This is a genomic window from Bombilactobacillus sp. ESL1097 (genome assembly GCF_058107205.1).
Genome location: NZ_JBYLUB010000002.1, coordinates 115344 through 230686 on the forward strand (window position 1 = coordinate 115344; position 115343 = coordinate 230686).

The 115343-nt window shown below is 37.9% G+C and carries 97 protein-coding genes and 1 other annotated feature (2 of these 98 cut by a window edge); of the genes, 61 read left to right on the plus strand and 36 right to left on the minus strand.

Annotated elements, in window-relative coordinates:
* Nucleotides 1-236: the 5' portion of a GNAT family N-acetyltransferase gene (locus AC3B6D_RS04780; RefSeq protein ID WP_489756803.1), read on the minus strand. Its footprint begins 292 nt before the window's first position; only the first 236 of its 528 coding nucleotides appear in the window; the start codon lies at nucleotides 234-236; its stop codon lies off the left edge, out of view.
* Between the two features lie 219 nt (nucleotides 237-455).
* Between AC3B6D_RS04780 and AC3B6D_RS04785 the strand changes: the two genes are divergently transcribed.
* A complete protein-coding gene (locus tag AC3B6D_RS04785) occupies nucleotides 456-2096 on the plus strand; it encodes a peptide ABC transporter substrate-binding protein (RefSeq protein ID WP_489775044.1) in 1641 nt (546 codons plus the stop codon).
* A gap of 314 nt (nucleotides 2097-2410) precedes the next feature.
* The gene (locus AC3B6D_RS04790) at nucleotides 2411-3103 is read left to right on the plus strand and encodes a hypothetical protein (protein ID WP_489756795.1); all 693 of its coding nucleotides are present in this window, start codon (nucleotides 2411-2413) and stop codon (nucleotides 3101-3103) included.
* 66 nt (nucleotides 3104-3169) lie between these two features.
* Here AC3B6D_RS04790 and AC3B6D_RS04795 read toward each other — a convergent pair whose 3' ends face one another.
* Nucleotides 3170-3712 carry a TetR/AcrR family transcriptional regulator gene (locus AC3B6D_RS04795; protein ID WP_489756796.1) on the minus strand — a complete coding sequence of 181 codons (543 nt, stop codon included), beginning with the start codon at nucleotides 3710-3712 and terminating at the stop codon, nucleotides 3170-3172.
* A gap of 773 nt (nucleotides 3713-4485) precedes the next feature.
* Nucleotides 4486-5118 (minus strand): hypothetical protein, encoded by a 633-nt coding sequence (locus AC3B6D_RS04800; protein ID WP_489756797.1) that lies wholly within the window; start codon nucleotides 5116-5118, stop codon nucleotides 4486-4488.
* Between the two features lie 627 nt (nucleotides 5119-5745).
* On the opposite strand from AC3B6D_RS04800, the gene trpX reads away from it, so the two are divergent.
* The 3 genes from trpX to AC3B6D_RS04815 are packed head-to-tail and all read left to right on the plus strand — an operon-like array spanning nucleotide 5746 to nucleotide 8445.
* A complete protein-coding gene (trpX, locus tag AC3B6D_RS04805; protein ID WP_489775045.1) occupies nucleotides 5746-6750 on the plus strand; it encodes a tryptophan ABC transporter substrate-binding protein in 1005 nt (334 codons plus the stop codon).
* Complete coding sequence (locus AC3B6D_RS04810; protein WP_489756799.1) at nucleotides 6747-7649, plus strand: ABC transporter permease; 903 nt, start codon at nucleotides 6747-6749, stop codon at nucleotides 7647-7649. Before trpX ends, AC3B6D_RS04810 begins: the two co-directional genes overlap by 4 nt.
* Nucleotides 7639-8445 carry an ABC transporter ATP-binding protein gene (locus AC3B6D_RS04815; RefSeq protein ID WP_489775046.1) on the plus strand — a complete coding sequence of 269 codons (807 nt, stop codon included), beginning with the start codon at nucleotides 7639-7641 and terminating at the stop codon, nucleotides 8443-8445. Before AC3B6D_RS04810 ends, AC3B6D_RS04815 begins: the two co-directional genes overlap by 11 nt.
* A gap of 26 nt (nucleotides 8446-8471) precedes the next feature.
* Here the strand turns inward: AC3B6D_RS04815 and AC3B6D_RS04820 are convergent, their stop codons facing one another.
* On the minus strand, nucleotides 8472-9947 hold the full coding sequence (locus AC3B6D_RS04820) for a glycoside hydrolase family 1 protein (protein WP_489775047.1): 1476 nt from the start codon (nucleotides 9945-9947) through the stop codon (nucleotides 8472-8474).
* A 146-nt stretch (nucleotides 9948-10093) separates the two neighbouring features.
* The gene (locus tag AC3B6D_RS04825; protein ID WP_489756795.1) at nucleotides 10094-10786 is read right to left on the minus strand and encodes a hypothetical protein; all 693 of its coding nucleotides are present in this window, start codon (nucleotides 10784-10786) and stop codon (nucleotides 10094-10096) included.
* A 384-nt stretch (nucleotides 10787-11170) separates the two neighbouring features.
* Between AC3B6D_RS04825 and AC3B6D_RS04830 the strand changes: the two genes are divergently transcribed.
* The 3 genes from AC3B6D_RS04830 to AC3B6D_RS04840 all read left to right on the plus strand — a co-directional run bounded on the left by AC3B6D_RS04830 (nucleotide 11171) and on the right by AC3B6D_RS04840 (nucleotide 14995).
* Nucleotides 11171-12445 (plus strand): MFS transporter, encoded by a 1275-nt coding sequence (locus tag AC3B6D_RS04830; protein WP_489756794.1) that lies wholly within the window; start codon nucleotides 11171-11173, stop codon nucleotides 12443-12445.
* 21 nt (nucleotides 12446-12466) lie between these two features.
* Entirely contained in the window at nucleotides 12467-13891 is a 1425-nt protein-coding gene (locus AC3B6D_RS04835; protein WP_489775048.1) for a glycoside hydrolase family 32 protein, read from the plus strand.
* A 120-nt stretch (nucleotides 13892-14011) separates the two neighbouring features.
* Complete coding sequence (locus tag AC3B6D_RS04840; RefSeq protein WP_489756792.1) at nucleotides 14012-14995, plus strand: LacI family DNA-binding transcriptional regulator; 984 nt, start codon at nucleotides 14012-14014, stop codon at nucleotides 14993-14995.
* A gap of 85 nt (nucleotides 14996-15080) precedes the next feature.
* On the opposite strand, the gene AC3B6D_RS04845 is transcribed toward AC3B6D_RS04840, so the two are convergent.
* Entirely contained in the window at nucleotides 15081-15851 is a 771-nt protein-coding gene (locus AC3B6D_RS04845) for a tyrosine-protein phosphatase (protein ID WP_489775049.1), read from the minus strand.
* Between the two features lie 59 nt (nucleotides 15852-15910).
* Here AC3B6D_RS04845 and AC3B6D_RS04850 point away from each other — a divergent pair, with 59 nt between their 5' ends.
* Nucleotides 15911-16654: a glycosyltransferase family 2 protein gene (locus AC3B6D_RS04850; protein WP_489769417.1), complete on the plus strand. Its 744-nt coding sequence runs from the start codon at nucleotides 15911-15913 to the stop codon at nucleotides 16652-16654.
* Between the two features lie 17 nt (nucleotides 16655-16671).
* The gene (locus tag AC3B6D_RS04855) at nucleotides 16672-17052 is read left to right on the plus strand and encodes a YueI family protein (RefSeq protein ID WP_489769418.1); all 381 of its coding nucleotides are present in this window, start codon (nucleotides 16672-16674) and stop codon (nucleotides 17050-17052) included.
* A 103-nt stretch (nucleotides 17053-17155) separates the two neighbouring features.
* Here AC3B6D_RS04855 and AC3B6D_RS04860 read toward each other — a convergent pair whose 3' ends face one another.
* Nucleotides 17156-19480: an HAD-IC family P-type ATPase gene (locus AC3B6D_RS04860; RefSeq protein WP_489775050.1), complete on the minus strand. Its 2325-nt coding sequence runs from the start codon at nucleotides 19478-19480 to the stop codon at nucleotides 17156-17158.
* Between the two features lie 73 nt (nucleotides 19481-19553).
* On the opposite strand from AC3B6D_RS04860, the gene AC3B6D_RS04865 reads away from it, so the two are divergent.
* Together AC3B6D_RS04865 and AC3B6D_RS04870 are read left to right on the plus strand one after the other, a co-directional pair.
* On the plus strand, nucleotides 19554-20201 hold the full coding sequence (locus AC3B6D_RS04865) for an HAD hydrolase-like protein (RefSeq protein ID WP_489775003.1): 648 nt from the start codon (nucleotides 19554-19556) through the stop codon (nucleotides 20199-20201).
* Nucleotides 20198-21121 carry an alpha/beta hydrolase gene (locus AC3B6D_RS04870; protein ID WP_489775051.1) on the plus strand — a complete coding sequence of 308 codons (924 nt, stop codon included), beginning with the start codon at nucleotides 20198-20200 and terminating at the stop codon, nucleotides 21119-21121. The genes AC3B6D_RS04865 and AC3B6D_RS04870 overlap by 4 nt, the downstream gene beginning before the upstream one ends.
* Nucleotides 21122-21297: 176 nt before the next feature.
* Here AC3B6D_RS04870 and AC3B6D_RS04875 read toward each other — a convergent pair whose 3' ends face one another.
* The 4 genes from AC3B6D_RS04875 to AC3B6D_RS04890 form a co-directional block, all read right to left on the minus strand.
* A complete protein-coding gene (locus AC3B6D_RS04875; RefSeq protein WP_489775052.1) occupies nucleotides 21298-22710 on the minus strand; it encodes a C69 family dipeptidase in 1413 nt (470 codons plus the stop codon).
* 154 nt (nucleotides 22711-22864) lie between these two features.
* A complete protein-coding gene (gene fba, locus AC3B6D_RS04880; RefSeq protein ID WP_489756784.1) occupies nucleotides 22865-23779 on the minus strand; it encodes a class II fructose-1,6-bisphosphate aldolase in 915 nt (304 codons plus the stop codon).
* A gap of 151 nt (nucleotides 23780-23930) precedes the next feature.
* A complete protein-coding gene (locus tag AC3B6D_RS04885; protein WP_489775053.1) occupies nucleotides 23931-24278 on the minus strand; it encodes a helix-turn-helix transcriptional regulator in 348 nt (115 codons plus the stop codon).
* A 178-nt stretch (nucleotides 24279-24456) separates the two neighbouring features.
* Nucleotides 24457-25266 (minus strand): helix-turn-helix transcriptional regulator, encoded by an 810-nt coding sequence (locus tag AC3B6D_RS04890; RefSeq protein WP_489769421.1) that lies wholly within the window; start codon nucleotides 25264-25266, stop codon nucleotides 24457-24459.
* Nucleotides 25267-25433: 167 nt separating this feature from the next.
* Here AC3B6D_RS04890 and AC3B6D_RS04895 point away from each other — a divergent pair, with 167 nt between their 5' ends.
* Nucleotides 25434-27098: a glycoside hydrolase family 43 protein gene (locus AC3B6D_RS04895; RefSeq protein ID WP_489775054.1), complete on the plus strand. Its 1665-nt coding sequence runs from the start codon at nucleotides 25434-25436 to the stop codon at nucleotides 27096-27098.
* A gap of 8 nt (nucleotides 27099-27106) precedes the next feature.
* Nucleotides 27107-28351, plus strand: a complete 1245-nt coding sequence (locus tag AC3B6D_RS04900) for an MFS transporter (RefSeq protein WP_489756781.1) — start codon at nucleotides 27107-27109, stop codon at nucleotides 28349-28351.
* A gap of 153 nt (nucleotides 28352-28504) precedes the next feature.
* Here AC3B6D_RS04900 and AC3B6D_RS04905 read toward each other — a convergent pair whose 3' ends face one another.
* The 4 genes from AC3B6D_RS04905 to AC3B6D_RS04920 form a co-directional block, all read right to left on the minus strand.
* Nucleotides 28505-29677: an ROK family protein gene (locus AC3B6D_RS04905; protein ID WP_489756780.1), complete on the minus strand. Its 1173-nt coding sequence runs from the start codon at nucleotides 29675-29677 to the stop codon at nucleotides 28505-28507.
* Between the two features lie 173 nt (nucleotides 29678-29850).
* Complete coding sequence (gene xylB / locus AC3B6D_RS04910; RefSeq protein ID WP_489769423.1) at nucleotides 29851-31347, minus strand: xylulokinase; 1497 nt, start codon at nucleotides 31345-31347, stop codon at nucleotides 29851-29853.
* A gap of 112 nt (nucleotides 31348-31459) precedes the next feature.
* Complete coding sequence (xylA, locus tag AC3B6D_RS04915; protein ID WP_489775055.1) at nucleotides 31460-32803, minus strand: xylose isomerase; 1344 nt, start codon at nucleotides 32801-32803, stop codon at nucleotides 31460-31462.
* Between the two features lie 112 nt (nucleotides 32804-32915).
* The gene (locus AC3B6D_RS04920) at nucleotides 32916-34271 is read right to left on the minus strand and encodes a sugar porter family MFS transporter (protein WP_489775056.1); all 1356 of its coding nucleotides are present in this window, start codon (nucleotides 34269-34271) and stop codon (nucleotides 32916-32918) included.
* Nucleotides 34272-34458: 187 nt separating this feature from the next.
* Nucleotides 34459-34694 (plus strand) — a binding site (T-box leader).
* Nucleotides 34695-34756: 62 nt separating this feature from the next.
* On the opposite strand from AC3B6D_RS04920, the gene asnA reads away from it, so the two are divergent.
* A complete protein-coding gene (gene asnA / locus AC3B6D_RS04925; RefSeq protein WP_489775057.1) occupies nucleotides 34757-35764 on the plus strand; it encodes an aspartate--ammonia ligase in 1008 nt (335 codons plus the stop codon).
* A 288-nt stretch (nucleotides 35765-36052) separates the two neighbouring features.
* Here asnA and AC3B6D_RS04930 read toward each other — a convergent pair whose 3' ends face one another.
* Nucleotides 36053-36631 carry a TetR/AcrR family transcriptional regulator gene (locus AC3B6D_RS04930; protein ID WP_489775058.1) on the minus strand — a complete coding sequence of 193 codons (579 nt, stop codon included), beginning with the start codon at nucleotides 36629-36631 and terminating at the stop codon, nucleotides 36053-36055.
* Nucleotides 36632-36633: 2 nt separating this feature from the next.
* Complete coding sequence (locus tag AC3B6D_RS04935; RefSeq protein WP_489775059.1) at nucleotides 36634-37962, minus strand: YhgE/Pip domain-containing protein; 1329 nt, start codon at nucleotides 37960-37962, stop codon at nucleotides 36634-36636.
* 318 nt (nucleotides 37963-38280) lie between these two features.
* On the opposite strand from AC3B6D_RS04935, the gene AC3B6D_RS04940 reads away from it, so the two are divergent.
* Nucleotides 38281-39480, plus strand: a complete 1200-nt coding sequence (locus AC3B6D_RS04940) for a CPBP family intramembrane glutamic endopeptidase (RefSeq protein WP_489775060.1) — start codon at nucleotides 38281-38283, stop codon at nucleotides 39478-39480.
* 97 nt (nucleotides 39481-39577) lie between these two features.
* Here the strand turns inward: AC3B6D_RS04940 and AC3B6D_RS04945 are convergent, their stop codons facing one another.
* From AC3B6D_RS04945 to AC3B6D_RS04960, 4 genes are all read right to left on the minus strand, one after another.
* Entirely contained in the window at nucleotides 39578-40933 is a 1356-nt protein-coding gene (locus AC3B6D_RS04945; protein ID WP_489769428.1) for a hemolysin family protein, read from the minus strand.
* A gap of 134 nt (nucleotides 40934-41067) precedes the next feature.
* Nucleotides 41068-42219: a cation:proton antiporter gene (locus AC3B6D_RS04950; protein ID WP_489775061.1), complete on the minus strand. Its 1152-nt coding sequence runs from the start codon at nucleotides 42217-42219 to the stop codon at nucleotides 41068-41070.
* Between the two features lie 166 nt (nucleotides 42220-42385).
* The gene (locus tag AC3B6D_RS04955; RefSeq protein ID WP_489775310.1) at nucleotides 42386-43915 is read right to left on the minus strand and encodes a ClC family H(+)/Cl(-) exchange transporter; all 1530 of its coding nucleotides are present in this window, start codon (nucleotides 43913-43915) and stop codon (nucleotides 42386-42388) included.
* Nucleotides 43916-43971: 56 nt separating this feature from the next.
* A complete protein-coding gene (locus tag AC3B6D_RS04960) occupies nucleotides 43972-44592 on the minus strand; it encodes an endonuclease III domain-containing protein (protein WP_489769430.1) in 621 nt (206 codons plus the stop codon).
* A gap of 150 nt (nucleotides 44593-44742) precedes the next feature.
* On the opposite strand from AC3B6D_RS04960, the gene AC3B6D_RS04965 reads away from it, so the two are divergent.
* Both AC3B6D_RS04965 and iolE read left to right on the plus strand, forming a co-directional pair.
* Nucleotides 44743-45876, plus strand: a complete 1134-nt coding sequence (locus AC3B6D_RS04965) for an NADH-dependent flavin oxidoreductase (RefSeq protein WP_489769431.1) — start codon at nucleotides 44743-44745, stop codon at nucleotides 45874-45876.
* A 38-nt stretch (nucleotides 45877-45914) separates the two neighbouring features.
* Nucleotides 45915-46817, plus strand: a complete 903-nt coding sequence (gene iolE, locus AC3B6D_RS04970) for a myo-inosose-2 dehydratase (RefSeq protein WP_489775062.1) — start codon at nucleotides 45915-45917, stop codon at nucleotides 46815-46817.
* Here the strand turns inward: iolE and AC3B6D_RS04975 are convergent.
* The gene (locus AC3B6D_RS04975) at nucleotides 46814-47152 is read right to left on the minus strand and encodes a winged helix-turn-helix transcriptional regulator (protein WP_489756767.1); all 339 of its coding nucleotides are present in this window, start codon (nucleotides 47150-47152) and stop codon (nucleotides 46814-46816) included. The genes iolE and AC3B6D_RS04975 overlap by 4 nt on opposite strands.
* Nucleotides 47153-47214: 62 nt before the next feature.
* On the opposite strand from AC3B6D_RS04975, the gene budC reads away from it, so the two are divergent.
* Nucleotides 47215-47988 (plus strand): meso-2,3-butanediol dehydrogenase, encoded by a 774-nt coding sequence (budC, locus tag AC3B6D_RS04980; protein WP_489756766.1) that lies wholly within the window; start codon nucleotides 47215-47217, stop codon nucleotides 47986-47988.
* A gap of 204 nt (nucleotides 47989-48192) precedes the next feature.
* Here the strand turns inward: budC and AC3B6D_RS04985 are convergent, their stop codons facing one another.
* Complete coding sequence (locus tag AC3B6D_RS04985) at nucleotides 48193-50784, minus strand: BspA family leucine-rich repeat surface protein (protein WP_489775063.1); 2592 nt, start codon at nucleotides 50782-50784, stop codon at nucleotides 48193-48195.
* A 229-nt stretch (nucleotides 50785-51013) separates the two neighbouring features.
* On the opposite strand from AC3B6D_RS04985, the gene AC3B6D_RS04990 reads away from it, so the two are divergent.
* Together AC3B6D_RS04990 and AC3B6D_RS04995 are read left to right on the plus strand one after the other, a co-directional pair.
* Nucleotides 51014-51739 (plus strand): GntR family transcriptional regulator, encoded by a 726-nt coding sequence (locus tag AC3B6D_RS04990; protein ID WP_489775065.1) that lies wholly within the window; start codon nucleotides 51014-51016, stop codon nucleotides 51737-51739.
* A 142-nt stretch (nucleotides 51740-51881) separates the two neighbouring features.
* Entirely contained in the window at nucleotides 51882-54248 is a 2367-nt protein-coding gene (locus tag AC3B6D_RS04995; RefSeq protein ID WP_489775066.1) for a phosphoketolase family protein, read from the plus strand.
* Between the two features lie 80 nt (nucleotides 54249-54328).
* On the opposite strand, the gene AC3B6D_RS05000 is transcribed toward AC3B6D_RS04995, so the two are convergent.
* Complete coding sequence (locus AC3B6D_RS05000) at nucleotides 54329-55393, minus strand: alcohol dehydrogenase catalytic domain-containing protein (RefSeq protein ID WP_489756762.1); 1065 nt, start codon at nucleotides 55391-55393, stop codon at nucleotides 54329-54331.
* Nucleotides 55394-55610: 217 nt separating this feature from the next.
* Nucleotides 55611-56423 (minus strand): tyrosine-protein phosphatase, encoded by an 813-nt coding sequence (locus AC3B6D_RS05005; protein WP_489756761.1) that lies wholly within the window; start codon nucleotides 56421-56423, stop codon nucleotides 55611-55613.
* Between the two features lie 216 nt (nucleotides 56424-56639).
* Between AC3B6D_RS05005 and AC3B6D_RS05010 the strand changes: the two genes are divergently transcribed.
* Nucleotides 56640-57122 (plus strand): universal stress protein, encoded by a 483-nt coding sequence (locus AC3B6D_RS05010; protein WP_489756760.1) that lies wholly within the window; start codon nucleotides 56640-56642, stop codon nucleotides 57120-57122.
* 60 nt (nucleotides 57123-57182) lie between these two features.
* Here AC3B6D_RS05010 and AC3B6D_RS05015 read toward each other — a convergent pair whose 3' ends face one another.
* Nucleotides 57183-59072 carry a beta-glucoside-specific PTS transporter subunit IIABC gene (locus AC3B6D_RS05015; RefSeq protein WP_489775067.1) on the minus strand — a complete coding sequence of 630 codons (1890 nt, stop codon included), beginning with the start codon at nucleotides 59070-59072 and terminating at the stop codon, nucleotides 57183-57185.
* Between the two features lie 496 nt (nucleotides 59073-59568).
* Here AC3B6D_RS05015 and AC3B6D_RS05020 point away from each other — a divergent pair, with 496 nt between their 5' ends.
* From AC3B6D_RS05020 to AC3B6D_RS05040, 5 genes are all read left to right on the plus strand, one after another.
* On the plus strand, nucleotides 59569-60060 hold the full coding sequence (locus AC3B6D_RS05020; RefSeq protein ID WP_489774635.1) for a hypothetical protein: 492 nt from the start codon (nucleotides 59569-59571) through the stop codon (nucleotides 60058-60060).
* An 81-nt stretch (nucleotides 60061-60141) separates the two neighbouring features.
* Complete coding sequence (locus tag AC3B6D_RS05025; protein ID WP_489756757.1) at nucleotides 60142-60660, plus strand: GNAT family N-acetyltransferase; 519 nt, start codon at nucleotides 60142-60144, stop codon at nucleotides 60658-60660.
* Nucleotides 60661-60846: 186 nt separating this feature from the next.
* Nucleotides 60847-61719, plus strand: a complete 873-nt coding sequence (locus AC3B6D_RS05030) for a hypothetical protein (RefSeq protein WP_489775068.1) — start codon at nucleotides 60847-60849, stop codon at nucleotides 61717-61719.
* 369 nt (nucleotides 61720-62088) lie between these two features.
* Nucleotides 62089-63339 carry a carboxylate--amine ligase gene (locus AC3B6D_RS05035; protein WP_489756755.1) on the plus strand — a complete coding sequence of 417 codons (1251 nt, stop codon included), beginning with the start codon at nucleotides 62089-62091 and terminating at the stop codon, nucleotides 63337-63339.
* Between the two features lie 20 nt (nucleotides 63340-63359).
* The gene (locus tag AC3B6D_RS05040; RefSeq protein WP_489756754.1) at nucleotides 63360-63830 is read left to right on the plus strand and encodes a universal stress protein; all 471 of its coding nucleotides are present in this window, start codon (nucleotides 63360-63362) and stop codon (nucleotides 63828-63830) included.
* A 214-nt stretch (nucleotides 63831-64044) separates the two neighbouring features.
* Here AC3B6D_RS05040 and AC3B6D_RS05045 read toward each other — a convergent pair whose 3' ends face one another.
* Nucleotides 64045-65058, minus strand: coding sequence for an NAD(P)H-dependent glycerol-3-phosphate dehydrogenase (locus tag AC3B6D_RS05045; RefSeq protein WP_489775069.1), 1014 nt, complete (start codon nucleotides 65056-65058; stop codon nucleotides 64045-64047).
* Between the two features lie 96 nt (nucleotides 65059-65154).
* Nucleotides 65155-66042: an AraC family transcriptional regulator gene (locus AC3B6D_RS05050; RefSeq protein WP_489756751.1), complete on the minus strand. Its 888-nt coding sequence runs from the start codon at nucleotides 66040-66042 to the stop codon at nucleotides 65155-65157.
* Between the two features lie 158 nt (nucleotides 66043-66200).
* Here AC3B6D_RS05050 and AC3B6D_RS05055 point away from each other — a divergent pair, with 158 nt between their 5' ends.
* The 16 genes from AC3B6D_RS05055 (at nucleotide 66201) to celB (ending at nucleotide 90320) form a co-directional block, all read left to right on the plus strand.
* Nucleotides 66201-68129 carry a sugar MFS transporter gene (locus tag AC3B6D_RS05055; protein WP_489775070.1) on the plus strand — a complete coding sequence of 643 codons (1929 nt, stop codon included), beginning with the start codon at nucleotides 66201-66203 and terminating at the stop codon, nucleotides 68127-68129.
* Between the two features lie 11 nt (nucleotides 68130-68140).
* Nucleotides 68141-70345 (plus strand): alpha-galactosidase, encoded by a 2205-nt coding sequence (locus AC3B6D_RS05060; protein ID WP_489775071.1) that lies wholly within the window; start codon nucleotides 68141-68143, stop codon nucleotides 70343-70345.
* A 54-nt stretch (nucleotides 70346-70399) separates the two neighbouring features.
* Nucleotides 70400-71575, plus strand: coding sequence for a galactokinase (locus AC3B6D_RS05065; protein WP_489775072.1), 1176 nt, complete (start codon nucleotides 70400-70402; stop codon nucleotides 71573-71575).
* A 5-nt stretch (nucleotides 71576-71580) separates the two neighbouring features.
* On the plus strand, nucleotides 71581-73050 hold the full coding sequence (locus AC3B6D_RS05070; protein ID WP_489775073.1) for a UDP-glucose--hexose-1-phosphate uridylyltransferase: 1470 nt from the start codon (nucleotides 71581-71583) through the stop codon (nucleotides 73048-73050).
* 230 nt (nucleotides 73051-73280) lie between these two features.
* Nucleotides 73281-74465: a phosphoenolpyruvate hydrolase family protein gene (locus AC3B6D_RS05075; RefSeq protein WP_489756746.1), complete on the plus strand. Its 1185-nt coding sequence runs from the start codon at nucleotides 73281-73283 to the stop codon at nucleotides 74463-74465.
* A gap of 85 nt (nucleotides 74466-74550) precedes the next feature.
* The gene (locus AC3B6D_RS05080) at nucleotides 74551-75765 is read left to right on the plus strand and encodes a Tm-1-like ATP-binding domain-containing protein (RefSeq protein ID WP_489756745.1); all 1215 of its coding nucleotides are present in this window, start codon (nucleotides 74551-74553) and stop codon (nucleotides 75763-75765) included.
* 1 nt (nucleotide 75766) lies between these two features.
* Complete coding sequence (locus AC3B6D_RS05085) at nucleotides 75767-76597, plus strand: phosphoenolpyruvate hydrolase family protein (RefSeq protein WP_489756744.1); 831 nt, start codon at nucleotides 75767-75769, stop codon at nucleotides 76595-76597.
* Nucleotides 76598-76759: 162 nt separating this feature from the next.
* The gene (locus tag AC3B6D_RS05090; RefSeq protein WP_489775074.1) at nucleotides 76760-78706 is read left to right on the plus strand and encodes a M13 family metallopeptidase; all 1947 of its coding nucleotides are present in this window, start codon (nucleotides 76760-76762) and stop codon (nucleotides 78704-78706) included.
* A gap of 258 nt (nucleotides 78707-78964) precedes the next feature.
* Nucleotides 78965-79909, plus strand: coding sequence for an aldo/keto reductase (locus tag AC3B6D_RS05095; protein WP_489769445.1), 945 nt, complete (start codon nucleotides 78965-78967; stop codon nucleotides 79907-79909).
* Between the two features lie 414 nt (nucleotides 79910-80323).
* Nucleotides 80324-82549: a putative mucin/carbohydrate-binding domain-containing protein gene (locus AC3B6D_RS05100; protein WP_489775075.1), complete on the plus strand. Its 2226-nt coding sequence runs from the start codon at nucleotides 80324-80326 to the stop codon at nucleotides 82547-82549.
* 250 nt (nucleotides 82550-82799) lie between these two features.
* Nucleotides 82800-83507, plus strand: a complete 708-nt coding sequence (locus AC3B6D_RS05105; RefSeq protein WP_489775076.1) for a B3/B4 domain-containing protein — start codon at nucleotides 82800-82802, stop codon at nucleotides 83505-83507.
* Between the two features lie 267 nt (nucleotides 83508-83774).
* Complete coding sequence (locus AC3B6D_RS05110) at nucleotides 83775-84323, plus strand: cysteine hydrolase family protein (RefSeq protein WP_489775077.1); 549 nt, start codon at nucleotides 83775-83777, stop codon at nucleotides 84321-84323.
* Nucleotides 84324-84640: 317 nt separating this feature from the next.
* Nucleotides 84641-85426, plus strand: a complete 786-nt coding sequence (locus AC3B6D_RS05115) for a 2-keto-4-pentenoate hydratase (protein WP_489775078.1) — start codon at nucleotides 84641-84643, stop codon at nucleotides 85424-85426.
* A gap of 280 nt (nucleotides 85427-85706) precedes the next feature.
* Nucleotides 85707-87347 carry a mannitol dehydrogenase family protein gene (locus AC3B6D_RS05120; RefSeq protein WP_489775079.1) on the plus strand — a complete coding sequence of 547 codons (1641 nt, stop codon included), beginning with the start codon at nucleotides 85707-85709 and terminating at the stop codon, nucleotides 87345-87347.
* A gap of 226 nt (nucleotides 87348-87573) precedes the next feature.
* Nucleotides 87574-88950, plus strand: coding sequence for a glycoside hydrolase family 1 protein (locus tag AC3B6D_RS05125; protein ID WP_489775080.1), 1377 nt, complete (start codon nucleotides 87574-87576; stop codon nucleotides 88948-88950).
* Entirely contained in the window at nucleotides 88950-90320 is a 1371-nt protein-coding gene (gene celB / locus AC3B6D_RS05130) for a PTS cellobiose transporter subunit IIC (protein ID WP_489756735.1), read from the plus strand. The genes AC3B6D_RS05125 and celB overlap by 1 nt, the downstream gene beginning before the upstream one ends.
* 172 nt (nucleotides 90321-90492) lie before the next feature.
* On the opposite strand, the gene AC3B6D_RS05135 is transcribed toward celB, so the two are convergent.
* On the minus strand, nucleotides 90493-91503 hold the full coding sequence (locus AC3B6D_RS05135) for a LacI family DNA-binding transcriptional regulator (RefSeq protein WP_489775081.1): 1011 nt from the start codon (nucleotides 91501-91503) through the stop codon (nucleotides 90493-90495).
* A gap of 146 nt (nucleotides 91504-91649) precedes the next feature.
* Between AC3B6D_RS05135 and AC3B6D_RS05140 the strand changes: the two genes are divergently transcribed.
* From AC3B6D_RS05140 to AC3B6D_RS05175, 8 genes are all read left to right on the plus strand, one after another.
* A complete protein-coding gene (locus tag AC3B6D_RS05140) occupies nucleotides 91650-92381 on the plus strand; it encodes a hypothetical protein (RefSeq protein WP_489775082.1) in 732 nt (243 codons plus the stop codon).
* 13 nt (nucleotides 92382-92394) lie between these two features.
* Complete coding sequence (locus AC3B6D_RS05145) at nucleotides 92395-93846, plus strand: PTS transporter subunit IIC (protein WP_489756732.1); 1452 nt, start codon at nucleotides 92395-92397, stop codon at nucleotides 93844-93846.
* 21 nt (nucleotides 93847-93867) lie between these two features.
* Nucleotides 93868-94836, plus strand: coding sequence for an amidohydrolase family protein (locus AC3B6D_RS05150; protein WP_489775083.1), 969 nt, complete (start codon nucleotides 93868-93870; stop codon nucleotides 94834-94836).
* Nucleotides 94837-94944: 108 nt separating this feature from the next.
* Nucleotides 94945-95901, plus strand: coding sequence for an NAD(P)-dependent oxidoreductase (locus tag AC3B6D_RS05155; RefSeq protein WP_489756730.1), 957 nt, complete (start codon nucleotides 94945-94947; stop codon nucleotides 95899-95901).
* Between the two features lie 116 nt (nucleotides 95902-96017).
* Nucleotides 96018-97022, plus strand: a complete 1005-nt coding sequence (locus tag AC3B6D_RS05160; RefSeq protein WP_489756729.1) for a hypothetical protein — start codon at nucleotides 96018-96020, stop codon at nucleotides 97020-97022.
* A gap of 12 nt (nucleotides 97023-97034) precedes the next feature.
* Entirely contained in the window at nucleotides 97035-98567 is a 1533-nt protein-coding gene (locus AC3B6D_RS05165; RefSeq protein WP_489756728.1) for an FGGY-family carbohydrate kinase, read from the plus strand.
* Nucleotides 98564-99436, plus strand: a complete 873-nt coding sequence (locus AC3B6D_RS05170; protein ID WP_489775084.1) for an L-ribulose-5-phosphate 3-epimerase — start codon at nucleotides 98564-98566, stop codon at nucleotides 99434-99436. Before AC3B6D_RS05165 ends, AC3B6D_RS05170 begins: the two co-directional genes overlap by 4 nt.
* A gap of 70 nt (nucleotides 99437-99506) precedes the next feature.
* Entirely contained in the window at nucleotides 99507-100202 is a 696-nt protein-coding gene (locus AC3B6D_RS05175; RefSeq protein ID WP_489756726.1) for an L-ribulose-5-phosphate 4-epimerase, read from the plus strand.
* A 114-nt stretch (nucleotides 100203-100316) separates the two neighbouring features.
* Here the strand turns inward: AC3B6D_RS05175 and AC3B6D_RS05180 are convergent, their stop codons facing one another.
* Both AC3B6D_RS05180 and AC3B6D_RS05185 read right to left on the minus strand, forming a co-directional pair.
* On the minus strand, nucleotides 100317-100754 hold the full coding sequence (locus AC3B6D_RS05180; protein WP_489775085.1) for a GNAT family N-acetyltransferase: 438 nt from the start codon (nucleotides 100752-100754) through the stop codon (nucleotides 100317-100319).
* 10 nt (nucleotides 100755-100764) lie between these two features.
* The gene (locus tag AC3B6D_RS05185) at nucleotides 100765-101193 is read right to left on the minus strand and encodes a MarR family winged helix-turn-helix transcriptional regulator (RefSeq protein WP_489775086.1); all 429 of its coding nucleotides are present in this window, start codon (nucleotides 101191-101193) and stop codon (nucleotides 100765-100767) included.
* Nucleotides 101194-101534: 341 nt separating this feature from the next.
* Here AC3B6D_RS05185 and AC3B6D_RS05190 point away from each other — a divergent pair, with 341 nt between their 5' ends.
* On the plus strand, nucleotides 101535-102905 hold the full coding sequence (locus AC3B6D_RS05190) for an NAD-dependent succinate-semialdehyde dehydrogenase (protein ID WP_489775087.1): 1371 nt from the start codon (nucleotides 101535-101537) through the stop codon (nucleotides 102903-102905).
* A 58-nt stretch (nucleotides 102906-102963) separates the two neighbouring features.
* On the opposite strand, the gene AC3B6D_RS05195 is transcribed toward AC3B6D_RS05190, so the two are convergent.
* The 3 genes from AC3B6D_RS05195 to menB form a co-directional block, all read right to left on the minus strand.
* Entirely contained in the window at nucleotides 102964-103497 is a 534-nt protein-coding gene (locus AC3B6D_RS05195; RefSeq protein ID WP_489775088.1) for a DUF308 domain-containing protein, read from the minus strand.
* A 53-nt stretch (nucleotides 103498-103550) separates the two neighbouring features.
* Entirely contained in the window at nucleotides 103551-104969 is a 1419-nt protein-coding gene (locus tag AC3B6D_RS05200) for an o-succinylbenzoate--CoA ligase (RefSeq protein ID WP_489775089.1), read from the minus strand.
* Nucleotides 104970-105205: 236 nt separating this feature from the next.
* Nucleotides 105206-106021 (minus strand): 1,4-dihydroxy-2-naphthoyl-CoA synthase, encoded by an 816-nt coding sequence (gene menB, locus AC3B6D_RS05205; protein WP_489756720.1) that lies wholly within the window; start codon nucleotides 106019-106021, stop codon nucleotides 105206-105208.
* Between the two features lie 37 nt (nucleotides 106022-106058).
* On the opposite strand from menB, the gene AC3B6D_RS05210 reads away from it, so the two are divergent.
* The gene (locus tag AC3B6D_RS05210; protein ID WP_489775311.1) at nucleotides 106059-106427 is read left to right on the plus strand and encodes a PaaI family thioesterase; all 369 of its coding nucleotides are present in this window, start codon (nucleotides 106059-106061) and stop codon (nucleotides 106425-106427) included.
* A 244-nt stretch (nucleotides 106428-106671) separates the two neighbouring features.
* Nucleotides 106672-108396: a pyruvate oxidase gene (locus AC3B6D_RS05215; protein ID WP_489756719.1), complete on the plus strand. Its 1725-nt coding sequence runs from the start codon at nucleotides 106672-106674 to the stop codon at nucleotides 108394-108396.
* A 178-nt stretch (nucleotides 108397-108574) separates the two neighbouring features.
* On the opposite strand, the gene AC3B6D_RS05220 is transcribed toward AC3B6D_RS05215, so the two are convergent.
* Nucleotides 108575-108973 carry a GNAT family N-acetyltransferase gene (locus tag AC3B6D_RS05220; protein WP_489756718.1) on the minus strand — a complete coding sequence of 133 codons (399 nt, stop codon included), beginning with the start codon at nucleotides 108971-108973 and terminating at the stop codon, nucleotides 108575-108577.
* A gap of 56 nt (nucleotides 108974-109029) precedes the next feature.
* Nucleotides 109030-109656, minus strand: a complete 627-nt coding sequence (locus tag AC3B6D_RS05225) for a nitroreductase family protein (protein WP_489756717.1) — start codon at nucleotides 109654-109656, stop codon at nucleotides 109030-109032.
* A gap of 314 nt (nucleotides 109657-109970) precedes the next feature.
* On the opposite strand from AC3B6D_RS05225, the gene AC3B6D_RS05230 reads away from it, so the two are divergent.
* The 7 genes from AC3B6D_RS05230 to AC3B6D_RS05260 all read left to right on the plus strand — a co-directional run.
* Nucleotides 109971-110195: a hypothetical protein gene (locus tag AC3B6D_RS05230; RefSeq protein ID WP_489756716.1), complete on the plus strand. Its 225-nt coding sequence runs from the start codon at nucleotides 109971-109973 to the stop codon at nucleotides 110193-110195.
* Between the two features lie 93 nt (nucleotides 110196-110288).
* Complete coding sequence (locus AC3B6D_RS05235) at nucleotides 110289-111161, plus strand: McbB family protein (RefSeq protein WP_489756715.1); 873 nt, start codon at nucleotides 110289-110291, stop codon at nucleotides 111159-111161.
* A complete protein-coding gene (locus AC3B6D_RS05240) occupies nucleotides 111151-111987 on the plus strand; it encodes a nitroreductase family protein (protein WP_489775090.1) in 837 nt (278 codons plus the stop codon). Before AC3B6D_RS05235 ends, AC3B6D_RS05240 begins: the two co-directional genes overlap by 11 nt.
* Before the next feature lie 5 nt (nucleotides 111988-111992).
* Nucleotides 111993-113018, plus strand: coding sequence for a YcaO-like family protein (locus tag AC3B6D_RS05245; RefSeq protein WP_489775091.1), 1026 nt, complete (start codon nucleotides 111993-111995; stop codon nucleotides 113016-113018).
* Nucleotides 113019-113030: 12 nt separating this feature from the next.
* Nucleotides 113031-114107, plus strand: a complete 1077-nt coding sequence (locus AC3B6D_RS05250) for a YcaO-like family protein (RefSeq protein WP_489756712.1) — start codon at nucleotides 113031-113033, stop codon at nucleotides 114105-114107.
* Nucleotides 114108-114118: 11 nt separating this feature from the next.
* Nucleotides 114119-114883 carry a hypothetical protein gene (locus AC3B6D_RS05255; protein ID WP_489756711.1) on the plus strand — a complete coding sequence of 255 codons (765 nt, stop codon included), beginning with the start codon at nucleotides 114119-114121 and terminating at the stop codon, nucleotides 114881-114883.
* Between the two features lie 12 nt (nucleotides 114884-114895).
* On the plus strand, nucleotides 114896-115343 hold the 5' portion of the coding sequence (locus tag AC3B6D_RS05260; protein WP_489775092.1) for an ATP-binding cassette domain-containing protein. 248 nt of this gene lie beyond the right edge of the window; only the first 448 of its 696 coding nucleotides appear in the window; its start codon is at nucleotides 114896-114898; its stop codon lies beyond the right edge, outside the window.

Consider the following 115343-nt stretch of genomic DNA (forward strand, 5'->3'; position numbering starts at 1 on the left):
GCAGCCCGACCATAAAAATCGGATAAGCTAGCCCAGCCCACAATTTGTTGCTTTTGTAAAATAACCCATAACGGACGTAGGGGATTTTGTTGATGTTCTAAAAACCAGCTTTGGCGTTGGGCGACAGTAACGGGTTCTAAATCGGCGGTAATCGTTTGGATAGGAATACTTTGGTTATAAATGGTAACGATGGTACTTAAATCTGGCAGCGTCGCTAAACGAAAAGTTGCTGGCATTAAAAAAATCTCCTCATAATTAATCTTAATAAAAGTGATTATAGTAGTTTTAAACGCGTAACTCAAGTGTTTGGTTCGTGTTGGTCGGGTTGCTGATTATTTTTACATTAATAATAATTATAAAAATAGCCACAACATCTCATTTACTTTTAATTAAAAAGAGAGTAAACTCAACACAACTAAACGGCTACAAAATTTAAGGGAGAAGAGATGGGAGCAATGAAGTTACCAAAGATGTTGCTGGGTGGTGGCATGACCTTGACGGCGGCTGTATTAATGGTAGGCTGTGGTTCCAAACAGGCTCAAGCGCCCACTAATGAAGTGCGGATTATGTCCAAAGACCTGTTAGCAACCATGGATACTTCCATGATGACTGATATTTTGAGCGCGCAAGCGGCACAGAATACCATGGCAGGTTTATATCGTTATAATGGTAAGACTATCGAACCAGAATTATCCACTAAAGTGGTTAAGCCAACCAATAACGGTTTAACTTATACCTTTCCATTACGCAAGAACGCTAAATGGAGCAATGGCGATCCAGTAGTGGCTAACGATTTTGTTAATTCTTGGCGGCGGACGGTTAATCCCCAAACTAAATCTCAATACGCTTATATCTATGAGGGGATTGCTAACGCCAAGGCGATTACTGCCGGGAAAAAACCAGTGGATTCTTTGGGGGTTAAAGCCTTAGATGCACATACTTTACAGGTTACTCTAGAGAAGCCAATTCCATATTTTAATGAATTATTAACGGGCTCGCAATTTTATCCGCAGAATCCGCGGGCCACTAAAAAGTGGGGGAAGAAGTATGGAACCAATTCGAAGACTTTAGTTTTCGATGGACCCTACAAATTGCAGAATTGGAGTAATTCCGATAATACGTGGACTGAAGTTAAGAATAATACTTATTGGAATGCCAAGCACGTTAAGGTCAAAACTTTGAAATACCAAGTCGTCAAAGATGCTTCGACTGCGTTGAATTTGTATCAATCGGATAAGTTGGACCGTGCGGAATTGAGTGGCGATACTTCTAAACAAATGAAGAATTCCAAGGGTTATAGCGTCCAAAAGCAAAATTCGACTGATTATATTGAACTCAACCAGAAGAAGTTGCCGATGTTCAAGAATCAAAAAATTCGGCAAGCTTTATCCTTTGCAATTGACCGCAAACAATTGACGAAAAAAGTTTTGGGTAATGGAACTTCAGTAGCTACTTCTGTAACGGCTGCTGATATGGCTTATGATCCTAAGTATCAATCGAAAGATTTTGTCAGTGAAACGAGTGGCACTGGTAAAGCCTATACCAAATATGATTTGGCTAAAGCTAAGCAGTTATGGAAACAAGGATTACAAGAAAGTGGTCAAACCAAGAAAAAATTTAATTTGGTTTTGTTAAGTGACGATACGGATATTGCCAAACAACAAAGTGAATTTTTACAAAGTCAATTACAAAAATTACCAGGTTTGAAAGTTACATTGAATAATGTACCGTATAAGAGTCGACTCAGTCGCTCAGTGAGTGGAGACTTTGATATGGTCATTACGCAATGGAATGCAGATTTTCCAGATCCGATTAATTTCTTAACCTTATTTATGACTAATAATTCTTATAATAGTGGTAAGTGGAGTAATCCACAGTATGACGCTTTATTGAATAAGAGCATGAATGAAGATGCCAATAATGTCACCGCACGTTGGAACGATATGAAAGCAGCGCAAGATATCATTAATGAACAACAAGGTGTCATTCCGCTATATCAAAATGGTCAAGCCTTTATGACGAAATCTAGAATTAAGAACCTGGATTTGAATCCGGACAATATGTATAACATGACTAACGTCCGTCTGAAAAAGTAGTTGAAGAATGTTTGATAGAATCTTCAAGTGTGTCGAAAGACAACTTTAATGAAGATTCTATTTTTTTGCTTTCCGCATCAAATGAAACGAAATATCAAAGTTTAATCCTTTTTTTGGAAATTCTGTCCCACTTTTGAAACAATTATCCGACAATTACTTTTGTTGTGTCGTTTCTGCAACACTTCAACCATTCTTGTAGTGGTTCTTTGCCTAAATTTTGGTTAATATACAATTGTCAACTGAGAGAAGTTCTCTCATCTGATCATAATTGTAGAACATTGTAACTTAAGACCTCTTATTAGGAGGTTGTTACAATGAAAACATTTTTAAGTCTTTTAAGCGTTTTAGCATTAAACGCTTCTGTGGTTTTTACTAATCCTGCTGGTTACTCCCCTAGTGCCGCAGCTGATGATGTAAAAACTGAAACAATGAGTGCTGTAAACCCCATATCAAATAATAAAAAACAGCAACCCATTCAAGTTAAGTCGGAATTAGCCAGTACTCCCCATACTGGTAGTTCTCTTAACTACTTCCCCAAAGACACTACTAGTCAAATGAATCAAAGTTCTCCCCAGAACAATGAATCAAAACAAACGGTACCTTCCCCCCAAGCAGATACCGCAAAGACCCCAACGTTGAGTGGTCAGCAAAGTAGTGATACTACTAATGCCATCGCGTTTAACAATGTTAAGTTTCCAATCGGAGATTTCCACGGCAATGGAAATGTTCCCGGAGATGGACATATTTATCGTTGGGATGACGCACCAGTTGATAATTGGTTTTTACTAGAGCGTTCAACACCGCAAGCAAACATGGTCTGGAAGTTACAAGTAGGTTCTACAATTTCGGCAAATAATCAGACATATCATGTATATTCCATTTTAAATGGAGTGAGTCATAGTGACCCACGGCCTATGGAAGCTTTAAAGAGCAATGGTGGGATTTTAATTCAAACATGTGAACAACCAGTTTACAATTCCCCGCTAACCTTTGTGCTCGCTAAATAAATAATTGTAGATAAAAATAAAAAGATTAGACACGTTGGTCTAATCTTTTTTAGTAGCTTGATTTGATTAATCATTATCTAAAAACAAATTCTTATACGATATCTCTGCTAGATGTTGACTTAATTCCTCGGCTGGTTCTTTTGACCCATCAAAATACCATTGCCGCACAGCACCTAAACCGCCTTCCACATTATACCAAACTAAATCAAAAGATTTATGTGGTAATACTCCTTTAACAATATAGTTAGTTAACGTTTTGACAAATAAAAAGAAACATTCATCGCTACACAACACCCGAAACTTTTGATTATCATCTTTAATTTTTAAAAGTGCCTGCGTCAAAATTTTAGTATATGCTGCCAAGAAATCTGGTTGTTTACGGCACTCCCTTACCGCATTAATCCAAAGATCACAATTTTGCTCGATGATTTCTATCATGATTTCATAAGTATTACGATAATGTGCATAAAAAGTCGATCGATTCACATTAGCTACATTGCACAACTCTTTGATAGTAATGTCATCTAACATCTTCTTCTGCATCAATTGAACTAAAGAAGTTTGTAACATTAGTTTAGTATAGTTAAAACGTGCTGATTTTGTTAACATGAGAATCCCCCCAATACCCATACATGTTTATCATAAACCCTAAGTCAAATAAATGTAACAAAAAAGACACTACATATCGAATTACCAAAGTCCTCCCCAGAACAATGAATCCAGATAAAGTGTCTTAATGTTATTTTATCTATTACTATCAATAAGCTAATAACTATTCTACGGCAATAGAACAATATGCTATTAAAACTTATTGGTTTTTTTAACGCACTAATGATAATTACCTTTTATTAAAACGTACAGTACCGCAAGCAAACGGATCATAGTCTAATTAAGTAAGTTCTATCATTGCACAATTAATATTATAGCACGTAGAACTATAAAATAACACCCTAAATCCAGTTAAATTATTTTTATTTGCTGGATCTTGAGGCAAATCCCCATCAGTAGGGGTTTTGAATTAAAGTAATTGTTCACCCTTTCCTCAACAAAAGCCTTTCAGAAAACAAATTGCCCACTAGCTAGTAGCTAAGCTTGTGCAATGATTAATTTATTTCAACCCATTATCTTTTATTTTTCTGAAAAATCAAGTGCAATTTCACTCAGATTAGTCAATATTAAATTACAAAATAAATAATTTTTTCGCAACTTTTGCAATAATTAATAAGTGAACCTGACCTTATGTAAAAATAATCGTTGCTTTTGCCAGTAACACTAACTGACCAGTTAGTACTCAACTTCTCAGAGCTTTTGTGCCCACCGCAATATTTTAACCTACAAAAAAAGCATTGATATAATTTCAGATCAATGCTTTGTCTTAATTATTATTTAGCTAGTACATAAAAGTTAGAAACTTTTTGATTGTTAGTGGTTTGAATGTAAAGAACAATGCCACCATTTTCTGCTTGAATAGCAGCAGGACGAGAAGTACTTTGATCAGTTTTAGCTAGTAAATCATAAACTTGATAGCTTTTTTGATTAACTACAACCTTTGTACCTACTCGTAAATTTTGAACCATGTTTGCTTGCGTTCCTGTACGTTCTAGTAAAAACCAATTATCGCGTGGTGCATCGGTCCAGTGATAAACCTTACCTGAGTCGGGAATAATACCATTGCCGTGGTAATCTGCGACTTGATAAGTTGAATTATCAATTGTCATCACATCTCGGGGATAACTTTCAGGATGACTAGGATCAATAATGGTGACACTCGCCTGTGAAACTGCAGTGCTAGAACCGCTTGTTGTGTTTACCACTGCGGGGGAAGATTTCACTGGTTGATTATTATTAGTTGTTTTAATGGTTTTAGTTGCTTGTTCTTGATGATTAACAGTAATTTCTTGTGTCGGCTGAACAGTATTTCTATCCGCCAAAGTTTGACGATTCATCTGTCCAATCGGTAGTGCTAAGTTAATTGCTAAAGCACTGAAAATTGTTAATAAAGTTTTACCTTTCATGTTGGTTGCCTCCTTAATTAGCCAGAGGTCCAAAATCACGAGTATTACAAGTTTGTTTAAATGTCCCTTTTAAGGAACAACTATATAATAACCACATCAATTCTTAATAACAACGACAGCTGTTGTTAAAATGTTGCAAAAACGACACAATCAAAAACGTTGTCGGATAATCGTCCCATAAATGAAACACTATTTCATAAAAAATGAGAATAAATAAAATTCATATCCATTTTACCCATTTTTCTTAGTCTAGCACCAATAATCTCTCATTGTCTTCATACTTTGTTACTCATTAAAAGCTTCGATAGCTTCCAAACTCTTATTCAGATTAAGTTGACATTGCTCAAAGTCTCAGTTATACTAATGCCAATTTAGACATGAAAGGATGATCAACATGAGTCAGTTAACAATTAGTAACGTTCAACTATCTTGGCAAAGCCAGCACTGCTGATCGTAGTCGTTCTAAGCGGATACGATCTGGCAAACAGTTTGTATCCGTGCTGACTTATTTTTTCATTCCCAAAGCCTGCATGGTTCTAACACAGCAGACTTTGGCTTCTCAAGGGCAAACCAGAGTAATGCTGGTTTGCCTTTTTTATTTGCCCGGATAATTTAACGAGGTGAATCATGAAACGAATGCTAACATTTATTAGTCTAATATTGATTTTTCTGGGCTTTGCTTTCTTTCAAAATCCCAAAGCAAACACCCAAACTGCTACCAATTCCACGCAAGTGACGCGTGTGGGAATTTTACAAATGGTCACTCATCCCGCCCTGGATCAAATTCATAAAGGCGTAGTTCTAGGATTAAAGAAAAAAGGATTTATTGTCGGTAAAAATTTGCGGATTGATTTTTTAAATGCGCAGGGTGATCAAAGCAATCTCAAAACTATGTCCCAACAATTAGCTAACAAAGATCATTTGTTAGTCGGGATCGCTACTCCAGCTGCACAGGCTTTAGCCAACAGTGCTCAAAGTAATACTCCCATTATGTTAGCCGGCATTTCTGCTCCTGCTTCTAGTGGCTTAGTCAAGTCCGAACGCCATCCAGGTGCTAATATTACAGGTTCTTCTGGTTTGAATCCTGTTAAACAACAGTTCAAACTCATTAGAACTATCATGCCACAGGCTCAAAGAATTGGTATTATCTATACTTCCTCTGATCATGGTGGGCAAACTAACGCCCATGCTTTTGCCAAAGTGGTCCGCCAAGCAGGTTTAACACCCAAATTGTTCACTATCACGAACACCAATGATTTACAACAAGTTGCTGCCCAAATGGTGACACAAGTCGATGCCGTTTACGCTCCCCAAGATAATGGCATTGCTTCCGCGATGAAGACTTTAGTCAAAGTAACTAATAATGCTAACATTCCGGTTTTCCCTTGTGCGGAAACCATGGTGCCTGATGGTGGCAGTGCTGCTTATGCAATTAAGCAAAAAGATTTAGGAATCGTAGCTGGCGAAATGGCGGGCAATGTTTTACATGGACACCAAACCGCTAATTATCCGGTGCAACACGTGATCAAAGGACATTATCTTATCAATGAAAAAGAAGTTCAGCGCCTGCATTTACATGTTCCCGCTAAAATTATGCAAGCTGCGCAAAGAGATGGAGGCATTATCAAATGAGTTTAATTACATCAAGTATCGGGCAAGGATTACTCTGGGCTATTTTAGGTATTGCGTTGTTTTTAACTTTTCGTATTCTCAATTTTGCTGATATGACCGTTGAAGGAACCTTTCCTCTAGGGGCAGCGGTTACTGTAACTGCCATTACCCATGGTCTTTCACCTTTAATAGCCACCATTTTGGGTTGTTTAGCAGGAGCTGTGGGAGGCTTAATTACTGGATTGTTATATACAAAGGGGAAGATTCCCATCTTATTAGCGGGCATTTTAGTTATGACTGGCTGTCTATCCGTTAACCTACGAATTATGGGGGGCGCTAATGTCTCACTACTAGGCCAAAAAACTTTTTTCACTGCCGCTTTCTTCAAAACTTTACCCCGTTATTTTGACAGTATTACCATTGGTGGGTTGGCTATCATTATTATTACTGGATTAATTTGCTGCTTTTTAATGACTGACTTAGGCCAAGCTTTCATTGTAACTGGTGATAATCCGACCATGGCGCAGTCGTTAGGCATTAACACCGATAATATGACGATTCTAGGTTTAGCCATTTCCAATGGTTTGGTTGGACTCAGTGGCGCCTTAATCGCTCAAAATAATGGTTACGCTGACGCTAATATGGGTATTGGCATTATTGTAATTGCTTTAGCGTCCATCATTATTGGCGAAGTTGTTTTTGGCGAATTAACCCTCAATCAGCGCTTAATTGCGGTCACTTTAGGTAGTATTATTTATCGCTTTATTCTCCTAATTGTTCTGCAACTAGGTTTTTCGACTAATGATTTAAATTTGATTTCGGCCATTATCTTAGCCATTTGTTTGATGTTACCGCAATTGCGACATTGGTTAAAATTAGACACTATTTTTGCAAAAGGAGGCCCTAATAATGACAAATAGCCAACCAATCCTACAATTAAAAAACATTACCACTTTAGTTAACCAAAAGACGAATAATGAGGCTACTATCCTTAATCAACTAAATTTCCAAATTTATCCTGGAGATTTCATTACCATTGTTGGTGCTAATGGTGCCGGTAAATCGACTTTGTTTAACGTGTTAGCGGGAGATATTAAACCAAATTATGGGCAAATTTTACACCATAAAAAAGATATTACGACAACTTCAATTGCCCAACGTACTAAATTTTTAAGCCGGGTTTTCCAAGACCCTAAAAGTGGTACCGCACCTAGAATGACGGTGGCCGAAAATATTTTATTAGCAACTAAAAGAGGGCAAAAGCGGGGGTTACATTTTCGTCATTTGCAAGCTAATCGGCCCCAAATCAAAGCACTAACTACCCGCATCGGCAATAGCTTGAACCAACGTCTCGACACTCCAACCGAAAATTTATCTGGCGGTCAAAGACAAACTTTAAGTTTTTTGATGGCCACCTTAAACCAACCCGAGCTTTTATTATTAGATGAGCATACCGCTGCATTAGATCCGCATAGTAGTCAACAATTACTGGACCAGACTAACCAGATTGTTACCCAACAACACTTAACTTGCTTAATGATTACCCACCATCTTGAAGATGCACTCCAATATGGTAATCGGCTAATTGTTTTAAATCAGGGGCAAATTCAAGCTGATTTTACAGCCGCTGAAAAAAAGCAGCTAACCGCTACTGCGTTAGCTGCACTCTTAACCCAATCCGCGCACGAATCTCCAGAAAATATTTCTCAGTCCTAACATGCAATCCCTTTTATTAAGGACGGCTATTCAGTCAAGGCTGCGCCATTAGTTGCAATAATCTTTTTCAGCCAATAATAGGACTTTTTAGGCGTTCTGTTTAAAGTTCCTCGGCCCTGATCATCCATATCCACATAAATTAGACCGTAACGTTTTTTCATTTCACCTGTGGACAGCGAAACTAAATCAATTGGGCCCCACATCGTATATCCCAGACATGGCACATGATCAATATTAATTGCCGCGGCCATCGCAGTTAGGTGTTGTTTCAGATAATCAATTCGGTAATCATCGGCCACATAACCATGTTCATCAACTTGATCCTCCGCTCCTAATCCATTTTCTACAATAAAGATGGGCTTTTGCAGGCGATCATAGATTTCATTCATACAATACCTTAACCCCAACGGATCAACGGGCCAACCCCAAGGCGTAGCTGGTAAATATGGATTGGAATGTCCGCCAACATTAAACCATTGATCCTGAGCTTGCGTCGTATTTGAACGATAATAACTAAAAGCAATGTAGTCTAATTGTCCCGCTTGTAAAATTTTGCGATCTGCCGCAGTAATGTCCAAGTGTTGAAAACCGTGATGCTGCCAAACTTCGGGAGCATAGTTAGGATAATAGCCCCGACTCATCACATCTATAAAATACCAATTTTCACGCCGTTCTTGCAGCTGCCAGAAGACATCTTCCGGTTTACAAGTAGCTGGATAAAGGCCGCTCATGGCATACATGGCCCCAAATTGACTTTTGGGCATGAGTTGATGTCCTAATTGAACTACTTTCGCAGAAGCGACAAACATATTATGAGCTGCTTGATAACGTTGTTGACCACTGGCTTGTCGCACACCCGTTGGACCAAAGCCACGGACGGCATTAATTTCATTAAAGGTTAACCAGTAACGACAGCGATCACCAAAAGCCTCAAATAATGTGCGCGCATATTTAACATAGTAATCAATCACTTTGGTAGACGCCCAGCCATTATATTTTTGTGCCAAATTCATTGGTAATTCATCGTGACAAATCGTAATTAACGGTTCCATCTGATATTTGGCTAATTCATTAATGACGTCATCATAAAATTTTAAACCCGCTGGATTCGGTTGATCTTCTTCACCCGTTGGAAAAATTCGACTCCAACAAATCGAAAAGCGAAAAACATTAAAGCCCATGCCAGCCATCAGCTTAATATCCTCTTGATAATGATGATAAAAGTCGACCGCTTGATGACTAGGATAATATTGCTGCTCTAAAAATACTGGTTGGGCATCTGCAGGCACCGAATCAGCGTCAAAAAAGGAACTTTTGGGTTGAAGCAAATTGCCCTGAGCATCTTGCAGCGTGTGATGTCGCGGGTGGGCTTTGGAACCGGCAGTTTCATAATCACGTGATAAGATGCCACGACCACCTTCATTAAAACCACCTTCATATTGAAAATCTGCTGTCGCCCCACCCCACAAGAAACCTTGTGGCAATTTTGTATCTTGCACCATTAATTATCTAACCTCTTTACTCCAAAATTAGTTGACCGTTTTCATTTTACCATGATTATACGACTTTATTCTTAGATTAATTGCAGACAAAAAGCCTTATCGTTCATCATAGAAACGATAAGGCTTTTATTTTTATCTACAATTATTTATTTAGCGAGCACAAAGGTTAACGGGGAATTGTAAACTGGTTGTTCACATGTTTGAATTAAAATCCCACCATTGCTCTTTAAAGCTTCCATAGGCCGTGGGTCACTATGACTCACTCCATTTAAAATGGAATATACATGATATGTCTGATTATTTGCCGAAATTGTAGAACCTACTTGTAACTTCCAGACCATGTTTGCTTGCGGTGTTGAACGCTCTAGTAAAAACCAATTATCAACTGGTGCGTCATCCCAACGATAAATATGTCCATCTCCGGGAACATTTCCATTGCCGTGGAAATCTCCGATTGGAAACTTAACATTGTTAAACGCGATGGCATTAGTAGTATCACTACTTTGCTGACCACTCAACGTTGGGGTCTTTGCGGTATCTGCTTGGGGGGAAGGTACCGTTTGTTTTGATTCATTGTTCTGGGGAGAACTTTGATTCATTTGACTAGTAGTGTCTTTGGGGAAGTAGTTAAGAGAACTACCAGTATGGGGAGTACTGGCTAATTCCGACTTAACTTGAATGGGTTGCTGTTTTTTATTATTTGATATGGGGTTTACAGCACTCATTGTTTCAGTTTTTACATCATCAGCTGCGGCACTAGGGGAGTAACCAGCAGGATTAGTAAAAACCACAGAAGCGTTTAATGCTAAAACGCTTAAAAGACTTAAAAATGTTTTCATTGTAACAACCTCCTAATAAGAGGTCTTAAGTTACAATGTTCTACAATTATGATCAGATGAGAGAACTTCTCTCAGTTGACAATTGTATATTAACCAAAATTTAGGCAAAGAACCACTACAAGAATGGTTGAAGTGTTGCAGAAACGACACAACAAAAGTAATTGTCGGATAATTGTTTCAAAAGTGGGACAGAATTTCCAAAAAAAGGATTAAACTTTGATATTTCGTTTCATTTGATGATTAATGGATTAAAAAAAGATTATCTAAAAATATGATAACCGGTTGACATATGAAAACGAAATCATATAATAATATCTGTAAACGTTTTAAGATTATGATAACCGGTTGACAGTCAGAGTCACCGCAGAAAGGATTGAAATTTGTATGTTAAATCTTAAAAAAACGCTGAAGAATCCTTCTTATTTACAAAATTCAGTGACGTTACTTTTGTTTTTTGCATCTTGGGGTGTTTGGTGGTCATTCTTTCAAGTTTGGCTGACTTCTAAACAAAATGGTTTAGGTTTATCTGGTGGTGCTGTGGGAACTATTTATTCAGCCAATTCGTTAGTTACTCTATGTTTAATGTTTATCTATGGTACTTTACAGGATAAATTAGTGATTAAACGTTACTTATTAATTTTTTGTGCAATTTTAGATGCTTTAATCGGACCGTTTTTTGTCTGGATTTACGCACCATTATTAAGTCATCATTTTATTTTAGGAATTATTGTCGGGGCCGTCTTTTTATCAGCCGGTTTCTTATCGGCTTCGGGAATTTTTGAAGCCGTGGCAGAAAAGATGAGTCGCCGCTTTGATTTTGAATATGGTCAAGCGCGGGCTTGGGGTTCTTTTGGTTATGCAATGGTGGCACTATTAGCAGGATATCTCTTTGTCATTAATCCCAAACTGAATTTTGTCGTAGCCTCGGGATTTGGGGTGTTGCTATTATTGGAATTAATCTTTTGGAAGCCTAAACAAGAAAAAACGGTGGATCAAAACCTAACTTTTGAAGGCGAAGGCAGTGATACACCATCTCTGAAAGATATGTTGAGTTTGTTAAAAATGAAAGAGTTATGGCTCATTATTATCTTTATTATGTTTACGAATACTTTCTATACGGTTTTTGATCAACAAATGTTCCCAGATTTTTATACGAAATTATTTGCTAATCCCGCTTTGGGTCAACATATGTATGGTACGTTAAATTCGATTCAAGTTTTTTGCGAAGCTTTAATGATGAGTTTAGTGCCGATCTTGATGCGGAAAATTGGTGTCCGAAATGCCTTATTACTTGGTGTGACAGTTATGTTTGTGCGTATTGGAGCTTGCGGCTTGTTCCATAATCCGGTTGCGATTTCCTGCATTAAAATGTTACATTCAATTGAAGTACCACTGTTTTCGTTGCCGATCTTCCGTTATTTCACATTACATTTTGATACCAAATTATCTGCGACATTATATATGATTGGCTTTCAAGTCGCGTCACAGATTGGTCAAGTGTTACTGTCCAACCCCTTAGGAACCTTGCGCGATCATATTGGTTATAGTAGTACCTTTCATGTGATTGCCATTACAGTTTTGTTAGCGGGAATTTATGCATTCTTCGTTTTGAAAAAAGATGATCAAGATGTTAACGGTGATCCCTTTATTCGTTCATAAATTAAAAGTTGAGGTAAAAAAATGACAGCTTTACAAGTAACTAATCAGCGTTATCGCTTGGGATATCATTTGATGGCTCCAGCGGGTTGGATTAATGATCCCAATGGTTTTTGTTATTTTCAAGGTTATTATCATATGTTTTATCAGTACTATCCGGATGCCCCTAAATGGGGACCGATGCACTGGGGTCATGCGCGCAGTAAGGATTTATTACACTGGGAAACTTTGCCTGTGGCATTAACACCAGGCGATGCGGAAGATCAAAACGGTTGTTTTTCTGGTAGTGCGATTGTTAAAGATGATACTTTGTATTTAATTTATACCGGTAATAACTATTATGATGAAAAAGATCCCGATCGTTACTGGCAGAATCAAAACTTAGCTTATAGCACTGATGGCATTCATTTTACCAAATATGAACATAATCCCGTTATTGCTACACCGCCAGCCGATAATACACAAGAATTTCGCGATCCCAAAGTTTGGGAGCATGACGGTCATTACTATGTTATTTTAGGTGGGCAAACTAAGGCTGGCTTGGGCCGCGTATTGTTGTATCGCTCCGATAATTTAGTGGACTGGGACTATTTAGGACCACTGACGCAAGCTAAAAATAGTCAACTAGAAGGTTATATGTGGGAGTGTCCGGATTTGTTTCATTTAAACGGTCAAGACTTATTGTTGACTTCGCCGCAAGGGATTCAAGCACAAAACCAGCAATATTTGAACTTACACCAAACGGTTTACTTTGCGGGTCAGCTAGATTATCAAACACCGCAGTTTGCCCAGATGGGTTTTCACGAATTAGATTTAGGGCATGACTTTTATGCGACGCAAACGATGCTTGCTCCTGATGGCCGGCGCATTGTGGTTGGCTGGCTAGCAATGTGGGAAAGTGACATGCCAGAACAAGCTGATGGTTGGTCGGGAGCGTTAACTTTGCCCCGCGAGTTAGTTTGGCAAAATGAGCATTTATATATGCGACCGATTCAAGAAGTGCAGTCCTTAAGACAAAAGGTATTGCAACAACAAAGCTGTGCCTTAAGTGAAAAGCCAATAATCATTAGTCAAGATCAAGCCACGGTGGAATGGCAATTAAACGTAGATCTAGTACAATTTCAGGGTACTAAAATCGAAGTTATGTTTCAAGATCCCACCACTACTGCCCAAACAAAGCTCACTTATTTAGTTAAGCAACAGCAATTAATTGTGAGTCGCACCGACCGCGAAACGGCTCGTTATGGTCAATTACAAAATTGTGATCAGTTGCAATTACAAATTTTTGTTGATCGTAGTTCCTTAGAAATTTTTGTCAATCAAGGCGAAGTGGTCTTTAGTGAACGTTATTACTTTAACCAAGCACCTGTAATTCAACTGCAAGCTGACGGTCAAGGAGTAGCTGATAGTTTGGTTTACCAGTTGGAAGCAGCCACGAATCAATATTAAAAAGATTGTTTGTTGAAATTGACGAACCATTCTTTTTATCCTAACCATTTTTTCATAGCAACTTTTTTGGTCAAAATAGTTGAGCTATAATGAAACTAAAAAAGTGGGGAGCAATGTTAGGTGCCAAAATTAGAGGATGTTGCGCAACTGGCAGGAGTTTCAAAAACGACGGTTTCACGTGTCTTGAATCGCCGCGGCTATTTAAGTCAAACGACGATTGATAAAGTTTATGCAGCCATGGATCAATTGGATTATCATCCCAATGTTGTGGCGCGCCAATTGTATCATCATAAAACGGACTTGATTGGTATTTTATTACCATCTGTGGCGGATCCTTTTTTTGGTGAGTTGACTACGAGTTTGGAAAATCAATTATACCAACAAGGTTTTAAAGTTTTAATTGGTAATTCGATGAATAATTCGCGTAAGGAAGCGGACTATTTGGATCAACTATTAATTAAACAGGTGGATGGTTTAATTGTCGGTACGCATAATCAAGGCTTAAGCCAGTATCAGAAAAAAAATTTGCCGATTGTGGCGATTGATCGCATTGTCAGTGATGACATACCCATTATTGCTTCAGACAACTTTCACGGCGGTCAGTTAGCGACCCAACATTTGTTGGATCAAGGCGTCACGAAAATTATTCATACGAATGGTCCCCATGATCTCGCTACGCCCGCCCAACAGCGAAGGCGAGCTTATGAACAAGTGATGCAAGACCATCAGTTAACGCCAGTGACGTATGAACTAGATTTTAATATTAGTGCCGCGGCTAAGCGGCGCGTTTTTCAAAAGATTTTTCAAGAACATCCAGATGTTGAAGCTATTTTTGCCGCTAATGATACAGACGCGATCTTAATTTGCCAAGTGGCTTTAGAATTTGGGCGCCGAGTACCTGACGATTTGTTAGTAGTGGGCTATGATGGCACTACTTTATTACAAAATCTCTTTCCACAATTAACGACTGTTGTACAGCCAATTGCTCAATTAGCGCAACTGGCAGTTGAAGTTTTACAGCAAAGATTACACGGACAGGCCACAGATTCGGAATATATTTTGCCCGTCCAATGGCATGCCGGCCAAACTGGTTTCCAAAAATAAAAAGAGTCCCTTGTACAAGTTTCAATTTGATCACAGTTGCAGTATTTATTGGTAACTGGATCACGAACTTGATGAAGGGACTCTTTTATATTGAATCTTTGGTAGTGTATAACTGAAGTAAAAGTGCTTTCTTAGTAGGGCTTAAACCCAGAATTTGTTGTTCAAATTTTGGCCAGGAACCATACACGGCCGTTACGGCCGTCTGAATAGCCACAACAGCAGCTTGATCCGCGGGTGTGAAATTCATTTGTTGAATAGTTTGATCGTTAGGATTATCTAAATAAGCTAGATCAGTGGCGTGGGTGTACATGAGATTAGTCAGAAGATAATCTTGCGTAATATAGTCGATGGGTACTTGTAAAACTAGGAGTAGTAAAATGGCTAAAATGCCTGTGCGATCTTTACCCGCTGAACAATGGAAGACAACGGATTGATTGGGGTGCTGATTTTCTAATAAAACCGCGAAAAAATGATAAAAAACTTGTTGGGAATAATGATCTAAGACAACTTGTTGGTACATGCCGGGTAACCCCGAAAATTGTTGGTCCGGGGGCAATGTTTGATAAAGCTTATCACCGGTAGTAGTACTAGAAGGTTCTGCATAGAGTGGTGCGGCAATTAATGTTAAAAATGAAGTCTCGGGATCCGGCCAATTTTTTCGTTCATATTCAGATCGCAAATCAAAACTGTAGCGTAAGCCGTAATGCTTTAAGTAGCGCAATTCACGCGGTGTTAAGGCACTTAAGTAACCGGCGCGCAAAATTTTGTGCCAGCGAATGTGACGGTGGTCGGTTGTGGGATAACCGCCCAATTCTCGAAAATTATTAGTGTTAGAAAATTGAAAAATTCTTTGCATTGAGAATCCTCACTGAAATTAATACAATATAGGTATTGAAAATTAGGAGACAGTTTATAGTGAAATTAACGTTAGTGATGCCTTTGTATAACGAAGAACAATTGCTCCGACGTAGTTTAACGTCCATTGTTCAACAAATTAATCAGAATTTTGAATTGTTGATGGTTAATGATGCTTCCACTGATCAAACGGTGGCGATTGCCCAAGAGTTTGTCCAACACCACGCTAACTTTCGGTTAATCAGTCAGACAACTAATCAAGGCATTTCGGCGGCTCGCAATCGGGGAATCTTAGAAGCACAGGGGGACTTAATTACTTTTATTGATGGTGATGACTGGCTGGAACCACAATTTACCGATTATTTTTTAACGTGCTTTCAGGATCAACAATTAGACTTAGCCGTGTGTGGTTTTGTTAAAGAATCTGCGAAGAAAGTCCTCAATAAAATCCAACCATTGCCCCCAGCTTATTATTCGCAAGCACAATTAGTTAAACAAATAACTAAAATGACAAATGGCTCGGTTATGGGTTACACCTGGAATAAAGTTTATCGCCTGACAACGATTCGCAAGCATCATTTAACTTTTGCACCCGACTTGTCTTTGATGGAAGATCAGGTGTTTAATATCAAATACGTGGCGTTGACAAGTCGCTTTTATGTGGACTCTACGCCATTGTATCATTACTGGCAACATGGTCAAAGTGCAACCCATACGTATAACTTGCAGCATGTTAAAAGTATTGGTCAGGCTAATTATCGAATTTTAAAAACTTTGTATCAAGTTAAAAAGTATCATCTTTGATGAATCTAGGTGTAGAAATGACAAGTGTAGAAGACTATTTAAAGCAAAATGTTTTTGGCAAGCCGCAACTAAAACCCGATGAAAAACGTAAATTTTTGGGTAATTTTCAAGAGCGAGTCGCGTTAGCTTTAACGGTAGCACAAGTGCGCCAAGTGCAAAATTTGGCAGTAGTTAAACAAGTCATGCAAAGATATCCGCAGTATCATTTGTATATTAATGGTCGTTTGAGTCATAGTTATCGTCAGCCATTAGTGAAACTAGCGGTGCAATTAAATTATGCTTTTACGATTATCAATCAACAAAATCTGAGAACCGCCACTAAAGCATTAGGTGATCAAGAAATGGGATTGGTGATTGCAGATGCCAAACAAGCTGTTAAAGGCCCAATTCTGATTTAATTTAAATGATGGTTAACAACAAATTAATCATTCAGTTTGTAAAGTAAAACTTCAATTTTTTACTTAAACGTTCCTCAGCTTTTAGGCGACTTTTGTTGCAGTATTATTTGAAACAGTAACGGACCAGAAATTCACGTAAAATTTTAAATACCGGATAAAAGGTGATCAGGATGATTAAGCTCCAATAAAGTTGTTGATGGTGAAATAAATTCAACAGCTCAAAAGGTTTGCCCCAACCAATGAACATGAGTAGATTAGTGATAAAAAGGAGGGTGAAAATAATTAGTGTACCGCGATTAATGGGGCGCGAGATAGTCCATAATGCAGCAAAACTGATCATGCTAACGGCAAAAACTGCCAAGGTGGAAGTTAACGGGTAATGAAGTTGATACTTAGTACCAAATAAAACAAGTAAGACTACAAATAATGTAATATCTAAAGCAGCTGGCAACGCCACTTGCATAACATTTTTGTAAAAGCGGCCTTCAGGAGGACGAAAATCGGGCTGCAAGGCTAAAAATAAGGTGGGAATTCCTACGGTTAAAGCGTTAATCGGCGTTAATTGTGCCGGATGAAAAGGATAGTTGGTGCGCATAACAATAAAACAAATGGTTAACAGCACTGAATACATAGTTTTAATCAGATATAAGGCTGCTACTCGTTCAATGTTATTAATAACGCGCCGCCCTTCATTCAGAACGTAAATCATGGAATCAAAATCTTGGTTTAATAAAACAAAGTCGGCAGCACTTTCAGCGGCATCACTGTTGCCCGCAATAGCAATGCCACAATCCGATTGGCGCATTGCTAAAACATCGTTGACTCCATCACCGGTCATGGCGATTTGGTGCTGGTTTTGTTGTAAACCTTTGATTAATTTTTGCTTTTGCTCCGGTAAAGTACGCCCGAAAACAGTATATTTTTGGGCAATTTGGCCGTAATCTTCGAGGGAACGGTCTACAGCCACACTGGACATATCAATAGCTTTGATGTCGGTACTTAAATTAACTTGTTGTGCAATGGTTTGAACGGTAGCCGGATCGTCGCCAGAAATGATTTTTAAAGCGACACCTTGCGTTTGAAGATATTGAAAAGTATTAGCCGCCGTCGGTCGCACTTCATCTTGAATTAAAAGATAGCCTAAGAGTTGTGGCTGTTCAATGGTTTCAGTAATGAGTTTTGGTGAATGGACGACAGCCAAGACACGATAACCTTGTTGCGCATAAGTTTGCGCGCGCTTAATTTGGTCAGTGTCATGTAAGATAAAATTCGGGGCACCTAAGGCAAACGAGCCTTGGTGTTTTAAATTAACGGCGGACCATTTACGTTGTGAAGAAAAAGCGACGATACTCTCAATGGCTGGTAAATCAGCTGCTGGTTCTTGCGCTGTTAAAATGGCCTGGGCCGTTTCATTGGTTTCATTGGTAGCACGAACGATAGTTTGACTAATGGCTAACAACTGTTGCGTAGTTAAACTTTCCGCAATTACTTGAGTTAATTGCAGGTTGCCCGTGGTAATGGTGCCGGTTTTGTCTAAGCATAGTGTATCAACGCGTGCTAAGGATTCGAGCGCCGTCATAGATTTGACCAGGACTTGTTTATGGCTCAAGTGAACCGCGCCAACGGCCAGGGCCACAGAAGTTAGTAAGACGAGCCCCTGAGGAATCATGCCGATAATGGATGCGGAGGTTCCTAAAATGGCCGCTGACCAATTATGGGAATGCTGAAAACTGCTCCAAAAGAGCAATAATCCTAAGGGGACAATGATATAGGTGAGAACTTTGATAATTTGGTTGATGATGTTTAATAATTGTGAAACATTGTGTTGTTGTTGCTTGGCAGAATTGGCTAAGCGATTCGCAAAGCTTTGCTCCCCCACAGCTGTTAATTCAACCAGGGCCTGGCCACTAACAACGGAACTGCCGGATAGAACTTGATCATTTTCGGTTTTAATGACCGGGGTTGATTCGCCAGTAAGGTTAGATTCATCAACTTCTAAATGGGAGGTTTGCCGAACGCGACCATCGGCGGGAATTTGGTTACCACGCTGTAAGATTACGAGATCATGCAAGACTAACTCATCTTGAAAGACCGTAGTTTGCTGTCCAGCACGGAGAACTTGGGTTTTTTGGCGATTTAAAAAAGTTAAATGATCCAACTGCCTTTTAGCGTGGATTTCTTGATATGTACCGATGATAAAATTGGCGACGACGGGTCCTAAAAAGAACAGATTAGCGAAACGACCAGTGCTAAAAATCAAAATGGCAATGACTAAATTGACCAGATTAAATAAAGTAATCAGATTTTTTGATATAATTTTAGAGATTGGTGTGGAATTTTGATTTTTGACCTGATTAGTATTGCCATGCTGGCACTGTTCTTGCACCTGTTGTTGACTCAGACCAGTTTGGACGTTAGTACCTTTCATGAGTTCACCTCAATTATGATATACGAATGATTGTAGTCTTATTTTGTAAAAAAATTGTGAAGAAGGAATTAATTTGTTAAGAAATATTTTTTTTGATTTAGATGGAACCCTAGTTGATAGTGGCTTAGGAATTATGAATTCCTTGAAGTTTGCGTATCAAACGGAAGGCTTAGCAGTCCCATCTGATAGCCAATTACGGAAGTTCATTGGGCCACCTTTGATGGAAAGCTTGGCGCAATACAGTCAAATTCCGGCACACAGTGAATTGTCGACTAAACTGATTGCAGATTTTCAAGATTACTATGGTCGAAAAGGTTGGTTAGAATTAAATCTTTATCCGCAGATTACTGAAATGTTAGCACAATTACGCCAATTAGGAAAACAACTTTTTGTGGCAACAGCCAAACCGGAGAATTTTGCGCGTCAAATTTTAGCAGAATTAAACTTAACAGACCAATTTAATGGTATTTACGGCGCTGATTTGAGTGAAACCATGTCTAAAAAAGAGATCATCGCTCAAGCTTTAACTGATAATCAATTAACAGCCGCCGAAACGCTGATGATTGGTGACCGTAATACGGACGTTCTCGGCGCACAAGCTAATCAAATAGCAACGATTGGGGTATTGTACGGTTTTGGTACGGCTCAAGAATTACAGCAGGCGGGCGTCATTGATTTAATTGAGCAACCGTTAGATTTAGTGAAGAAGGTTCAGGCATGATCAAAAAGCACTGGAAAGCATTGGTGATCACTTTAGTCGTGTTGTTGCTCGCGGCAGATTTGGGTGGCGCCTATTATTTGTTTAATTTTGCAATTAAAAAGGGGGGCTACAGTGCCCGTAACGCTGGTCAAGCATTAACGACCAGTGAGCTATGGGCCAAAAAAGCGCCGCAGCAAGTTTGGCAGCAAACAACAAGTGACAAAGCACGAGTTCATTTAAAAGCGCGCTATTATCCAGCTGCTCAGACTACGAAGAAAACGATGTTATTGGCTCATGGCTATGGCGATAATAGTTTAACAATGGGTGCATATATTAAATTATTCCATCAAGCAGGCTATAATGTTTTAGCACCGGATGATCGTGCTTCAGGACGCAGTGGTGGCCAATACTTGGGCTACGGTTGGTTAGATCGCAAGGATTATCAAGGCTGGGTGCAGCAAATTTTACGTAAAAATGGCACGCAGAGTCAGATTGGTTTATTTGGCGTTAGTATGGGTGCGGCCACGGTCATGTATTATTTGGGGTTAAACGTGCCGCAGCAAGTCAAATTTGCGGTTGCTGATTGTGGCTACGCTTCGATTAAGGGTGAATTGGAACACGAATTACAGGCCCTCTTTCACTTGCCAAGTTTTCCGTTGATTCCAACCGCTAATATGTTTACTAAAATGATTGCCAAGTATAGTTTTTATGATGCGGATACTGCGCAAACTTTAAAGCATAATCACGTACCACTGTTTATTATTCACGGTACTAAAGACACTTTCGTGCCGACTAAAAATGCGCGGATTAACTATGATAATGACCATGGTCCTAAAAAATTGTGGTTAGTGAAAGGCGCTAGTCATGCGCAGTCTTATCAAAAACAACCACAACAATATCAAACCAAAGTCTTAGACTGGGCACAACATTATTTTAAATAGTTGGGTTTTAATATCAGTTGTATATGTAAAAAAGAACTTTCCGGATGGAAAGTTCTTTTTTTGCTTTGAAGCGGAATTGAGCACAATTTTTATGTGACATTGCTCTCAGAAGCATAAGTTTGTATCTAGCTACAGTAATAGTGTAGCTTTGACCCGCTCTTTGTCACAACTTTAATTTAATCGTGCAAAGTAAATTGTAAATTCATCCGTGGAGCCACTAAGCCCACCATCTCACCTAATAATTCGGTCGAATTGGTCAAAGAAATTTGGGCCATTTGGTCATTAACTTGGGTTAAATAACTGGGGACATCACTTTCTTTAATCGCTTGTTGATCGGCTTGAATTTGTAAATGACGACAAGCGGCGACCGTTTTTTGTTCGAAAGCATTCTCGGAATCTTCAACCAAATTAAAATGTCCATCACCAAAAGCGGCTAAAGTATTAGCTAACCAGTACATTTTTTGAGGATCAAATTGGTCAGTGGTATCGCGATAAGTTGCTGGAGTATCATTAATATTAGCATAAAAAGGAATTACTGCGTTAAAAGTATTGGGGCCAAAGGCTAACCAATGAACACCGGCAATTTCTTGAGGAACATTATTGCGAATCTGTAAAATGTGTAACTCTTGATTGCGGTTGATGCCAATAGGCCGGAATAATTTCTTTTGTTCCGCACTATTGGTTGTACCATAAACATCATACGGCGTGTTTTGGTAATGGGAACTTAAGACAAACTTGACATCTTCAATGCTGATTTTTTTCGTTGTCTGACAAATAAAAGGCAAGTCTTGATCAATTGGTGTCGTTTGAAATTCGGGATTGAAATATTTTTGTCCGAACCACGCACGAGGATTATTGTAACGAGTATCTTTGATAGTGGCACTACCAAAAATATGACGTAAATTATAGCCTTCGGGATCGGGATTTAAGTTGTTTTGTTCAATTAAGTCCTCTAAATCGCTACAGCAGAGGGTATCGGGCGATTGAAAATCAAAATCAGTAATGTTAAAGCGATTAGGAGCAATTACATAAGAATCATCAGGAATCCGGATTGCGGCCCAGTGGTGACCGGCAATACTTTCGAAATACCAAACTTCATCATTATCGGCAAAGCAAATGCCGTTAGTCTCATAGGTGCCGTAGTCTTCTAACAATTGTCCTAAACGTTCTACTCCTTGGCGCGCACTGTGGATATAGGGCAAGACAATGGTGGGGATATCTTCTTCTCCTAAGCCATCGTCGACTAAGGGGTCCAGCCCCAAAATGCGGCTATTGGTGGTAATCGTTTCTGTAGCACTCATAGCGACATTTTCACTATTGATCCCTGCCGCTGCCCAGAGCCCGTGACCACTAACAGCTTCCGGAGTGGAAGTATAGCCTAACGGATTGGCTGGTAAATCCAAATTGAATTTACTTAAAACAGCTTGATAATGATGCGGTTGATCTTCAGGTTTCACGTAAACAAATTTTTGTGGATGCAGCGGTGCATTACCGTCTTCATTGCGCGCAATGATGGTCGAACCATCAATGGATGCATTCTTTCCGACTAGAATTGTTGTACAAGAACCTTTTTTTCGGTGTGGTTTCATGATAAGCCTCTCTTAATTATTTATTTCACCTATATTTTAAGCCAATTCCTGAAGAAATACAGTAGGTTTCACGGTTTTTATCGAATTTCCAAATCAAAAAACGCAACTGGCTGAAAAATTGCCAGTTGCGTTTAGTCAATAAATTTAATTGTTATTATTCTTCGTTTAAGGAGCTACGATCAAAGGCAGCAGATTTTAATTCTTCATCAATTGATGGAGTACCTAACCAACCGATCATTTCCTTCATGGAATCAGTAATAGCTTCAGCACCAGGAAGAAGTAACTTACGAGGATCATAACCCTTGTTAGCTTTATCTTCATCTTTGTGTTCTTCAAAGTATTTACGAGTAGCTTCTTGGAAAGCTAATTGGAATTCTGTGTTGATGTTCACTTTAGAAATACCAAGAGAGATCGCCTTCTTGATTTGTTCTTCAGGAATACCAGAACCACCATGCAAAACTAAAGGTACATCAACGGCATCAGCGATTTCTTTCAAACGGTCAAAGTTTAAGCCCGTCCAGCCTTCTGGATAAACACCGTGGATATTACCAATTCCACAAGCTAATTTGTCAACGCCAGCAGCAACAAAGGCTTTAGCATCTTCAACAGAAGCTAATTCGCCACCTTCAGCGCCTTGGTTTTCACCGATTTTACCAATTTCAGCTTCAACAGAAATACCACGTTCATGAGCCAACTTAACGATTTCTTTGGTCTTAGCCAAGTTCTCTTCTGTTGGTAAAGCATGACCATCAAACATAACTGATGAATAGCCTAATTTGATACATTCAATGGCTGAGTCATAGTCACCGTGATCCAAGTTCAAAACAACTGGAACGGAGATGTTCATGGAATCCATTTGATCTTCGACCATGTCTTTGACGAATTTGTAACCACCCATATATTTAGCAGCGCCAGTAGAAACTTGAATTAATAATGGAGTTCTTGTTTCTTCAGCAGCCCGCAAAATAGCGCGTGTCCATTCAACGTTGTTAGTGTTATAAGCACCAACAGCATAATGATTTTTCCGTGCGTCTTTAAAGATTTGATTACCGTTATCTAAATAAGCCATTTAAATACCCTCCTAGATGTACAACCTACAGACACATTGTACCGTAATTCTGAAAATGGAACAATCATTTCCATGATGTAATCGATTTTAAATCGGAATTGTTAGTAATTGTGTGATCTGAGCAACAGAACGAGGTAATTTTTTTCTTAATTTAGATAAAAAATGATAAAGCAAATGCCAAGACACAAACACCAATAATAATGTTCCAAAAATATCGAGCTAAAAATTCCCAACCATTATTAATAGGCTGAGAGCGCTTTTTGTTTTTAGATACAGTGATAGTTTTATTTTTAAAATCTGAACCAAAGAGCAGTTCTTCAACAGGTACCTTGAAACAATCGGCAATCGCCTGGATTTTATTTAGATCGGGAGTAGCTTCTTGAAGTTCCCACTTGGAGATGGTTTGCCGGGTAACATTTAAACTTTGAGCTAATTGTTCTTGTGAGATTCCTTTTTCTTTTCTTAATTGTAAGAGTTGAGCTGCAAATTGGATTTTCATAGGTTAAGGCTCCTTGCTTTTTTAATCTAAATATAGCTAAAAATAGCGAGTGCTACCAGCAAATTTTCCCGGGAAATTGCGCAAATTAAAATGGCATATGGGCAATTCTAATTTGCTTGTTTTTAAATACTTATTCTGAAACTTTTTCTATCTCTCAAAAAAATTAAATCATGTAAAACTAAAGAGATGTTTGTTCTTGGCGAACTTGAATAGGTAATTTACCATACATTTTTTTAAAAAGATTTCGAGTAGTTCTAGGATTTTTGAGACCATATTTATTCATAAGATCTTTAATAGATAAATCAGTATCAATTAAATCCTGATAAAAGGCGGTTAATCTTAATTTATAAATATATTGTGTAATTGTGATATCGGTTTGCTGTTTAAATAAGCGGGATAAATAACTGGCGTTGTAATCAAACATTTTGGCTAAATCCTGGACCTTGATTTGCTGTGTAAAGTGATTATTAATGTAAACGATAATGTCTTTTAAATAACTAGTGCTTTCCGATGTTTGTTCTTGACTTTGAGCAAAATTGTCGATTAATTGTTGCATTATTTGCAAGATAATCGTTCCAATCTTTAAATTAGTGCTGGGAGTCTTGGTTTGAACGATGGTATTCAATTGCTTAAGTAGAGCCATAATTATTTGTGCAGGCTGGGAATTGTTATCAATGATTTGAAAATTTAACTTTTCCGGATGTGTCAGATAAGGCTCGATGAATTGTAATGGTATTTGTAAAACTAGTGATTGATTGGGCGTATTAGTGACATCGTGAATAACACCGGAAGAAACTACAATAAATTGATTAGGATATACCGGATGAGTTTGCCCGTCAAAGTTAAATAATAGTTTGCCTTTCATCACAAAAACTAATTCAATACTACTATGCCAGTGAAAGGGTACATAACCATTGATAGTGACGTCTGATTCATAAAAGCGCACACCAATTTTTAAATTGGGAATAACATTTTCATGATGATCCAAAATTTTCATTACCTTTCTAAAAGCGACAATTCTTACATCTTAATGTTAATTTATTTACTAAACAAACTAAATCAATTGACACAAAATCGCTTTCATTATAGCATGATTTCAGTTAATTAATAACCAGATTATGCTATTAATCAATATTTTTAATGGGGAGAGTTTTTATGTCAGAGATTAATAATCCAATTATTCCGGGAATGGCACCAGATCCTTCGATCATTAGAGTGGGAGACGATTATTACATTGCTACTTCCACTTTTCATTGGAATCCAGCTATTCAAATTTTTCACTCCAAAGATTTAGTAAATTGGCAGCTAATTTCTTATGCACTAACAGCTGGAGAAATTAATTTGCGAGGAACTAATACACCAGCTGGTATTTGGGCACCACATCTATCGTTTGATGAACACCAACAGAAATTTTGGTTAATTTTTTCGCATATGCAAAATATGGCTGGTCGTGAATTTAACGCGGATTCCTACATTATGTCGGCTGATAGAATCACTGGTCCGTGGACTAAACCAGCTTATGTGACATCCATTGGATTTGATCCAGCCTTATTTCATGATACTGATGGCAAACATTATCTTTCTATTTTAGAGTGGGAAAGTCGTACTGGTTTTCAAGCTCCAGGACATATTGTCATTGCGCAGATTGATTTGCCAACTTGCAAAGTTGGTCCATGGCATCGAGTTGCGACGCACTTTACGACTAGAGGATGTGCCGAAGCACCACAAATTTACCGGCATAATTCCTATTATTATCTATTAATTGCTGCGGGGGGAACTGGTTATGCTCATGGAGTTGAAATTGGTCGCTCATCACAGATTTTTGGTCCATATCAACCTAACCCGACAGGCGAACCGATTATTACGTCTTCGCCACATCATCTTTTCTCTCTAGGCGATCCTGACGCGGGACATTTTGAAATGTATAATCCCAATTCACCAATGCAAAAAGCAGGCCATGGTTCACTGGTTGAAACTCCTAATCATGAATGGTATTTAGCACATTTGATGTCACGGCCTTTACCAACAACTAAGTTAAATCCATTAGGACGTGAAACTTCCTTACAAAAAATGGTTTGGAATCAAGAAGATTGGTTAGAAATGGCAGATGGCTCTAACTTAGCCAAAATTAAAGTTGCTGCTCCGAAAGGAACCACTGCTGTTCAACATGATCATGATAGTTTTCAAGATGAATTTGAACAAAAGACTTATGATTTACGTTTTATGACACCTTATCATGAACAGAGTTCTGATTGGGTTAATACGACTGATAATCCAGGTCATTTGCGCATTTATGGTCGTAATTCATTCTTTTCACAGGACGATCCATCTATTATGGCGACTCGTGCAACCTCCTTTAATTATGAGGTACAGACTAGTCTGCGATTTCAACCACAGCATTATTCGCAAACGGCTGGTTTAGGACTTTATTATGACTCTAATAACTGGTTGTACGCACGCTTATGTCAAACTGACGATGAACAAGGTGTAGTTTTAAGAATTTTACAAGCCAAATTAGGTGAACGCATTGATCATCTATTTAATGAAGTAGCGATAACTGCGGGGCATATTGAGCTCAAATTGAAGTATCAAGCAGGAATGGTGACTGTTAGTTACCGTTTTTCAACGAATGAATCATGGAAAATTTTGGAAAATCAGATTGATGTTACTTATCTATCAGATGAAGGCGTTAATGGAGAACCTGGTGAAATTGGTGGTTTTACAGGATTATTTAATTTTATCGGAGCAGTAGATGCTTACCAACATCAGTCGTTTGCGGATTTTGATTATTATCGCGTTGAAAATTTTAAAGAGGAGTAAGATGACCTATGAAAAAATTAACGATTCCTTTAAAGCGGTTAGTTCCAGGATTGATTATTGGCCCAGCTAGTTGGTTAGGACCATATGTAACTTTAAATAGTTTATTTTTACCGGCAATTATTCAGCATTTAGATGCAGCTAATAAGGTGAATATTGTGGCGTTATTTTCAACTTGTGGTATGATTGCAGCCGCCTTATCTAATATGGTGGCTGGGGCCTTATCTGATCGCACCCGTTCACGTTTTGGCAAGCGGGCACCTTGGATTTTTGGAGGATCTTTAGCGTTCATGATCTTAATGATTATGGCATCTTTTGCCAAAAGTATTCCTTATTTATTAGTGATTTGGATTTTAGGACAAATTGCTTTGAATACTATTGTGGCACCAATGGTGGCTTGGTTAGATTTAGCTCCTGAAGAAGGAAAGGGAACTGCTTCTTCGGCTTATGGTGGCTTAGGGATGGCTTTGGGGAATAATGCCTTTAATATTGTTGGAGCAATGTTTTTAAGCCATTATCAATTAGGATTTTTGATTTTTGGTATCTTTACTTTTGTAGGAACTACAGTTGCGACGATTATTGTTCATGAACCATCTAATTTGGATGAGCAAATTGAAGTTTCTAAAAAAGATAAAACACATAATCATTGGTCTTGGAAAGAAATTAAGGCAATTTTTCCTGGTTGGTCTGTTGGTCGCGATTATTATTTAGGATTAATTGGTAAATTTTTTCAAGGTATCGGCAATTTTGCGATTACAGGTTATATTTTGTATATTATGACTGATTTTTTACATCGTGGTAGTCAAACGCAATCTTCCATTCAGTTAGTTAATACTATTATGGTGATTTTGGGTGTCTTGATGGGCTTTACTGCTGGCCCCATTTCTGATAAATTGAAAATTTTAAAAATTCCAGTAGGTTTCTCAACGATTTTCTTAGCTATTGGTGCTTTGACCTTATTCTTAGTGCGTAATACGGCTGGAATTGTAATTTACTCATTGTTTGCCGGATTAGGAATGGGTATTTGGAACTCTTTAGATAATTTGTTAAATCTGGAAGTTATCCCGGATCAGAATCGAGTGGCCTTTTTCTTAGGAATTTATAATTTAGGTAATACTATTACTCAAGCTTTAGCACCAGTGATTGCGGCAGCGGTTATCTCTTGGTTCCATTTTTCAGCCATTTTTATTGTTTCATTTGCTTTTTCCTTAATTGGTGGAATTTCCATTTTGTGTATTAAATCAGTTAAAAAATAGTTGGATTGAGTTGTTAGAAATTCAATCTTAAAATAAAAGACTAGAGTTACAAAGTGGTTTAGAAGTTGAATGGTTTAATCTGATAATATCTAACTTCTACAATGTGCTCTAGTCTTTTATTTTTAATTCAAAAACAAATCTTGAACAGGATCATCAATCAATATTAGTGTTATTCAGAATCAAGTCATATTGATCTAAATCTAAAACGTGATGTGTAATTAACGAGCATGCTCCCAATAAAATAGCATGGTGTGAATGCTTAGTTAATTGTAAACTAGGAATCATTTTTAACTCACTGGTGGTCGCTTGAATTGCTTTAAAAATACTTGGCAGTTCTTCCATTAGCGGAGAATTAATAAATATTTTTTCTGGTGCAAAAGAAACCGCTGCATTAAAAATAATGCGAGCAATGGAGGTGATAAAAGAATCCAAAACTGCTTGAACTTCTGGATCGTTTTGTTGAAGTAATTGTTCGAGGTCTTGGCGATTAAAAGAAGATACTTGTTTTTGTTCTTTAACAGTGTCTAAGATGGCGTCTTCTGAGCAATATTGTTCAACTTTTTCATATTGATATTGATTGTGATGGGTAAACATTAAGGAATTACCGATTTCACCGGCAGCACCATTGGAACCATAGTAAAGGTGCCGATTTAAAATAATTCCGGCACCGATTCCTTTGTGGATGCTAATACATAAAATATTGTCTTCATTTTTAGCTTCGTTAAAATCACGTTCATAAACGGCTGATAAATTAGCTTCATTCTCTAAAATAACTGGAACGTGATATTTGGTTTGGTATTTTTGAACTAGATCAATATTGTCCATTTTTAAAAATGGTGATTTGAGAATTTTATTTTGAAAAACTACACCATGAATGGAAAAGCAAATCCCCAATAACCCATTGGTAGTCTCAGTTTCTTGTTTTATAAACGTATCAATGGTTTGATCGATTAATTTGAGAATGTCTTGAATATTATGCTTAGTTAATTCCTTAGTTTGGTAATAAGCAATACTGCCATTCAAGTAGTTAGCCATAAAGTGGAGGTGTCGATAACCAATATCAATACTGATGGTATACCCAAACTTTTCATTTAAACTAACTAAAACGGGTTTTCGACCGCCATTTTTGGAGGCTGAGCCATTACCAACTTCTTTCAAATAACCTACTTGTTCAATTTCATTGTATAGAGCGGTAATTGATGATTTATTAAGTTCTAAATTGCGGGCAATTTCAATTCGAGAAATAGGACCATTATTAATGACTTGCTGTAAAACACGATTGATATTATTTTGATGAAAAGCCTTACGACTAGCAATTTTGCTCATGCTTTTCCTACACTTTCTTTAGAATTTAGTTGGTTTAATTATACAACTTTAAAAAAAAAGATATATAGAAAGTGTTTTTTGGCCCCTATGACAAAATGCTGTTCTAAATATTCTTTATTAACTAAAAAATCTCCAAGCAATCATTCTTACGCTTGAAGATTTTATAAATAACTTTAGTGCTTAAATTTGAGTAATTCCTTACTGATCTTTTTAGTTTGGGGATAAACTTCTTGATAGATTTGATGTAAAGCTTGATATTGTTGAACGTTATCTGGCTGAGGGGTATAACTTTTATTAAGATGGATAAAAGTGTTAGCACAGTTATTAAAGCTGTCAAACCACTTTAAGCCTACTGCGGCAATCATTGCTGCTCCTAATCCAGGACCTTGTTCTGTCGTTAAGCAAACAACTTTTTTATTAAAAATATCTGCTTGCATTTGTAACCATAACTGACTTTTAGCACCACCGCCAATTGAGACTACGGTGTCAAACTGACAGTTATTTTGAGTATAAATATCTAATAAATCTTGTAGACTAAATGTGATACCTTCCATAACCGCTCGCACAAAGTCTTGTTTTTTGTGATTGCGATCTATGCCAATAAAACTACCACGAATCTGTGAATCGGCATAAGGAGTACGTTCGCCTACCAAATAAGGAGTAAATAACAATCCGTTAGCTCCCAGAGTTGACTGCTGGGCATCAGCAGTCATATCTTCAAAGCTATTATTGGGATAAAAAGTTTGCTTAAACCAATTAAAGGAATCACCTGCTGCTAAAGTAACACCCATAGAGTAGTAAGAATTAGATATGCCATGGCTTTCAAATTGAAGTTTGCCTTGATAATTGGTTTTGTCAGTTTCGTATTTGAGAATTACGCCAGATGTACCAATACTTGATAAAACCATATTAGGCTTTAAAATACCTGCACCAATAGCACCGGCAGCGTTATCAGCAGCACCGGCAAATGTTTTAGTAGTAGTCTGTAAGCCGGTTTTTTGAGCAAAAGCTGGTGTTATGAACCCAGTAAAGGCTGTGGATGGTATTAAATGAGGACACATACTCAGTGGAATATTAAATGTTTGACAAATTTCTGAACTCCAATTTTGTTTTTGAGCGTCGAGCATGACGGTACCGGTGGCATCAGAATAATCAGTTGCTAGATTACCAGTAATTTGATAGCGTAAGTAGTCTTTAGGTAATAAAAAAAGTTGGGCCTGTTGCCAGATTTCTGGTTCGTGCTCTTGTACCCAAAGTAATTTAGGCAAAGTAAAACCTTCTAGCGGTTTGTTATAAGTTATATCGATAAAACGTGGCCCCATTTTTTGCATAATTTCTTGACATTGCGAAGTAGTACGAGTGTCGTCCCATAAAATGGCTGGTCTTAAGATTTGGTTTTGTTTATTCAATAAAACTAAGCCATGCATTTGTCCAGAAAAACTTAAGCCTTCAACTTGTTTTGCTTGAATGGGAGAAGATTGTAGCAATGTTTGAATCGCGTTGCTGGTGCCCGTGACCCATAAGTTGGGGTCTTGCTCACTAAAACCTGGCCGGGGATGACTAACTGCAAATGAAGAACTGGTTTGTGCAATGATGATTCCATCTTGAGATACGGCCGATACTTTAACTGCGCTAGTTCCTAGATCAATTCCTAATACATACTTTTCCATGAAACTCATCTCCTTGAAAATAATAAAGACTGAGACTTCAAGGTAAAAAGGTTGTTACATAAACTTTTAGGCACTTTTTATCTTTACAGTCTCAGTCTTTAACTTGATTAATTTATTCACTCAAAGTAGAAATGATATATTGATTGATGATATCTTTGATTTGTTCCAGATGGTCAGATGATGTAGCAGCCCTTAATTCGGATTGTGGCTTATCAATGATATATTGTTCCAAACTATTGAAGTCTGCAGTTCCATTTTCTATTTCTGCGCCAATACCAGTTTGATAAGAACTATAGCGTTCAGACACAATGTTTTCTAGAACTTTGTCTTCCTTGAGCTTAACAGCAACTCTTAAGCCAGCAGCAAAGGTATCCATACCAACAATATGACTGTAGAATAAATCGTTAGCTTCAAAAGAAGAGCGCCGCGGCTTAGCATCAAAGTTTAAGCCACCATGTGGTCCAATGCTACCATTTTCAACAACTTCGTACATTGCGGCAACAGTTTCATATAAGTTAGATGGAAACTCATCAATGTCCCATCCTAATAACTTGTCTCCTTGATTAGCATCAAGTGATCCTAACAGTCCGGCATCTCTAGCCACTCGAATTTCGTGTTGATAAGTGTGTCCAGCTAAGTTGGCATGGTTGCCTTCAAGATTTAATTTAAAGTCTTTATCTAAGTCATATTCTTTCATAAAGCCAATGGTAGTGGCAGCATCAAAGTCATATTGATGGGTCATTGGTTCTTTTGGTTTAGGCTCTAATAACATTTGAGCATCAAATCCAATTTTTTTAGCATAATCTTTGGCCATATGGAAGAAGTGGGCGATATGCTCTTGTTCTTTTTTCATATCAGTATTCCAAAGTGATTCGTAGCCTTCACGCCCACCCCAAAACACATAGTTTTCAGAACCAACACGCTTGCCAATTTCCAAACTATGCTTTAATTGAGCAGCGGCATAGGCATAAATGTCGGCGTATGGTGAAGTGGCGGCTCCAGCAACGAAGCGCGGGTTGGTAAACATATTAGAAGTATTCCATAAAACTTTCATGCCAGTAGTTTTTTGGTATTCAACAATCTTATCTACGATTTTATCAAGGTTTTTATTAGTTTCCCTTAGGGTATCGCCTTCAGGAGCTAAATCACGATCATGAAATGCTAAAAAATCGACGCCTAATTTGTCATATAATTCAAAGGCAGCGTCAACCTTGGCTAGGGCATTATCCATTGGATCAGTGTATTTATCATAGGGGCGAATAGCAGTACCATCACCAAAAGGATCAACTAGTCGTTGATCAAAGGTATGCCAATAAGCAACCGAAAAACGTAACCAATCCCGCATTTTTTTGCCAGCAATCACTTCGTCAGGGTTATAGTAACGAAATCCGAGAGTAGATTTGGTATTGTTTTGATGACCAACATATTTTATTTTATCAATATTCCAATAACTCATGAGAAATTCCTCCCAATTAATTAGTTTGTATAAAAAACCAACTTAATTCAATTACTAAAATACATCTTTTATTTTTATAAGTCAAGCAATAATAAAGGGCTTACATTTTTAACTAATGAATAGATTGTTGGCTTTTGCTTCTTAGAGTTGCTTCGATTTCTTCCAGACTGCGATTTCTGGTTTCGAAAACGTATTTGTGCACGAACCAAAGAGCTGCGAAGCAAAGAATTCCATAACCAATAAATAAACTACCAGTACCAAAATAGTTTAATAAAGAAGGAAAAGTTAACGAAACAATCATATTGGTAGTCCAATTGATGACGCTAGAAAATGAATTGCCTAAACCGCGAATATTTAATGGAAAGACTTCACCAACCATGATCCACATAATTGGTCCCCAGGTTCCTGAGAAGAAAGCAATGTAAATAGTTAATGCTAATACGCAGATGATTGCCGCAATTTGTGATTTTCCAGAAAATTTCATGGCAAAACTCATAATAAATAATGAAGTCCCCATGCCAACGGAACCAATATTCAATAATTTTTTACGATCAATTTTATCCATTATAATGACGGCTACGGCAGTTACAATAACATTAAAGATGCCAATACCTATATGTGCTAATAATGCTGCAGAAACGCCAAAGCCTATATCGGTGAAAATTGTTGGTGCGTAGTATAAAACAGTATTGCACCCCATAATTTGTTGAAAAATAGCCAGTCCAATACCGATTATTAAAGCCGGACGCACTGTTTTACTAAATAATTCGCTCCAACCACCACTCTTAATTTGAGCAGCAGCATGAATGTTATTGAGTTCCGTTTCTACAGCAGCCTGGTTACCATGGTTCATGTTTAAGAGAATTTGCTTAGCTTGATCTTCATGTTGAATTTTGATTAAAAAGCGGGGACTTTCAGGTAATAATAATCCACCAAAGAATAGAATTGTAGCAGGAATAGCAGCAAAACCTAACATCCAACGCCAGCCTGTATACATTCCGGAAAAGGAATAGTTGGTGACATATGCGATAAAAATACCAATCATTACCATTAATTGAAATAAGCTAGAGACGGTACCACGTTTTTCTGCGGGTGCTAGTTCTGATAAATAAGTGGGGATTAAAGCTGAGGCCGCACCAACGGCCATCCCTAAAATAATTCTAAAAATAATCAGATTCCAAAATCCTTGCGAAAATGCTGAACCAATAGCTCCGATAAAAAAGATAATAGATGATAATAACAATAGTTTTCTTCTGCCAAACTTGTCAGAAAGTGGTCCAATGATTGCCGAACCAATGATTGCTCCAGCTAAGACGGCACTAACGACCCAACCTTGTTGCCAACTGTTTAAATGGAATTGCTTTTGAATAAATAAAATGGCTCCAGAAATAACGCCTGTATCGTAACCGAAAAGTAATCCACCTAATGCACCAAAAAAATAAATGAAACCAGTTGAAATTTTTTTCATGGTTTTTCCTCTTTTTTATTTTGTAATTAAGTTGGTTTATGATACAAACTATTATAGCAAAATAAAAAACGTTTTCAAACGTGTCTGAAGATAATAATATAGCTATTAAATAACATTTTTTGCTAATCTATTTTTAATATATATCTTGCAATTTTAATTTTTGGTGTTATAGTGATAACCATAAAAACTAAAAACATTCAGAAAGAGGAGTAAAATAGTTGAACTGGACAGTGAGTTGGGAGCGGTGAGAACCCAATACTAGAATTAACTATTCGAAAAACACTTTCGTCAGTTGTAGACCTGAAAATACTAGTTAAGTAAGGTTTGCCGGTAATGGCCGTTATCATCCATAGCGTATGTTTGTACGTGTTTGAGTTGGCTGCAAAGCAACTAGGGTGGTACCGCGAGTCCTTCGTCCCTTGATTGGGATGAAGGACTTTTTTTTAGTTTTATTTAATTGATAATTAATTAAGGAGGATATTTCCATGACATTAATAATTCCGAAAGACTATGATCCAAAATTATCAGTTCGAGAAACCGAAAAAGCAATTCGGTATATTCGGGAAACTTTTCAAACCGAATTTGGTGCAGCCATGCACTTAGAGCGATTAAGTGCGCCGATGTTCTTACAACATGGCACCGGTTTGAATGATAACTTAAATGGCGTGGAAACTCCGGTAGCGTTTAAGATGAAAGATTATCCTGATGACTCAATTGAGATTGTCCATTCGTTAGCTAAGTGGAAGCGCGCAGCACTACAAAAATATGGTTTTCAAGTTCATGAAGGTTTATATACAAACATGAATGCGATTCGCAAAGATGAAGATTTGGATAATTTTCACTCGATTTACGTTGATCAGTGGGATTGGGAACGAGTAATTACGCGCGAAGAACGCACATTAGATACATTAAAGCAAACTGTTAAGTTAATTTTTAAAGTAGTGAAGCATTTAGAAGATGAAGTCTGGTATCGTTATCCACAAGCAGTTTATCATTTGCCTGATGAAATACATTTCATTACCACACAAGAGTTATTAGATCGTTATCCAGATTTATCGCCCCGGGAACGTGAAAATGCGATTTGTAAAGAATTGGGCGCCGTTTTCTTAATGCAAATTGGCGGCGAATTAAGCAATGGTCAAAAACATGACGGCCGGGCGCCAGACTATGATGATTGGCAATTAAATGGTGATATCTTGTTCTGGTATGAACCGTTGCAAGCTGCTTTAGAGTTGTCCAGTATGGGGATTCGGGTTGACGAAAAATCGCTGCAAAGTCAGTTGGAACATGAAAAAGCAACTGACCGGTTAAAATATCCGTATCACCAAGGTATTTTGCATAACGAGTTACCATTAACGATTGGTGGTGGTATCGGGCAGTCCCGCTTATGCATGTTATTGTTAGGTAAAGCACATATTGGTGAAGTGCAAGCTAGTGTCTGGCCTGAAGAAATGCAAGAGCAATGTGCAGCGGCCAAAATCCAATTGCTGTAAAAAATGGTTTTGCAGTAGTTAATCAAAATTATTCTTATGCTCAATCTGCTCCAGAAAAACGAACAATAATGGTTTTAATTCATAACTCATCTAACTTGAGGAACGTAAATTTACGAGTTGTAATAGTATCATATCAATTTGTAAAATGAATTTAGAACATGTGGTTCTTAATAACTAAAAAAGACGCTCAAAAACTTTTCTGATAAGTTTAAGAACGCCTTTTTATATTGGTTTAAATCATTGTTATTTAGTTTAAAATTCATATTTGGGTAGTTTTATGGTTCAATTCTAGTCTTTGTCCGCAATCAAATGATCTAAGAAAATCTCTGTATTGTCTGCTGGAGCATGACCACCAATAGTCATATTTGATAAGTCATATTTCAACACGGAACTGCCAAAATTCATCAAAATTAAATTCAAAACTTCGGCTTCAACATTAATGTCTTTTTTAATAAGACCACGATGTTGTAATTCTTGAAAAAAATCGACAAACAGACGATAGCGCGTATCAAAAAATCTTTGGCTAGCATCAACTAGTTCTGGAAATTCATGTCCCTCTCGTACCGTGATTAAAAATGATAATTGGTGTTGGTCAATAAAATTCCGGTAATCTTGCATTGCACGTTGAAAATCAGCCCGCACATCACCGTTGATTTGAAAAGACTTAGCATTTGTTTGAATTTGCTTAATGTAATTATCAACTAAGTACTTTAATAAAGCCTTTTTGTTGGGAAAATGGCGAAATAAAGTACTCTCGTTAATGCCAGCTTCTTGGGCAATTTTGCGGGTGGTAGTTCCACGGTAGCCATATTTACTAGCTAATGTAGCAAACGCTAGCATAATTTTTTGGTCGGTATCGTCTGTCATAGTTAACTCAGCTTTCTTAAATCAACAAATGGTTGTTTTTTACGAATAATTATAATAATTAAATTCAAAACAATCAAACTAATTAATAAGAATAACTGGCCTTGAATATTGGCACTTAGACCATGACCGCCATAAAAATTAATCATGTCTGCCTGAATATTGTAATACATCGGTGAGATGTAGTGCATGGTGCGATAAAAGCCATTCATAGCACTCACTGGCAGCATGCCCGCACCAGAAACTACTTGAATCATTGTGAGCAAAATATTTAATGTGACGCCAATTTGACCAATGGCAAAGTAGATAACACTGGTAAAATTAAATGCAGTCAGCATGAAGATACTGTGAACCAACCAGAGTACCCCAAAATTTAGCTGGTGGAGATTTAACATGACACTCATGAACCAGGAAATTAGGCCGCCATTAACGAAAGAAATTAACAAGTAGACAATCTCAATATGGAAAAAAGCTTGAAAACGGCCGATCTGTTGGGTAAATTTGGCATAAGTTCCGTAAAGTAATAGTGCGGCAATCATCGTACCTAAAAATAAAGCAATGGTGGCGAAAAAAGGCGCCATGGAATAATTCATGCCCTGTTTAACGGGATTGGTGGTGTGTAGTTGAACTTTAATAACAGGTTGGCTCTGTTTTTGTGCTTGCTGTTTGGCGACTCGCAGAATTGTTTGCGCTTTGGCCTGGGCTGCTTTTTGCGCCTGCTGTTGTTGCTGGTGAACTTGGCGTTGTAATTGGGCAGTTAATTTGGCCTGCTGTTCTTTGGGGGCGATAGCAATTTGTTGTTTGGCTTGGGTAACTTTTACTTGGGCCGCTTGCTGTTGTTGGACTAGTGTTTGCTTTAATGCAGTTAATTGTGGTTGAGCTAGTTTTAAAGTAGTCTGTTTCAAAGTTAGCTGTCGTGTAAGCTGGGAGCTAACTTTTTGAGTTACCGTGTTCAAACTAGTATTAACACTAGTGGGATTGGCTTGATTAACATAAAAGGTTAATTGTGGTCGCTTATTGTGCAATGCTTGTTGTGCAAAATGGGCAGGAATATCAATAATTAAATAAGTTTTGCGCGCTGCTAAATTAGCTTGCGCCTGTTGGAGATCTCGAGTTTCATGAATGTGCTTAAAAGGAAGCTGCTTTTTTAATTGCTGACTAATTTGGTGATTAGATTTGGATTGATTGACAATAGTCACTGGTAATTGGTCCAAGTTGTTGGGCATGGCTTGATAACCAGTAAAATAAATCAAAAAAACGAAAATTCCAAACAATAAAGTTACTAGAAAACCTAAGATAGTGCCGCGATTACTTAAAAATTTTTTCAAATGCATGATTTCAACTCCTTATTTTGATATAGGAGAGCATACGCGCATTCGTTTTTAAAAGCAAGCACGTACTTGCTAAAAATTGTTAAATAAATTATCTTAAGGAAAGACAAAGTGGTTTGGAATAAAACAATACTCGTCTAAATTGATGACAAAATTTTTTGATTCCAGATTCATTATGTAGGCGCAACAAAGTTTGAATAGTGGCAGCAATGTGTCATCAATCCCCATTTTTGTAGCACTTAGTGGAAAATTCTTTTAATTCTGGAAAATTTTGGCATAATTTGTGGGATAGTCAGATTAATGTGAAGGAAGGCAACAAAGATGAATTACCAAAGTTGGAAAACGTTTATGAACTTCAGTTATTTAGCAACCTTTTTAATATTGCTGTTTTTGGGTGTAGGAACCAATATGCTCTCACAACAATTGGAATTTAATTATTTAATAATTGGGATTGTGTTTATCGCGTTCGGGTTGAGATTTGATTTATTTGATAATCGGTGGTTACCGAAATTAACACGTCGTTTTCATTCCCATATTTTAAATCAAATTAATTTTTGGGGACAATGGTTTGTGCTGGTACTTTTGACGCAAGATGTATTTATTAATAATTATGTTTTGAAAACTTGGTTGGCACACAGCTCATTTTTTATCAGCACGTTCTGGCTCATCTTGTTGATGACATTATTATCCATTAGTAGTGTTTTTACTATCACATTAGTACGGCCACATCATCGCTGGTCGTTAATAGTAGTATTGCCATTATTGATTATTTTAGTTTATGAATTCATGATTAATATTTTTGCAGGCTATACTTATTCTGCGGTACCAATCCCGCACGGTCTGCTCTTTTGGAGAAATTCACTCTTGGCCTGCATGGTTTTTATGATCATTCCGTTTATCTATATTTCTATTCAGGAATTACAATTAAAACCTATCATTTTATGGAACTGGACAGGCTTGAAAAAGAAGGGGATTCTCTTTGGTTCCATGATTATTTTCTTTATCATTATCTTTTATTTGGATTCAGCAGTTTGGCTTCATCCTCTCAAAACTTGGCAGTGGCCCAATCTGGAGCAAATAGTCTTTTCAGTTCGTTCGGGAGTGTTGGAAGAACTGCTTTATCGCGGTTTATTTTTAAGCCTGGGATTGTCTTATGTTAAAAAGCATTCCGGTTATGGCTTTGCTATTTGGAGTTCTTCAATCGCTTTTGGTTTAATGCACGTAATGAATCTTTTCAGTGCACCACAGCACTGGCAAGCGGTACTCTTATCGACAATTGATGCGGCGGGCATTGGGGTTTTCTTTGCTGTTTTATATTTAATTACCGATAATCTATTACTAGTGATACTAATCCATACATTGTGGGACTTGTGCCAAAATGCAGTGACTGGAAGTGGCAATATGAGTGTTAATGGGGGATTAGGATTACTGATTGTTTTGAGTGTTTTTGTCTTGAGTTTCTTGTATTCTAGTTGGCTGGCGAAACGCTATCTCACTACTCGGCAAAGTCAATTAGGTTAAAAATATTATCTTAATTCAATTGTACCAATTAAAAAAGCATTACAATCAAAATTAATTTCTGATTGTAATGCTTTTAATTTTTAAAGTTATGGTGCAATTATTCATTTGATGATGGAACCGACTTTTGATTGGCTGGTTTATTAATAGTTACTAAAAATTTATTAACATAAGAATGCTCGAAATCCACCACTTTAAAGGTGAATTTATCTAACTGGACAATACTGTTTAAATGCAAGTTCGGATTTTGATCAAGCATATAGCCAGATAAAGTAACGGAGTCCACGTCTTCAAATTCAGCTAGATCGACTTTGAAGTAACGTTCAAAATCATAAAGTGTGGTTTGTCCACTAACTGAATAAGAACCATCATGATTATTGATGATGTACTCTTCAGAAACATTATCAACTTCATCTTTAACCGTACCAAACAATTCTTCATAAATATCTTTGTCAGTGACAATACCACTGGTACCACCGTACTCGTCGACGACGACGACGATGGGCGTTTGTTTGGCAATCATTTGCGTTAAGATATTATGAATCGGCATATTTTCGGGCACGGTCACAATGGAACGCAGCATACGACTAATGGGAATCTGGCCATTAACCTGTTTTTGCCGCACTAAATCATAAATATAAACGTAACCTAAAATTTTGTCTTTGTTATTATTCGCCACAACTGGAAAACGTGAAAAACCTTGCTGTAAATAATCTTTAATGACTTCATTGACAGTGTCAGTTACATCAACAACATAAAGCCGGGTGCGATCAATCATGATATCTTTAGCTACTTTGTCATTGAGATCAAAGGCTCGTTGCATATAAAGTAAGTCATTTTTGTCTAATTCGCCGTTGCTGACCGAATCACGTGATAAACGCAAAATTTCTGATTGACTAAAAACTTCACTTTCTGAGTCAGCGGGCTTCATTCCGATCATTTTGACAATGCCCGTTGCCGAAATATTCAGTAGCCAGACGAAAGGATAGGCTAAGGTGTGAAAGGCTTGCAGTGGCGTGACAGTTAATAGAAGCATTTTCATTGGTAAATCAATACTGATATTTTTCGGGACAATTTCAGTGATTACCACTTGCAGGTAAGTTAATAAAAGCAAAGCAACCACAGAACTAATAGCATGAAGCGTTGTTGAAGATTTCAATGAAATACCCAAAACTTGATCAAAGAAAGATTGCAAGGTGTCTTCACCAATCCAACCTAAAATTAAACTGGTCACCGTTGTGCCCACTTGAGTAGTGGATAAGTACTCATTTAAGTTGTTGACCATGTGTAGTGCACGGCGTAATTTTTTTTGATTTCCTTGCTTATTTTCAATTGCATCTTCAATTTGGCTCACGCGAGTGGTTACTAAGGCAAACTCAGCCAAAATAAAGAAGAAAGCAATCGCAAAGATGACAACAATCCAGATAAGGTTGATAAATATCTGAGCGTCTGACAAAACAATTATTCCCCATTTCAAAGTGAATTTTGAGACTAATTATACCAGTGATAGCCAGATTATTCTATGAGAGAGGTACGGTAATTAGTTTCGATTAGCTATCTAATGATTATTATATAATGGTTGCTGACCTTTTAGGGATGAGAAAAGACAGCTTTTAAAAGTAACGGTGCGACTAATGTTGTGGCGATAATAGCACCAATAATTGCTGAGTAACGATTACTGGAGAATAAATGACTCTGTAGTCCTAACTGGGCAATAATTAAAGCCATTTCCCCGCGCGAGATCATCCCAGCACCGATGATAGCAGAACTATGTCTAGAAAATTTAGTTAAGCGCGCACCTAAACCAGCACCTAACATTTTTGCGATGATACCACCAATAGCTAATACTAAAAATAATCCCATGTTTTGCAGAATTCCGGATAGAGAAATATTCAAGCCAATGCTGACAAAAAAGACTGGAATAAAGATGGCATAGCCGATGGGCTGCAATTCGTGATTGATACTCGTTTGATGGTTAGTTTGACCGATAGCTAGGCCAGCAAAAAAGGCCCCGATAACATCACTTAAACCGACTGCATTGGCTAGAACAGCTAAGCTAAGGCAAATCATTAAGGCCATAATAGTTTCGGAATTGGGAAGTAGCAATTGAGAACTAAGTTGCATCAGATAGGGAATTACCCACCGACCAAGAACTAATAAAACTATCAAATAGCCAACTTGAAGTGCTAGTGTCAACGGTAAATGTTGCTGCTGGGTGCTAGTTGTAACATGACTTCCGACAAAACTAAGCAAGATGCTAAAAACGATAACTGCCAAAATATCATCGACTACCGCTGCACCGAGAATCGTGGCTCCTTCGGCACTGGTCAATTGGTTCATTTCTTGTAAAACAACAATAGAAATGGAAACGGAAGTTGCAGCAAATGTCACACCTAAAAATAAGCTGTCTAATTGTGAAAAATGAAAAAAGCGGCCAGTAAAATAAGCGGTGAAAATTGGTAAAATCATCCCCAATACTGCGACCGAAATGCTGGGACGCCAAAAGCGGCGGAGGGTCGATAAGTCGCTTTCCAGTCCGGCCATGAACATTAGCAAGACGACGCCAATCTCTGCAAAAGTTTGGAGTAAATTGTTTGGCTGGACCCAATGCAAAAATGCCGGGCCTAAAATGATGCCACTCAACAATTCACCGATAACAGTCGGGAGGTGCAATCGACTACTAAGATGACCTAAAATAGTGGTGGTGATTAAGATTAAACATAATGAACTCATAAACTTCATTAGCGAACAAACTCCTTCAAATCATAAAAAAAGACTTTCAAAAAAGTCTTTGGCAACCCAAACCAAAGCAAATTCTTGAAAGTCGAAACTCCAACCAATACTTATTAAAAAATTGATAATCATTGATATCTTAACAGAAATAGTAAAATGTGCAAGAATACGCAGATTATTCCAATTGATGCAAGAGGTTTTTAACTGTGTCAGCTTGACTAGCATCGGTCAGAATAATTAAGGTTTCACCCGCCATGATGAGTGTGTCACCGTGAGCGATCAGGGTTTTGGTGCCTTGGCGAATACCGATTAACAAACAATCCTGTGGCCACTGAATGTCACGTACTTGTTGGCCGTTGAATGAACTATCAGTCGAGATTGGTAACTCAAATTGTATGGGGTGACCACTAATCTGGTGGAGCGTTTTCGGGATAGTCATTTTGGCTAATAAGGATGCGTAGATGGGCGCACCACCGAATAAATCATCAACAATGTAAGCCACTAACGACAAAAGGGCTAGTGGAACGAGATGTTGCAAAGAGCCAACCATTTCGGTAATTAATAAAATAGCAGTAAACGGAGCTTTACTGATTCCGGCAAAATAAGCAGCCATGGCAAATACTAAGAGATTGACGATGTATTTGGTTGACAGTAAACCTAACTTGACAGCGATAGTGCCATATAATGTGCCCGTAATGGCTCCTAAAGTTAAAATTGGTAAAAAAATTCCACCAGCTAGTCCTGAGCCATAGGAAATCATCGAAAAAATAAAGCGCAATAATAATAAAAACAGTAAAGCTTGAAGTCCCAACTTCAATTTACTTAAGTTCAAGATAATACTGTTACCACCACCAAGAGTTTGTGGTAAAAAGTAGCCTAAAGGAATTACTAATAACAAAGGAATTAAACCATGAAAAATACGGGGTAACCAGCCGAAACATTTGGCGTATAACCAAGACATCAGTAATAAAATTCTTTGATAGAAAAAACTGAAAATGCCCAGAATTAGACCAAGAAATAACAAATGGTAGTAGGAATGGAGGGGAAACACGGGTAAATGAGCCATGTACAAAACGGGTTTTAAACCAAAAATATTCATTGAGATTAAATCTGCACTAATGGCAGCGGATAAGGAGGTCATCCAAATTAATGGGGAAAAATTATGATAAACTTCTTCTAAAATAAATAAAGTCCCTGCTATCGGAGCGTTAAAGGCCGCTGATAATCCAGCAGCAGCGCCACTAGCTAATAAAATTCGTTGATTTTTAGCTGATGGTTCCCAGTATTCACCTATTCCTTGACCGACCGCTGCTCCTAGCTGAATGGATGGTCCTTCACGCCCTAAATATAACCCTGATCCGATTGCTAAAACGCCAGCAATGAATTTGCGCCAAAGAATGGGCCACCACTTTAAGCTAATCCGTTGAGTTAATTGGCCTTCAACTTCCGGAATACCGGAACCCATAATGTGGGGTTGTCGTTTAGTTAATAAACCAATGATGATGGCAATTGCAACATTAATAAGTAAAATAACTAATAAGAATGAATGCTGGATATGGGCTAATTGGTAAAGTTTGAGCCAAGTAGCTAAAGATTTAACAATTAATAAGCGAAAATTACCAACGACCAGTCCTGTTAAAATGCCAATCAGGATGCCTTTGATAATAAATTTAAAATTAGTTGTATCAAATCGTTTGATATTGATTGCATGTCATCTGCCTTACTCATATTTTGAAGGAACTTAGTCTTTTTTCAACCAGTCTAATTCATTTTTTGATGTAGATAATCGAATAAATGATCATCAATTAAAGCGTGGAACTCTTGAAAATCTTTGACGGACATATGCGCCAGTAACGGTGGCTCTAAGTAATTTTTGATTTGCCGATAGGTCTTTTTTTGTACGTCTTTGTTTTCTAAGTAGAAAATCATCTTTTTAGAGTAAGCATCAGCAATAAAAACTGGATAGTTGAAAATATACAATAAAATGGCGTCAGCTGTTTCATTGCCAATGCCTTTAATCTTTAAAAGCTGCTGACGCAATTTAGCTTGCGGAAATTCATCGGCTACGGTTTGAAAATTGAACTGATAAGGTTGTAAGAAACGAAACGCCGCTTGAATGGTGTGGGCTTTAGCGTTGTAAAAGCCACTGGGTTTAATTAAAATTTTCAGCTGTTCTAAGGATAAATTACATAATAATTGGGGCTCAAAGTTAGTCTGGCTACGTAAATTACATAGCGATTTTTCAACGTTTTTCCAATTAGTATTTTGCACCAAAATAGCACCGATTAGAGTTTCGTAATCGGATTTTGATGGCCACCAAAATTGGGGTCCAAATAATTGATACATATCTAAGTATACTTGGTAATAGTCGATGGGTATCACCTCTAACTCTTGGCTTCATCATAAGATAAGGGTCAGCTTCTGACAAGTTGAAGTGAATAGTATCAAAAAAGTCAGTACTGTTATTGACTAATTTTATGAATTATACTACTGGCACAGATCAAAACGAAGCTAGGGAGGCCAATTATAAATATGACTGAATACAAGTTTTTACAACCATATCATTTTAAAAATAAAGCTGTGCAATTAAAAAATCGCATTGTGATTCCGCCTATGACAGAACAAATGTCCTTTGAAGATGGAACGGTCACGAGTGATGAAATTGCTTATTATGCTCAGCATACAGGTGGCGCGGGTTTATTTATTACAGCCACAGCAAACGTCAATGCTTTAGGCAAAGGCTTTGAAGGTGAATTGAGTATTGCTGATGACAAGTTTATTCCTGGTTTAAGTCGTTTAGCAGCTGCGATGAAGCAAAATGGTACTAAAGCTGTCATTCAAATTTTTAGTGCAGGACGCATGTCCAATAACAAAATTTTGCGGGGAGAACAACCAGTCAGTGCCAGTGCTGTAGCGGCAGAACGTCCAGATGCTCAAGTGCCCCGTGAATTAACGCCTGCTGAGATTGAACAAACCATTAAGGACTTTGGCTTAGCTACAAAAAGAGCGATTCAAGCTGGCTTTGATGGCGTGGAAGTCCACGGCGCTAACACCTTTTTATTACAACAATTTTTCTCTCCGCATTCTAATCGGCGCACAGATGCTTGGGGCGGATCATTAGAAAAGCGAATGAAATTCCCATTAGCCGTTGTGCAAGAGGTTGCTCAGGTAATTGAACAATATGCGCCGAAGTCCTTTTTGCTCGGTTATCGGTTGTCACCGGAAGAGTTAGAAAATCCGGGGATCACTTTAGATGATACGTTGCAATTAATTGATGAATTAAAGCAATATCCAATTGACTATCTACATGTTTCGCAAGGCGATGTTTGGAAAACACCAAGTCGTGATCCAAAATCGACGGTCATTGTTAATGAAGCTATACAGAAACGAGTTGCTGGGGCGATGCCCTTAATTGTGGTTGGTGGCATCAAAACACCGCAACAAGCTCAAACAGCCAGTGCAGAATTTGACCTGGTAGCAATGGGGCACGAGTCCATTTGGGAACCTAAATGGGTGCAAAAAGTGCAAAGCAATGAGGAACAGGCGATTAGATACCGGCTAGTGCAAGCTGACATGGAAGATTTGGGCATCAAACCGAGCTTTTTAGAGCAAATTGCCGAAACCATGGGCGGTTACGACCAAGTTTTTGCAAAAGATAATAATTAAATTTTGTTGGATTAGTTGGTTGAAAAGAAGTGAAGCTGATGAATTCTGAAAGTAAGTATCAAGTGCAATTGGGGATTTCACCAATTAGCTGGCGGAATGAAGATGACCCTAAAATTGGGCAAAAGACAGATTACCGGCAAATCCTAGATGAAGTTGCTTTAGCAGGTTATCAAGGAACCGAAGGAGCGGGTTATTTTCCCAGTGCACAACAAGTGAAAGCACAAGCAGATCTTAGAACCATCAAAATTGCGGGTCAGTGGTTTAGCAGTTTTATCTTGCGAGACGGCATTTCACAAGCCTGTCTTGATTTTGAACGGCATTGTCAAAAATTAGCTACTATGCAAGCTCATTTTACAGTCTTATCAGAACAAACTAATTCCATTCAACGCCGAACAGACCAGAATATTTTTACTGATAAACCGATCTTTACTGATGATCAATGGCGACAATTGTGTGCAGGATTAAATGAGTTTGGCAAAATAGCGCAAAAATACGATGTCCAAATTGCCTATCATCATCACTTAGGAACTGGTGTCCAAACCATAGCGGAAGTATCCCGCTTGATGGATCATACTGATCCTCATTTAGTCGGACTATTGTTAGATACAGGGCATGCTTTTGTTTCAGATGGTTCCTATCAGCCACTTTTAGAGCAATACGCTGCCCGGATCGTGTACCTGCATTTAAAGGATGTCCATGTAAAGCAGCTGAAGAAGTTTCAACAAACCGGTTCGGCCTTCGGCAAGACGATTTTAAATGATACTTTTACGGTTCCCGGACAAGGGGATTTGGACTTTCAACCAGTGTTTGATTTTATTCAGCAGGGTTATCACGGCTGGGTCATGGTAGACGCGGAACTAAATCCAGCCCACGTCGATTCACTAGCTTTAGCAATTAAAGCGCACGATTTCTTGAAAGCAAGGTTAACCGAACTAGATTAATTCAGACTTAAAGCAGGATATTCTTCACCAAACTTAGTAATTTCACTCAAAAGTGGTTTGAGTTCTTGTCCCGTTTTGGAAAGAGAATATTGAGTTTTGGGCGGATTAGTTTGAAAATCGGTGCGCACAATGAGCTGGTCTGCTACTAATTCCTTTAAAGTTTGGGTCAATGTATGCGCGGTGATGCCGTATAAAGAACGCTGCAATTCGTTAAAACCGTAGCTTTTTTCGGCTAAGTGATTCAGGATTAAAACTTTCCACTTACCACCAATTAAAGATAAAGTTTGCGCTGTGGCACAATTGCATTTTAGTAACTGTTCGTAGGTTTTTTTCATGAGTGAAACGACCTTTCTTGGAGTACGAAATAATAATTCATTATAACAATTGGAGATTGAAAATGACTAATAAATACGCTTTAAATGATCAAGTAGTTTTAGTAACTGGTGGTGGCAGTGGTATTGGCCGCGCCATTGCGCAAGGATTTTTAGATAATGGTGCTAAAGTGGCTGTTTTAGGTCGGCGCCAAAAGGTACTGGAAGAAACTGTTCAAGGTTATGATGCTGCTAAAACTTTAGTAATTGTTGGCGATATTTCTCAGCCGGATACAGCACAAATGGCGGTAACCAAAACGATTTCCCAGTTTGGTCAGTTAGATGTTGTGGTCAGTGATGCGGCCGCCTTTGCTGCCGATGAAATTGCTAATTTAACACAAGCTGACTGGGAAAAAGTTCGAGCAACTAATATTGATGGCTTTTTCTATTTGGCGAAAGCTTCCTATTCAGCTTTAAAAGCAACCAAAGGAACATTAATTGCGGTATCATCAGTGTCTGGCAGCAATGGTGATTGGCAACAATCCATTTACAATGCCAGCAAACATGCCGTGAATGGCTTTGTCAAATCATTAGCGTTAGATTGGGGTAAAGATGGTATTCGAGTGAATGCGGTGGCGCCGGCCTTTACACTGACAGATATGACGAAAGGGATGGCACAATCTGATGAACAATTAAAACCATTTATTAATCGGATTGCTTTGCAACGTCCAGGCCGGCCAGCGGATATTGCCCCCGCAGTATTGTTCTTAGCATCCAGTGATGCTGCTTACATTACGGGCACAATTTTAACTGTTGACGGCGGCACAACCGCCTCCACAGGGCAACCTCATCTTGAGTAAGATTTTAGTGGCGAATCCAAGCTGCTGAAGCTAGAGTAAATATAATTTTTCGTTAAATTCGATGAACAGTTTTTTAGAACCAAGCGCTGAATAAATAAAAGTTGGAGAACAAGAACCTGAGACCAATGCTTGTATTAACAAGCATTGCTGCGGTCACAGACTGGTTGTTACTCCAACTTTTTTATTTTGAAAACTATTATTCAATTAATGTAGTGAATCTGTTAGAGAGTAGGTAATAATAAACTGATTGTTTAAACTCGGTCTTTGTACACCATTTTGCCAACTAACACCAAAGCCGGTACTAGCAGGATAATTCCATTGATATTGCTCGCTCGTATTTGCAGTTAAATTTTTACCAGATTGAATCACAGTGTTTTGATTCATAATACTTTGCTGGTTAAATAAGATTGCAACATTTGAACCTTTAGTTTGGCGTGCACTGGCATTTAATTGCCAGTCATTGTTAGGAGTAGGACGATTGTCTTGAATTTCAAATTCTTGTGGCCCTACTAAGGGCGCAGACCCCGCGCGATAATCATAAATGTGATTGAGTGATAAAGAACGAGGATATTTAGATAAGACGACTTTCCAGCTCGGCTGCCAAATATAGGTTTGAACTTGCCCTAATGCCCGTTGTTCAATTTGAGCATTAGTCAAAAGAGCACCACTAGGTTGATAAATGTTAGTGTCACTTGATTTAACTTCTTGCCAATTGTTAGTCAAACTTTGATAGTTATTATTTTCTGGAAAAGCGGTATTATTGCCAGGAGCTGTTGGCAAGTTAGCAGCAAGCGTTAATTTAGTTTGCTTGCCTAAAGTGATTTTCCATAAATTAGTTAAACCAGCCAAGCAATTAATATTATTAGTCGTTTTAGTAGTGTCCAAATTAGTTAGATCCAATTGTTTCAGACTAGTATCCTGATAAAAAAGATGGTCAATTGAGGCGTTATCAATCGATAAATCATTGAGATTAGAAACGGTTTGTAAATTTTTACAATTGGCCAGTAAGCCACTGGCATTACTGAAATTCACTTTCCCCGTGTTTACAGTCGCGTTAACGCTCGCGCTTTTGATTTGGTCAACGTAAGGCTGCCACGGCCAAGTCCCTAATGGTGAGTTTTGAGTATCAGTGGTCGTTGCTTGTGGTTGATGGACGCTATTATTGTCATCATCAAATAAAACTAAGTTGCCCGTGGTTAATGATAATCCCCACCAGCCTGATTGCCAGACGTAAGTTTTCACGGTTGTGGGATTATTTGTACCTGGGTAAAGTTTGATTAAATCATTATTACTATATAAAGGACCATTGGCCTGATAGTCGTCGGCGCCAGTTCCTAATTCTTGCCAACTATCGGACGTCGAAAGATGTTGGGGATTGACTTCACTGGGATCAGTACTAAAGGCCTTACCATTTCCAGGGGCAGCTCGTAAACCGCAACTGGTTCCTAATTTCAAATACGGACTGAGTGTTAATTTACACAGATTAGTCGTTCCTGTAAACATATTGGCTTGCGCCGTACTGGATTTCATATTTAATTTGCCGATATCAAGTTGGACTAATTGAGAATCATTATAAAAAAGATTATCAAAAAATTTATTTTGACTGCCGATTAAATTGGCGCAAGCAATGGTTTGTAAGCTTGAACAGTTGGAAAACATACTGCCAAGGTTCGTAGCTTGATCTAGGTTCCAAGTACTGATGTTGATGTCTTTCAGTGCAGTACAATGATCAAATAGACCATTGGCAGCTCCAACTTTATCAGTCTGCCATTGTTCAAGTCCTGAGATACTAGTTAGATGAGTACAACCTTGAAACATTTTAGCTAAATTAATAGTTTTAATATTGCTAGTGCCGATTTGAGCGCCGATTTGCCAACGACTCAAGTCGAGGGTTGTTAGTGCTTGACAACTGTTAAACAGGTTAGATAAATCTGCAGCATTGGTAACATTTAGTTGTTCAATATTTTGAATAGTTGTTAAAGCGCTGTCCCCGCTAAACATTCCCGAAATATCGTTAAAATTATTGCTGACAAAGTTAGTTCCTAGATTAATTGTCGTTAAGTTAGTGCAATTTTGAAACATATTACTAGTTTTGAGACCATTGGCGCTTTTTGACCAGGGGCTTAAATCTAATTGCGTGAGATCTGTACAGCCTTTAAACATATTCGTCGTGGTATTAGCGGCAGATAAATCTAAGGCAGCAATTTGTTTATTCATTTGCGTTGAATCTAAACTTTGGCAACCATTAAATAAACTACTAAAGACCACAACATAATGAGTGTTGAGTTGGTCTAAACCATTAATCTTGGTCAAATTACTCATTCCCCAAAATAAGCAACCCAGATCATCATTGGGCGGGGTAAATTTTTGACTACTAGTATTTTGGAAAGTCACCGTTTTGATTTGGGACAAGTCGCCGTTTAAAGCATAATACCACGGATAATATTTGTAATTTTCAGAATCTGTGTAAGTCGGCTGAAATTTGGTACTGTCTTGCTTTAAGGCATCTAGGTTAATGGTTAAAGTTCCGGTGGTTGCAGTAAAATTCCACCAAGAGGTATCGATGGCGTTACCATTAGGTGGAGTCAAATTAGCTAGTGGTTCACTATCTTTGATCAGTGGATTTTGAGTTTGTGTCGGAAGTAAATTAATACTTTTTGATTGCAGAACGTTAGTTGGCGGCAAATTAACAGCCGCTTGGGTTAGATGGCTAGTAAATAGGCAGATAAAACCAATTAAGAAAGCAATCGTGCAGTAAGAATTTTTTATAATCAGCCAATTTCGTTTGGCAATCATTCTAGCATCTCCCTGAACCAACTCTGTGAATTACCTAGTTAATAATTGTAATTTTACTCTATTTTTGTGAGATTGTAATAGTTATTCTAATAGTTTTACTGAAAATATTTTATTTGACTTTTGATAAATTTGAGGTGATTGTTCATGGACGCGGATTCATTTTGAAAAAGCTTCCCCTGACATGGCATAATAGATTTGATAACTTTCAAAAGTAAGGATGGAAAAATGCATGAGTAAACCAATTTATGTTCAAATTGCCCAAACGATCAAGCACAACATTACTCACCATCACTATGCTAATCTCAAATTGCCGGATGAACGCAGCCTAAGTGAAAGCTTTGCTGTGAGCCGCAGTTCAATTAAGCGGGCGATCCAACTATTAGCTGATCAAGGTATCATCTTTAAAAAACAAGGTTCAGGCAATTTTATTAATCCGCTATTTTTAAAAAATAAAACTGCACTAGATTATACGGGTGACAATGTTGGTTTAACAACAGCCATGGTTAAGAATGGACAAACTCAGCAAATTCAAGTTTTAGGTTTAGATGTGCAAAAGCCGCCTTTGGAAATCCAACAGAATTTATTTTTAAATGACGATGATTTTGTTTATGTATTTCAGCGGCTCCGCAAGTTGGATGAAATTCCAATTTTAATTGAGACGAGTTATTTACCAGTCCGCTTGTTGCCTAATCTCTCACAAAAAGTTTTGGAAAATTCTTTGTTTAATTACTTAGAAGAACAAAAAGGAGAGGTGATTAATCGGGCGTATTTAGATATGGCTGCCGAACCGTCTTCACCGACGGATCAAAAATTATTGCAGTTAAAACCGACTGAACCAGTGGGCATTATGGCGGGGATTTTCTTTCGTGATGACGGTATTCCGTTTGAATATTCGAGCATGCGTTTGCACTATAAGTACTGGAATTTTGCCACCTTCGTTAATTTAAATAAATAATTGGGTCGTACCATTTTTTAAAATGGTTGACAAAAGTTTGTGCAAGGTTTATAAATATCATGTAAGGGCTCTTAGTGAAGTAGATTTTGCAGTGCTGATTGTCACAATATTTGTAACCGAATTATTTTTAGGAGGAAGAGCAATGACAGATTACAGTAGTCCAGAATATTTTGATTTGATGACCAAGTATTTTGATGCGGCTAATTATATTTCAATTGGTCAATTATATTTAAAGGATAATCCGTTATTAAAGCGGGAACTCAAAGCTGATGATGTAAAGGTTCATCCAATTGGACATTGGGGGACAATTGCAGGGCAGAACTTTATTTATACTCATTTGAATCGTGCGATCAATAAATATAATTTAAACATGTTTTACATTGAAGGACCTGGTCACGGTGGACAGGTCATGGTCTCTAATTCTTATTTAGATGGCAGTTATAGTGAGATTTATCCAGAAATCACTGCCGACGAAGCCGGTATGCAAAAATTATTTAAACAATTTTCGTTCCCCGGTGGTGTGGCTTCACATGCTGCTCCGGAAACTCCTGGTTCCATGCATGAAGGCGGCGAATTAGGCTATTCAATCTCTCATGGTGTTGGTGCTATTTTAGACAATCCCGACGTCATTGCTGCGGCGGTAATCGGTGATGGTGAAGCAGAAACTGGTCCACTAGCCACTTCTTGGTTCTCTAATGTCTTTATTAATCCTGTGACGGATGGTGCTGTTTTACCGATCTTAAACTTAAATGGTTTTAAGATTTCGAATCCGACTATTCTGTCTCGAAAAACTGATGAAGAACTAAAGCAATACTTTACCGGTATGGGCTGGGATCCAATTTTTGTGGAAGGCGACGATGTAGCAAAAATGAATCCCGAAATGGCTGCTGCGATGGATCAAGCCATTGAAAAAATTCACTCCATTCAACAAGAAGCTCGTCAAAATGCAGCTGCAGATGCCAAAATGGCTCATTGGCCAGTAATTATTTTCCGGGCACCCAAGGGCTGGACTGGTCCGAAATCTTGGGATAATGAACCAATTGAAGGCTCATTTAGAGCACATCAAATTCCAATTCCAGTTGATGCTAACCACATGGAACACGCTGATGCCTTAGTATCTTGGTTGAAATCTTATCATCCTGAAGAATTATTCGATAAAAATGGTACTTTAAAGCCAGAAATCAAAGCTTTGACACCTAAAGGTAACCAACGGATGTCAATGAATCCTATTACTAATGGTGGTTTAGATCCAAAACCATTAAAGTTGCCTAATCCTGATGATTATGAATTCAAATTTGACCAACCAGGCACTGTCATTGGTCAAGATATGGTGGAATTAGGTAATTATTTACGTGATATCATTAAACTTAACCCAACCACTTTTAGAATTTTTGGACCGGATGAAACCATGTCCAATCGCTTGATGCACATTTTTGAAACTAGTGAGCGGCAATGGTTGGAACCCATTAAAAAGCCGAATGATCAATTTGAAGCTCCAGCTGGGCGAATTTTGGATGCACAATTGTCTGAACACCAAGCTGAAGGCTGGTTGGAAGGTTATACTTTAACTGGTCGTCACGGAATTTTCTCGAGTTACGAAGCCTTCTTACGGGTAGTTGACTCAATGTTGACGCAACACTTCAAGTGGATTCGTAAGGCCAACGAATTACCTTGGCGGAAGAAGTACCCAGCTTTGAACGTTATTTCAACTTCGACTTCTTTCCAACAAGACCATAATGGTTATACACACCAAGATCCGGGTATTCTAACTCATTTGGCTGAAAAGAAACCGGAATATATTCGGGAGTATTTACCAGCCGATGCGAATACTTTAATTGCAGTTGCTGCACATTCTTTGAATGAACAAGAAGTAATTAATTTAATCATTGCTTCTAAGCAACCACGGCCACAATTCTATTCCATGGCAGAAGCTAAGGAGATTGTGGAACAAGGTGTGAAAGTCATTGATTGGGCCACTAATGATCACGGTCAACAACCAGATATTGTCTTTGCAGCGGCGGGCACAGAACCTAACATGGAATCTTTAGCAGCGATTGATTTATTGCATGCTGCTTTCCCAGAGATGAAGATTCGCTTTGTCAGTGTAGTTGACTTATTGAAGTTGCAAGTACCAAGCAAGAATCCGCGCGGCTTGAGTCAAGAACAATTTGACGCCATCTTTACCAAGAAGGCACCGATCATCTTTGCTTTCCATGGTTTTGAAGATTTATTACGGGATATCTTCTATGAACGGAATAATCATAATATGTATGCGCATGGTTATCGGGAAAATGGTGATATTACGACACCATTTGATATGCGGGTTGTTAATGAACTGGATCGTTTCCACTTAGCACAACACGCAGCTAACTTGGTTTATGGTGATCAAGCCCAAGACTTCAGTCACCAAATGGATGCTAAGTTACAAAAGCATCATGATTACATTCGGGAAAATGGTGCAGATTTGCCTGAAGTTGATAATTGGCAATTCAAAGGCTTTGCAGATTAATTAAATATGTAAATAGCATTATAAAAATCCTTAGGCTCAGTGGGCTTAAGGATTTTTTGGTTTGATGATTAATAAATTATTTACAGTTCGGGAGAAATCAAAACTTTGACCTGTGATTTATCCGTAGTTAATGATTTAATTCCGTCAACAGTTTGTTCTAACGGAATTTTCTTTGTAATTAATTTCTGGAAAAGCTCTTGATGGTTATTAATGATGTTAATTACTGTGGGAAAACAGTTTTCATAGCCTAGGGTGGTATGGATATTGTGACCGTTCATGATGGCATCATTGATATCCAAAGTAATGGATTGACCAAATAAAGCGTCCACTTGAATTAAGCCAGTAGAAGCAGTTACTTGATTAGCAGTATCGAATGTCGCTTGCACTCCAGCACATTCAAAGGCAATATCGACGCCAGCTGGTAAATCAGCATGGATTTTTGCGACCACATCATCGCTAGTAGGATTTAAAGTGTTCGTAATTCCCAGTTCTTGAGCTTTAGCTAGACGTTGTGTGGAGACATCAGAAATATAAACTTTGGTGGCTCCAGCAATTTTGGCAAGTAGTGCCGTGCATAATCCAATGGGACCAGCGCCCATGACCGCAACTGTTTGGCCGGCAATTAAACCACTACGTTTGATGCCTTCATAGGCGACAGAAGTCGGTTCCGCTAAAGCTCCTAAGTCAAATCCCATTTCATCCGGGATAGGATGAACAAATTGGGCTTTAACGTTGGCATATTCTGCCATGCCGCCATCATCTGAAACGCCAATGAAATTACCGCTACCATCAGGGCCAACGGCATTGAGGCAATAATTGTATTGCCCCTTCAGACAATTGGGACAATGACCACAGGCTAAAATAGGCTCAATTGCCACACGGTCATTGAGCGCAATATTTTGCACATTTTTGCCAAGCTTAACTACTTGTCCCGAAAATTCATGTCCTTGAATAATCGGAACAGTTTTGCCAGATAAAGGATTCGGTTCATAAGGTAAAGCAAAACCATCGGCATACATGTGCACATCGCTGCCACAAATTCCAATGAACTTGACTTTGACTTGTACCTGATCATCTTGGGGTTCGGGGAGTTCTACATCTTCAATCCGGATATCCTGTTTCCCATAAATGCGCGCTGCTTTCATAATAACTACTCCTTTCTTTAATAACGACAACTATATTTTAAATGACTAGTGAAAGCGGCGTCAACAACTAATTAACTTTTTCACAATAAATCAGTTATTTAACATTCCACTGATTTTATGAATGCTATGGTAATAATGAATCTATACGACAAAAAAGCTCCTAAACTTAGCATTTGTTAGCCAATTTTAGGAGCTTGAATCATTGCTTAATTGCTTGTTAATCTAAATAAATTTTACGTAAATCTTGTAAATCGCCATCACTGACATTTAGTTCAGTTTGAATAAAGTTTAACCAACTGCCAGCGGTTTTTTTGATTTCAGCATCCGCAATGCGCAGATAATCAGGACTAACAGTTAGTAAGGCTTTGGCGGAAATTAATTGTTTGGGATTTAAGCCTTGGGCCTGCAAATCGGCCAATTGTTGGTCAATATAAGCTTTAGACGCCACATTAGTAAACAGATAGTCTTTGATGATAATGTCAGCATCAACATTTAAAGCGGATAAAAGTAGGGCTGCACCAATCCCGGTTCGATCTTTGCCAGCAGTACAATGGAACAATAAAGTTTCATCGGCTTGATCATTAGCTAATAATTGTTCAAAGAAAATGCGATAGGCTTTTTTGGCACTGTCCAGATTGATGATATCCTGATAAGTATCTAACATGTTAGCGTGGCCGTTTTCAGGAATATCCGATAAAGCCTCTTTTTCCAAGGCGCTTTTATCTTCTTCATCAGCATTAAATTTAGAGGCTTGGGTTAAATCTACTTTGAAAACCGGGTCAAATAAATATTTAGCCTGTGCGGGAACATGATCGGGGACTTTAGCTTGTTCATCGGCAGATCGAAAGTCAATATCAAACCGGACGCCATAATCGTCGAGATAGTCTAAATCTCGCTGATTCAAACTGCCTAAGCTACCAGACCGAATTAATTTATGTGACTTTAAATGGTGACCATCTTTCGTGGGATAGCCGCCTAATTCACGAAAATTATTTCCAGATGAAATATCTAATAATTGTTTTTGATCCATAATGTACCTCCGTAGACTTTTACTTAATTTTATCAAAGATATGGTTCAATAGGCGAGTCATTTTAATTTTTCATTCACGAAATTCCAAGTAAATTGTCTGAAAAATGATAGTATTATGTTATAATTAAATTAATAAAATTATTTATAATTTTAGGACTAGAAACTTCGCCAAGATAGAACTGCAATTGTCTTTGACGAGAAGGGGTGGCAAACCTTATGCAAGAATATCAAAGAATTTTAGTCCCTGTGGATGGTTCTAAGGAATCAGAAACGGCACTTAAAAAAGCAACACAAGTCGCAATTAGAAATCATGCCACGGTTGATGTTTTGAACGTCTTGGATACGCGGCAGTTTGTTGGGGCGTATGGCGGCATGTTAACTAGTGATATCATCTATCAAATTACGGAAGATTCACAGAATTATTTAGCGCAATTAAAAGAGCAAATGGTTGCTGATGGCTTGGATGCTGATAAAATTCAAATTCATATTCGCTTTGGCGATCCGAAAGTAATTATTGCCGCAGATTTCTTTAAGGATTACGATGATGATCTCATTATCTTGGGTTCCACGGGACTGAATGCGGTAGAGCGACTATTGGTCGGTTCAGTTTCTTCATATGTGATTCGCAATGCTGCAACAGATGTGATTGTAGTGCGGACAGAATTGGATAATAAAACCGTACCTGCCAAAAATAAATAATTAATTAAATGATTGTACAAAAAAATCCTTCAAAATTTTTGAAGGATTTTTTGATTGTTACTAATTTTTCGGAGTAACGGTAATCAATGGGTTACCATCAGCTTCCGTATCATCGGTAAATTGGAAATCATAATTGTCCGTGTTCGTCACAATCATCATTACCGTATTGTCATAACCGGCTGCCTTGATTGCTTCGTAATCGAATTCAATTAAAGGTGTTCCCGCTTCAACGTGTTGATCTTTTTCAACCAATAATTTGAAGTGTTCACCGTTTAAGTTAACTGTGTCAATTCCTAAGTGCAATAGCACTTCAACACCATCATCACCGGTGATGCCGACAGCGTGACCAGTTGGATAAGCAACACTAATGGTTCCGGAGATTGGTGACGTTACAACTTTAGCAGTAGGTACAATGGCGATTCCTTTACCCATTGCCTCAGAGGCGAAAACTTGATCACTAACACTAGTAATTGGAATAACAGTACCGGCAACTGGGGCGATTAATTCTGTTTCAGTGCCGTTATTAGTTGTAGCAGTGGAAATATTTTCAGTAGAAGCAGTAGTTGCTTCAGTAGTAGCTGCTGCTGGAGCAACATCTTTGTTGACACCACCCCAGAGATAAGTGAAGACGGCAGCTAAGACGAAGGCCAAAGCATCACCCACACAAGATAAAGCGAAACCTTTACTGATGAAGGTTGGCAAACTCAAGATGCTGGCTAAACCAACAGTATTGGCATGCACACCGGAAAAGGCGACAATGGCCCCACCAATTCCACCAGCAACGACAGCACAGTAAAATGGTTTCTTCATTTTTAAGGTAATACCATAAACGGTTGGTTCAGTAATACCGAAGATTGCGGTAATGGTGTTCGAACCAGCTAAACCTTTCATCTTGTCATCTTTAGTCTTTAAAAAGACTCCTAAAGCAGCACCAGCTTGCGATAAAACAGCTGGTAATAAGATTGGCATTAATGGATCATAGCCCCATTTTGATAAGTCGTTCATCATAACAGGAACAAACGCCCAATGCACACCAAAAATAACAAAGACTTCCCAGAAAGCACCGAGGACTAATCCAGAGAGAATCCGGACATGTTGGTACAAAGCTAAAACAATACCAGCTAAGAAACCACTGATGGCGTTACTGATTGGTCCTACAATTAAGAAGGTTAATGGAACCAAAATCATTAACATACATAATGGCGTTAAAATGTTACGCACTGACTCATGCCAAAACTTGTTAAATAAAGGTTCTAACCATTTTTGAACGACTACCACTAACAAGATAGGAATAACCGTACTTGTATAAGTAGCTTTAGAAACTGGAATGGAGAAGAAGTCTAAGCCTTTCATGTTAACCATGGTTGGATAAACCAAAGCCATCCCAATGGCAACGGTCACATATTGGTTAACTTTCATTTGCTTAGCAGCAGTAAACGCTAAAATAACTGGTAAGAAATAGAAGATTCCATCAGCCGCGGCATACCAAATTTGATAAGCACCAGTCTTGGGTGTCATCCAGTGTAAGACGACAAATAAAGATAATAAGCCCTTTAAAATACCGGCACCAGCCATGGCACCTAAAAACGGTGTGAAAGCACCAGAAATAAAGGAAACAAAAGCATCAAACATGCCCTTAGCAGTTAACTTTTTCTTACCTTCACTGGCCGCTGGTGTAGCAGGTGCATCATCACCTTCACCCAAGCGGGGGTCGATACCAACTAAAGCATCGTATACGCTACCAACATTGTTACCAATAACAACTTGATATTGTCCTCCGGCTTGCACGACAGTAATCACACCATCAAGGCTTTCAATTTTATCTTTCTGAGCTTTACTTTCATCCTTTAAAGTAAGGCGTAAACGCGTGGCACAATGCCAAGCAGCGTTGACGTTTTCATCACCGCCAACGAGCTGAAGGATTTGTCCCGCTAAATCCTTTTCGTTCAATGTAATCCCTCCATTATTAGAGTAATGCTATCAATATTTGATTGATAACGTTTTTAACCTAAAAGTTAATTCTATACTAAAGAAAAAAAATTAACAATATCAATTAAAGTAAAATTAAGATAAATTTTCTGTAATTAGGAAATATTGGTTAAAAATAAAAGCATTATTGCTCATAAAAGCGATTATTACAATTAAATTTCGCAAAAAATAGTAATAAATTAAGTGCTGTTAAAACACTAATTTGTAAATATGTACATTTAAAATCATACTTTTTACATTTTTTTCATAGCTTAAATTGGTTTTTGGCACAGATTAATCTAGCATTTTTTCCAAGAAGTAAAAGCGTGAGTCTAACTATGTCCAAAAACTAAAGGTAAAAGCAACTTTTGCTGTGCTCAGCTTTTAAGCACTGGGGTTGCAGTATAGTTGCTGGTATCTCATAGGCGAAACAGTTATAATTTAATAATAAAAGCCTGTGGCTTGTGGGAGGAAAACTATGGAAACACAAACGATTAGTCAATTAGCCGATTGGTTAGAAGAACACAGTGCGCAAATTGTTGCACAGACTGAAATTTTAGATGTGCAAAAGATCTATGAACTGTTAGATGGTTTGGCCATTTTACGCCAGCCTGTGCAAAATTATTTAACTATGACCGAAGAACAATATTACCAAAATGAATCCGATCATCGCTTAACTTTGCAACATGAACAACAAACCTTAGCCCAACTGCAAGATCGGATTTTAGTTAATCATGTTGATGGCAGTTTTGTGAACAATGAAATTAATTTTGACTATAATCACGAAAATCCTTACCAAACAGGCAGTTATAATGCTCAAAGTGATCTACATCTGATTGAATATGCGTTAGAAGTTATCGGGGCAGTCGCCAGCAATACACTAATGAGTGATTTGCGGAATAATTTATCGCCAGATGCTGTACTATCAATTGCTTTGGCGGCTAATCAAATTGAGCAGTGGCAAAAGTAAAAAAATTTTATTTAAAAGGTTGCAATTTGTGATTGACCTATGTACCATGTTCTGGTGTTTCAATTTTGGGAGGGATAGATAATGCCAGTCACATATTTACGGAAAGTTCACGCTGATGAAATTGAATTAGTGGTCGAAATTATTGAAGAAGCGAAAGGTGTCCTTCGCGGTCGGGGTGTCGACTTGTGGCAAGATGGTTACCCTGATCAAGCTATTTTACAAGATGATATTGACCGAGGTATCGCTTACTTTTTAATTAAAGATGATCAAATTGCCGGTGTTGCCGCCTTGGAGGATCAGGGTGAAAGTAATTATGATCAAATTTATGATGGTCAATGGAGTCCAGATTCGCACAAAAATTATGCCATTATTCATCGCGTAGCGATTTGTCAGGGACATCAAGGCGAAGGTCTATCATCAATTTTTATTCAGCACCTGTTAACAATTGCCGCTTCGTTGAATTTTAGTGATGTCCGTATTGATACGCACTTTGATAACTTGGCCATGCGTCATGTGATTGAAAAAAATGGTTTTACCCAATGTGGGACAATTGATAATGTAATGCATAAACCATGTGTTGCCTATCAGCGATTTATTTAATTGAATTTAGTCTGACTATGAGATTTCTAAACTCTGACTTTGCTATGAAAAAGTTAGAATTCAGAAATCTTATTTTTTTCTTTTAAATAAATTGCAGTTGAGTAATAACAAATTTTGGCGTTCATGGTGTGCCCGACTATAATAAGCCTTAGAGAGACTTATTTTTAATTGAGGGGGAGTTTGGCAATGTCAAAATCAAAAATTATCAGTAGTTTCTTATTAATTAGTAGTGTTTGGGGCGTATTCATGGCACAGAAGGGCGAGACAGTCCACGCAAAAGATTATAATTATAAAGTGGTTACTACGACCAGCGGGCCATATACTAATTTATACGATAATCAAGGGCAATTGATTAAACAGCGCTTTGTGCCGGTTAATACTGATTGGCGTGTCGGCAAAATTAAAGCGATGAGTAATCTGTTCTATTATCAAATTGCGGGTAATGAATGGGTCAAGAGTAGTGATGTTTGGGCTAATTTTGAACCAACATCGGGTCGCTTGAAACAGCGTTTGGTTGGAACGATTAAAAATCCGATTAGTGCGACTTATTATGCTGATGGTCAACAAGGCATCAATGATGGGGTCGATCTGGCTTATCAATCAACGTGGAAAATTGGCAAAGTACTTCAGAATGCTCAAGGCCATTTGTTTTATCAAGTTGCGCCCAACTTGTATGTGCGTGATGATGATTTAGCGGTGAATGGCACGCCAGATCATATTGTGCAACAGCCCGATTTTGGAATTAATGGACATCCGGCGCAAAATATGGGATTGATTGGAACCATCAAAAATTCCACAACGAAAATTTATAATGCTCAAGGTTATTTGTACATGGGCGATGGCGTTGATTTTGCTAAGCAGTCGACGTGGAAAATTGGTAAAGTGATTAAAAATAATCAAGGACAACTATTTTATCAAGTAGCCCCTAATATGTATGTGGGTGATGATGATATGATGTTAAATCAACCACCTAAAAAAATTATTCAGCAAGCGGATTTTGGTTTAAAGCAGCAACCTGCGATTAATGTTAAAGATAGTACCACTAAGACTGATGCTTAAATTGTCAGGCCGCAGGTTCTTGAGCAAATGAGTAAGCGTTCTTTGCCGCAGTATGTTGATTTAGCGCTCCAAGTGCCAAAAGCAGCAGTTTGCGTCTAGCTACGAATAGTCCTCAAGTTTAAAGTGCAAAACTTCAGTACTGATTCTTGACTATACTCAACTGCTAAGCGCTTTTGTCACAGTAAAGTTTAAAATTTGGTTGTAATTTGAAATTTAGTGCTATATTTGACGGCTGATTTGGTACAATGTGGTTGTACTTGATCATTGATTATTCCATTGAATAGCTGAGATCAGTTTCAGAAACTCAAAATTAATTAATTCAAACTTAGTAATAAAGGAATGTGAGAGATTATCGATAATCAGAGTGAAGTGAATTTTACACCAGTTATTTTAGGCAGTGATATTAATGCTTATGGTTTTGCGCGGTCATTTTATGAACTAACGCATCAACCAGTGCAAGCCTATGCCCAAGAAGCTTTGGCACCCACCAAGTATTCAAAAATTATTAATGTCAATTTATATGACGGTTTTACTGAGGATCCAGCATTTATTGAAAACATGCGCCAAATTGCCAAAAAGTATGCTGACCATACAGAACCTGTTATATTATTGGCAATGGGTGACGGTTATGCGGAATTGATTTCTAAGCATAAAGAAGAATTATCACAAACTTTTGTTTGTCCTTATGTCGACTATGACTTGTTACGCAAATTAAATAATAAAGAATCATTTTATCAGATTTGTGAACAATACCATTTGCCACATCCACAAACAAAAATAATTACCAAACAAATGTATCAACAACAGGACTTGACGGTACCGTTTGATTATCCAGTAGCGTTAAAACCAGCTAATAGTGTTGAGTGGTTGGATATTCATTTTGAAGGGCGCAAAAAAGCATTTACCATTCAAGATGAAGCGGAATTTCTGGATATTGTTGCCAAGATTTATGATAATGGTTATGAATCCGACTTGATTTTGCAGGAATTTATTCCGGGAGATGATTCACATATGCGGGTCTTAAACGCCTATGTTGACCAACATCATCATGTCAAGTTAATGTGCTTAGGCCATCCGTTATTGGAAGATCCGACACCGGCGGCAATTGGTAATTATGTGGCAATTTTACCGGAATACAATCAAAAGTTGTACGATGTTTTGCAACGCTTCTTGGAAGAAATTGAATTTACCGGTTTCGCTAATTTTGATATGAAATTCGATGATCGTGATCAGGAATTTAAGCTGTTTGAAATTAATTTACGCCAAGGACGTAGTAGCTTTTATGTTACTTTAAATGGTTATAATTTGGCTCAATTTGTGGTTGATGATTATGTCAAACAAACCTTGGATGAACAGCCAACCGTTTACGGTAATAAGAATAAAGCACAGCATCAACTATGGCTGGGAGTTCCGACGGCTGTCTTTAAAAAGTATGCTTTGGAAAATCAATATAAAGAAATTGCTCTCGAATTATTGCGACAAGATCGGTATGGCACAACTGTTTTCTATAAAGGTGACTTCGGAATTAAACGTTTAGTGTTGTTAAGTTACATGTTTTATCGCTATCGAGGACGATTCAAACGTTACTTTGAAGAAAATAAGGGCCAAAACTTTAAATAATTTTAGTGGAGGTTAGGAATTTGGATTCAGAATTGAAGAATTACCAAGTAACAGAAAAGCGGTTTAAGAAGATTTTAGTAGGCATTGATGTGGACGATTTTACTTCATCTGATCATGCATTTAATGCTGCTTGTACCATGGCGAGAGATTTGGATGCACAACTAGGAATTGTTGCTGTTTTAGAAACGCAAGATGTGAATGTTTTTGACAGCATGTCACCAGAAAAAATGGATGATAAGCGTTTGAACTTGTCACACGACTTGTTAGAATATCTGAAAAAAGCTGATAATTTTGGTGTGAAAGAAGCTAAGCCTATCTTAGCCGAAGGTGATCCCGATAAAGTTATTTTGGATGAAGTTGTGGCTGATTTTCAGCCAGACTTAATTGTGTTAGGTTCTGAAGCCAAAACCTTGTTAGGCAAGACTGTCGGCAATGAAGCCAAAGGAATTATGGAAAAATCACCTGTTAGTGTGTTAATAGTGCGTGACTAATTTTTAAAATAATGATGAGGTACTTCTTCAGTGAAGTGGGAACAATTAATTAAGTAATGCTTATGTAATTCTAAACAGAATTTGAGTATTGATTTTATTGTTCCGACATTTACTTGAGAAGTACTTTTTTTGTATCATCAAAAAAAGCTGGGATAAATATTAGTAGTTTGCATCTACTACTGATATTTGTTCCAGCTTTATGTTCAAAATATGATTAAATTTCTGCTTTGCCTTCACGTTGCATAAGTTTTTTAACTTCTGCTTTCACGTCGGCTTCTTGGTATAAAACGTGATAAATAGCTTCGGTGATTGGCATTTCGATTTGTTCTTGTTGCGCTAATTCATAAGCAGACTGGCAAGTTTTGACTCCTTCAACGACCATGCCCATATTATCAATCACGTCTTGTAATTTTTGGCCTTGGCCTAATTGTTTACCAGCGCGCCAATTCCGAGAATGAACACTGGTACAAGTGACCACTAAATCACCCACGCCCGATAAACCGGTAAAGGTTAACGGGTTGGCGCCGAGCTTAACTCCGAGACGCGAAATCTCCGCTAAGCCACGGGTCATTAAAGCCGCCTTGGCATTATCGCCATAACCGAGTCCAACGAGGGCCCCGGTTCCTAAGGCAATGACATTTTTTAAAGCGGCGCCTAATTCCACGCCAATTACGTCCGAATTAGTATAAACACGAAAATAGTCGTTCATAAAAATCTGTTGGACTGTTTGGGCTGCGGCCAAATCAGCACTGGCTGCAGTAATTAAGGTGATGTCTTTTTTAGCAACTTCTTCAGCGTGACTTGGACCGGATAAAGCAACGATAGCTTGATAAAGATTGGTCGGTAACACAGCCTGTAAGATTTCTGAAATTCGTAAATGAGTTTGTTGTTCTAATCCCTTACTAGCATGCACAATAATCGGTAGTTGTGGCAAAGTTTGTAAAATAGGTTGAATTTGTTGCGCCACACTGCGAATGGCAGGAGTCGGTACTGCAAATAAGACTATTTGTGCGCCTGTTAAAGCAGTTGTAAAGTCAGTGGTGGCAATTAACTCTTGCGGATAGTGATAATTTTGAATATAGTGCTCGTTGGTATGTTGTGTGTTTAACTCGTGAACTTGTTGGGCACTGCGTGTCCATAAATGAACATCATGACCGTTTTGAACTAGTACACTGGCTAGGATACTGCCCCAAGATCCAGCTCCTAAAACCGCAATTTTGCTTTTCATAACTTCACCCTTATCTTAATAATTTATCAATTCCATTATACTCTGGAATGAATTAGTTGTATTGAAAAATTCAGTAACTTGTCGTGAGAGTCGGTCTTAACGCCGTAATTGAAAATTCAGTTTTTTAGTCAAATCGTTTTTGATGGAATGACTGGTGGTTTCACGTTTTTGAAATTGTTTGGGGGTAATGGCGAAGAGTTTTTTAAAAGAGCGAATAAAAACATCCACATTGGAAAAGCCAACGACGTGGGCAACATCACTGATAGACATGGTAGTCATACTTAATAAATCTACCGCATATTCAATTCTTAAATGGTTCAAATAGTCGTGCGGAGTCATTTGTAAATCTTGTTTAAATAATTTGGAAACGTAAACGCGATCAAAACCAATAGCCTGACACATGGTTTTGACCGTGATTGGTTCTTGAAAATGTTGCGCTAAGTAATCGGTGGCTTTGATCGTACAGGGATGTAAGATGACGGCTTTGTCCGGTGTAATCACGTCTGTTTGATAATGAGCTAACCCTGCTAATAATTGGTAAATAATCCCTGTCATGAATAGTTCATCGACCAAGTTTTTAGATTGGTGTTGTAGACATTGTTTGACGCAATCCACAAAAAAGTTTAATTGGCTGGTTTGAAAGACTAAGCGTTGGTTGGAAAAGCCCATTTTGTCTAAATAAAGATGGGCTTTACTACCTTGAAAACCAAAAAATAAATATTGCCACGGATTCTGGTGATCCGCTTGGTAAGCAATGACTTGTTGTGGCGTTGATAAAAATCCATCACCAGCGCTTAATTGCCAAATTTGTTGTTGCGTTTTGACAATCCCTTGTCCTTTCAAAATAATATGAATTAAATACTCATGGCGCATTGTTGGACCGTAATGATGATCGGCTAAATTAGTGGAAAAACCGGCGTGGGTTAAAAAGAGATTAGCATTAGGATCAGTGGTTTGGTTGAAAATATTGACGATTTTTTGCATGAAAAGCTCCTTATAACGGAATAAAAAACTACATTTAATCGATTTTAACACAATCAAGGCAATTTTAATTTGAAAAGGCTTCATTTACAATTAAATGTAAGCGATTCAAGTAAACGTAAACATTTTACTTGAATGGCCGTAAATACTGAGGTGAGAAAATGGCAAAATTAAAAACACGAGTTTCCTATATGCTGGGGACTTTTGGACATGACTTTTTTGCGGCAGCCATGTTGAATTATTTCATTATGTTTATTACCAATCATTTGTTTATTACCAATAATAATCATTTTAATAACCAAATGATTGGCTTAATTACAACCACGATGGTAGTGATTCGAATTGCTGAATTATTTATTGATCCGTTTATCGGTAATATGGTAGATAATACGCATACACGCTTTGGTAAATTTAAGCCATGGGTAATTACGGGAGCCATCGTGTCTGGTATTGCCTTAGCGGTGTTATATACCAGTTTAGGTAATCTAGCAACCAACAATCCGGGGTTATATATTGTTGCTTTTGCGGTCATCTACATTATCATGGATGTTTTTTATTCGTTTAAAGATATTGGTATTTGGTCCATGGTACCAGCGTTGACGCTAGATTCCAATGAACGAGATACTATCAGCACCTGGGGGCGTCTAGGTTCGACAATTGGTGGTAACTTAGTTACCTTAGCGGTAGTTCCGATCGCCCTCTTTTTCTCAGTCCATTATAATGGCGGTCAAGGTGATCGGCGGGGCTGGTTTGCTTTTGGAGTTGTCACTGCTTTGTTATCCATTCTGGGTGCATTAATTATTGGCATTGGTACTAAAGAGCAATCCACACCTTTACGTGAAAATAAGCAAAAAACTAGTACTAAAGATGTTTTTAAAATTCTTTTCCAAAATGATCAGTTAATGTGGACGGCAGTGGCTCACTTCTTCTTTGCGATGGGCTGGGATTTGGTGAATTCATTATTACTCTATTACTTTACCTTTATTTTAGGTAATTCTTCCAAATTTGCGATTTACGGTACGGTCAACTTTATTGTGGGGATGATTTCCGTTTCGCTGTTTCCAGCTTTGGCGCACCGTTTTCAAAGACGGAAGGTCTTTTTAATTGGAACACTGGTGATGATGCTGGGCATCTTCTTATTATTCTTTGCTAACTTTTCCACACCATTTGTGATCTTTTCGGCGGCACTAGCGGCTGCTCCACAACCATTATTGTTCTTGGTTATTATGTTGACAATGACTGATACCATTGAATATGGTCAGTTAAAATTACATCATCGTGATGAATCATTAGTCTTATCTGTTCGGCCGTTAGTTGATAAATTAGCTTCCGCGATCGTTAATGGTTTAGTTTCAATCATTGTTATCGCTACTCACATGTCAGGTAATGCCAAAGTTTCGAGTATTACCAGTGCGGATTCTTGGCAATTTAAATGTTATATGTTAGCAGTGCCACTATTGTTATTATGTTGTTCATTAGTAGTTTATTTACGCAAGGTTAAAATTACGGAAGCTAAACATGCACAAATTGTTAGTCAACTAGAAGCTAGTTGGGGTAGTGAATTTGCACAAACAACAACTAATGCACCAGAGAGCAACAATACGGATAGTAATGCCGCAGTTGCTGATGACGAACTAGTTTTGTTAGCTCCAGTGACTGGACAAGTACAAACCTTAGCACAAGTAGCCGATCCAACCTTTGCTGCCGGTAAAATGGGTCGCGGAGTTGGCATCATGCCGCAAACGAACCAAATTGTTGCCCCTATTAGTGGGACAGTGCAACTTTTATTACCAAGTAAACATGCAATTGGTCTGTTGGCAGATAATGGATTAATGGTCCTGATTCATGTCGGTATTGATACGGTGCAGTTACGTGGCCAAGGCTTTAATTTGTTGGTCGATCGAGGGCAAGAAGTCCAGTCTGGTGATGTTTTACTAGAATTTGATCCGCAAGTGATTCAAGCTGCTGGTTTGTCAGATGAAGTATTACTGACTATTTTAAACGCTAATGAATTAACTAAATTCGAATTATTAACGCAGCCAGAGCAAAACATTACAGCACAACAACCGTTACTGAAGGTACAAAAATAAGGAGTAAAATTATGGCGATTATTATTGATGAAGCAAAAAAGACCTTTCATTTACAAACAAACCATGCCAGTTATTTATTTCAAGTTTTGCCCACTGGTGATTTACAACAGTTATATTATGGAGCTCGCTTAAGTGAGCCTATTAATCTTGCTAATTTAACACAAGTAGCTGGACAAGATGCCACTCCAGCGCAAGAGGTTGATGGTCAAGAATTTCAATGGGACGTAATCAATCAGGAGTATAGTAGTTTGGGCCACGGCGATTTTCGACAAAGTGCTTACCAAGTTACTTCACCGGCGGGGGATCGCATTAGTGAATTTCAATATCAAAAATATCAATTATCTAATGGAAAACAACGCCTAGCACATTTACCGTCCACATTTGATGATAATCAAGATCAAAGTCAAACATTAACCATTTTTTTACATGATCAGTTGGCCAATTTAGAATTGCAATTAAATTACACAGTTTTTCCAACGCAAGATGTTATTGTCCGCAGTGCTCGTTTTGAAAATTTAAGTACCCAAGCAGTACAATTACCTCGGGCTTTAAGTTTACAGTTAGACTTGCCAGATAGTGATTATGACTTCTTACAATTTGCAGGTTCCTGGGCCCGTGAGCGCCATTTAAGTCGTAATCATCTACATGACGGTGTGCAAAGTATTAGTAGTTTACGCACGGCTTCAAGTCATCAACATAATCCGTTCTTTATTCTGGCGCGGCCAACAACAACGAATTTGACTGGTGAGGCTATGGGCTTTAACTTTGTTTATTCTGGCAACTTTTTGGATAGTGTGGAAGTAGATCAGTATCAACAAGCGCGAGTTTTAGTAGGGATTAACCCGGACGAGTTTTGTTGGCAATTAAAGCCTCAAACCAGTTTTCAAACGCCCGAAGCGATTTTTAGCTATACTACAGCGGGCTTAAATCAATTGAGTCAGCAACTGAGTGATTTTTACCAGAAGCACCTCGTAGCGCCCCAATTTGCACAGCAAGAACGCCCAATTTTAATTAATAATTGGGAAGCCACGTATTTTGATTTTGATGAAACTAAGTTGTTACATTTGGCTGATCAAGCAAAAGATTTGGGGATTGAATTATTTGTCTTAGATGATGGTTGGTTTGGCAAGCGGGATGATGATACTACTTCTTTAGGTGATTGGGTGAGCGATCGCCGTAAGTTGCCACAGGGAGTAGCCCATTTAGCGCAAGAGATTCACCACAAAGGATTAAAATTTGGTTTATGGTTTGAACCCGAAATGATTTCTTTAGAAAGCCAATTATATCAACAACACCCCGATTGGGTGCTCCATGTTCCGGGACGTAAGGCAACGCCAGGACGGCACCAGTATGTTTTAGACTTAGCGCGGCCAGAAGTCGTAGATTATTTAGCACAAGCTTTGAGTGAGATTATTGCCCAAACGCAGTTAGATTATGTGAAATGGGATATGAATCGCTATATTACTGAAATGTACAGTGCAGCTTTTGCCCCCGAGCAGCAGCAAGAGTTAGCACACCGTTATATTTTAGGTGTTTACCAATTGTATGAGCGGTTAACAACCAAGTTTCCCAAGGTGTTGTTTGAATCTTGCGCTTCCGGAGGCGGGCGCTTTGACTTAGGACTGATGTATTATGCGCCACAAGCTTGGACTAGTGATGACACTGATGCCATGGAGCGCTTATTGATTCAATACGGAACGTCGTTTGGTTATTCTTTGTCAATGATGGGAGCACATGTTTCAGCGAGCCCCAATGAACAATTGGGACGCAAGACATCCTTAAAAACTCGCGGAGCGGTGGCCTACTTTGGCGATTTAGGTTATGAATTAGATATAACGCAATTAACTCCTGATCAATTAGCTCAGATTAAACACCAAATTCAGTTTTATAAACGTTATCGGAAGATCTTTCAATTTGGTCATTTTTATCGTTTACAAAGTCCGCTGGCAGGCAACCATAATGAGTTAAGTTGGGGTGTCGTTAATGCTGAACAAACAGTGGCCATCATAGCACATTATCAATTACTCAATCAGCCCCAATGTTTGAATTCACGGTTGAAATTGCAGGGCTTAGATCCTAAGAAGCAGTACCAGATTAATGGACAACCAGCTGCTTATTCAGGCAGTCAGTTAATGAATGCGGGTTATGTTTTGCCCAAGTTAACGAAGCAAGAAGCTGATTTTCAAGCACAATTATTGGTAATTAAAGCAATTTAAATTGAAGATTATTCATATCTTGTTGCAACCTTGTTTAATAAAGAAGGAAATTTTATGACCATTACCCCAGCAACTTTAACGAACGCTTTTGTACAACAATTTGCACAGCAACCCACGAACTTTTATTTTGCACCGGGACGGATCAATTTAATTGGTGAACATCTGGACTATAATGGCGGGATGGTCTTACCTTGTGCAATTAGTCTAGGAACCTATGCGGCTATCAGACCACGAACCGATCAAAAGTGGCGACTTTACTCCGAAAACTTTGCCACAAGTGGTATCTGTGAAATTGATTTGGCTAATTTACATTTATTTAAGGATAATACGTGGCTGAATTATGTTGTGGGAACATTAGAATTATTACTACGGCAAAAGTTTCAGTTAACACATGGATTTGACATTTTGATTCAGGGGGATTTGCCTAATAGTGCAGGCTTATCTTCATCAGCTTCTTTAGAGTTATTGCTAGGGATTATTTGTCAAAGCCAGTTTAATCTGTCGATTTCTTTACAACAATTGGCTTTGAATGGACAGCAGGTAGAAAATGCCTTTATTGGAGTCAATTCGGGAATTATGGATCAGTACGCGGTGGCGTTAGGACGAAAGCAGCAGGCTATTTTATTAGATACGAAGACGTTAACTTATCAATATGTACCGGTGAACTTGGGCGACTATCAAATTGTGATTATGAATTCCAATCAACCGCGAGCTTTAGCTGGTTCAAAATATAATGAACGGCGAAATGCTTGTGAAACTGCGTTAAATTTGTTGCAAACCAAATTAGCAATTCAAACTTTGTGTGAGGTTACGCCGCAGCAATTAGATGAATATAGCTATTTGTTGGTGGATGCAGACGTTTTGAGTAAAACCCGCCATGTCGTTTGGGAGAATCAACGCACTTTACGGGCACAAACTGCCTTGAAACAACAAGATCTAACGACATTTGGTCATTTGTTAAACGCGTCGCATGTTTCCTTGGAACAAGATTTTGCTGTTAGTGGCATGGCGTTAGATACTTTAGTACATGCCGCTTGGCAATTTGGCGCCTTAGGAGCTCGGATGACGGGGGCAGGCTTTGGTGGGTGCGCGATTGCGATTGTGCAAAATGAACAAACGACAGCATTTATTCAACAGGTAGGGCAAACTTACCAACAAGCAATGCACCAAACAGCGGATTTTTATGTAGCAGAAATTGCTGATGGACCACATGAGATTAAGGAAGGTTGAACTGAATGGCAACTTTGATTGAAGTGTACGCTGACCGAATTATTCAAACACAGCAAACTTACCAACCGCTAGATCGACGTTATTTAATTAATTTGATTTTGCAAAAGGTTGGTTCTACGCCGCAAGGCTCAGCGCTGCAAGGGTCTTTATTGGAATTAGCACAACAATTAGTTATTTGTGCGCAAAATAATCAGCGAATAACTAAACCGTGGCAATCAGCACAGCTGTTAGCGGAATTAACAGATTTGTATACGCCAACTCCGAGCCGAATTAATCAAACATTTTGGAATCAATATCAATTAAGTCCACAACAAGCAACCACAAACTTTTATCATTTATGTCAATCTAATGGGTATGTTCAAGAAGCCGCAATTAAAAAGAATATTGCCTTTCAAACGCCGAGCCCATATGGTGATTTGGAAATTACGATTAATCTTTCGAAACCAGAAAAAGATCCTAAGCAAATTGCCAAGGCCAAAAAACAAGTTAGTGGCTATCCTCATGATGCTCTTAGTTTTGAAAATGAAGGCTATTTGGGAAGTGAGCAGCAAGCACCGCGTCGCAATCATCGCTTAATTCGGCTGAGTTTAGGTGGTGAAATGTGGGGCTTGCAGTATTCACCGTATGCTTATTTTGAGCAACATTGTATTGTGTTATCACAAGCGGAGCGGCTGATGAAAATTGACGCAACCACTTTTAGTAATTTATTAGCAGCTGTTAAAATTTTGCCACACTATTTTTTTGGCAGTAACGCTGATTTACCGATTGTTGGCGGCTCGATCTTAGGCCATGATCATTATCAAGGTGGTCTTCATCAGTTTGCAATGCAAAAAGCGCCGATACAAACTGTTATTTCGTTAAAAGATTTTACTGATGTGACGGCTGGTATTGTGAAGTGGCCGGTAGCCACTATTCGCTTGCAAGGCACTAATCAGCAACGCCTGGTCGCTGCTGCTACGCGAATTTTACGAGTTTGGCAACAATATTCTGATGAAACAGTCGCGGTGTTAGCACAAACTGCAGGGCAAAATCACCATACAATTACGCCCATTGCTTATCAAAATCAGGGTCAATACGTGTTAGATTTAGCATTGCGCGATAATCGCACTTCAATTCAATATCCGGATGGTATTTTTCATCCACATCAAAATTTGCATCATATTAAACGAGAAAATATTGGTTTAATTGAAGTGATGGGCTTAGCCATTTTACCGCCGCGCTTAGTTCCCGAATTACAAGAAGTAACTAAATTTTTATTACAACAACCAAACCAAATGGCTGATTATCATCGACCTTGGGCGCAAATGATGCAACAGAAGTATCCAGAGATTGATACACATAATATTCAACAAATTTTGCAACAAGAATTAGGTTTGGTGTTTCAACAAGTCTTGGCAGATGTCGGTGTGTTTAAACAAGATAACAGTGGTCAAGCTGCTTTTCAACGGTTTATTCAAGCTGTTAATCAGTCTTAAATTAAATTGGCCCAAAGTCGCTGAAAAGTTTAACCAAAATATCTGACTTTTAAAGCACAAAAATGTTCGTATTAAATGCGAACATTTTTTTGTTCTATACTTTTTGTGTGGAGTCACATCCAAATGACATATTTAATGTTACTAGATTATTGGACAAACCAGTGTCTTTTTAATTATTGTTGAAAATAGTAAGATTTGATTAAAAGTAAATCTTTATCAGAGGTCAATTTATGGTTAATCAATTAAAAAGTTTATTGAAAAGACAATTAAAATTAAAGCATCCGCTCTTAAGTATTAGTACTACCACAGGGATGAGTGCATTACGTGCCTTAAATGCTGGAGCAGACTTTATTATGGTTTTGAATTCTGGAAAATTTCGCCAAATGGGACGCTCATCTTTAGGGGCATATTTACCTTTTACTAACAGTAATCGTCAGATTTTTGATATCACTAAGCAAGAAATATTGCCACTTATTAATGATTTTCCTTGCGTGATTGGTATTAATGCTACCGATCCTTACCTAAGTGTGTCGAATCTTATCAACTTTTTAAAGCAGTATCACATTTCCGGTGTAGTAAATTATCCTACGGTTAGTTTGTTAGATGGTCAATTTAGAGAAGCCTTGAGTGAAGCCAATATTAAGTATGATCAAGAAATTGAGTTGTTAGAAACGCTACATAAGCAGGGTGTTTTTACGGTAGCTTTTGTTACCAATGAAAAGGAAGCGCTAGCAGCTAATCAAGTTGGAGTGGATGTCATTTGCATTCACCTGGGGTTAACAGAAGGTGGTGTACTTGGTGCACGTAGAATGGCTACTTTTGAATCAATTATTGATAAAGTTAAAAATGTTTGTGAAGCTTTGAACCAAGCCTCTTGTCAAAGTATCCTGATGTTGTACGGAGGTGTTATCAATGATTTAACAGAAGTTCGTTATATCTATAATCTTTTGCCGACTATTAGTGGCTATATTGGTGGTTCTACTTTTGAACGTATTATTCAGGAACAGACAATTGCCAAACAAGTTCATGATTTTAAAACCGCTGATCATACACCAGATGATTCTTTGACTATAAAGACTTTAAGTGATGATTGCCTCCATTATCAACCAATTCAATTTATTGAAAATTATATTCAAAATAACTATTCAAGACCTATTCGCTTAGCAGATTTAGCACAGATTTTACATTTATCACCTACTTATCTAAGCACGATGTTTAAGAAGCAAACTAATAAATCATTTACAGAATATCTGGTCCGTTTTCGTCTTAATAAAGCAGTAGAATTGATGAAACATCAAGAGCAATCACTTAGTAAAATTGCGGAATTAGTTGGTTATTCTGATTATGCACAGTTTAATAAAATTTTTAAAAAGTATTTTGGTCAATCTCCTAGTGTTTATTTAAAACACATATAATCACTAGTAGCGTGAACAATATTACCTGTTTTTGTAACCGCTTTTGACATAATATGAATTCATAAAGTTGAAGGGAGGTTAATTAATGAGCACAATTGCTTTAGTAGGGACTTTAGATACCAAAGGTCAAGAGTATGGCTATGTTCGTCAGATACTGGAACAGTTGGGAAACGAAGTAATTATGATCAATGCAGGTGTTTTTGAACCAACGGTACCAGTAGATATTGATGATGATCAAATAGCTAATGTTGAAGAATTAACCATGGATGATATTCGCAGTAGTTATACACGTGGTGAAGCTAATGCTATCTTGGGCCATGGGTTAAGAATACTATTGCCAAGGTTATATCGAGAAGGTAAATTTCAAGGAATTTTATCACTAGGAGGTTCAGGTGGAACTGCTTTGGTTACTCCAGCGATGCGGACATTACCTTTGGGTGTGCCTAAAGTCATGGTTTCGACGATGGCTTCAGGTAATACTAGTGACTATGTAGGAACCAGTGACATTTTAATGATGCCATCAATCGTTGATGTTTCCGGTATCAATAAAATCTCACGGAATGTATTCGAAAATGCTGCCAAAGCTGTTTCGGGAATGGTTAATTTGAAAGTTCATACTGAAAGTGATGACAAGGCATTAATTGGAGCTACCATGTTTGGAGTGACTACTCCGGCAGTGGATCATGTGCGTCAATTATTGACACAGCAAAACTTAGAAACTTTGGTTTTTCATGCTACAGGAACTGGTGGTAAAACGATGGAATCTTTAATTTCCCAAAATTATTTTGAGGGCATTATAGATTTAACTACTACAGAAATTGCTGATGAACTTTGTGGCGGTGTCCTGACAGCTGGACCTACACGATTAGAAGCGGGGATTATATCCAAAATTCCTGAAGTAATTGCTCCAGGAGCTTTAGACATGGTTAATTTTGGAACATTTGATAGTGTTCCTGATAAGTATCGACAGCGCAATTTAGTTAAGCATAATCCGACTGTAACCTTAATGCGGACAACGCCAGCTGAAAATAAAATGTTTGCCGAATATATTAGTGATAAATTAAATCAGGCACAATCACCTGTTACGTTTATGATTCCTTTAAAAGGATTTTCAGAGTTGGATGCTATAGGTGGTCCATTTTATGATCCTGATGCTGATCAAGCATTTGTTACTACATTAAAATCTCGCTTGTATAATCAGTTAGTTACAGTTAAAGAATTACCCTATAACATAAATGATCCACAATTTACCTCTAATTGTGTGACGGAATTAAATTATTTGATGAAAGGAAATGATTAGATTGGATAATAGAAGCAGAAGTCAAATTATTGCAGATTTTAAACAAAAACGCCAAACAGGTGAAGTGTTAGTTGGGGTTGGTGCAGGAACCGGTATTACTGCTAAAAGTAGTGAAGCTGGTGGTGCAGATATGTTAATTATTTATAATTCTGGTCGTTATCGAATGGCTGGTCGTGGTTCTTTAGCCGGTCTATTGTCTTATGGTGACGCTAATCAGATTGTAGTTGAGATGGGCCAAGAAGTGCTACCAATTGTTAAGCATACTCCTGTTTTAGCGGGCGTTTGTGGAACTGATCCGTTTAGAGTAATGGATATTTATTTAAAGCAATTAAAGGATCAAGGGTTTAATGGTGTTCAAAACTTTCCAACGGTTGGTTTGATTGATGGTGTATTTCGTCAAAACTTGGAAGAAACAGGTATGGGTTATGATCTAGAAGTAGACATGATTCATAAGGCTCATGAATTAGGAATGCTAACAACACCTTATGTTTTTGATACTGATCAGGCAACGAAAATGGCTGAAGCGGGTGCTGATATCTTGGTTGCGCATATGGGGTTAACTACCAAAGGTGCCATTGGGGCACAGACCGCTTTAACTTTGGATGAATGCGTTGAAAAAGTACAGGCAATTTTGGATGCTGGACGTAAAGTCAACCCAGATATTATGGTAATTTGTCATGGTGGTCCAATTGCTGAACCTGAAGATGCAGCTTATGTTATTGAACGTGTTAACGGAATTGACGGATTCTTTGGTGCTTCCAGCATTGAACGTTTAGCAGCAGAAAAGAGTATTAAAGAACAAACAGAAAAGTTTGAAGCAATTCGCAAATAATAGTATCCATTTATATTTTAATTAAATTCAAATAGCCCCTAGATGCGATTAGATCTAGGAGCTTTTTTATTGCATTATTATAATGTTGTTTGTAAATATTATCGTCCGTCACTTGATTGTGATAGAATTTGAACTATTAATAAAGTTATAGGAGGCAACGATATGAGTTCAACAATCCAACAAGTAGTTGGTGGTCAAGGCGATACGACTAAAGGTGCAACTGCAACCCCGCAAGATAATTTGTATTTAGCGGTCAATGGTGAATGGCTAAAGACTGCTAAAATTCCTGCTGACAAGTCGCGTGTCGGTGGTTTTTCGGATTTGGATTTAGGTATTGAACAACAGTTAATGCAAGATTTGGCAGATTTTGCGGCGGGTACTAAAGAAATTACTAATCCGTTACTGGCGCAGGCTGTTAAATTTTATCAAGTAGCTGCTGATATGGAGCGCCGCAATCAAGAGGGCTTTCAGCCTGCCCAAGCTGGTTATGAGCAAATTAAGCAAGTTACTAGTTTGACCGATTGGGTTAAGCAATTGCCAGCATGGCTAGCAGCAGGATATCCATTGCCTTTTAGTGTTTATGTGACGGCAGATATGAAGGATACCAGTAAAAATGTTGTCGATTTTTCTGCGCCGGTTTTGATCTTGCCGGATACGACTTATTATGAAGATAATCCGAGTGGTCAAAAATTGTTAGCAGTTTATCAACAAACAGCAACACAATTACTACAAGCCATTGGAGAAACTGCCGCCAATGCTACCCAGATTGCCCAACAAGCCGTGGCGTTTGATCAGTCATTAGCTAAAGTAGTGAAAAGTGCTGAAGAAAAAGCCGATTATGTCAAAGACTATAACCCAACAGCCTTAAGTGATTTGACTAAATTAGGCGGCGTCGTTGATTTTCAGAGCTTGATCGAAGGAGCAGTCGAAGACAACGTAGCCACTGTCAATGTCAGTGAACCGCGTTTTTATAAATACTTTACAGAGATTGTTAATGCAGCTACTTTTGATAACTTAAAGAGCTGGACGTTAGTTAATTATGTTATGGGTGCGGGTGCTTATTTAAGTCAGGATTTACGCGAAATTGCCGGACAGTTCAGTTTGGCTTTGAGTGGTAATCAAGAATTACAGGCACCATTAAAGCAAGCTTATCATTTAGCAGGCTCATATTTTGATGAAGTTATTGGCCAGTATTATGGGCAAACTTATTTTGGTGAGCAAGCCAAAGCGGATGTTGAGCAAATGGTCCGTAAAATGATTGCAATTTATGAACAGCGGATTCAGCAGAATGATTGGCTAAGCTCTCAAACCAAACAACAAGCTGTTGTGAAGTTAGATAAGATGGTGCTCAAAATAGGCTATCCTGAAAAAGTTAATGCTGTTTTCCAAAAGATAACTGTTGATCCAAAGGAATCTTTATGGGCTAATATTCAAGCCATTACTGAAGTTTTGATTGCTGACAATTTTGCTAAATTTAAACTACCAGTGGATCGGGGCGAATGGGCAATGCCGGGGCATTTGGTTAATGCTTGTTATGACCCCTCTCGTAATGATATTACGTTCCCCGCCGGAATTTTACAGGCGCCATTTTACAGTTTAGAGCAATCTAGCAGTGCTAATTACGGTGGCATTGGGGCCGTGATCGCTCATGAAATTTCGCATGGTTTTGATAATAACGGTGCTCAATTTGATGAATATGGAAACCTGCATGACTGGTGGACTAAAGAAGATTATGCGAAATTTAAAGAATTAACGCAAAAGATGATTCATGAATTTGATGGGATTGATTTTGCGGATGGCAAAGTCAATGGCAAATTGGTTGTGAGTGAAAATGTGGCAGATGCTGGTGGTTTAAGCTGTGCTTTAGAGGCCACTAAGTCCGAAGCAGATGCTGATTTAAAAGAATTCTTTATGAATTGGGCGCGCGTTTGGCGGACCAAATCCACACCACAATTGATGGAAATGTTTTTGAGTATGGATGTGCATGCGCCAGCTCCTTTACGGGCCAATGTCCAAGCCCAAAACATGGACGAGTTTTATACCACGTTTAACGTTGGTGAACATGATGGTATGTGGTTAGAACCAGAAAAGCGGGTCAATATTTGGTAGTTAATCAAATCAGAAAGTTGGTAAACAAGCAATTTCATTGCCTGTTGCCGACTTTTTTATTGTTCCAATTTGGCCTAATTAAGAATTTGTTTGCCGTCGTTTGGTAGCAATTTCAAAATAAACACTAGTAAAAGTGTTTTTTAGGAATATAATAATTTATAGGAACAAATGTTAGCGCTATCGATGAGTTCGGGGATTAATGAATATATTTTGGCGAAAATTGCAGAATAACTAGTGCTGACGAAAGGAGAGATTATTATGGTTGAGACAGTTCAGATTGGTAAAAGTGATGTAACGACAATTAAGTTAGGTTTGGGTGCTAATAAAGTTGGTGGTCATAATCTATTTCAAAATTTGAAGGAGCAAGATGGCTATGATTTGTTACGCGAATCTATTGCCCAAGGTGTTAATTTTTTAGATACGGCGTTTGATTATGGACGCGGGCGTTCGGAAGAGATTATTGGCGACGTCTTGCAAGAATATGATCGTTCCAAGATAATTGTGGCTGATAAGGCGGCACAAGATCCAGCCCAAAACTTCGCCATGAATAACACTCCACAATTTTTAACAGAAGCTGTTGATAAGGCTTTGAAGCGGTTAAAGACCGACTACATTGATATTTTTTATATTCATTTTCCTGATGAAAAGACTCCTAAAGATGAAGCCGTGGCTGCTTTAGTTGATTTGAAAAAAGCAGGTAAAATTCGCGCCATCGGGGTGTCTAACTTTTCTTTGGAGCAAATTAAGGAAGCTAATAAAGATGGTCAAGTTGACATTGTAGAAGATCAATTTAGTCTAATCTATAAAAGTCCAGCCCAAGAAGAAATGCAATATCTCAAAGATCATCAAATCTCATTTGTACCATATTTCCCATTAGCTTCGGGCTTGTTAACTGGTAAATATACTAAAGCCGATTGGAACAAGTTCCACCAAAGTGACGGCGGTAAGTTATTGGAAGATTTAACTGAATCTAAGTTCAATGATGCAATTACTGGCTTGGAACAAGTTCGGACCATTGCGCAAGCTCATGCTGCGACAGTCACGCAAGTTGTTTTAGCTTGGTATATGGCTAATCCACTAGTTAGTGTGGTCATCCCAGGAGCACGGAATGTCAAGCAAGTTCAGGGCAATGCCGCCGCCTTGAAAATTAATTTAACTGCGAGTGAATATCAAACAATTGATCAAGCATTTAAGATGTTTTAATAGATACTAGATCAAAAGATTAGGTTGAGACAAAAGTTGGAAGTGCAAGCCAAACTTCTAAACAATTTTTGTCGCAACCTTTTTTGTTTTAGTTGTCACTATTTATGTTCGGAAATTATAAATTAAATTGATCAATAAGGTTGGATTAATGCTTGGTAAATGTTAAGATGTTTTCTTGTGCATTTATCTTATTGTGTGAACTATTTTTGCTGTACTAAATCTTGATATATCAAAAATAATAATCAATTAATCAGAGAAGCTTACAATAGATACTTAAAAATTGAAGACTGCCAGTGCTTAATGGTTAAATGATTTTTGTTTTAGTTCTATCATAGAGAAGCGCAGCATTTTGTTTTGCTGCTGTTATTTTGGAAAACTGAGCAGTTTAAAAAATTATGTTTTGGAGGAATCAAAGTGAAGAAAAATTTCTTAAGAATATCAGGATTATTTTTGTTGATGTTCTTTTTCTTTATTAGTAGCGCGCTGAATATTAAGGCGGCTACCAAAACGCAAACCATTACCAGTTTGCCCGAACCAACTTGGATTGAAAATGCGGGTATGAGTAAGGGTAAGTATCATGATCGTCAAGATTTGGGATTTATCTTGCGTGAAAATACGGTCTTGAAAGTTCGGCAAACCAATCCTAACTTTACTGGTAACTTAACCTTGCGATTACTGGGTTATGATTCAAAAATGGAAAAAAGTGTGACGGTCGGTTCCAACTGGACAACTGTGAGTGCGGATTCACCATTAGTACCCTTTGTCGATACTCCTTATGGCAAGACATCTGCGACTTTAGAATATGAAATCGAAGATACGAGAGCGCAAAAGCCGTTACCAATTTATACCTACAAAGGTGATCAAACCGCCTTTTTCAAGACTTGGGACCAATACGACGGTAATTTTGCTTTAATTAAGGGCAAAGACTTTCAATTATTAATTCCCAAGAGCGATAAAGAAGCTGTGAGAAAGTTAACTGATTACAAAAACTTAGACGAATTAATTGATCACTATACTGAGATCTTTGCTTTTTATAACAAAATGGCCGGTTTTGATGGATCTACACCAACCAACATGAACGGTCAAAATCGTTACTTCTTAAAAGCAGACGCTCATGGTTCTGGTGGCGCTTATTATAGCGATCAGTGGGCCGCTAATACTTCCAGATCCGTTAAAATGTGGCTGACCAAACTTGATTGGGCTACTTTACACGAAATTGCGCACGGTTATCAAGCTGGTTTTGATGGCGTCGGTATGTATACCGGTGAAGTATCTAATAATTTGTTTGGCGTGCAATATCAATATACTAAGTACGGTAAGAAAGCTGATCAAATTGGCTGGCTCTTTAACTATGGTAAAAAAGATGCCGTTGAAAATAGTCTGTACAAAACCTTAGTGACTGACAAAGGTGGTTATGCTGATGTTGATTTACGCGGTAAATTAATTCTATTAACCATGCTCAAGCAAAAAGCTGGTGACAGTTCCTTTACTAAGATGTACCAAGAATATCGACAATTAGCCAACCAGCCGGGATTTAAGAAGAGTGACTACCCATTACCAGACTTGATGAACCAAGTTTACAGTGAAAATAGTCACCAGGATTTTACCCCGGTATTACAACGTTGGGGCTTAAGCGTTAATGGTTCACAACAAGAAAAAAATCGAGCTGCTAATTATCCAGCTGTGGCTTCCTTAGCTGATGTCGTACCACAAGCTCAACTAGCTACTGCGCGGAAATTATTAGACAAAAACATTTTAATTAATTCCAATTTTGAAATGGTTCAAAACAAAGATATTGCCCCGTTAAACTTGACTGGTAACTTAACGTTGAACCTAACTACTGACGATATTCAAAATCTAAAGGGTACTACAATTGCCTTGAAAGATGGTGCTAAAGTGGTGTCTTCGCAACCAATCACGGCTAAGACTATTACCTTTAAGAATGTGCCGAACGGTATTTACACCTTAGCTTTCTCTGGAAAAGCCATGCAGCAATACATGCCGAATAAGAACTACGTTTATGTGAAAGAAGCGAACAACAATACAGCACTGACTTTGAAAAATGTTAGTGTTAGTTCTTTAACTAATCAGGAATTAGATTTTCTGGGTGTCAATGACAATAAGTTTGCCACCTTGAAGACAAATTTAAATCAGCACCAGGCAACTTTGGCAATTACTAATACCACACCGCATTCTTATTACAAGGGTCAAAAGTATGCACAAATAACTGTGAAAGACAGCAACAATAAGACTACTTTTACTAAGACCATTGAAGGTGCTGGTGTCACTAAGGGGAATGTGACCTTTGCTTTAAACCCGGGTGATACACTGGAGATTTATCATGCAGAAACGAAGAATCGCTTAACATCGACAGATAACATTGTTGATAAAACTAATAACATGAACAAGTGGACTGTGACTAAGTTTGGTTTAAAGAACAATGCTTTAAACAATGATCCACAACAAATTTTGATCAATAAAATTAGTAATCAATGTTCCCAATTGATGAATCAACAAGACCAACAAAATATTCCATTAGCACAATCGCCAGTGAAAAAAGCTTTGTTGGCGGACATCAATTTGTTAGATGAACCATATCAGAGTACCTACAAACAGATGTATGGTCTTTTGTTTAGATAATAGCTTCTTTTCAAGAAAAGGGTTTTAGAAATTATTGATTATGTAATTTAAAAATACCGCTTTACTTTTTATATTGGACGTCAGGTGAGTAAAACTGGGAATTTCTTCCGCAGATTTATTAACGCCTGTGGCGTCCTTTTTTATTTGCAACAAAGTTTGAGATATTTATTTGGCGTCTGGAAAAGCTAGTCTATAATATGAATTGTGAAGAGAAAATGATTTATTTCTGGTGTTCAGAGGAGAGAAAACTATGTTAACCAAATTGACGGTTAGTCCAAAGCTCTGGCAATTATTTCCAGAGGCCAGTATTTCGGTAATTGTTGCCAAAGATGTTGATAATCATTCGCAAGCTGATATGCCAAAGTTGTTGGCTGAAGCTAACCAGAATGCTGTTAAATGGTTGCCAGAGGATGCTATTGGCCAAAATCCGGTAGTTCAAGATTGGCGGCAAGCTTATCACAAGTTTAAAACCAAAAGAGGGGCTCGTAGTTCAGTTGAAAATCTGCTGAAGCGGGCTAAGCAAGGTAAAGGTGTCGGTTCGATTAATCCGATTGTTGATCTTTATAATATTGTGTCCTTGACTTGGGCATTTCCTTTGGGTGGACAGGACATGGATTTGTTGCAAGGCCATTTAGAGTTAACGATTGCTCAAGGTGGCGAGCACTTTTTCCCAATCGGGGAAGATTCTGCTGAGGAAGCTTTGCCAGGTGAAGTAATTTATCAAGATGAAGAGTCAGTTGTTTGTCGGTGCTGGAATTGGCGGGATAGTAGTCGCGTAGAGATTAGTGAACATTCTAAAAATGTGATTTTTTATTTAGAAAATGTTAATCCTGACCGTGCGGATGATCAAAAGCAAGCTGTAGAATTGTTGCAAAATCTACTACAGAAATATTTAGGAGTCCAAACGCAAACTTGGCTTGTTAATCAGGAAAATCCAGCGATTGATTTTAGTAAGTAACATCTTTAATATTCTTGAAATAAAAAGGCTGCTCATCGTAAGTTGATGAACAGCTTTTTCCGTATAGTGTTGTGAATGGTAGTGATCTATTCAGTTGCAGAAATAATTGGTAAGTCAGATTTGAACAGCTGAAAACGTGTGGTAAACTTTGGTCTAAAGTGATAGTATCAGGGTATTTATTGTCAAATCAAAGATATATAAGACATCGCTATAGTTAAAATACAAACTAATCTCTAAAATTTAGTTAATCAATAAGGAGAATTTGATATGGAAAATGTAGCATTAGTGGTAATTGATGTACAAAAAACTTTTCGCGATGGTAGCTGGGGAGCGCGGAATAATGAATTTGCTGAAGATAATGTGCAACAGTTGTTACAAATTTTTCGTAAGCAAGAAGAATTAGTTATTAACGTACATCATATTAGTGATGATCCGCAATCGCGGTTTTATTTTCAAAGTCCTGGTTTCCAATTTCAAGAGCAGGCTGAACCTTTATCTTCGGAAATTGTTTTGGAGAAAACGGTGAACAGTGCTTTTATTGGAACTAAATTAGAAAATATTTTACGAGAGCATCAAATTAAAAAATTATTCATTTGTGGCTTGACCACGCCGCATTGCGTATCCACCACTACGCGAATGGCTGGAAATTTAGGATTTGATACTTACTTAGTGGAAGATGCAACGGCTTCTTTTGCAATTAAGGATTATCGTGGTCAAAGTTATAGCGCCCAAGAAGTTCAGGATGTGTCAATTGCTACCTTGGATCAAGAATTTGCGACAATTATCAAAACCGTTGACGTGGAAAAATATATTTAAGCTTTCTATTTTGACTTTGAAGACTGGTCAATAGTTACTTAGTTTTGAAGCTAAATTAGATTAACTGTTGACATTTCTAAATTAAAGTTTTATAATTAAATTATAAAATACTAAAGAGGGGTAAAACAATGACATCATCAGTACAAGCAACTACACGAATTATTATCAGCATTATCATTATTGAATGATAGGTGCTGACAACTTGTGGTGCCTATCAAAGCCAATTTGGTAGGCAGCTGATGATTCATTTCATAGGTCCGCTGCTTAAAATATAAGCCGCGGATCTTTTTTATTTCTCTAACAAAGGAGAGAGTATCATGACACTGACAGAACAACAAAACCAATTAGCTAAGGATTTATACCAAGCATTTAAGGAAAATCAACCACTCCAAAGTTTTGATTATGCTGATGTGGTCAATGATTTTGACACAGCATATGAGGTGCAACAAGCAGTGATGAAATTAAAGGGGCAGCCTACGGCTGGTTATAAGGTATCTTTAACTTCAGAGCAAACGCAAAAAATGTTTGATGCTGATTCACCACTTTATGGCGCGCAGGTAGCGGACAAATTTTTAGATTCTGGCACCACCTTGAGTTTGAAAGATTACAATGAGCCTTTGGTCGAAGTGGAATTTGAATTTACTGCTAAACGACCGCTGACCCCTACAATGTCAGAAACCGAGTTGTTACAAAATTGTTATGTTGCTGCGGATATGGAGGTGCCTGATGCGCGGTTTACGAACTGGTTCCCGGATCTGAATAAATATTTAGTATTAAGTGATACGGCTGTTGGGGGCGCAGTCGTGGGTGGCAAGGTGAAAGATGGTGCTACCTTAAAGCTAGCGGATTTAGCTCACGTTTTTGCAGTTTTAACTTTTAATGGTGAGGAACAAGCCCATGGCCAAGGCAGTGAAGTTTTGGGTAATCCAGTGACAGCTTTAAAATGGTTAGTTAAAAAATTGTCTGAGCAAGGCTTTAGTTTCCCAGCGGGGACGCATGCGTCAACTGGAACATTTATCTTGCCGCCACACTTACAACCGGGAACTTGGGAAGCAAAGTTTACGGATGATTTTGGAACAGTCACTTTGAATGTAACCGACTAATGTCATTAGTAGTGGTCATATTTTAAATGATTTAAGGGTCTAATGTTCGATCAGTGATCGAAGTTAGGCTCTTTTAATGTTTTATAGCTAAAATTAAAAATGGTATAATAAAAGATATTTTTAGAAAGCGATTACGCGAAATTGAGCTTAATTCTAGAAACAATGGCGAGCGTAACTGTCTTTCTAGGAATATCCAACCAATTAGTCAGAGCAGCAGCTACTAGTTGAGTTACTTGGCTAATATTTACTTAAGCATAACTAAACTTAAAGGAGTAATGACATGGTTCGATTGACGGATGATTATCAACAACAAGCAACAAGTTTTCGAGAGGCGGGCATTACCGTTCCCCAATACGATCAAACTGCGCTTACACAAAAAACGCTCCAAGCTCCCATTTGGATTCATTTTGGTGGCGGCAATTTATTTCGTTGTTTTCATGCAAAGATTGCTCAAGATTTATTAAATCAGGGGGAATTAGACCGCGGAATCATTGTGGCGGAAACTTTTGACCCCGAAGTGATTGAAAAAATTTATCAGCCGGCCAATAATCGGATGCTTAGTGTTGTTCTCAAAGAGGATGGCACGTTAGATAAAGAGTTGTTAGCTAGTGTGGCCGCTTCACTATTTGTAGATCATCATGATGCCCAGCAGTGGGCGCAATTGACTAATTATTTTGTGGCACCAACACTACAATTGGTGACTTTTTCAATTACGGAAAAAGGTTATTCATTAGTTGATGTGGCCGGAAACTTAACCAAGGCAGCCCAGGCAGACATTGCTCACGGACCGGAGGCACCAATCACCAATATGGGTATTGTGGCGCACTTGTTATATGAACGTTTTAAAGCTGGTCAATTACCACTAGCGTTAGTCAGTACCGATAACTTTTCACAGAATGGTTTAAAACTGCAAACGGAAGTTTTACGAATTGCCAAAGGCTGGGTTGATAATCAGTTGGTAGCAGCCGATTTTATTGATTATTTGACTAATCCTGAGTTAATCACCTTCCCGTGCAGTATGATTGATCGGATTACGCCCAGTCCAAGTGCTGATGTAGCCCAACAATTACAACAAAGTGGTTTTAGTGATACACAAATTTTGACCACAGCTAAAACCACCGTGATTGCACCCTTTGCCAATACTGAAGAAGTGCATTATTTAGTCATTGAGGATAACTTTCCAAATGGGCGTCCGCAGTTGGAACAAGCGGGGGTTATTATGACTGACCGAGCCACGGTTAATGATGCTGATCAAATGAAAGTAACGGCGTGCTTGAATCCTTTGCATACTGCCTTAGCAATCTTCGGCTCGTTACTAGGCTTTACTTCGATTGCTGATGAAGTGGCTGATGCCGATTTATTAGGTTTAATCAAGAATTTTGGTTATGGTGAAGCTTTACCCGTAGTCAAAGATCCCAAGATTATTAATCCACAAAAGTTTATTGCAGAATTAATTGACAAGCGTTTGCCTAATAAAAATATTCCAGATACCCCATATCGGATTGCCACGGATACGTCACAATTATTAGCGATCCGCTATGGAGTAACGTTGCAACATTATGTAGATGATCCCACACGTGATCCGCAAACTTTGGAATTTATTCCTTTAATTTTAGCAGGTTGGTGTCGTTACTTAATGGGTGTAGATGACCAAGGACAGCAGTTTGTGCAAAGTCCCGATCCCCAATTGGCAACCTTAAAAGCTTATGTACAAGACGTACAGTTAGGAGTTTCTGATGTAGATGTGCACCAGGTTTTACAGCCCATCTTAAGTAATCGTAGTAGTTTTGGGAATGATCTCTATGCAATTGGCGTGGGTACTAAGGTTGAAAATTACTTTCAACGCTTAATTGCTGGCCCGGGTGCGGTACGGCAAGTGTTGCATGATACGGTGACCACTAAGGGGGAGCAATTTCATTAGGTGACAGGGATAGAATTTGTTGCTTAGCAATAACTAACTTTAAAAAATTACAATGGAGTGCCTATATTTTAGGTGCTTTTTTGTTGTACAAAATAAGTTTTTACGTTAGAATACGATATTTGTTTGGTGAAGGACAGCACTTACTTGACAAAGCATGGTAAGGCTTTCATAATGCTTCGTATGACAGATGATTCTGAATTAATATACTTAAAATAAAGGAGTTATTATGCTAGATAAAGATTTTTTATGGGGGGCATCATTATCGGCCCACCAAACTGAAGGGGCGGCTAGTGAAGATGGCAAGTCTGCTTCGGTGCAAGACTGTCGCCAACGCGATCCACAAATTGCTGATTTTACAGTGGCTAGTGATCATTATCACCGCTATCAGGAAGATATTGAATTATTGGCTCGGATGGGAGCCAAGGCGTTACGGATTTCGATCCCGTGGACGCGGATTATTCCCCAAGGTGTGGGTGCGGTTAATCCGTTAGCGATTAAACATTATCAAGACGTGTTTAATACAATGCATCACTTTGATATTGAACCGATGGTGACAATGTATCACTTTGATTTGCCCCAGAGCTTGCAGGAACAAGGCGGTTGGACTAATCGACAAACGGTCCAAGCCTATGAGCAATATGCACAAACTTTGTTTGAAAATTTTGGTGATCAAGTTCATTATTGGTTAACCATTAATGAACCTAACATTATGTTGTTAGCTGATCGCAAAATTTTAGGCTTTACTTATACTCATCAGCAGCGCTACCAAGCTTTTTATAATTTAATGATTGCTGAAAAAAAGGCCTTTGCTTTATGCCACCAAATGTTACCGCAAGCTCAAATTGGTCCAGTGCCTAATATTTCTTACGTTTATCCAGGGAGTGCTGATCCAAAAGACATTCGTGCGGCGGAATATTTTAATGCGGTGCGGAACTGGGCGTATTTAGACTTTTCGGTACGTGGGCGGCTGAATCCTCTGTTTAAATCTTATTTACACCAAACCGGCATTGATTTGGAAATTTTACCAGAAGATCAAGCTTTGGTAACCGAGAACTTTCCGGACTTTTTGGGAATCAATTATTACACGAGTGTAACTGTTGAATATCCCAAGACGCACCAAGACCGGCTCAGTGGCGTCAGCGATCAGCAATCAGAAGACGTCTATGAAGCAGGCTTTTATAAAGGATTGACCAATCCGTATCTACAGAAAAATGATTTTAACTGGACAGTAGATCCTTTAGGTTTACAAACGACACTGGAAGTCATTAATGATCGTTATCAATTGCCAATTTATATTACGGAAAATGGCTTAGGGGCATATGATGAATTGACCAGTGATCACCAAATTCATGATCCATACCGCATTGATTATCTCAAACAACATATTTTTAGTGTGCAACAAGCTGTGGCAGCTGGAGTGCCTGTCAAAGGTTATTTACCGTGGTCAGCCTTAGATTTAGTGAGTGTGCATGAAGGAATGAAAAAGCGTTATGGTTTAATTTATGTCGATCGGACAGAGCAAGATTTAAAAACGCTGGCCCGTTATCCCAAAGATAGTTATTTCTGGTATCAGCAAGTGATTAAACAGCGAGGAGTCGAGTAATGCAAGCAATCTTTGATTTTTTAAATAAGTACTTGTTACCGCCGCTCAATAAATTAGCCAATACCAAAATCATTCGGGCCATCATGGATGCCAGTTTGGCAGCGGTGCCCTTTACGATTGTGGCGTCTATCTTTCTAATTTTAAATAATTTGCCACAAATTTTTCCCTTTGCGGCTAATTTTTTCAAAAATACCATTATGAAATTTAGTGGCTTTTACATGTTGGGCAATACCATGGCTTTGGGTTCCATTGCACTCTATTACGCAGTGGCTTTAGGGTATTATTACATTGAACAATATCGCAAAGCTGGAGAAACTCAACTTAATTCGTTTACCGGAGCTTTACTGTCATTATTTGCGTTTTTGTTAACCATTCCTAGTATTTCTTGGCAAAAAGGATCCGCTGTGGGTGCAGATAAAGTGGTTGCCGCCCATAACTATCTAGCTGGTGGAGTATCCATGGTTAATGGTTGGCTGACTCGCTTTGGTGGCGTCGGAATTTTTATTGCAATTATTACGGGAGTTATTGCCGTGCAGCTGTACCGTTTGTGTGTCAATAAAAATGTCACCATTAAAATGCCCCAAGGGGTCCCGGAAGGTGTTAGTCGCTCCTTCGCCTCGTTAATTCCCGCTATTTTAGTGGCAGTGGTAATGATTGGTTTAGATATTATCTTAGGCTTAATGGGGACCGATTTACATCAACTATTATCTGCACCATTTGGCTTTGTCAAAAATCTGACCGGATCATGGTTAGGCATGATGGTAATTTTATTATTGATTCACTTACTCTGGGCTGTTGGTGTTCACGGGACGGCAATTATCAAGAATAGTTTTGTAAACCCAATTTTATTAGTGGCTTTAACCGAAAATATTAATGGTCAGCATAATATTTTTGCCGGCGATTTTATTAATATGTGGGTCTTTATTGGCGGCGCTGGTGGTACGCTGGGCTTAGTAATTTTAATGCTAACTGTGGCCAAATCGGCGCAATTGAAAACTTTAGGCAAAACAGCGATTTTACCAGCCATCTTCAATATTAACGAACCAGTGATTTTTGGAGCACCGATTGTTTATAATCCATATTTGATTATTCCGTTTATCGTTAATCCCATGATCTTAGCTTCCATTGCCTATGTGGCAATTAAACTACACTTTGTGGGTTATGTTAATGCCGCGATTGCCTGGATTTTGCCAGTGGGTGTTGGCGCTTTTATTGGAACAAGTGGCAATTTGATGGCTGCCGCAGTGGCGTTGTTGAATTTAGTCGTGTCACTAGTCATTTACTATCCATTTTTGAAAATGTATGACAAGAAATTATATCAAGAGGAACAACAAGCAACTTCCGAACCAGTCGCTAATCCAGTAAATTAAAAATTTGTACAGTTCAAAAGTCGCAGGAATCTGCGGCTTTTTTAGTATCAGCAAGTTATTAGAAACAACACGCTGAAAAATTAAGGTTGACAATTGGAGGAAAACGAATACAATAAGATTGTAATTTAGTTAAACGGTTAACTAAATTTGCTCAACCAAATCGGTATTTGGTTTAAAAACTGGCGCCGGTAATCTGTTTGGTGGGAATAAGTTTTAATTGTGGTGCTTGCGAACTGTGATCTTTGGTAGTGATTTTTTGATGTAATAATTGAATAGCGGTTTGCCCAATTAAAAAGGAGTCTTGGCGAATGCAGCTAATTTTTGGATTAATCACTTGCATCCAATCAAACTCTTCGTAGGTTGCAACTCCATAATCTGCGGGATAACTATAATTGAGTGTTTGCATAGCTTTTAATAACCGTAGTAGTACCCGCGCATTCATACAGAAAAAACCAATCTTTTTATTGCGTTGTTGGTGCATGATGGTGGCTAGATTATTTGTGAATTGTTCGTATTCTTGATCTAAGCCGTTATGTGGCACGGTTAACAAGTGATCGACCGTGTTGCGATAACCGGTGGCTTTTAAAAAACCTTCAAAGCGCTGAGTCCGAGTACTAATGTTCTGAAAAGGCCAAGTGACAAAGTATAAATCATAGTTTTTCTGCTTCATCTTAGCAACTAATTGTTTGACTGATTCGACGTTATCAGTTGCAACAGTGTCAATATTCAAGGGACTTTGTTGGCGGTCAACCATGACAGTTGTTTGATTCGACAGTGATTTATAGACCGGACTATCCGGATTGACTGGATCGACGATCATGCCTGCCACTTTCTCATTAGTTAAACGGATAATATTATCCATTTCCTTTTGTTCACGATTGTTCGAATTGGTAAAAAGAACGCGGTAGTTGAACCGATCGCATTGATCGTAAATACCAGATAACATTTGCGAAGTAAAAGGATTAGTAATGTCGGCGAGAGAAATACCAATAGTGTTATTTTCGTTTCGGGCCAGATTGCGGGCACTACCGTTAGGAGCAAAGTTAGTACTGCGAACAATGGTTTCTAATTTTTGCCGCGTTTTTAATGACATTCGTTGGTAATTACCGTTTAAAAAATTAGAGACAGTGGCGGTTGAAACGTTTGCCATTTGGGCAATATCTTTAATTGTTAATTTTGTCATAATGTAACCTTCGAACAGAGATAATTTTTATCTTTAGTATAGCAGATTCGTGCGGGCAAATGGTAAATGACCTTTAACCGTTAAGTTAAAAGGTTAATCGTTTAATATTGATATTTATTTCACAAAAAATTAAAGGAGGTGATAAAATGCCAAAATATATTGCCAATACTGCTGTTTTTCAGCACTTGATTCAAGCACAGGTGCCATATCAAAAAATTATGCAACAAACTAAATTATTAGGTTTTGATGTGCTGGAGTTACGTAGTGAATGGTTGGATTTACAGCCATTAGTTTTACAACAACTACAAAAACAAGCCCAACAAATTAATTTGCCGTTGTATTTAAGTATTAATGATGTTTTGTTTCAAGCCGGACAACTAAATCCTAAATTGTCACAGTATGTCCACTTACAGCAAACTTTACAGGCACAGTCGTTAAAACTGAATTTAGGTGAATTTGCGCCTACGAATGCTAATTGGGCAACGCAATTAGCGCAAATTTTGCCAGCAGATTGTCAATTAGAGATTGAGAATAATCAAACCCCGACTCAAAGTGATTTGACACAAACTGCACAGTTCTTTCAAAGTCTCACCCCACAATTGACAAACGTTCATTATTGTTTTGACGTGGCGAACTGGTATTGGCTAGATGCTAGTATTACTCAAGCCTGGCAAACTTTACAGCCAGTCACGAACTACTTGCATTTGAAAAATGTTCAAAATCAACAAGTGACGACGGATTTAATGCAAGGATCAATTTCATGGTCAGACTTTTTGCCGACAGCGTCGAAAGTGGAGCAAATTGGTTTGGAATATGCCACTGATCAGGCTACGTTAGCGCAAAATTTACAACAAATTCAACATTTGTTAGCGCAGTAAGGAAGGTGAAGTTATGTTAGAAACAGTCAATCAAATATTTCAAGTTTTTGGTGCTAGCGTAGTGGTTCCGATCATGATTTTTATTGTCGCAGTTTGTTTACGGGTAAAAGTTAAAACAGCGATGATGAGTGCGTTCTATGCAGGAGTTGGTTTAACTGGCTTTGGTTGGATTATTCAAGCTTTTACACCAGTTGTCACGAAAATCATTAAGCAAATGGTCAACCAAACGGGAATTAAATTACCGGTCGTAGATATTGGCTGGCAAGCAGGCTCGTTAGCTTCGTTTGGTTCATCAGTTGGTTTAAGTTTCTTCGTTTTTGGTTTAATTGCGGAGTTGTTATTATTTGCTTTCGGTGTGACTAAAATCTTTATGGCTTCGAATTTATGGAATAATTTTGGTTTTATGATTTGGGGCACGTTATGTTATTACGTTACGCATAACTTCTGGTTATCTTTGGGACTATCATTCTTTATGTTACTATATGCACTATTATTAGCAGAAGTCCAAGCGGATCGTTGGTCTGATTATTATGGGGTGAAGAATGCATCAGTCGCTTCGCTACATAATATTGAGCAAGTGATTCCGGCTATTATTTTAGATCCATTGTGGAATTTATTAGGTTTTAACAAGGTTAAGATGACTCCGGAATACTTTAAAAATAAACTGGGTGTCTTTGGCGAACCGACAACGTTAGGAGCTATTTTAGGTTTATTGATTGGCATTTTGGGTAACTTAACGAAACTGGGGACTTTAAAAGCTTGGGGGCAAATCTTATCCTTTGCGATTGAGTTGTCAGCGGTCATGACAATTTTCCCATTAATTACGGACGTCTTTTCCAAAGCCTTTACGCCGTTGGCAGATGAAATTGACAAGCGCAAAAAGCAACAAACGCAAACTGCGAGTCAAGTTGATCCGGTCAAAGATAAAAAGCGGTGGTTCTTGGGCGTTGATGATGGCGTTGGTTATGGTGAACCTGCAACCATTATTTCGGGCGTGATCTTAATTCCAATTATGGTGTTAATCGCCTTTATCTTACCGGGAAATAAAACTTTGCCAATTGTGGACTTGATTTCCTTGCCGTTCATGGTGGAATCCATTGTCGCCTTAACACGGGGCAATATTTTAAAAGTAATCGCGAACGGCATTGTTTGGTTTAGTTTAGGCTTGTATGCTTCTAGCTGGTTAGGCAGCATTTATACGGGAGCTGTGTCACATTACGGTGCGGCAATTCCAGCTGGCATTGTCTTGATTACGAGTTTTAATTTGATGGCACGGCCCTTGAATGCACTAGTCTTTGCTGCCTTTATTTCGAAGAATCCACTGTGGATTGGTTTAGTAATTGTTGTTTACTTGGTACTGTTGTATGTATTACGCAGATATCGGCCACAGATTTGGCGCTATTTGAACAAGATGGCGGATAAAAATGCTGGTTACGCTGGTAGTCAAGAAAAAATTGAGTATTGATTTGAGAAAGGAAGTTTCATGATGAAAAAAATTGATGGACATTTACATTTAGTACGGTCAATTGCTGGCTTAAACGGCAAAGGACGCATGACGCCTTTAGGTCATGGGCAAACGATTTGGGATGATGGTACATTAGTCAAATTAATTCCTGATGGCTGGGGTGATGATAATTTCTTAGCCGAATCAGCATTGCAAGTGATGGATGATAACGGTATTAATAAGGCGGTTTTATTACAAGGTAGTTTGAATGGTTACCAAAACTATTATTCTTACCAAACAGTTAAAAAGTATCCTGAGCGTTTTGTGGCCGCTTTTTCGGTTGATCCTTTTACTGAAAATGCGATGCAAATTGTGCGGCGGCATGTCGAAGACTTAGGCTTTCGGGCTTTAAAGTTTGAAATTAGTGAAGGTGGCGGTCTGCACGGTTATCACAAACCATTTCGTTTAGATACTAATCCAGAAGTGGGTAAGATTTTGCACTATTTAGCGGACTATCCTGGGTTTGTCATTACGACTGATTATGGTGATTATACACAATTTAGTTATGAACCCGAAGCAATCGCCACCTTAGCACAGCGCTATCCACAGTTAGATTTTGTGGTTTGTCACTTATCTTTCCCGAATGCGGATCATTTGGATCGTTTAGAAAATGCATTAACCCAATGGCAACCGTATGACAATATTGCGACCGAATTATCAGCTATTCAAGACATTGAAGGGGAGACGGAATTTCCATTTCCACGGTGTCAAAAAGATGTGCGCTTAGCTAAGAGTGTCCTAGGTGCTAAACGGATTTTCTGGGGCACAGATTCTCCGTGGTCTTCAACTTTTAACTCCTATCATAATTTAGCAACTTGGTTAGAAGCGACGGATATCTTTACGCCTAGTGAATTAGAAGATGTAATGTATAACAATGCCGAACGCATTTACTTTAAAGAAAAAAATGTGCAAGTCATGCGGGTAGCCGAAGATCCCGTGTTTAAAAAATAACGCAGACTAGTCTAAGCTACGTACTAGACAAATAAAGCTAGTTGAGAGTGCAACTAGAACTTCCAGCTAATGAGTTCACCGATGAATTAATAAAGGAGCAATCAATTAATGAGTAAAGCAAAAATTTTAGTCACAGGAATTATTCCAGAAGCGGGTTTAACGGAATTAAAAGCCACGTTTGATGTGACCTATGAACCAGAAATTGAAACGCGCGCCTGGATTTTGGAGCATTTAAAAGAATACGACGGTCTGTTATTAATGGGCACCAAAGCGGATCGCGAACTGATTGATGCGGGTCCTAACTTGAAAATTATTACCGCTAATGGTGTAGGTTTTGACCATATTGATATTGAGTATGCGAAACAAAAAGGTATTGTGGTAACTAATTGTCCCCAAGGGGTGCGTGTACCAACGGCGGAAATGACGATTGCCTTGATCTTGGCAACGGTGCGGCGCTTACATTTTTATGATCAACTGGTCCGGCGCGGCGACTGGGTTGATGTTTCCGAGCAGAAATACATGGGCATGAGCTTACAAGGTAAAACCTTAGGGGTTTACGGTATGGGCCGCATTGGTTCGCAAGTAGCAGCATTTGCCCAAGTTTTAGGCATGCAAGTTATCTATAATGATGCACGCCGATTAGATAGTGACTTGGAACAAAAATTAGCCGTGAAATATGTTGATTTTGAGACTTTGGTTCAGCAAAGTGATGTAATTACGTTACATGCACCTTCCTTACCATCGACCATTGGTATTTTTAATGCAGCTGTTTTTCGGCAGATGAAACCAACTGCTTATATTGTAAATGCCGCCCGGGGAGTATTAATTAAGCAAGATGATCTCATCAAAGCTTTACAAACCGGCGAAATTGCGGGTGCGGGATTAGATGTTTTTGAGACAGAACCCAATATTCCACAAGCTCTAAGAGACTTAGATAATGTAGTCTTAAGTCCACACGCCGGGACGGGTACGTTAGAAGCGCGCACGGCGATCGCGCAAGAAGCTTCGACTAACTTGATTAATTACTTCCAAGATCATAGTGCGCCTAATCAAGTTAATCAGTAAATTTAAATGAAAAGTTAATCGCAAGCTTTAGCAGATGTTCGTCTGATTCATAGGAGGCTGGGGCAAATTTTTGTCCTAACCTTCTTTTATTTTTGAATAGAGGCAAGGTGTTCCAAATGAAATTTAAAAAAGTTTTTAGTGATCAATTGGATCACTGTTATGCTTTGTTACACTTACAAGCTTTAAATCAGGATTTTTTGATTGTTGCTTCCGAAGAAGACCAACCTTGTTATGCCTATGATTTGAATCATCATTGGCAAAAAATCACTGTCTGGCCCAATATTGGGGGCACGATGACGTTAGTTGCTATTCCTGGCACTTTGAATTTTTTAGCAACACAAAAGTTTTATCCCGGCTTTAACTCAGCCACCTGTCGGATTGTCAAAGAAACTTTTACGGGACACGGTTGGCAACAAACAATTGTCGGTGAGTGTCCGTATATTCACCGCTTTGATATTATTCCCAAAACCGGGCAAACGGGCTTTTGGTATGTTGGTTGCTCGATTGCTAACAGTAAACAAAAGACGAACGATTGGTCAGATCCCGGTAAAATTTGGGTGGGGGAATATGATGATGATCAAGCACGCCTGCTTAACCTGCACGCACTCAAACAGCGCATTACGCAAAATCATGGTTATCAGCGTTTAGCGACTTGTTCTTTAATCACGGGTCGAGAAGGAGTTTTCCGTTTAAGTTGGCCGACTGAAACGCAGTCGTGGCAGTTACAACAATTGACCACAGCCGCGACGTCCGATATTTGTTGTGCGGATATTAATCAAGATGGTGCGCCAGAGTATTTAACCATTACGGATTTTCACGGGGCACATTTACGCTTATATGATCAACATTTTCAGTTATTGCAACAAACAACCACTCCCACCCCCTTTGGACATGCACTTTTTGGCGGGCCGATTGGGAGTCGAGAGTATTTCCTATTCGGTTGGCGAGCTGGGCAACAAGGCTTAGCGTTAATTGAGCATCCCGATTTAAAACTGCAATTAATTGAAACTGGTGTTGGTCCCAGTAATGTTTTGGTTTATCAAAAGCAGCAACAATCTTATTTGTTAGCGGCTAATCGCGAGGCTAATGAAGTGGCAGTTTACCAAATCTTGCTGGATTAGGAGGAATAGGTCATGCGGTATTATTTAACGATTGATAATGGTGGTACCAAAACCAAAGTAGTGATTTGTGACCTGAATGGGCAACAGGTAGCAGTTAGTGCGTTTCCCACTCAAAAAGTCCGAGCAGATGCCGAGGTTCAAGAAATTAAACTGCAAGATTTATTGGCACATTTGGGTCAAGCCATTAGACAAGCTCTGACACAAGCAGCCTTGAGCGCTGAACAAATTGCCGCAGTGACGGTTGTAGGACATGGCAAAGGACTATATCTCTTAGATCGTCACCAGCAAATTTTTCATAATGGTATTTTATCGACTGATCAGCGAGCTATTGAGCTAGCACAACAATTTGAAGCGCAAGTTACTCAAATTTATCCCATTAGTCAACAACATGTCATGGCTAGTCAAGCGCCTGTTTTATTAGCTTGGCTCAAACAAAATCAACCGGCCGTTTATCAACAAATAGGGACCGTTTTTTCTAATAAGGATTTTATTCGCTACCTGTTAACGGGAGAAATCTATCAAGAAATCGGTGATGCTTCGGGCAATAACTTGCTCAATTTGACAACGCAACAGTATGATGAGCGCCTACTTGACTTCTTTGGGATCCCCGAAATCAAAGCAGCCTTGCCACCATTAGTGCAAGCAACCACGATGTGTGGGCATTTAACCGCAGCTGCCGCGCAAGTGACCGGCTTAAAGCCCCAAACACCAGTTTTTGGGGGCATGTTTGATATTGATGCTTGTACGTTAGCGACGGGCGTTTTGGATGAAAGTTTATTAAGTATGATTGCAGGTACTTGGAATATGAACTTACTAGTGGGTTCGGCGCGTGCCCCCCAACAATTAGGTTTGATGAATTCGCTCTTTGTGACACAACAAAATTTAGTCGAAGCCTCTAGCCCGACATCAGCCGGCAATTTGGCTTTAATGATTAAAATGTTGTTAGCTGATGAAACGCTTAACGCGAAGAAACAACAGCGTTCAATCTATGACTATTTAGAAGATTTTTTAAAGGTTACCGATCCGAGTTATGCGCAGGTCTTCTTCTTGCCGTTTCTGTACGGGAGTAATGCGCATCCCGATGCGCAGGGAGCCTTAATCGGTTTACGGAGTAATACCAGTAAATCTGAGTTGATTCGGGCAGTTTATGAGGGTATTTGTTTTGCACATAAGACCCATGTCCAACAGTTATTACAAGTCACCACGCAGCCACAAGTTGTTCGCTTGTCTGGTGGAGCGGTTAACTCAATGCAATGGATGCAAATGTTTGCGGATGTTTTGCAATTACCTGTGGAAATTCCGCAAGCTACGGAATTAGGCGGGTTAGGAGGTGCCATTTGTTGTGCGGTGGCTCAAGGGGCTTGGCCCGACTTTAAAACGGCCGTTCACCAAATGACACACGTTAAGCAACGCTTTGAACCAGATTTACAAGCTAGTGCTGTGTATCAAGCCAAATATCAAGTCTATCAAGAATTAGTGCAAGCTTTAAATACTAGTTGGCCAGCCGTAGTGCAGTTACAGCAACAATTGGGAGGTACAAAATGATCACTAATCCATTAGGCATTTACGAAAAAGCATTACCGCAAAATTTAACGTGGCAACAAACGTTTGAATTGGTACATGAATTAGGGTTTAACTTTTTGGAATTTTCGATTGATGAAAGTGATGAGCGCTTAAAACGTTTAACGTGGAGCCGTCGGGAACGACAAGAATTTCGGCAAGCTTTGTGGGTAACGCATAGTCATATTAATACGTTAATGTTGTCTGGACACCGGCGTTACCCTTTGGGAGCGAAGGATCCGGCAATTCAAGAAAAGGCGCTGACTATGATGCAACAAGCACTCGACTTAGCGGTAGACTTAGGCATTCGAAACATTCAATTAGCGGGCTACGATGTTTATTATGATAAAAAGACTCCGTTAAGTCATGAACTATTTATTGAAAATTTACAACGCTGTGTCGATATGGCAGCCTCAAGATTAGTCATGCTCTCCATTGAAACGATGGATGATCCGTTTTTAAATTCCTTGAGTAAAATTCAAGAAGTTAAACAGCAAATTGCTAGTCCATGGCTGCAAGGATATCCGGATATTGGCAATATTTCAGCATGGCCGCAAAATGATGTAATTACTGATTTAGAGACCAATATGAAACAAATTGTAGCGGTTCATTTAAAAGATACTAAAAAAGTAACTACTACTAGTCCGGGCCAGTTCAAAGAAGTACCCTTTGGTCAAGGTGACGTAGATTTTGAAGGGTGCTTACGCGCTTTTAAGCGACTCGGTTATGCTGGAAGTTTTACAGTAGAAATGTGGAGTCAAAAAGCTGCTGATCCCGTGGCTAAAGTGCGCCAAGCGAAGGAATTTTTTGACCAATTGTTTGCGCAAGTAGGCTTAAAGCAAGCTGCTCTATAAAACAGGTGCTAAAAGTTGAGGATTAGTGAAATCCCAGTTGTCAGCAGATTTTTAATTGAGGGGGGTTAACATGTTAGAACAATTAAAACAAGAAGTTTATGAAGCCAATATGCAATTACCAAAATTAGACTTAGTGACTTTTACCTGGGGTAACGTCTCGGGCATTGATCGTAAGCAAGGTCTCTTTGTCATTAAGCCTTCGGGAGTAGCATATGATGCTTTGCAACCAGCAGATTTAGTGGTGGTTAATTTGCAAGGGCAAGTCGTTGAAGGTGACTTGAATCCTTCAAGCGATACTCCTACGCATGTGGTTTTGTACAATGCTTTTCCCAAAATTGGTGGGATTGTGCACACCCATTCACCGTGGGCAGTTGCTTTTGCGGCTGCTAAAATGGATATTCCAGCTTTAAATACGACCCATGCGGATACTTTTTACAATGATATTCCGGCAGCGCGGGCTCTGACCCAACAAGAAATTGAAGCGGGTTATGAAGAAAATACCGGTCAAGCTATTGTGGAAACTTTTAAGGAGCGTCACTTGGATTATCAGGCGACTCCGGGAACATTAGTGAGTCAACACGGACCGTTTGCTTGGGGAAATGATGCTCAAAATGCTGTCTATAATGCCAAAGTGCTGGAAACAGTGGCCGCTGAAGATTATCATACGATGCAATTAACGCGAGCTAATTGTCATTTGCCGCAATATTTGTTGGATAAACATTATTACCGAAAACATGGTGACAATGCATATTACGGTCAAAAATAATTTTTAAAAATGCTTTTCAATACAATAACTAAATGTGAGTAACGCTGTGACCCCCGAAGCTAGGATAACTTCGGGGGTCATATTAGTTGCAATTTGGTCTGGAATTCGATGGTGTTAGGACAATGCTGAATGAACCATCTTAATGTGTGGTGTTGACTCAAAGATGAACGGTTGTCCTTGACTGACAAAGTCGAATTTTTGATAGAAAGCCTCAACTTGTTGTTGTGCTTCAATAGCAATTGGTTTGCCGGGAAATTGTGCTGTAATGGTTTGGAAGATCTGTTCCATTAATTCTCGTCCTAAGCCTTGACCACGATATTTTTGATCAGTTACCACACGGCCGAAAGTAAGATGGTCGCCTTCTGAAAAAATGCGCGCATAGGCGATAACTTGCTGATCAACAATGTTAAAGACATGCCAAGCCGTTAAGTCGTGAGCATCAACTTCTTGATAGATTCGTTTTTGATCAACGACAAAAGTTTTAGTTCTTAAAAAATAGATTTGGTATAGTTCGTAAGGGGTTAATGTCTCGAAATTTTTTGCCTGCCACATAAAATTTACCTCATTTCTCAAACAAAATCGTATTGATTAATTTAAAAGCTTGATACAATTGGGTCTGCTGTCGTTCAGGAACAGAAGCAATAATTTTTTGGATTTGTGCATCCGATTTTTGATTAAGGTAAGCCACAGTTTGCTGACCATGGGAAGTTAAGAAGATATCCACTGAACGTAAATCCGTTGAAGAAGGTTCTTTTGTGATTTCCTGTTTGCGCACAAGTTGATTGATTAAACGGCTAGTATAGCTTTTATCCAGATGTAACGACCGGGACAGCTTCATCGGCGTGACTGGATAATGAAAACTAATCTCTAAAAGCATTCGACTCTCGGGCCAAGTTAAGTCAGTATCAAAAACTTGCTTATCTAGGATGCCTAATAGTAAAGTATAATGTCGGTTGAAATGCCTAATTAACGCAGCTGAGTTGGGATCCATTCCCATATCACCTCCCTTTTGGCTTATTATAATAACAAGTAGTGGCTTTTGTCCACTAAAAATAATCAAAATTAATTTTTATGTTCTTATTTAGAGTTAAGGATAAAATACGCTGTGACATTGTACGTTTAAATTTACAAAAAAATTCGGGGGCTCAGTCTGATTAAGATATCCTGAAAATAAAAGCTGGTTTTTCAAGTTTGTGAATTGAATTTGATTATATTTTTTATAAGTTAAAACTTAGTAAACGATATTATGACCTAAAAATAAACGCTTTAGTGTCGCTGAATAGCACAGATAGTATTATAATGATATTGTGAATTTTGAAAGGAGTGTCTCTTATGGCATATCAAACAATCTATCCTTATACAGGTGAACTATTAAAACAGTATGATGATGCAACACCAGCTGACCTTGAAGCAGCACTAGCTACTGGTCACCAACTCTACAAAACAATGCGCGACCAACCAGTGGCTGAACGTGCCCAAATTTTACACCAAATTGCGCAAGCGCTCACAGAAAATGAAGATGAGTTAGCAAAGGCAATGACCTATGATATGGGTAAGTTATTGACGGAGGCTAAAGGCGAAGTGCAATTGTGTGCGGCCATTGCCGAATACTATGCGCAGCACGGTGAAGAATTAATGCAGTCAGTTCCATTAGAAACCCCTGCTGGTAAAGCTTATTACTTAAAACAAGCAACTGGAATTATTGTGGCAGTTGAACCTTGGAACTTTCCACTATATCAAGTAGTGCGGGTCTTTGCTCCGAACTTTATTGTTGGTAACCCCATGATTTTGAAGCATGCTTCGATTTGCCCAACTTCAGCCCAAAAATTAGCGGACTTAGTTTTAAAAGCTGGTGCCCCGAAAGGCGCATTAACCAACCTCTTTATTAGTTATGACTTGGTGTCAAAAGCCATTCATGATCCGCGCGTAGCTGGGGTTTGCTTAACTGGTTCTGAACGTGGTGGCGCTTCAGTAGCGAAAGAAGCCGGTGACGCCTTGAAGAAGTCGACTTTGGAATTAGGTGGTAACGACGCCTTCATTATTTTAAGTGATGCTGATGACGCTGAATTAAAGAAGATTGCCCCGGATGCACGGTTGTATAATGCGGGACAAGTCTGCACTTCTTCCAAACGTTTCATTGTCATGGCCGATAAGTATGACAGTTTTGTTGCCATGTTAAAGGAAGCTTTTGCGAATGCTAAAATTGGTGATCCCATGGATCCCACAACGGTTGTAGCACCTTTGAGTTCAAAGAGTGCGCAAGAAAAATTACAGCAACAAGTCGATACGGCTATCGAACATGGTGCCAAATTAGTTTATGGTAACGAACCAATTGACAGCAAAGGTTTCTTCTTCCAACCAACAATTTTAACTGACATTGACAAAGATAATCCGATCTTTAATCAAGAAATGTTTGGTCCGGTTGCTTCGGTTTATAAAGTTAATTCTGAACAAGAAGCAATTGATTTGGCGAACGATTCAAGTTACGGCCTAGGCAATACGGTCTTTTCAGGTGATGTCGAGCATGCGAAAGCTGTGGCTGCGAAAATTGAAACGGGGATGTCCTTTATTAATTCTGGCTGGGCTTCTTTACCAGAATTACCATTTGGTGGCGTCAAAAACTCTGGCTATGGTCGGGAATTAAGCGATTTGGGCTTAAATGCCTTTGTTAATGAGCACTTGGTATTTGAACCAAAGAAATAAATTTTACAAAATTGAAGTAATCAAAAAGATTCGCCTGCTTTGGCGAATCTTTTTTTTACTACTTATTTTTATAAATACGGGTATTGATAAATTCCATGACGGCTAAAACGATTAAACCGCCGCCCAATAAACGAAAGAAAAAGCGCAACATATCAAAGGGATTAAAGACTAAGGCAATACCTAAAATGATTAATAACAAAGAGTAGCAGTAGTCCCACCACGGAGTCACATTGATATATTTGCGATTGCTGCGGGCGTTAAAAAATTGATTGACGCCGTTAACTAATAAGACAATGCCTAAAATAACTGGTAAGAGTGGAAGTAAGAGGTGGGCAATGGGAAAGATGAGAATTGCTAGTAAAAAAGAAACTACCGCAGTGGTGTACGGGCTATTATTGTCGCTATGACTTTTGGATAAGAGCCAACCATCATGTAAAGCGATTAATCCTAGACCGATCAGGTAAGCAGAAATTAAATATAAAATCGCGTTTAAACTTTTATCGGGATTAATTAAAATAACAACTCCGGTGACTGCGAGAAAAATAATTCTGAGCCAGCGATACCAATTAAATTGGCGATAATATTGTTTCATAGTCAATAACTCCTCTTTGTGTGAATCACGTTCATAATTAAGGGCAATTTTTGTTAAAGCAATTGGAATTTTAGTTGTTGGAGTCCCTGCCGTTTTAGTTTACCACTGCTGGTTTTTGGTAAAGCTGCGACTTGCCGAAATTCCACGGGAACTTTATAGTGTGCTAAATATTGGCGACCATAGGCGGTTAATTGTGCGGCGGTGACGGGCTGGTTCAATTCGACATAAGCAACGGGAACACTACCCCAGTGACGATCAGACTGGTGGGTCACACAAATATTGTGAATTTGGGGTAATTGTTGGTACAGATTTTCAATTTCGGCGGGGAAAATATTTTCACCACCAGAAACGAACATATCATCAATTCTGCCTTGTACGAATAAAAATTGTTCATCATCCAGATAGCCAATGTCGCCCGTTTTAAACCAGCCATCAGCGGTTAATTTTTGTTGAAATAATTCTGGCTTTTGCCAATAACCCGGGGTTAATGCCGGGGATTGGAGCTGGATCTCACCGTTTGGCGCAATGCGAATTTGATTGCTGAATAAAGCTTGACCACAAGAGCCTAATTTACGTTGTGCATCTGGAGGATTTAAGGCTACAACGTTGGAGCAGGTCTCAGTCATGCCATAAGATTGCACTACCGGGACATGTTGGGCTTGACAAATTTGTAAAGTTTTTTGATCAATAGGGGCTCCTCCGAGAAACATTAAGCGAAAGCGGGAGTTGTAGGCAGTAGTTTTAACTTGCAAGAGTTCTTGGAGCATAGTGGGGACCACTGACATAATCGTGATTGGTTGTTGACAAAGTAATTGATTATCGTTGGTAGCGTCAAACTTATCTGCTAGATACAACGGAATGCCATAAATTAAAGAGCGCAGCAAAATAGAAAAGCCCGAGATATGAAACAATGGTACCACGCACAGCCAACAATCACTGGCCGTAATTTGAAAATTCAATAAAGTGTTCATGGCAGAGGCCCAGTGATTACCATAGGTTTGCAACACACCTTTCGGTTGCCCCGTGGTTCCCGACGTATACATCAAACTAGCCACATCGTCACTTTGAATGCTGAAAGTGGAATAGGGTTGGGGCGCTAATGTGGATAAAGAATGTGGAGTAATGATTTGAACCTTATCTGTTGGCAATTGTAAGTCGTTTTGATCACTCAGACAGAACTTTACTTGAGCATCTTGTAATTGTTGGACTAATTCGGTCGCGGCTAAGCGAATATTGCAAAAGACAATGGTCGCATTTAATTGTTGCAATGCTAAGATATTCAAATAAGTATCTAAAGTATTGTGTCCAAATAACCCCACATGATCTTGGGGGTGAATGGATAAGTTGGCCAATTTTTGGGCACGATGTTTGACTAATTGTTGAATTTGTTGGAATGTATAGTACTGGTCTTGATAATATAAGGCTATTTTGTTAGGTGATAATTGCGTTCGTTTGTTTAACCAGTTTTGCATTAAAAAACTTCTTTCTAAAGGCTGAGCCTCAAAAAAGACTGGAACCACTGTTGGATTTCAGTCTTTGGTTACTAGGTGTGCGATGAAGATCATCAAATGTTTAGGTTTGCAGCTTGATAATTGCGCTCCAAAGAGCAAAAGAATGTATCTAACTACGCCAAATTCAAAGTCAAAAAACGACTTTTAAATTGGGCTAGGTTAGTCTTCAGCTTTTAACCAGTTTTGTTCACAGCTTGTTATGGGAACTTGGGGAACTTATCGAAATCGGGTTCGCGTTTTTCTAAGAAAGCGTCACGACCTTCTTTACCTTCATCTGTCTCATAAAATAACATGGTGGAGTCGCCAGCAATTTGTTGCAGACCGGCTAGGCCGTCCGTATCAGCATTCATAGCAGCCTTAATAAAGCGAATGGCGGTTGGTGATTTCTTTAAAATTTCGTGACACCAAGCTAGCGTTTCCGTTTCAACGTCGGCCAACGGAACGACTTTATTGATCCAACCCATTTCAAAAGCCTCTTGGGCACTATAAGGTTTGCATAAAAACCAGACTTCTTTGGCGCGCTTATGGCCAATGACTCGGGCTAAATAAGCGGAGCCATAACCGGCATCAAAACTACCAACTTTTGGTCCTGTTTGCATGAACTGGGCATTATCAGCCGCGATGGTTAAATCACAGACTAATTGTAAGATATTACCCCCACCAACGGACCAGCCTTTGACCATGGCAATCACGGGCTTCGGGATCACGCGAATTAAGTGTTGTAAGTCTAAGACGTTGAGCCGGGCAATTTTATCTTTACCAACGTATCCACCATTGCCGCGCACTTTTTGGTCACCACCGGAACAAAACGCTAAATCGCCTTGACCGGTTAAGATAATTACACCAATGCTTGCGTCATCGCGACAATAGTTAAAGGCCTCAATCATTTCTTGAATCGTGTCCGGAGTAAAGGCGTTACGCACCTGGGGGCGATTAATTGTAATTTTGGCGATTTTATCTTGTCGCTCAAATAAAATTTCTGAATAATTCTTAATAGTTTGCCAATTCGTCATAAAATTTTCCTTTCTGGAGGTCAGAACAATCGATTTAATTCAATATCTCGGGATCAAAATCCTACACCAAGCTCCCCAAACGGTTTTATTGCAATTACCCATTACAGCACAAGTCTTACAACCGTACGGCCAGTTGCATGGAGGTATGAATAGTGTTTTAGCCGAAACCGCGGCTAGTTTAGGCGCTAATTTAAATTTACCAGCTGAGCAAGTAGCCGTCGGCACACAAATTCAAACGAATCATTTACGTTCGGTGAAGCAAGGTGAATTATTTGCAGAAGCACACCCGATTCAAATTGGTCGGCGGATTCAAGTTTGGCAAGCTAGTACTTATCAAACTTCAATCCAAGAGCCAACTAGTATCAGTACTGTCACCTTGATGGCAGTAGCTAAATCCTCTAAATAACATCTTAGCATATCAAAGTTTGGTGTTGAGGAAAAGTGCTAAGTTGATTCTTTAGAATTGGTGGTTCAAATTTTGCAGGAAGGGGGAGATTGTAGCTGTCTTCACAAATGAATGTGAAAATATTAAATTTTTCCTAATTAATTAGGATTGGGCATTTAACTTTTGTTTGTGATTGATTCGTGGTAGAGTAGAATAATGTAATTTCAAGATGTTGTTCAGATTTAATCGGAGATGGAGAGATATAATGAAAATTAATGCTGCCGATAAAATGGTTCAAGTTATGCAAGCTTGGGGCATTGATAATGTATATGGTTTACCTGGGGATTCTGTAGATACAACCATTGAAGCTTTGTATCGCAAACGCGATCAAATTAAATTTACACAAGTTCGGCATGAAGAAGTTGCTGCGTTAGCTGCTGCTTCGCATGCCAAATTAACTGGTCAAGTGAGTGTTTGCTTGTCCATTGGTGGACCTGGTGCCATTCATATGTTAAATGGTTTATATGATGCTAAGATGGATCACGCACCAGTTGTGGCTATTTTGGGTCAAATTCAATCTCATTTATTAAATACTGGTTTCTTCCAAGAAGTCAATACACCACAATTGTTCGAAGACGTTGCTGTTTATAATCGTTTGGTAACTAACCCAGAAACCTTACCAGCAGTTATGGACGAAGCAATTCGGGCCGCTTATACGAATAAAGGCGTTGCAGTTTTGACGATTCCAGATGATGTACCGGATCATAAAATTTCTGATACGTTTAAACCAACGGCTGATCAATTCCGTTTGGATGCTCCTAGTGCTGATGTGAAAGATATTGATCAAGCTTTAGCCATGATCAAAAAAGCCAAAAAGCCAGTAGCTTTGATTGGTGTCGGTGCTAAAGAAGCGCAAGAACAAGCTAAAGAATTTGTGGAACGTTACTCCATTCCATTTATTCAAACAATGCCCGCTAAGGGAACCATTGATGATGATCATCCCAATGCGTTAGGACAAATCGGTAAATTAGGTACGAAACCTGCTTATGAAGCAATGTTTAACGCCGATTTATTAATGTTAATCGGAACTGATTATCCTTATGCACCTTATATCAACCAAAAGATTCCAACAATTCAAATTGATAATGACCCAAGTAAAATTGGTCACCGTCATAATATTGATTTGGCGATCGTGGCAGATACCAAAGATGCATTAACCTTATTAAATACCCGTGGCGAAGTGATCAGCGATCGGCCATTCTTAAAAGCTTGTCAAAAGAATATGCAAACTTGGCGCGCTTGGATGAACGACGTTAAGAACAAGAAGCATAATGGCGTTTTACCATCCAAGATGTTTGCTAAAATGAGTGAAGTGGCACCAGCTAATACGGTTTGGTCCGTTGATGTGGGGACTTCAACTTCATTTGGTGCCCGGTTTGTTGATGTTAAGTCCACGCAAAAATATACCATTTCTGCATGGTTAGGAACTATGGGCTGTGCTTTACCGGGATCCATTGCTTCTAAAATTGCGATGCCACAACGCCCAACTTATGCAGTTTGCGGCGATGGTGCTTTTGCCATGGTCATGCAAGACTTTGTTACTGCAGTTAAATATGATTTGCCAATGGTCGTTGTTGTGTTAAATAATCATTTGTTAGCCTTCATTGAATATGAACAACAATCTGCGGGCCAACAAAATTACGGCATTGATTTGGCAGATATTGATTTTGCTAAATTTGCTGAAGCTTGTGGTGGTATTGGCATCAATGTTACTAACGATGAAGAATTTGCTCAAGCTATGGAACAATACAAGAACCCTACTAAGCCAGTTTTAATTAATGCTGCGGTTTATGATGAAGCTCCATTACCAGGTAAGATTATTAAAGATGAAGCTGAAGGTTATTTGAAGTTTGGTTTTGAATATTTCAAAGACAAGTTCCAAATCCCTAAGATGCCACCATTACGTGAAATCTTACGGCAATTTTTATAAAATATAGTTTGCTGAAAGTCGTTTTCGAGAGAAAACGGCTTTTTTGGTATAACCATTTTTAGAAAATGGATAACAATAAAAAATAAGATTTTAACCAAGTTTTTTCAACTAACCTAGAGTTAAAATCTTATTTTATTTACATATTGAATGAATCATTTCAATCTAAATAAACTAAGGATTATTTTCTTAATTGAAAAGCATTCTCCACTTTCTCGAAACCAATCTTTGGATAATATTCCATTGCTTTGGGTGCCGCTAATAAATAAAGTTTGGTGTGCGGACCAATTTGTGTATTTAATTTGTTAACTAATGTTTTACCAATACCTTGTTTTTGATAGTTAGCATCTACGGCTAGGTCACTTAAGTAGCAAAGATCATAGCCAGAATCAACTAAGGCGCGGGCTACCCCGACTAGTTGGTCTTGATCCCAAGCAGTCCAGAGAATATCAGAATCCTTTAAGACTTGCGCAATCTTTTTAGGTTGCTCGATTGGGCGGCGCAAAGCTAAAGTGGATCTTTTTAAAAGATCAATATAGGTTTCAACTGTCACGTTGACTTGGTTACTGTAAGTAATCATGCTTGCACTTCCCTGAGTATTATAGTTTGTTTTATATGATAAATTAGTTTTGAAACTTATTCAATAATCCGAGCAAAATCCGATACAAGATAGCGTTGTTTATCGTTACCTTGTTCGGCGGCTATACCGACGGATAAGAACATAATCGGAATTAAATGGGAATCAATATTTAAGCAATCCATGACTTTAGGAAAATCAACGCCACGCATTGCCACGGAATCATAGCCAAAACACCGCACCACATGCATTAAATTCATCGCAAATAAACCAGTGTCTAAATTAACACCTTGCGCAGTTTTATCTTCGGGGTGTGTTTGATAAAAGTTTTCTAAGCCCTGTTGATATGCAGTAATGGCCGTTTGATCATGGGCATCTAACAAGCCATGATTAATGGAAAAATCGGTTAGAGTTTCGGTTTGATAAGCAGATAAATCGCCTAAAATAAAGAACAGTGCTGAGGCTGTTTCGACTTGCTCTTGGTCGGAAGCCAACTGACGTAAAACTTTTAACTTAGCTTTGTCTTTGATCACCACGACTTTCCAGGGCTGCGCGTTGTTACTAGAAGGTGCCGTGGCTGCCAACTCCAACATTTTATTAATAGTTTCATCGGAAATAGTTTGGGCCGGATCATATTTACGAATGGATTTACGTGCTACTAAAAAATTAATCATCTCTTGGTTCATGTTTTAGCCTTCTTCTTATTTAATCTAACTTTATTATAGTTTTATTGTTAAAAAATGAAAAGGCTAACATTGGGCTGGTGATTTGGAAAGTCAACTTTAAAAGGTTCCAGAATTGAATTTTAAAAAATTCTATTAAGCTAACAATTTTGGCACATAAAAAAACTATTTATTAAGTTAAAGCTATTCTGAAGTAATACTTTGATACAAGATTGTAGTTAATCTTGATATTGAGCAATAATAAATTAAAAAATGCCATTGACTTTTAATCTTATATTAATATAATTCTAATTACATTCATATAGGAGGATTAAAATATGCAAACTATTAAAGCCAAGGATTCTTTAAAAACAAAAGATTATTTGAAAATTCGAGACAAAAAAGCAAGTGCAAAACTTAATAGATCTTTGGAACAAAATTCAGAACATAAATTTGGATATGGAGGAAGTCTTAAAAGTAATAAATTAACCGAAATACATGATGGTAATAATTACTTTTGTTGTTCTTCTAGTAGTGGTAGTTCTACTGTAAGCAAAAGGTAAAAATATATTATTTTAAGGTCGCATGGTATCACATGTGGCCTTAAATAATATATTGAAGATTATAATAAATTGGCCATATGGAGGAATCATAAAATGAAAGGTAGTTATGAAATATTACCCTTTTTCTTATATAGTGGTGTAAATGAGTTACTTCAAAATGAATATGGTATAACTGTTATCAATGATAAAGATTTGTCAAACCTTTTATTTAAATGGGATAGAGATTCAAGAAAGCTTGTCTCATATGATGAAATATATAGTGTTTTTTGTGAAGATACTGATGAGCTTATATCATTTTTAATAAATAAAAAAGTTTTAAAAAAAAGCATCACAACATATTCAATTGAAATTAAAAATATTGTGATTGTATCAGATGACTTGCATATTAAATCCAATGTTTTTTCTTATTTAAGATCTAAATTAGATTTAAATGTAGAAAGTATTAGTGTTACTGAGGTTCAAGAATTTTTAAACATGAATTTATCTACTGATGATATGATAATAGTTTCTTTAACGAAATACAGTTTTAAGGATGCCAACTTGATTAGAGAAAAAATCATTGATAGCAATAGCATATCATTGTTTGGTTATTATTATGCTGGCAATTATTATATAGATAATTTGTATAAAACCGAATGGTATAATCCTTGTCATCAGTGTAATTTGGAGAATATAAAAGCTCAATTACGTATTAACACTACCGGAGATGTAAGTTATCAAGAAATAATTGATGATATTTATAAAACAGATAGTGAAATGATTATAAGTACACAATTACCAGACTACCAGAAAGACTTTATTTCCTTGTCATTGTTTTCCATAATAAATAATTTTATAGGAGACGGTGAATATTCTAGCATTAATCCAGAGTCGCTTTCGTTAGTTACAAAAATAGATTTAAATAATAACAAAGTATATAAAGACTTTTCTGTATATTGGGAGTTATGTGATTGTTATGAAAAATAATGATAAAAGTGCATCTTCTGAAAAGGAACTTTTAATTGCAAAAAAAATGTCAGAACAATTATTAAGTAAACGAACATTAAATGATATTGAAAAATTTCATCAATCAACGACCTGGCAGGTTCCTTATAACTGGACTTTCAATTCAGGAGTTATAGAATGGGAAAAACTTGTGGAGTATAAAGACATACTTCCAGATAACCCTTTAGATACTATAGAAATGTTTCCTAATTATAAGATACCTAATTATAATTATCCTCAATCTACGAGACATTTTAAAAAAGATAAATATATTGATAAAAGTAAAATAGCAGATATATTAGGTAAGGCGTTTGGTAGATATGAGGGATTAGGCTCAAAAAATTATGGTTCAGCAGGAGGGCTGTATCCAGTAATTCCAGTTATGATTGTTTTTAGTAATAATGAAATACAAGATATTGATGCAGGTGTATATGTTTATGATTCAGAGCATTATTCACTTCAATTGATTAAGAAGATATCCAATAAAAAAGATTTTAAAATGTTATCAATAAATGTTAACTCGGCTTTTCCTGGCCAACTTTTGTCTAATATATGTTTTGCATATGCAATAGATTTAGAAAGAGCTATTTTAAAATATGGTCGTAGAGGATATAGGCATGCACTAATAGAATCAGGATTAATTGCAGAGAGTTTACACTTATCTCATGTATCGTGTTATAAGGAATTCGGGGATTGTATTTGGTCTGGATTTAATGATAATGCGTTGACTCGTGCCTGTGGATTGAATGCGAAAATGACGCCTGTTACTCTTCTACAGTGGTTTGGATTGAAAGATACTAATAGGTGAATATTATGTTTACTGTCTATCCAGATGATAACAACCACATCTATAGTACAATGTTTAGTTGTGATAAAACAAAATCTTTTTTTGCATCTTCTAGAATAGGCATTCTATTAAATGAAGATACCTATTCACCCAATGATTGTGGGTCCTTTGGAATTAATAAATTATTAGCAACAAAAAAAGCATTTTCGGAATCAGTAGAAAGAAGAAGTTTGTCTGGAAGTTCAAGCAACGAAATCCTTGTTCAAACTATTGACATTTTTAGCGGTTGTGTAAAAGAAATAAACAAAAATAATTTCTATTTTGCTGATAAAGGATGTCTAGATACAACTTCTACAGCAGCAGATACTAATGGTAACTATGCTGTGTATAATTCCATATTAGAATTGATTGAAAAGAATGCTACAATGCTTTTCTGGTATAACAATGAAGGATATCAATTGTATTCTGAATCAATGAAAAATATTTTGATTAATATCACAGGGGAAAATTATGATCATAAAGTTTTTATCAATGATAGTTTTTATCCTGTTTTAGTTGTTTATGTATTTTTATACGTAAATGGACATCCAATTGTTGTGGGTACGGGGTCTGGTCTTTCTTTAAAGTATTCTTTAGAAAAAGCTGTTAATGAAGCGGTCTTTTTAGCCAAAATAGAAAATGATAATAATAGTATTATTGATTATAAGGGAATGCTTTATGATAACTATACTTCAATGAAGAAAAAGTCTTTTGATGATATTAATACCGAAAGGAAACTATCATCATACTCAAAAAAAGAATCTTTCAATTGGCGTAATGAAAATAATATCTCTATTAAAGACTTAAAATTGTCATTACGTAGATTTACAAATCATTTATATATTCATTCACTGAGCGTTTCATATAAAAAATTGATTTGTATAAGATCTTTTTCTCCTGAATTGATCAATTATGTACCATTTAAGCAAAATCTTAAATTTGATAGAAAGATATATCATAGAATAAGTAGAGATGTTTTAAAAAATGATTTTCCTGATAATCCAATTATGTAAGGACATATTATCATGTATATAAAAAATAATAATGCAAATATAGATAGTTCATTTTTGATACAAAATATATCTTTTGAGGATAAAAAATTCTTAGAAACAAACTTTTGTCATACTTCGATATTACCCTTAAAGATAAAGAACGCAACTGGTAACTCTGCAACGTTTAATAAAAAAAATGCAGTAATGGCATGCTTTGGAGAATATAATGAAAGATTGTCCATGTTTTACAATATTAATTCAAAAATTTCTAAAATACCTGCTTTTTCGTTATTTGATGACAGTGTGTTAAATGTTAATCCAGCTGAAGTATATATGAATTATTCACTAAGAGGATTAAATGGATATAAGAAAATATTTACTGATTCGTGTGGCGTTGCTTCGCATACTAATTCTGAATTAGCACTTTATGCTGCTATTTTGGAGTTTGTGGAGAGACAGTCTTTAATATTGACTTGGTTATCTAAAAAAAGGGGAAGAGAGTACCCTATAAATTTATTAAATAATTATCCTGAAAGTAGGCATTTAATTAAAAGGTTCAGTAGTATTTTTTCTTACTTTAAAGTCTATGATATTTCTTTGTATAGCGATATTTTTGTTATTTTAATAATAGGAGGTAATAAAGATTCATTTTCTATAGGCTTGGATGCAAACCTATCTTTTAGTGAGGCTTTAAAAGGTGCATTGGATGAATTTTGTCAAAGCTATGAATCTATTTTATTGTACCAAAACAACCCCAATTTAAATGAACAAGAGTTATATAAGAGAAATTTTTTAAATCAAACTTCTAAAGAATTTATTCAAAAATATACTTTTTTGGAGGGAGATATTACGAACTATTATCCTGAAAAATGTCAAAACAGCAATTTGATTAATTTAAAAAAAGTTATACAAAAAGTTCCTATAGATTATTATGCTCTTTCAATACCTCCTGCTATTAGTCAAACTAACCTAAGAATAGTTAAAGTTTTTTCCCCTGATGCTTTTCCACACATGAATACTCAAATAATTGATCCACATAAATATAAGATAGCTAATGTGTTTGGAATACAAGACTTTCCTAACATGGGCAAGTCAATTCCTTTTCCGTGAGGTTAAACAACATGAAAATTATTCTTAATTATGCTAAAACCTTTAATAAAATTATTTGGTCTGAAAAAATACCACTTATATATACTTTGTTATTACCAACTGCTTTATATATTTTTTCTAACTTTCGACGATTATCTATAGGAGGTATTTCCATAATTAAATTGTTAGCTTCAACCAGTGATTATCTAGCATATATGATTGTTTCAGTAGCTATCAATGGAATTGCATTACAAATAATTAGTTTTCGCGAAAGTGGTTTTTTAAAAACTGTCACGATGATATCTGGAGGAAATCGCAAATTTCCAGTCTATGGCCTACTAGTGAGTGAATTTATTTTTGGATATTTGTGTGTCTTGATGTTTGGAATTTTTATGGCAATATTTAATTTTAACAAAATAATTATGATTATTTTGATCTATACATTGATTTATATTTGTTCGGCCATACCAGTCATGTTATTTAGCGTATTGCTAACCATTTTTCCAATGCGCGTGAATACAAGTAGCATCTTGGCTAATTTAATACTACTAGGGTTAATCTGGTTATCGGCTGTTCGTCAAGATACGGGTTCCTTTTGGGGAGAGTTACTTTTTGGCATGAATCCAGCTGATTATGTAACACAAGTTATTGTTGTCATACTTAATTTGTTTAAAACTCCACATGTGATTAACCTATATCAAGTATTGTCGATTTTTGTTTTATTTATCATTTATTTTTTCATTGGTTATGTGGCCAGTGCTAAAGTTAGAATCAATTCCTTAACATCTAGAAATTAGGAGTGTGTGGACATGAAAATTGTTTTGGATAATATTTCATTTAGTTATCAGGATCATACAATCTTCAAAAACTGTGATTGTCAATTTTTGCCTGGAAAAATTAATTATTTAATTGGGTATAACGGTTCCGGAAAGAGCACGTTGTTTGACCTGATCAGTGGTGTTCAAAAAGTTGATAATGGAACAATTGTGTCATCGATAAAGACTAACGAAATTGTTTATCAAACGCAAAATCCAATCTTCTTTGGTTCCTTAAATGGTAATGATTTAAAGCAATTTATTTTTGGGATTGCTACTGGCTATCAAAAGATTGAAGTTAATCAATTAAGCCCGCACTTTAAAAAGTTATATTCTGGTTTAATGAATCGTAAATTAGGATCTATGTCTGTGGGAGAAAAGCGCTGGTTGTTAATCTTTTTGGAAAGTTTTTTACAAAAGAATGTTTTTCTACTTGATGAAC

Coding starts and splice junctions, on each gene's coding strand:
- AC3B6D_RS04800 (WP_489756797.1), bottom strand. CDS start 5,118: ATGAAAGGTAAAACTTTATTAACAATTTTCAGTGCTTTAGCAATTAAC.
- asnA (WP_489775057.1), top strand. CDS start 34,757: ATGACATTAATAATTCCGAAAGACTATGATCCAAAATTATCAGTTCGA.
- AC3B6D_RS04905 (WP_489756780.1), bottom strand. CDS start 29,677: ATGAGCAAAATTGCTAGTCGTAAGGCTTTTCATCAAAATAATATCAAT.
- AC3B6D_RS05110 (WP_489775077.1), top strand. CDS start 83,775: ATGGAAAATGTAGCATTAGTGGTAATTGATGTACAAAAAACTTTTCGC.
- AC3B6D_RS05120 (WP_489775079.1), top strand. CDS start 85,707: ATGGTTCGATTGACGGATGATTATCAACAACAAGCAACAAGTTTTCGA.
- AC3B6D_RS05050 (WP_489756751.1), bottom strand. CDS start 66,042: ATGCAAAAAATCGTCAATATTTTCAACCAAACCACTGATCCTAATGCT.
- AC3B6D_RS05005 (WP_489756761.1), bottom strand. CDS start 56,423: ATGGATCAAAAACAATTATTAGATATTTCATCTGGAAATAATTTTCGT.
- AC3B6D_RS04790 (WP_489756795.1), top strand. CDS start 2,411: ATGAAAACATTTTTAAGTCTTTTAAGCGTTTTAGCATTAAACGCTTCT.
- AC3B6D_RS04835 (WP_489775048.1), top strand. CDS start 12,467: ATGACAGCTTTACAAGTAACTAATCAGCGTTATCGCTTGGGATATCAT.
- AC3B6D_RS04885 (WP_489775053.1), bottom strand. CDS start 24,278: ATGAAAATCCAATTTGCAGCTCAACTCTTACAATTAAGAAAAGAAAAA.
- AC3B6D_RS04870 (WP_489775051.1), top strand. CDS start 20,198: ATGATCAAAAAGCACTGGAAAGCATTGGTGATCACTTTAGTCGTGTTG.
- AC3B6D_RS05105 (WP_489775076.1), top strand. CDS start 82,800: ATGTTAACCAAATTGACGGTTAGTCCAAAGCTCTGGCAATTATTTCCA.
- AC3B6D_RS04845 (WP_489775049.1), bottom strand. CDS start 15,851: ATGCAAAGAATTTTTCAATTTTCTAACACTAATAATTTTCGAGAATTG.
- AC3B6D_RS04785 (WP_489775044.1), top strand. CDS start 456: ATGAAGTTACCAAAGATGTTGCTGGGTGGTGGCATGACCTTGACGGCG.
- AC3B6D_RS05135 (WP_489775081.1), bottom strand. CDS start 91,503: ATGACAAAATTAACAATTAAAGATATTGCCCAAATGGCAAACGTTTCA.
- AC3B6D_RS04810 (WP_489756799.1), top strand. CDS start 6,747: ATGAGTTTAATTACATCAAGTATCGGGCAAGGATTACTCTGGGCTATT.
- AC3B6D_RS05190 (WP_489775087.1), top strand. CDS start 101,535: ATGGCATATCAAACAATCTATCCTTATACAGGTGAACTATTAAAACAG.
- xylA (WP_489775055.1), bottom strand. CDS start 32,803: ATGAGTTATTGGAATATTGATAAAATAAAATATGTTGGTCATCAAAAC.
- AC3B6D_RS05225 (WP_489756717.1), bottom strand. CDS start 109,656: ATGAACCAAGAGATGATTAATTTTTTAGTAGCACGTAAATCCATTCGT.
- AC3B6D_RS05140 (WP_489775082.1), top strand. CDS start 91,650: ATGCCAAAATATATTGCCAATACTGCTGTTTTTCAGCACTTGATTCAA.
- AC3B6D_RS05000 (WP_489756762.1), bottom strand. CDS start 55,393: ATGAAAGCAGCGCGCATTTATGGGAAACAGGATATCCGGATTGAAGAT.
- AC3B6D_RS04995 (WP_489775066.1), top strand. CDS start 51,882: ATGACAGATTACAGTAGTCCAGAATATTTTGATTTGATGACCAAGTAT.
- AC3B6D_RS04900 (WP_489756781.1), top strand. CDS start 27,107: ATGAAAAAATTAACGATTCCTTTAAAGCGGTTAGTTCCAGGATTGATT.
- AC3B6D_RS04830 (WP_489756794.1), top strand. CDS start 11,171: ATGTTAAATCTTAAAAAAACGCTGAAGAATCCTTCTTATTTACAAAAT.
- AC3B6D_RS05200 (WP_489775089.1), bottom strand. CDS start 104,969: ATGCAAAACTGGTTAAACAAACGAACGCAATTATCACCTAACAAAATA.
- AC3B6D_RS04950 (WP_489775061.1), bottom strand. CDS start 42,219: ATGAAGTTTATGAGTTCATTATGTTTAATCTTAATCACCACCACTATT.
- AC3B6D_RS05230 (WP_489756716.1), top strand. CDS start 109,971: ATGCAAACTATTAAAGCCAAGGATTCTTTAAAAACAAAAGATTATTTG.
- AC3B6D_RS05150 (WP_489775083.1), top strand. CDS start 93,868: ATGAAAAAAATTGATGGACATTTACATTTAGTACGGTCAATTGCTGGC.
- AC3B6D_RS04895 (WP_489775054.1), top strand. CDS start 25,434: ATGTCAGAGATTAATAATCCAATTATTCCGGGAATGGCACCAGATCCT.
- AC3B6D_RS05145 (WP_489756732.1), top strand. CDS start 92,395: ATGTTAGAAACAGTCAATCAAATATTTCAAGTTTTTGGTGCTAGCGTA.
- AC3B6D_RS05065 (WP_489775072.1), top strand. CDS start 70,400: ATGACCATTACCCCAGCAACTTTAACGAACGCTTTTGTACAACAATTT.
- AC3B6D_RS04920 (WP_489775056.1), bottom strand. CDS start 34,271: ATGAAAAAAATTTCAACTGGTTTCATTTATTTTTTTGGTGCATTAGGT.
- AC3B6D_RS05060 (WP_489775071.1), top strand. CDS start 68,141: ATGGCGATTATTATTGATGAAGCAAAAAAGACCTTTCATTTACAAACA.
- budC (WP_489756766.1), top strand. CDS start 47,215: ATGACTAATAAATACGCTTTAAATGATCAAGTAGTTTTAGTAACTGGT.
- AC3B6D_RS05010 (WP_489756760.1), top strand. CDS start 56,640: ATGCAAGAATATCAAAGAATTTTAGTCCCTGTGGATGGTTCTAAGGAA.
- AC3B6D_RS04795 (WP_489756796.1), bottom strand. CDS start 3,712: ATGTTAACAAAATCAGCACGTTTTAACTATACTAAACTAATGTTACAA.
- AC3B6D_RS05020 (WP_489774635.1), top strand. CDS start 59,569: ATGGAAACACAAACGATTAGTCAATTAGCCGATTGGTTAGAAGAACAC.
- AC3B6D_RS04965 (WP_489769431.1), top strand. CDS start 44,743: ATGACTGAATACAAGTTTTTACAACCATATCATTTTAAAAATAAAGCT.
- AC3B6D_RS05170 (WP_489775084.1), top strand. CDS start 98,564: ATGATCACTAATCCATTAGGCATTTACGAAAAAGCATTACCGCAAAAT.
- xylB (WP_489769423.1), bottom strand. CDS start 31,347: ATGGAAAAGTATGTATTAGGAATTGATCTAGGAACTAGCGCAGTTAAA.
- celB (WP_489756735.1), top strand. CDS start 88,950: ATGCAAGCAATCTTTGATTTTTTAAATAAGTACTTGTTACCGCCGCTC.
- AC3B6D_RS05220 (WP_489756718.1), bottom strand. CDS start 108,973: ATGATTACTTACAGTAACCAAGTCAACGTGACAGTTGAAACCTATATT.
- AC3B6D_RS05155 (WP_489756730.1), top strand. CDS start 94,945: ATGAGTAAAGCAAAAATTTTAGTCACAGGAATTATTCCAGAAGCGGGT.
- AC3B6D_RS05215 (WP_489756719.1), top strand. CDS start 106,672: ATGAAAATTAATGCTGCCGATAAAATGGTTCAAGTTATGCAAGCTTGG.
- AC3B6D_RS05115 (WP_489775078.1), top strand. CDS start 84,641: ATGACACTGACAGAACAACAAAACCAATTAGCTAAGGATTTATACCAA.
- AC3B6D_RS05090 (WP_489775074.1), top strand. CDS start 76,760: ATGAGTTCAACAATCCAACAAGTAGTTGGTGGTCAAGGCGATACGACT.
- AC3B6D_RS04990 (WP_489775065.1), top strand. CDS start 51,014: ATGAGTAAACCAATTTATGTTCAAATTGCCCAAACGATCAAGCACAAC.
- AC3B6D_RS05030 (WP_489775068.1), top strand. CDS start 60,847: ATGTCAAAATCAAAAATTATCAGTAGTTTCTTATTAATTAGTAGTGTT.
- AC3B6D_RS04985 (WP_489775063.1), bottom strand. CDS start 50,784: ATGATTGCCAAACGAAATTGGCTGATTATAAAAAATTCTTACTGCACG.
- iolE (WP_489775062.1), top strand. CDS start 45,915: ATGAATTCTGAAAGTAAGTATCAAGTGCAATTGGGGATTTCACCAATT.
- AC3B6D_RS04940 (WP_489775060.1), top strand. CDS start 38,281: ATGAATTACCAAAGTTGGAAAACGTTTATGAACTTCAGTTATTTAGCA.
- AC3B6D_RS05240 (WP_489775090.1), top strand. CDS start 111,151: ATGAAAAATAATGATAAAAGTGCATCTTCTGAAAAGGAACTTTTAATT.
- AC3B6D_RS04820 (WP_489775047.1), bottom strand. CDS start 9,947: ATGGTGCAAGATACAAAATTGCCACAAGGTTTCTTGTGGGGTGGGGCG.
- AC3B6D_RS05160 (WP_489756729.1), top strand. CDS start 96,018: ATGAAATTTAAAAAAGTTTTTAGTGATCAATTGGATCACTGTTATGCT.
- AC3B6D_RS05235 (WP_489756715.1), top strand. CDS start 110,289: ATGAAAGGTAGTTATGAAATATTACCCTTTTTCTTATATAGTGGTGTA.
- AC3B6D_RS05255 (WP_489756711.1), top strand. CDS start 114,119: ATGAAAATTATTCTTAATTATGCTAAAACCTTTAATAAAATTATTTGG.
- AC3B6D_RS05250 (WP_489756712.1), top strand. CDS start 113,031: ATGTATATAAAAAATAATAATGCAAATATAGATAGTTCATTTTTGATA.
- AC3B6D_RS05080 (WP_489756745.1), top strand. CDS start 74,551: ATGAGCACAATTGCTTTAGTAGGGACTTTAGATACCAAAGGTCAAGAG.
- AC3B6D_RS05165 (WP_489756728.1), top strand. CDS start 97,035: ATGCGGTATTATTTAACGATTGATAATGGTGGTACCAAAACCAAAGTA.
- AC3B6D_RS04875 (WP_489775052.1), bottom strand. CDS start 22,710: ATGAAACCACACCGAAAAAAAGGTTCTTGTACAACAATTCTAGTCGGA.
- AC3B6D_RS05070 (WP_489775073.1), top strand. CDS start 71,581: ATGGCAACTTTGATTGAAGTGTACGCTGACCGAATTATTCAAACACAG.
- AC3B6D_RS05175 (WP_489756726.1), top strand. CDS start 99,507: ATGTTAGAACAATTAAAACAAGAAGTTTATGAAGCCAATATGCAATTA.
- AC3B6D_RS05045 (WP_489775069.1), bottom strand. CDS start 65,058: ATGAAAAGCAAAATTGCGGTTTTAGGAGCTGGATCTTGGGGCAGTATC.
- AC3B6D_RS04825 (WP_489756795.1), bottom strand. CDS start 10,786: ATGAAAACATTTTTAAGTCTTTTAAGCGTTTTAGCATTAAACGCTTCT.
- fba (WP_489756784.1), bottom strand. CDS start 23,779: ATGGCTTATTTAGATAACGGTAATCAAATCTTTAAAGACGCACGGAAA.
- AC3B6D_RS05195 (WP_489775088.1), bottom strand. CDS start 103,497: ATGAAACAATATTATCGCCAATTTAATTGGTATCGCTGGCTCAGAATT.
- AC3B6D_RS04935 (WP_489775059.1), bottom strand. CDS start 37,962: ATGCATTTGAAAAAATTTTTAAGTAATCGCGGCACTATCTTAGGTTTT.
- AC3B6D_RS05185 (WP_489775086.1), bottom strand. CDS start 101,193: ATGGATCCCAACTCAGCTGCGTTAATTAGGCATTTCAACCGACATTAT.
- AC3B6D_RS05075 (WP_489756746.1), top strand. CDS start 73,281: ATGGTTAATCAATTAAAAAGTTTATTGAAAAGACAATTAAAATTAAAG.
- trpX (WP_489775045.1), top strand. CDS start 5,746: ATGAAACGAATGCTAACATTTATTAGTCTAATATTGATTTTTCTGGGC.
- AC3B6D_RS04855 (WP_489769418.1), top strand. CDS start 16,672: ATGACAAGTGTAGAAGACTATTTAAAGCAAAATGTTTTTGGCAAGCCG.
- AC3B6D_RS04860 (WP_489775050.1), bottom strand. CDS start 19,480: ATGAAAGGTACTAACGTCCAAACTGGTCTGAGTCAACAACAGGTGCAA.
- AC3B6D_RS04815 (WP_489775046.1), top strand. CDS start 7,639: ATGACAAATAGCCAACCAATCCTACAATTAAAAAACATTACCACTTTA.
- AC3B6D_RS05245 (WP_489775091.1), top strand. CDS start 111,993: ATGTTTACTGTCTATCCAGATGATAACAACCACATCTATAGTACAATG.
- AC3B6D_RS05125 (WP_489775080.1), top strand. CDS start 87,574: ATGCTAGATAAAGATTTTTTATGGGGGGCATCATTATCGGCCCACCAA.
- AC3B6D_RS05095 (WP_489769445.1), top strand. CDS start 78,965: ATGGTTGAGACAGTTCAGATTGGTAAAAGTGATGTAACGACAATTAAG.
- menB (WP_489756720.1), bottom strand. CDS start 106,021: ATGACGAATTGGCAAACTATTAAGAATTATTCAGAAATTTTATTTGAG.
- AC3B6D_RS05180 (WP_489775085.1), bottom strand. CDS start 100,754: ATGTGGCAGGCAAAAAATTTCGAGACATTAACCCCTTACGAACTATAC.
- AC3B6D_RS05025 (WP_489756757.1), top strand. CDS start 60,142: ATGCCAGTCACATATTTACGGAAAGTTCACGCTGATGAAATTGAATTA.
- AC3B6D_RS04975 (WP_489756767.1), bottom strand. CDS start 47,152: ATGAAAAAAACCTACGAACAGTTACTAAAATGCAATTGTGCCACAGCG.
- AC3B6D_RS04930 (WP_489775058.1), bottom strand. CDS start 36,631: ATGACAGACGATACCGACCAAAAAATTATGCTAGCGTTTGCTACATTA.
- AC3B6D_RS05055 (WP_489775070.1), top strand. CDS start 66,201: ATGGCAAAATTAAAAACACGAGTTTCCTATATGCTGGGGACTTTTGGA.